Here is a 114287-nt window from a genome sequence, read left to right on the forward strand (position 1 = left end):
TTTACAGACTAAACCCCTTTAAAAGATAATCCACTGCGTGAGGCGTTGAAGTGATCAAATACTCCGGAATCGGTGATCAAATGACTAACGGAATTAGTGATCAAGTCCTCCGGAATACGCAAAGGGTATACAGCAGCATCATGTAACGATGTAAGCAGTCCGATATAAGCGGCCTTTTTTTCTTCGTATCTACGTTCTTTTTGTTTCGACCTTTGATTTGTAAAGTGGGCAACCAAACTATTCAATAAACTACCGACACCCAAGCCCCCCAATACAGCAAGAACTGTATTAACCTCCATTTTTCCTCCGACATCCTGTAGTACATATATTAAATATGTGTGGTTTTGGGACAACGGAAAATTTGCCCAATCCATGTGTATTTGATTAATTGACTTCCTAATAATTGCCATTCATGAAAAAATAACTCAAATTTAAGCGTTAGGATTAAATAAATTTGAATGTATGGGTTTTATATCTTTAATATATGGTAAAAGATTTGTACTCTCGAAGTCGAGATGATTTATTGCTGTTTGTAGGTGCAAAAACATCCACAAAAGCGAATTTTCAATATCACTTACTAACAACCATGGATAATCTGTGTAAAAATTTCTTCCATTATCATTTGTGAGGGTAACAGGCGTGTTATCATAAAATAGGACTCCTTTATTTAGGATATATATTCCATCCAATGCAGGGCCTTTAACTCTTATTCTTTCCTCAATAGATTTTGGCAATTTAGGATAAATAATGCTGAGCTCTTCACATGCTCTACTTATCCACTCAGCGGCCGTTGATATTTTTGCTTCACATTTATATGCAAACAGAAAATTCAAAATTGAGCTTGGAACATAACCAACTGATAGTCCCCTAGCTATATTTCTCTTTAAGTTTTTTGTTTTCCTCGCTACATCCATTGAGGATTTTAAGTTTTTAAATGACAAAGTTGACTTAACTTCAATGGTAGCTAAAACTGACTCAGCCATAAAGGCATAATTGCCCTGTGAATATTCAATTTTAGGATAATGGCTTTTATAAATTATTATATCATGCTGATTTCTTTGTTCCCCTGGAACTGAATCACTATCAATAATTTCACCCTGACCAATTGAAACTAAGTTACCTAAGTGTTTGGATAAAAACTCAGTAATAAATTTTTCTCTTGCACCTCCTTTAACAGTAGGGTGACCAGATGAACCAGCCGAACCAGCTTGTACGCTAAGAATTTTTTGCTGCTCCTTCATGTGTTGCCTTAACAAAATACTCTCCTTGTAATAAAATATACACCATAGTATTTTTACTGATTAATATATTTATATAGTGTAGTCTTTCCTACTCCAACCATCTTACATATAGATTGGATTGAGTGTTTTTTATTGGCATACAGTGTTCTTACCAGCTCTTTTTGCTCACCACTGAGTTTTTCTGGTCTGCCACCTTGCCGACCCCTTGCTCTTGCAGCCTCAAGTCCAGCAAGAGTACGCTCCTTAATTAAGTTACGTTCAAATTCCGAAAGCGCGCCAAAGACATGAAACATAAACTTGCCTGAAGGTGTTTCTGTATTAATAGCCTCGGTAACACTATGAAAACCGATTCCCTTTTCTTCTAGCTTACTGACATAAGAGATTAAATGTTTGAGGGATCGCCCTAACCTGTCCAATCGCCAAACGACCAAAACATCTCCCTCTCTAAGAAAGTTTTCAACTTTCTCTAAACCCGGTCGTTCAGATATAGAACCACTTATTTTATCTGTAAAGATTTGCTCACATCCTGCCCTTTTAAGCTCGTCAAGTTGCAAGTCTAAATTTTGTTCATGTGTTGATACTCTGGCATACCCTACTCTCATTATTTTTCCTTGTGGTTCAGAAAGGCTAAAAGAATAGATTAAAATGAACTTTGATTGATGTACAGAGTTTCCGAACTGATTTTCGCAGTGAATTACAAATTTTTAAACATCAATATGAGGAGTCCACAAACCCATCGTTTTATGGACTCATGTTTTCTATCAATAGCGCATAGCCCATTGATACACCAATTGACGGGAAGAAAGTATTTCTTGATAATCTCTTAAGCTGTTGACCTACGCTTGCTGCAATACAATCTGTATAATACATCCCTATACTTATCCATCAGAGAATTCGCACTTGAATCACGAGAATCAAACCCCCTATGCGCAACTCGATCCCAATACTATTTTGGATGCAATTGAAAGCACGGGGGTTCTTTGCACAGGCAGCCTACTCGCACTCAATAGCTATGAAAACCGCGTTTATCAAATAGGAATTGAAAATGCAGAGCCCCTCATTGCTAAATTTTATAGACCGAATCGCTGGTGTTCAGCAGCTATTTTAGAGGAACATCAATTCTCACTAGAATTAGTACAACATGAAATTCCCATTATTGCCCCCCTAATTATAAACGACCGAACCTTACACCATCATCATGATTTCAGATTCGCACTCTTTCCCAGGCGCAGCGGCCACGCACTAGAATTGGATAATAGCGAACAATTAGAATGGATGGGGCGCTTTATAGGGCGCTTACATAGAGTTAGTGCCTGCCAGTCATTTCAACATCGCATCCAATTAAATCCCCAAAGTTATGGCCATGATCCTTACAAACTTCTCATTGAACAAAATATTATTCCTGATTACTTAACATCTAATTTTTGCAAAATAGTTGAAACAGCATTACAGAAAGTAAATCAGATATTTAAGTCTATTGGTGATATTGATCAAATACGCTTGCACGGCGATTGTCATGCAGGAAATGTGTTATGGAGCGAATCAGGTCCTCATATTGTTGACTTAGACGATTGTCTCATGGGCCCTGCGATACAGGATATTTGGATGTTACTTTCAGGTGAACCAAAACAAATGGATTTGCAACTTGAGAAGATTTTACAGGGTTATTGTAAATTTCATGATTTTAACCCGCGTGAACGCCATTTAATCGAAGCATTGCGTACACTACGCATGCTGCATTATTCAGGATGGATCGCAAAACGCTGGACCGATCCCGCATTCCCTTTGAGTTTTCCATGGTTTAATACGCCTGTATATTGGCAAAATCTGATGATAAATCTTAATGAACAGATTGAATTATTAGATCAATTTGAATGCTAGCTAGTTGGGCGGACAGACGATTTTTCCAGACTTTATCCTGCTCTTATTGCAAAAAACTTTAATGAAAGTTTGGCGTCCTTAGGAGCAAGCTTTCAATGAAAATTTGGCTTGATTTTAAGGACAGTACCTACGCTTGCTACCATGACAAAGAATGCTCAATTATTACTCATCATGGTAGTATTTTCCACTTAAAACAGTAACGCTTCCTGAACAATGGACTAAATGAAAACAACTACAATGTTAACCTCCGACTCTATAAATCCTTTTGGTATTTTGCCGAATGAAATACTGCAATATTTGCTCTGTTTTACCAATCATCACGGCATGTTAGTATGCAAACGCTTTCTGGAAGCTGATAGAGAGTTAACCAAAAATGAAGCGCAAGAGTCATTCAACGACTACCTAATAACTACATGCGACACAATGGCTATGGACGTATAACAATGAACGACCTAATACTGCTATTGGAGGGATTCCTCCAAAGCAAAAATTGGCACTAGTTGCCTAATCCTCTACTTTTAGCGACAGTTACAAATGGACGGATTACCCGCCCTTTGCGATGATAGTGAAACACGTGTTTATGCAAACTCTCGCTGGCTCTTTGATATTTACCTATCACAGGAAAACGTTAATTAAAATAGCGGCCACAAGCAGCCAATATCTTGGGATGAACAATCTTCCCCATCACAAACTTTGAATTTTGGCGATCCCATGAATTCATAGCTATCTTAGGTAAGATTTATATTTAATTGGCAGAATAATTATCCTTTTAAAGGACATAGAAACTACTGCAATATCTCTTATCGTTCGCTTAAATTAACTTCATCAGTAAGACTTTGCATCACCTTGAGTCTAGCCATTTGATGCTATTCAAGTTGTTTTTTGCAAAAATCACATGCAACTTTAACTGCTAGGCCTTCTTTTTTGGCAGAACTACGCAGCTGATTTATTTGCTATAATTCAGTCAAGTTGATTCTTTTTTGGAATCTATATGGCACATAGTAAAGAAGAGCAAGCGTTCGAACTTGAGGAAAGCAAAGCATTTCTCAAATCAATTTTATTGCCTGATTTAGAGAAGGAGCGGTGTATTGATAACCAAATGGCCTTGAGTAGTGCTTTATATCGATATGAGAGTGATATTGAAGAAGAAGATGAAACTCAAATATCACTCAACACCTCGACTGAATCACAGGGAGGTGATACTGAGAAGGTTTTTTCCCAAGGCAATCATGATAAAAGCATGTATTTTATTAGTTTAAATATGATAGGTGAACGGATTTATATAGAAGATAATCCGCCCTTTTTTTTGACTATTATTTCAAGAAATGAAGATGCTCATAAAAACTTAGATAAAAGGCTAGATTGCATTGCCAAATATGATACTTATGGATGTTCGTTTATACATGATCTTAAAGCATATCCAGAGTATGATTTTAAAAATCGAGTAAGTAGAATTCCATTAGATGACACCCATCTCAAATTCTTAAAAGATTTGTTTGCTGATAATAATGAGGTGCTTGATTTAGTTAAGAAAGTTGAATCAAAAATTTTAGCGTTTAATGCACGCAATAAAGGTCATCAAACTTTAGCCGCTAATTTGCAAGATAGGAATGAAGTCCATTTAATCGAAATGATACAACATAAGTCAGAAAATAAACAGGTTGTCTATCTTAAAAAAGTAAGCGTTGATCAGGTTGAAAATTTAACTGCAAAGGATCTGGCAAAATTATTATCAGAGATGGCCTATGCTTATATTTCTATGTCTCAAGCAGATTATGACTTATTACATCAATATTTTTCGCAGATGGGTAAGCCAGATGCTCTTCAAGTGGCACAAAAAATGCCGCTTATTGTCGGAATACAGTTTGCTACAATAAATGAGGCAAGTATTGTTGTTCGTGAAGCTCTTTTTCCGGAGGAGGTCCTTTCTCCGGCTGTAAAAGCTATTCTTGACAAACAAATTGAAAATTTAAAATATGTATTTGAGCAATTTGATCTGGCATATGATTTTAAATTACATCAACACTATGCCAATCAATTTCAACAGGAGAATGATACGATTATTTTAAGTGCGGCTCAAAAGCCCGCGGGATTCTATGCAGGATTCCAAAGCGACGTTCAATTGTATAAATCACAGTGTCAAATCGGATATTTTCTTTCAGATCAATTAAAAAATGGAGCCAAAGAAAAAATTTTACACTTGGCACCAATTCAGCTCCCCGATGAAGTGTTCTTTGTGCACGGTGATACGCTTCTTGCTCATATGCTTGGTGGAAAATCTGATTGCAGAAAAACAATTTTGAGTGATGATGAAAATCCCTCAATTTATGCTGGATGGGATTATGGACTTAAATTCGTGGACCTAGATCCTACATTAAAGAAAATTTATTGTGACCAAGGAAGAGATCTTGTACGAGATAATCTTGCCTTATCTATTCCTTTAGCAAATTTAACTCTTTATTTCATGCTTCGCTATTTAGATCTGTTGCAGGAAAATAATCAAACGGAAGTTTTTAATGACGTCTTACGGCAGACCGCTCAATTTATTATTTATAAGAAACTTTCTTTACCTGAAAAATATCATTCTATGTTTGATAACCCGTCAGTCCTTAGTGCAGAAACGAATCAAAAGATTCACGAACTTTATGAGCAACTACGGATAGAACAAATTCAAGATCGTAACGAATATTTAAAGTTAGCAAATGAATTGGATAATGAGATCATAACCATTTTAGATAATGATACTGATGACGAAGTTAATATTGTTGATATAGAAGAAGATAATGAGGTCAAAATTAAATTAGAAGCCTCAGAAGCAACTCCAGAAACTGAGGAGCAGAAAGATACATCACTTCAGGTAAGTCGCAATTATGGCTTTTTCGATAACTCACTCTCTGAGATGAAAAAAGAAGAGCGCTTAATGAAAGACTTTGGGCCTCAAGGGTTGGGTTCAAACAAAGGGTCTAGCCAATAAAGTGAGAGTGTTCATCTAACTGTATCATCTCCCATGATTTCATGGCGACCGGCTATTTTTTGCCCCATTTCTCCTCTAGTTCAAGCAGATGACTTGCATTCAGGCGCAACTTTCGTGATAGTACGCAAATATTGAATAACCATCATTTTTTAAAAATTTTTTAATCCAATTTTATTACGTCTATGAGTATCTTCCCCATGTCTAGAGAAATAACACAAGTTATTAATGAATATAAGGCTTTTTTGCTCCAAAGAAAGCAAGATATCGAAACTTCATTTCGATTGTTAAATTCCGTTGACGAAACTGATGATGAACCATCTAGTAGCAATGTGTCAGCCTCAGAATCTGAAGACAGTAGTAGTACTGATTCGTTACGAGAAGATGAAGAAGGCGTGACCACCTCTGAGTCAGAAGAAAGTAGTACAAATTCGTTGCAAGATGATGAGGAATATCAGTTTATCACGAAACAAATCGAAATGCTTGAGAGCTGTTACGATTCCAAGAACCAGATAATGGTTATATCGGAACAGACAGGGTATCCTTATTATCATGAGGATGTGAACGGTCTCTGGCTGTATCAAATTGAAAAATTTCTTTACCATATGGGACAAGCGGCAAAAAAAGGGGTGAAGCAATTATCCATAAGCCAGGAATGCCCCAGTCATAATCATCTCTGGGACTTCATAGAAAATAATCAAGATCTATCCGTACTCACCATAGATAGCGAATTTTTCGACGGTACGTTCCTTGAAAGTGATTATTTTTTTCGTGCGCTGCAAACAGCCCCCAATCTATATTACATTCAGGTATTTGTTGGTGAAGACGAAAATCCTCCGGATATGGAAGTGGTTAAAGAAAAACTCATTGCAAGAATGCCTGAAAGACCATTTATTTTTAGCTGGGGGCATTCAGGAGAATGTACCACACTGATTAAAAAAGCGAACTCTTCTGATATTTTCTGTACGAATGAGGATGAATATGCAAGTAATGAGCAAACCTTCGATGAAGAGGCATTAAATGAAGAACAATTTATACAGAGATTAAGCGCAAAAGAGACTTTTGGATTACCTTTATTGTTTCAAGCTTTAAATGAGAAAATAATTGGTGAATTTTGTGATGAAACCTTAGACCTTTCTGATGCGACTATCATTGAAGAACAAGAATATGACAGTTGGGGGCTATTGGATTATGCAGTGCTATACGATGATGTTTTAAGCACTCGATTTTTACTGCACCGAGGATTTGATCCTTCTCGTACTAATTCAGCCAACGTTAGTCCATTAGAACTCGCAGCAGAGCAAGCAAGTCTTCCTGTTTTGAACGCTTTATTTGATCTAAGTCCCTCGGAATCGTATCTCTCATCAGAGAAGCTTCCTTTATTGCGTTCCAAAAATATCCAAGGGCAAACTCTTCTGACAATCGCCGCAGGCAAAGGACGGATGGAGGCAGTACAATTTTTTCTCCAATACGATATTTCACTCGGTCAAGACATCAAATTACAGCAGGAAGCTATTGATAGCGCCTGGAAGAATCAACATTTTGACCTAGTTCTTTATCTGCTTAAGCACAATTTTCCCTTTCCAAATAATTTTAGTTTGTCACAAGCTCAGAGCAGCAAAGCGTTAAATGCATTTGCAGCTAAACGCCAATTGCTCCATGACCAGATACAACAAGGTGACTTGAGATCTATAGAGCATTGTACTTTTGCTGGGGAACAAATTGGTTATTGTTTTAACATTGAAAATACCTCTGCACTTGATACTGCTTTATCATCCAAACAATATAAGATCTATGCATATCTTAAAACAAAGGGGTTTAAAGGTCGCGAGTCTGAAAATTTACAGCAAAGAATAAATGATTTAAATGAGCACGAAAAAACGGCACTAAACAAAGCGCTTGTCCGCTATTTTAACAAGCCAAGTGATACCTCAGTTTATTATCTTTTATCGCGCTCGCGAACAATGCAAAGAGAAAGTATTTACTTCAATACCATCCGGTTTATGTACGAGCAGCTCGTTAATAGTCCAGGCATCGCCCCGTTCTTATCGGTAATTGAACATTATAAAGGGACTATTGATATTATTTTTGATTTTAATCAAGTAAATACCGTTGATTTAGATGTGACTTCATACAGCTCAACAGAAGGAAGATGTTGTTATGAAGAAGGACGTATTTTTATTGCGGCAAAACTAGATCAGCAAGAATTGTTAGGGAATATTGCACATGAGATAGTTCACCTGGCGATACAAATTCTTTTTAAAAATGAGTGTAAACCCTACAGATGCGATACTATTGATGTTAACTATAGACAAATTACTGAGGCCTGTTCACGACTTGATTTAAAAGCAATAGATAAGATAATTTCACTCGCATTTACCGCCTATCAGCCAAGTAATTGGGATGCTGAGTTAATCGTTAGAGTACCGCACATACTGGCTAAATATGGCGATGAATCGGGACTGTTACTATTACAAACACAAGTGCCAGAACTATTAAATTATTATAACCAGGTGTTAATTCCTGCATGTAATGCATTTACAGAACGGTCCATTAATTTAAATGCCGATAGGCAAGTGATGGAATCTCGACGGAATACGAATCCACATTTCTTTTGGGAAAATTCACCAGCAGCATCCTCTTCTTCGGGAAGTAGAGAGCTAAGAGCCAGTTCTTCTTCACCATCTTCGTTCGTGACAAAATAAGTTATGCACGGTAACAAATTAGTGAAACGGCCTACGCCTACTTCGACGGAACAAGGACAAAGGGTTCGAAGTAGGCCTTCCATAGGGGAATTCACTTGGCAGTTCTTCCAAAACAGCAACAACCGGGGTTAGATCATCAAAGAACCTTTAAAAAACAAGTTTATTGGCCATTTTTGTCAACCATTTCAAAATCTATATCCAAATTACATCTTACAATTTGTGAATAGATTGCGCTTTCAAGAGGTGTAATCTTCTTATTTTTCAACAGGCGACTCCCCTTTTATTTTCACGATGCCTATCTTCTGTCTATACTTAGCTATAGAGGATTAATATTTACCCCTTATGGGTATATTATTTCCAACTCAATAAACTTCGCAACATCTATTCGAGGCGAATATGAGCACTCCCCAAGAATATTTGAATATGAGTTATGAGGCCGCATGTGCGTTGTTAAGAAGCGATCCTAATAAGTTAGATGAATTTATAAATCAAGAACAATTTAGCCATGAACAGAAACAGCAGTTGTGCCTGACAGCAGTTCAAATCAGTTGGTCGACGATTTACAAAGTGCCTGATGAGCTATTGAATGATGACATTATAATTGCATGCTTGGATAAATCATTTGATTATATCCTTGAGGTAAGTCCAGAAAAAATATCCCCTAAAATAATGTTGGTAGTTCAAGATAAAGTTGATGAATTAGCATATATTCCTCGCTATTTACGAACACCGGAAGTTTGCCTCAGCGCCGTTAAAAAAAGTTGGGAAAATATAGGCATGGTTCCTAATGATCCAAGCTACAAAGCTGTTTTCCTTGAGGGAATTCAAGTAAATTGGCGTACATTTTTTTACCTGTCAGAGGCTCAACAGCAAGATGAGGAAATTCTCGCAGCTTTAAAAAATAAATGGTTTGCACTAGGGCTAAAATCTTTTCCGAAACAGTTTGATATTCAAGAATTATGGCGATTAGGGATAGGATTAGATGAGAGTCTATTCATGAAACTTCCTATGGAAAAGTGTACACCCCAAATTTGCCTCGCCGCAGTAAAGAAAAAACCTTCTCTCATAAGGCAAGTGCCTAACCAGCTTTTCCTGGAAGTCTGTATTGAGTGGGTTCGTAACGATAGTATGGCACTTGCGTACGTTCCTGATACGCTCAAGGAAAAAGTCATTGAGGCAGTGACACCAGAGAAAATTCTATCTGCAGATTTTAGGTCGGTTGCTTTATTTCCAGAAAAGAATTCATATCAAAATATTATCGATAAAATTCTTGATGAGTGTGAGCATGTAGTGGTAACAAAGCCAGATGCATTCGAGACAGATGGTGAAATCCGAGACTCTTATCTTGTTTACGCTAATACAGATAAACGTTTAAATAAAACGATACATGTTGATTCCAATAGTATTCGATCTTGCTTGGATAGGATGAAGAAGAATCCCACAATTAATTTGGTTTTGTTGGCACATGATCCATATTTTGATGGTGAAAGGAAAATAGGAGGGCTTTATCAAAGGGAGATTTTTGAACTTTTAAAATCTTATCCCAACATAAACAGGATAACCCTTCTAACTTGCAACTCAGCAAAATCATTAGTGCTCGAGGATGAGAAATTAATCAACCAAAAATTGGTTGATAGAACCTCCAAAGCATCATTACCCTCATGTGGATTGGTATTAATGTCTTCCATGCCAGATGATGGAAAATGTAAATCCGTATTAGAAGAGATGAATTGTGATCATGCTTTTATTTGGGTCAAGAAAGGTGACGAACATTCGCTTATATATCTCAAGAAAGAAACGGGCATCACAAATCGATTCCAGCTAAAATTATCAGATGATCAAGTCAGTAAACTTCATAAAACACTATATCCAAATGGAAAAAAAATACCGTTCCCTAATCCCAAAGAGAATACTTCTGATCGATATTTAAGAAGAGATGGTAAGGGGGCGAAGTTAATGGATAAAAATGAGTTTGGAGCGTTTCAAAAGATTTTCTTTGCGAGTCAAAAATACAGTAAGAAAAATCCTGAATATAAAACAAATAAACAAATCTACAGTTTTTTTAATAACATCAAGATAGACGAATCAGAATACCCTAAACTTAAAGACAGTCTGCTAAAAAGTATAATTGATATGGTTAAGGCCGCAAAATTAGATAGGTCTGTCTTTGTGAAAGGATATAACTATGTATTACATGTTGATACTATAGAGCGTCGATTCATTGCTGGCATCAAAGTATCTGCTTATGCAAGTGAATATAAAAATAAAAATGTACCTTTGTTTTTCGATAATTCGAAGAGCAGCATTGATAACGATGAGATGGAAAAAGAGATTGAGAAGATAGTTAGTCGCGTGATTGAGCAAACTGAAGAAAAAGAAAACCCAGAGAAAGAAGAGTTGTCTCAAGTCAAATCCATAACCTATGAAGTGAAACCAGGGTAGTAATCTGGTCTTTTTGATTTAAGAAAGGATGCTGAAAACAGATAATACCGACTTTATATACAGCTTTTTTGCTGCAATTTGTTATTGATTTAAAGCACATTCTAACGTACTCTCTGAATTGTGTGATATAATTGCCCTCAAATTAATCATCTTGAACAATGTAAGCAATCTTATCTCTCCCTTACTGATACCAAATAAACAAAGGAAAACAGCATGAGTTTTAAATCGTTAGGTTTAATTGAACCATTACTTCAAGCCCTTGACGAATTAAATTACAAGGAGCCATCTCCTATTCAAACTCAAGCGATTCCGAACGTATTATCAGGCAAAGATGTTCTTGCTTCGGCACAAACAGGAACGGGTAAAACTGCAAGTTTCGTATTGCCAATCTTACAAAAACTCAGTTCACAACCTCGAGCTAAAAGCAATAGAACCCGTGTTCTCATTCTCACCCCAACTCGTGAACTAGCAAGTCAAGTACATGAAAGCATCCTTCAATATGGGCGACACCTATCACTTCGCTCAGCAGTAGTCTTTGGTGGAGTAAAAATTAATCCTCAAATGATGAAATTACGTTCTGGTGTTGAGCTTTTAGTCGCCACCCCCGGACGTTTGCTGGACTTGCATCAACAACGGGCCATACAATTCGATGAGGTGGACACTTTGGTCCTGGATGAAGCCGATAGAATGCTGGATATGGGATTCATTCATGATATGAAACGAATTATTCAACACTTACCCAGAAACCGACAAAACCTTATGTTTTCAGCAACGTTCTCTGATGAAATTCGTAATCTTGTCAAAACGTTACTAAAGCATCCCGTAGAAATTGATGTTACGCCTCGAAACACAACGGTAGTAAAAATCAAACAAACAGTGCACCCAGTTGATAAAAGCCGAAAAGCCGCTTTACTAAGCCATTTGATCCATAAAAACAAATGGGGTCAAACTTTGGTATTTTCAAAGACCAAGCATGGCGCAAATAAATTAGTGAAGCAATTGTCTGAAGCACAAATTCATGCTGCCGCCATCCATGGCAATAAATCACAATCACAGCGCACTAAAGCTTTAGCAGAATTTAAATCTGGAGAGTTACATATTTTAGTAGCTACAGATATTGCGGCTCGAGGTATTGATATTGATCAATTACCCTGTGTAGTTAATTTTGATTTGCCTCAAGTTGCTGAAGACTACGTCCATCGTATCGGTCGAACTGGTCGCGCCGGAGCTTCAGGATTAGCCATCTCGTTGGTCAGTGCTGATGAGGTCAATCAATTACATGCTATAGAAAAACTAATTCAACGCAAATTAAACCGTATTGAAATCGAAGACTTTGAACCCATGCACAATGTCCCCCAAACCAATAGTTGTTCAAAACCCCAAAGGCATGTCTCTGTTAACAAAAAGAAGACAACGTCAACATCCAGCAAACCTGGTAAAAAAAGATTCATAAAGGAAGTAGCAAGGAATAGTTCCAAAACTTAGTACATGGGTTGTATCAGTCTTTAGCATCCATATGCAGTTACAAAATATTATAGAACTACATCATAAAGCAGCTTGTTAAAGATGATTTTTTTCATTTAAGGTCGGGCGTTTAATTCCGAACTATTGAGACATTGTTGGATTGCTTCAATACGACATATCTTTATTTTTTTTGAAATTTCACGGCCCAAATACTTTGAAGCGAGTTCTTTAGTATCAATAGATTGAGCCACTTGAGAAGCATGGCGTGCTTGTTCTACATAAGACGCGTTTTGCGTGCATAGCTCAAAAACATGTAAGCAATCATTGAAACGTTCTTTATTTTGGAACGCACCCATGTTTGCTAATAAGTCAAATACCCCTTTTGCATCCAGCTCATGGAGTTGTCGAAATTGTGACAAATGTCGGTTTGTTAATAAGGCTAAATCACGATATTGACCGGGTACGTTGAATTGTTTGCAAAATTTAATTATCTCTTCTTGAGTTAAATTATGCATTAACACTGCGAAACGTATCTGAGCGGAACTTTTATGATCGGCTGCTCGTTGTAGGGCTTTAATGCTAGCGTCTGATATGTTCATATAGGGAAATAAAATACAATCCGCCCCACATTTCTTAATCACCTCAAAGAAATTTTCCGGATGGCCTCCCATAAGTGCTCGATCTAGTTCACTCCAGATTCGGTCGGTACTTAATTCACTGATTTTGCCTTCAGCAACCATCTGTTCCATAAGCATCATCGTTTCTTTTGCTACTTGAAAACCTAAGCAAGCGGCAAGGCGTGCGGTCCTGAATAATCGAAGAGGATCGTCAACAAATGCAGGTGATACATGCCGCAATATTTGTTTCTCCAAATCAGATTTACCACTGAAAGGATCAATCAATTCGCCCAGTTTGCCTTCCTCAAATGACATAGCCATGGCGTTTATGGTCAGGTCTCGTCGCTTTAAATCGTCTATCAAAGTGATATTAGGTGAAATATCAAACTCAAAACCTCCATGCCCATGTCCTTTTCGTTTTTCGCATCGAGCAAGAGCATACTCTTCATTAGTATCTGGATGTAAAAAGACAGGATAACTGTTTGCCTCGTGCCCATTAGGTATTGGCTTATAACCTAATGTCAGCATATCACCTGGAATTGCACCTACAACAACCCAATCGTTATCTTTGGGGATAAAGCCAAGTAATTTATCACGTACCGCACCACCTACTAAATAAATTTTCATAAATTGATTATGTATAATATTTGTTCACTTTGATGGGTATTTTATAGTCATTTGGTTTAAATATCAACATTGATTGACAATGACAGGACTTACGAAAAATCTCAAGGTCGAGGCAAAAAATGTTTTTAATGAGGGAGTTTAGATAGACTAAATGACCGAAGTAAAAACATTTTTTAACAAAGAGATTGGGGTTTTTCGTAAGTCCTGAATGATTTGTTATCTCATAAGATAAGATACGTTAGATAGTTATACCCATTATCAGATCTGTATTAGTATCTATAGGATGATGTTTGCTCTCTACAAAGCATAGGATTATGCTTGGAGAAATATAACGAAGAGAAATAGAGCGGAGCTTAATTAGGGAGCGAAGGATGCAAAAACGAACCAATCTTCGATGCTCATGCAGAAGATTGATATTTTTATTATTCATCAGTTATGCAACTAAATCAGCAGCTATTTTCCCTACTTTAGCCAACCAGCCTCCAACTGTAGGTAATTTTTCTTTAGCAACATCACAACAGCCAGGCCCATTTTTTTCATTTGGTCAAAATATTATTGATAAGAATCAATTGATTGTTTCATTTAATTCCAACTATTTATACAGTCAAACTCAGCAAATTTTAGATGCAACACCCTCCCTTCTTTATGGAATTACAGATTCAGTTTCTTTATTACTCACACTACCTGTTGCTTTAAGATATAAAAATGATAATCAAAATCTATCTGGTATAAGCGATCTTTCGCTGGATTTAGAATATGCTTTTTATAATCACGATAACTCAAAATACTCAGATCAAGCCACTATTATTCTCGCTCCTACATTCCCTATCAGCAATTTATATACAATTTCTAAAAGCCTGAATCCAGATAAGCGTGTTTCAGGATTTTCAAAAAAAAATTCTCCTACTAGTTTCAATGCGATGACATATTTCATTGGAACCACTTATTCTCGTACTCTAATTGATTGGTATATTTTTATTGCGCCAGGAGCTTTATTTATCAGTAAACAGGATTCAATTCAGGAAGGCACACAATATTATTATAATTTGGGAATAGGACATAATATCAAAAGCGAAGAAAAGAAATACATATTTTCAGGGTTGCTTGAATTTAATGGTGAGTATAGTGATAAAACCAAATTGGCATCGAATGTTGTTCCTAATACAGGGGGAAATATCATTTATGCGACCCCTTCACTCTGGTTTTCTACACCAAAACTAATTGTTCAGGTTGGTATTTCTTTACCTGTTTCCCAGTATTGGTATGGCAATCAAAGTTCTATTTCTTACTACGCAAGCGGGATCATTACTTGGACTATTCTTTAGAAATTTTAGTAATAATATAAGATTATGCTCTTTTATTATTCCATGTAGATTACCATTTAAGTACAAAAATTACACTTATAAACTTTTATACTTTTTAATTCCCTTATAAAAAAATGCTCTAATGAATTTAACATACGTACAATGCGTAGAGATGTTAATCTCAGAGAAGAGCTACTAATCCTTTCAAAATTTCTACTTTTTCAAAATATTGTTTAATGAGCCTAGAAATACAAAACTCATGAAAAACCAACCACCCCTTATAAACACATCCCCCCTTATCCCTAGCGTAGCAAGAAGGACGGAGAGCGTTTCAAAAACACTAGAATGAATAATTAATATTAATAGTGCCTTAATGTTGCTCAGTTAAAATATTAATTACATCCGTAAAAGTCCAGTTAAGAGGTAGAATTATGCAATCAAAATATGAAGGTGATATGGGGTTTGATTTTTCAATTGACAGCGATGATATCCAAGAAGTTAATAAAGAAGAGTCTGGTCCGATTATTAGTGAATCTCCTGCAGAAAACAATACCACAACTACCACATCAGTGAGCCCAGAAGTTAGCGGAATCCCCATAGAAGAGTATTTCGATACAGATTATAATAAATTCGATACAGATTATAATAAATTCGATACAGATTATGATCGAAAAGAGCAAGATACACAGAGTCAATATGAATCACCCAGCGTTTCTGAAAGTGACAATAGTCCATCATCAAATTCAAGCAGCCGTGCCGATAAGAGTGGTGAAGCTTGGTCAGGAGCTAAACTTCTATTAACTCCTCTCACGTTTATTGCAAATATTATTTCTACTTCCTTCACTGGAAGGAATAATACAACTACTGATACTGAGCAACAATCGTCACCAGATGAGATCACTCCTAAACCACTAATAGATGATAATTTTGATACAGTAGACTATCAGAAGCATCAAAAAGAGGTTGGTTCAACCAATAAAATTTTATTAGCAGTGGTTGATACGGTTCAAGGCGCTGCGAATACAGATCTCAAAGAATGCGAAAGCTACGAGTTTCGATATAAAGACAGAGAGAAACTTCATAAGAAAACAGGCGGTACAGAGAATACTGAAATGGTCGGGGTCAATGTCTTTCTCGATAAAAATGGGAAACCATTATTACCCGGAGCTCGAAAATCCTTGAAGGAACATGCAAACGCAAAACAACAGTCGGCAAAGGAATATAATTCGGAAATTCATCCACCTAGTGAAGCAGTTTCTCATGCGAAAAAAGAATTTGAAATTGCTCATGAGTTTGGAAAAGGCGATGATGTTTATGATCAAGCGGGCAAAATAATTCATACAGGAAAAGGTATTGCTGAACTACTTGCTCTTGATTTAGAACAAATTAATGGTGGTGTCACCTCACAACCTGGTTTTGTTACTAATTCTCCTAGTACCGCCTATTTAATGAGTAAAATCAAGGAACGCTCTGATAAGGCTCTTAAAAAGGATGTTAATACAACTACGAGTGAAAATAATGATGAAAGTTCGAGTGATCTTTCATCTGTAAAAAAAATTTAGCATCATAAGCATCTAATGAAGGCTGCTTAAGCCTTCATTAGATTTCACTATTTATAACTACAGCGAAAAATTGCTTCTTTAATATAATAAAAACCATATTAGAGTGCGCACCAGTAGCAAATTGGAACGACGTCATTTGTGGTAATAATTTTTCACTGTGTTAACATAATGACATCTATGGATGTAAATAGCATAGGAGGTATTGACTATGGAAGACGCATTTGGCGATCCAAATCTGGTAAGTGATGCTCACAACTCGCTCTCAATTGCTAGTCCCCCTTTGACATTAGAATCTGATAATCAATCAGGGATTCCTGTGGGTGATTATTTGGATACAGAGTATGATGACATAGAGGAGAAACTCCAGGGGACGTATGCAAGGTCGCCTGACTTTTACGAAACAAACAACGGCGATGATGAGCGCTCATCAAACTTAAGCAGTAATGAAATGAATAAAGCAGAGCCTCGAATAAGTTCTAATTCATTGTTTTCACCAATTAATTTCGTTGTCAATTTTGCTTCAACTCAATTCACAGCGTTAAAAAATGCCGTTTCAACTCGTTTGGATGCAAATCGTTCTCTCGAAGAGGACAGCCCCGAATCAAGCGACTCGAGTTCATCAAAAAAGATTATTGCATCTCTCGTGAGCCCCCACCCCCCCTCTTCTGAAAAAGCCTTCACAACCCAAGATGAAATCCTGGATGAAGTAGGTGCATCCCTTGATGATAATGGCATTTGCTCTCCAGTAGTCAACTTATATTTTGAGAAAAAATTAGGCCTTCGAGATGATAGTTTTATGAAGGGTAGCTCTAAACATATTTATGAAGAAGCTATAAGAGAAAAGCGACACCAAGTTGAACTTATTCAACAGGGAAAAGACGGTTTGCATGCGGTATTCGTAGATCATAATATTCCTTACAAAACAAAACAGGTTAAAGCAAGTGAAAGTGAAAGCGAGGAAAAAGTAAAAGATTTGCTCAAAGATTATGATCAAGCACTAATCACTTATCCGACAGTCCGTGAAGATGGAGAAAGGGATAGACACCAAATTTATGTGGAAAAAATTGATGATACTCGATGTTCCCGTTTTGATGTCAATAAAAAGGGAGGTGTCGAAGAAATGCCTTGCAGCATGTTTTATCAGAAATTTGCCAAGAAAATCGCCAAAGCTCATGACGATAATGATGATGAGGAAGTAATCATTGCAGGAATAAAAAAGTAATGCATCCAAAGGGGTGTTTCACCCCTTTAGCATCATGCTGCATGTAATTCTAATGAAATTTATAGATTTTTATTCATTTTTGATTTAGGTAAAACATGATAAAGCTCTCGTAAATCAGTAAGTGGGATTTCAGCTACATCCCAGATATTCCATCCTTTAGAATACAAATTTATTTGCATTTGCGAACCTCGATACCATGCATCCCAAAATTCATAAGGATCAATCTCTACCTGAGCAGACCCTGCAAGTTCATTGATCTTGATACCTAAGTAAAAAGAATAAATAACAGGAATAACATGACCATCAATCGAATTTTTTTCCAGCATTGTTGAAGTAAAAACAGAAACCAAAATCTCACCATAGGGACTTGTATCATATTCGCTTAAAACATGAATGGAGTCATGAGGCATAATAAATTCATAATTAGCCCCATCCTCCTCACCAGGGAATTTGTAATTATTCGTTTTAAATTGCATCCAAATATGATGACCAAAACTCGATTCAGGTAAGTGCCGAAGACTCTCATAGCGGCCTGCAAGTTGTGGGTTCTTTTTGTCACCACGGTAAGGGAAAAGCCAATTTTCAATATCTTTTTCATCCTGAATATTTGGAAAAATATCAAAACTTTCAAGATTTTTACGCATAATATCTTTAATAAGCCATTGAAAATCGCCTTCTAAAGTTTTCTCTAATTGGTTTAGATAATGGGGATAAATATTGGCGGCCTTTGCATAATCCAAAACGGCTAGAATTTTTTCGCGATCAATTGTCTTATCCATCAAGGCTGTGACCACTAAAAAACGTAATACATATTCTGCCTTTATCGCATCGGGAAAAACTTGGCTAAAACCAGAAAGTGGCATGTCAATTAGATGGGTTAATTGCAGTTCATCTTTATGGCCAAATACCTGTGAATATACCGCTTTAAGGGAAGATTGTTGTAGTGGTGTTAATCTCTGTTTCCCATGAGCCGTAGCAACATCTTTCATAGCAGATAACAGATAAAAAATTTCTTTAATTTGTAATCTCACCATTACTCCTCATCACGATTTAGAACTCTATGCGTAATAGTGTATCATATGGCTGAATAAAAAATATTCGCCCCTAGTGTTGGAAGAAACAATTTAAATAATAACTACATTAGCCTAGGTGAAACGCAGTGACACCCAATTTTTTTGTATCGATGCCAAGTTCCACCGCATTTTACCCAACCTACCTATACTATTTTCGAATTATCTAGAGTTTGTTGACATTTCATTTAATTCCGCCTACTTCCCGCTCTTTATGCGCGAGCTCAAAGAGACACACTAAAATGTACTTATTTTTAATGCAGCCTTTACCGGATTGCGGAACGTAGCCTAATGAAGCAATTGTCAACAACCCTAAATCCCATTAAAGAAAAAATTTTACATTAATTCTAAAATAATGCTCGAAACAAATGGGCAATATGATGTAAAATTGCGCAAGTTATTTTTTATATATAGGATGTATTTCTTTGGACACGATTGATATTGAACAATGCTTACACGCATTAGAAGCGCGTGTGTCAAAAGTTGAAAAAATTAATGGCATTACTTCGGCCTCCTCAGAACAATCTAAATCGATTAAAAGTAAAAAAAGTAAACTCAAATCAATACCGAAGCCCATGTCAGGTAATTGGTTGGGGCTTGTTGCTTCTGTTTGCTTTATTCTAGCAGCTTGCTTTATTGTTAAATTATCAATTGAATCTGGATGGCTGACCCATGAAAAGCAACTTGGAGTGGCTACATTATTTGGAATGGCCCTATTTACAGGTGGGATAATTATTTCCAGTGCAGATAGAATTTATGCCTGCTTTTTACCAGCAGCAGGAGCAACTGTACTTTATTTAACTTGTTTTGCCGCATTTCAATATTATTTACTTATTTCATTTCAAACGCTCATCGCTCTATCAACGATTATCTCAGGAGTATCTATTTGGTTTTATTTACGATTTAAACATGATATTTATGCGATCGTTGCTGCCTTAGGTGCATACATCGCCCCTCTTGTTGCTGGAGTTGAAAATAACGCTATATTTTCTTTGTATTATTTCACAATTTGTTCGTTGAATTTTGCAACACTTGCTATTTGGGTGGAGTCACGCACATTAACCATGATTTCAGCTTATCTGGCAATATCAATAACCGCGGTAGTGGGATTAAAACTCCATCAAGATGTGTTAATTGCTACAGTACTTGTCATTAATTTTCTTATCTACTCAATTGGCACCCTATTTCATACGCAGTTGACTAAAAAACATCTCACCGAGAAAGAATCTTGGAGTCTTTTCCCTGTACTATTAATTTTCTATGCAATGGAATATTATTATCTCAGCCGTATTGACCCTACTTTGGCTTCATGCGTTTCCTTGGCTTCTGCAGCTCTTTTAGTCGGACTTTATTACTCAGCTAAAAGATGGTTCCCTGAGCGTCGGTTTAATAGCCGGAATGTATTACTGACCTTTGTAACACTTGTTTGTTTCCATTCGATTTACCTTGGCCTTTTGCCCTTAAGTTTAAAACCATGGCTTTTTGCTGTAATCGTTTTTGGGTACGCCTATTTCCATGCAAAAATTAAACTGATTCAATGGAGTATTCGCTTTTTAATTCCATTTGTGGCGCTTTCTGCTATCTTAGGGATTGAGTATCTAAGTATATTAAGCCACTTAATTAGTAGTAATGAGTTATCCTGGTCTGTAGTAGCTGGGGCAGCTTTTGCCAGTATTTGGTTTTTATTAATCCAAAATTATAAGGAATTAGCTCAAAAAGAAGAATATTGTTACGTTTTACTGGCGGCCTCACATCTCCTTGCAATTATGAGTCTTTACCAGTTAACCATCGAGTACAGTACCTTGGCTGTATCTGCTTCCTGGCTTGCGTACGTACTTATTATATTACGGGTTTCAACTCTGAGAAATGATGTGCTGATTGCAAAATCGGTACTCATTGTTTTATTTTTTGCTGCAGGCAAAGCATTACTTTATGATGCATCATCAGCGCCAACAATTATTCGTACATTATCTCTAATTCTTACCGGTATTGTTTTATATGCTTCGGGACTTGTTATTAGAAAAAAAACGAATTGGAAAGGTAAGTTAATTTAAGGGCAATGGATTATCACTATTGAACTATGCGCAAAGGAATGCATTAATAAATGTGTGAAATAGCCTTATTTATTCCCATAATTCAAATAGTTGCTTTCAAGAGCAGCTATCTGTAATATTTAAATCCACGATCATCAATTTTTGTTATTTTCTGCATTTTATTTTTTGCGTGAATTAAAAATAGAGAATATATATATGCATATTGACTTTAGCTTGTTAAGGCTCTTACATGTTTATGACTATCAAAAACCTAAAGAAGAACAATGTCCTCTCGATTTGTTCCGCACTAGAATAAATCCAATTGAATTCTCAACGTGTATGCGGCATCTCTATCTGTTCACTGCTGTGCAAGTAGGAGAGCATGATGAATTTTACAATCAAACTCTGCTTAATTTGAGAAAACCTCGATTACATCAGAAATTACCTCATACAGATGCACTGGAAGGAACAGAGGCCTATAGTTTTCTTTTATTTTGGGCCATTGGAGGGTTAAATAAAAAGAAACCGTTTAATGATGAACGCATTTTAGGTGATCTAAGAAGAATTTGCAGAAGCTATGAAGTTTCAACATCACCATATAAAAAGGAAAGTTGGAAACAAAATCAAGCCGTCGCTCAAGCACTACTAACAGATGTCAAATATTTATTAAAATTAACCAAATTTGAAATGCCTTTAGAAGAAAAGATAGAACGTCTAAAAAAAGTCTGTGATCACTGCACCTGGGTCAGAGAGAATGGCTTTTTTGATATCACACAAAAGATTGACTATGCTTCTTTTCTTGATAAAAAAGAAATGTATGTTCATCTTTATGGAGTGCTCGAAATAGCACGTAAAAAACTTGATACTGAGTTGGACAAAATTTCTTTAGATAAAACGTCTCTCCTTTTTTTATTTTCAAATTCTGCCGATCGATTGCAAGAGAAAATAAGACAGATCGAGCAATTACAAACGCTTTTAACAAATGAAGAACCATCTTTGGTTCACAATGATGAATTGAAGATAAAATAAGTAAGTTTAGAGGAAAGTGTAACGGCAGGCTCTATATATGACTTCTTAAACTTTCTACATTACACACTGTTTATTATACAACGAGACTTTGTTTCGATAATTTTCTTTCATTCAATTTAAGTCGATTTAAAGTAATTAAACTCAACAAGCCAATCAAGCACAGCAAAAACATAAAAGAGTAAGAATCTGTTATACCGATAACACTCGTAATAAAACTGAACAAAGCTGAACAATTAAATTGACAGAATAGAGTTAAAGCCAAAGCCAATGCCATTTGTTTCGGAAAAGGACGCACGACCGCAGAAGTCGCACTCGCAACAATAAAACCCGTACCAAAATAATAGATCATCATCGGTATGACATAGGTAAGAAAAATCACATCTGAAAGTAGACTAAACACCCACATTAAGGCTGCTGAAAACGCAAAAAAATAAACTCCAAATGCCGTGAGCTGTCTACTGGTATAATATTTAACCAATAAACCACAACATGCTGTTCCTAATAAATGCATTATTGCCATAACTGTTTTCACAAGACCATATTGGGTAGTCGTCCATTGAGATCCTTTAATTAAAATAAACGATGCCGAAGTATTAAAAGCGGATTCTCCAGCCATCATTAACCCTGAAATGAATAAATACCCCACAAAAATAGGATGCCGAAAAACAGTAGTTATTGTTTCTTGAACATTTAAACTAATAGAATCATTAGGTTTGGTTTCCTGCATTCCGATACTCAAAGGAATGAGAAGAAGAGCATACAATGCAATGATTATTGATGCAGTCTGCCAACTCCAATGGCTATTAATTAAGCCTCCCAAAGAAGGTAAAAAGCATATAAAAAGACCTCCAAAAGTGAAAAACCAAGCAAAATATTGGGTCGCGTGCTGTTCATCATAGGTATCGTTAATCATTGCTCTTCCCATAAGCAAAGTCGCTCCAACAGCCAATCCTTGAAAAAATCGGCAAAACAATAAAGCACCAATAGAAGGACTCCCCGCCGCAAGAAAATTAGAGATCGTATACAATAATAAACCTCCAATGAATATAGGTTTTCTACCATAGCGTTCGGAAAGAATTCCCCATAAAATCATACTCAATGCCTTACCCAATAGAAAAAGACTAATCGTTAATTGAGCGATATTTGGTTTTACTAAGAAAAACTCAGCCAATTCAGGTAAAGCTGGGGTAAGAAAATGTATGTCCAGATTCCCAAAAAACCAGGTAAATAATATAACTAGAAGTACTTTATGGGTCATTATGTTTTATCAGAATAAGTATTGGAAAATCGAGGCAATGGATTGATAAAAAATCCAGGAAGCCACGGCACAAACAAAGCAAATAAACAATAAAGGCCTGCAATAATCACAAATAGTGTTGAATAAGGCAGCCAATTGATTAATAGTCCTCCTAGTAACAAACCAATTAGATTGCCCAGTTTGGCAAAAGAATTAGCTAAACCAAGCGCATACCCCGGTAAGGGATAACGATCACTTAAAAGTGCAAATAATGCAGGTAGTAAAGCAGCTAATACGACTCCCCATAAAATTCGGATACATGCGAAAAGAATGAGGTTGTTTATGCTTGCTTGACATAGCATCAGAATGAAACCTAACACACTATAACGAATTAAATATCGACGAACTAAAAGCGGATCAGTCCTGCATCGATCAAATTGACACCCACACCATTCGGAACTCAGCAACATGCCAACCGCAGGAAATGAATAAAGTAGGCCAATAAGAATTAAATTTTGAGAAAACGAATCATTAATATATAAAGATAATCCCGGATCAGGTAAAAATTTAATGATTTGGGTTAAGGTAATTAAAAAACATAGTGCGTATACAGGTTTTGAGTCAAAGATCATCTTTTCGGATTTTTGATCTAAAGTTTTACCTGAGTTTTTTGGGGTGGCTGGTAAGTAATAGTGCATAACAAGTGTAATACTTAGACAAATAACCGTTGCTATTCCATATAATCCTTGATAATTAGTAGCGGTTAAGATGATCCCCCCTGCAAAACCTGCCAGACTTGTAGCAACCGCTTTTGCTGATTGTAGGCGTGACAACTGCCGACTTTTATACTGCCATTCACAAAGACTTAATGAATAGGTTTGCATGGATACAATAAAACCAGCAAAAGCCCCCTGAACAATACGAATGATTAAAATCCAATTCAAAGCATTCACAAAAATCATTGCCAATTGGGTAAATACCAAAGCCCATGCTGCACGCATAAGCATGGACTTATAACCAAAGCGATCCGCAGCAAGTCCCCAGATTGGTGTCATGATGATATTTGCAAGCATGGGGAATACAAAACTGAGCATGCTATAAAAGGCAGCGCTCTGCAGTGGAATCTCGTTCTGCGATGCAATCAACAAAGATAAAAAAGGGTTTGTCATTTCTAATGCCAAAATCATAAAAAATTGGCTTATTAACAGAAGCGACTGGATTGATTTAGACATAAGCTCTGCTCAAAGGATTTCGAATCATAGAAAAAAGATCTTGGCTTTGATTTTCATGGAGTCGCATAGCAAGTAAACATTTTTGCTGCCAAGGTTCAACAAGCAATTGCTGTCGATACCAATGATGTATTCGTGGTTCAATTTCTGTTCGCAATTCTTCTAAAGTGTGCTCTAAAATTTGTCTCACCTTTCGCCAAAGCATTGACTTGCAAAGCTTGTAATCCATACTTAAGCAATCAATCCCATAAGCCAAATTACTCAGTAAATTACCGTGTATGAATTTATTGGTCAGTTCATTTAATCCAGAACAGGTTATTGTTGAATCAGGATGTAGTGTTGGTTTAGCCACCTTATCATAGAAGACGTGATTACAAATTTTTATACCCCCCAAATCACGTAGTACAAGGCCAGAGGGACGATTTGCCTGAAAAATAACTAAAGTATTTTGTTGGTGAGCCTCTAAGGCAACCCCATAACATAATAATAAATGCAACTGACTTGCCAAAACACAACGACAATAATCCATAAAATAACCTACTGGACTACTTTGACTAAGCTCAATGAGTTCACTTAATAATGATCTTTGTCTCAGGGGGGATTGTTTAAAAAGCGAAGCAAGAGGAACAAGTTTTTGGTTTAATCGGATCCATTGTAAAGGGTTTTCACGAACTATAAGTCCAAAATGTTTTTTTTCATCATTAGGAATAGATGAGTGTAATGCATTGATCCCCGCTAAATCACGAGCTAAAAATAATTGTCCCTTATAATATTGATTTTGTGTAAGTAACTCATTAATCCATTGCGAGAGTAAAGACGAGTTACTTACCGAGGCTGGAGAAACAGTACGCAAGGATGAGGTAGTATGTACACCAACAGCCAATTTGAGATGAGGGCCATGTTTTGCAAGAGGCATCACGGTTCGAAATGACATCGATGGTTTGGTTTGTTGATGTACTGGGTTGATTATAAATTGATGTTCTTCGAATAAAGATTTTGCTAATGCTTGTAATTTATTGGTCCATTGCCAAGGATGAACAGGAAATGGGTAATAATCTTCTGGCTTTAATTTCTTTAATCGTAATGCATCACTCCACAAACTGTATTCCTTAGGAAAATGAATGCTAAACAGCCAATGAAAAGCGGATTTTGAGGTTGAAATAAATGCAAGTGAATGATGAATTGCAGCCCAACCGATCGTTACTTCAGAATTAAATTCAGGAGAATATTGCACAACCTCTTTACGGTTAAATCCTATTTTGGCACGAAAATTGGGGTGAGATGGATGCCCTATACAACCCCATTGCTCTAAGAAATTAAGTATTTGCTGTTGGCCGAAATGTTCGATTAACCAAGACCATAAATTTGCATATCCTTTTGCCTGCCGCTTAATTGTTTTATGCCACTGATATTGATAAGCAAGAGCTAGGGCTTGATTTGCAATACTTTCATTTAATTCTTCGTGTAATGAATGCCAATATTTCATGTGAGTTTTTTGCTTTTGAGAATAAAGTTTCAGAAGCTCAAGATAAGCAGTAATGGATTGGCTAGTTACCTGTTTATCAATTAATCCTTCTGAAATCGCAGATCTTCGTAACCGATTAAAACACTGCTGATAAGATGCGACGAGAAAATGCCCCATTTGCTTGGATGAAATAGGAAAATCAGTATTCGTTAATAATGAACGTAATTGGTAATTTAGTTCATTAGCATGAAGATTCGATAAAATCATATACCCCCCTCTTTATTGTCTTTCGCTTACAGCTGTTATTCTTAGTAATAACGTTCAGAACAACAAAATGAGAATCATTATCATTCACAATATAAACGATAATGATTCTCATTTGCAATAGTTAACCTTTTTTTCCTTGTTTAATAAAGAAGGCTTTATCTACATTTTTCTAAGCATCATGATTTGCATCGCCAAATAATAGACTTGCAGCTAAAGAATGTCATAATACACGCCGTCAGTTCATGTACGACATCTTGGGGTTTTCTAACTTCATTTTGTAATAAAAATATGAATCTGATAAATCAAAAATAAACTAGATAAAACAGGATGTTATTATGAAAAAATTGTTTTGTTCGCTCGGGTTAAGCTTTAGTCTCATTTCCGGAGCATTTGCTGTCGACAATACACTTGACCTATTAAATTTGGAAATTGCAAATATTCTTGCCCCCTTCCAGAATCAAGTTACTGTTGCAAAACTTAAATTTGATGCTGTAGAAATTGATAAAGATCGGGCATCCAAAGTCGCTTTAAAAAGTCTCTATAACAAAGTCGGTTCAAAAAACAACTTTGAAGTCAAAGTTGACAATCTAAGTTATGACTATGGTAATGGTACATCTCCAACCACTGTTCTCAAAGGTTCTGTCGGCCTAGATCTCACCAGGTTTTTAACCCCCAAAGAGAGCAATGAAATAATTCCCAGTGCCATTGAGTTTTTGCAAGAACTTGTAAAAAGCTATACAGAAGAATACGGCGACGCGATTTTTATCAAGGGCGTAGTTACTTCAACAACCAAAGATGCCGATGGGAATTACACCGGTTTAACTGCATTGATCTCTACCAAAATTGACCTCGACAAACTTCCTGAAGATCTCTCTCGCGAATCAGTTATGATTACTGATGCGTTTGTTTCAGCCACTCTGAATCTAAAAACTGGATTTGCCCTGGATGCCTTCGTAGTGAGTAATCCCGAATATTGGGGATTTCAAGAAAATCAAATCGGTTTGAAAGAAATGCTAGAACATCTGCTTGCACGTGACGAAGAAGCTATAGAAATGATTAACACTATATTTATCAATTTAGATTTCATGGCTTCTAATATAGTGGAAATCGACAATGAATCATTTTGGAATCTGATTTCAAAGAACAATCCCAGACTAAATCATTATCATTCTTCATCACGACCTTAAAATAATATACATTTGAGAATAATTTTTACAGCCTCAGATTTGATTCGGTAAAGTACTCCTTATCAAAAACCTGAGGCTGCAGAATTTGCAATTTATTTTAGAATTGTGTCAATAACTGCTAATTGATTAAATTTTTCATTTTTTTATCATATTTTGAGTTCATTGATATAATCAATTAAGTCTATCGGGAGTTCTTCATATCCCTTTTTAAATAGTTCTTTGTTTTGAGCTACAAATAAAGCGGAATGATTTAAGAGAGATGGGATAGTAGTCTTATATCCGAGCTTCCTATAAACATTTGCATCAGCCTTTCTAAGTGATGAATCCAATTTTCTACGCTCATTATCAATCAGAATGGTGTGTTCAGGGTTCGGAAATCGATCTTGAATCACCTTAAGTTGCGCTTTATCCATTTTTTCGAGTTCAGAACAAGTTAAGCTAATCGATACAATGCTCCTAGGAATAGCATTAATTATTTTTTCAAGCGACCTACTTGATTTTTTATCAAAATCATTCGACCCCAAATCAAGATGAGTTACTCCAGAGTCTTCCAAGGCAGCGAACATGCGAGCAAGTTCATCTTCTGACTTTTCGTCTAGATTATTACCACGTAAATCAAGATGTGTTATTCCAGATCCTTTTAAAACCCGTAACATTGCAGCAAGCTCAGTGCCTTCTTTTAGCCCCAATTGATTCGCAGACAAATCAAGATGTGTTACTCCTGATTTGTTTAAAGCACCTAGTAGAGTAGATAACTCGGCCCCGGTTTTTTGACTTAGCTCATTCCAGGCCAAGCTAAGATGTGTTACGCCTGAATCCTTTAAACCCTCTAACATCACCGCCAGTTCAGCTCCTGTTTTTTGTTCAAGCTCATTCCAACTCAAATCAAGATGCTTCACTCCCGAGCCTTTTAAAGCATGCAACATGGAGCCCAACTCAACCCCTGATTTTTGCCCCAAGCGGTTTTCATATAAATTAAGATGTGTTATTCCTGCGTCTTTTAAAGCACCTAACATGGAAGCCAACTCCGCACCTGATTTTTGACCAAGGCGGTTATCACCTAAATCAAGATGTGTTATTCCTGAGTCTTTTAAAGCATCTAACATAGTCGCTAGTTCAAGACCTGTTTTTTGTCCAAGAATATTCGAAGTCAAATCAAGATATTTAACTCCGGATTTTTTTAATCCTCTTAAAATAGTTGCCAGCTCAGCACCCGTTTTTTGACCCAAATCATTCTTACTCAGAACCAGATGCGTTACCCCGGAATCTTTTAAGGATGCGAACATAAGAGCCAACTCTGTATCTGTTTTGTGATCTAGTTTATTGTGATTTAAATCAAGGTATATTACTCCAGAATTTTTTAGAGCCTCCAATCCGAGCTCAATACCTGTTTGTTCTCCAAGATTATTCCCACCCAAATTAAGATGTGTTACTCCAGACTCCTTTAAAGCTCCAAGAATGATGGCTAACTCAGTGCCTGATTTTTTCCAAAGATCATTCCAACATAAATCAAGGTGCCTTATGCCTGATTTTTGTAAAGCACCTAACATTGTTGCGAGCTCAGTTGCTGATTGTTGCCAAAGATCATTCCCAAACAAAAAGAGTCTTATGACCTGTGAATCTTTTAAAGCACTTAAGATTTCTGCTAGCTCAGTACCTGTTTTTTCCCAAAGAAAATTATTCCCCAAATTAAGATACTTCACTCCGAGATTTTTCAAAAGACTGAATAAAGCTAGCAGCTCTATAAATGATTTTTGCCCAAGCTTGCATCCTGACATATCAAAGCTCACTTCCCCTGATTTTTTCAAATTTCTAATTTCAGTGGTTAGTTCATTTGTCGTTCTAAAAGCCATTTATCAATACTCCCATAAAAATATATGCGCAATGTATTAAACCAACATGGATATTACTTGGTCTTTTTTGTGCAAATATCGAATTAAAATTATACTCAATCAACCGACCAATGTATCAATGCTGGTTTATTTGAATGTTTTTTAAGCATGCCATATTTGTGTCTTCGATAAGAAAAATGGTGTGGGCAACCCTCCATGCTACTTGAAACAATAAACTGATGTTCATCGCTTATTAAAATATGAGCTTAGGGGTTGCAGATTTACAGAATACAACTTCCGTAATTGTGCCAATAATTGCAAGTTTTTTTCTTTTGATATCTGTCCCACAGAACTTAAATTAGCAAGCTGTTGCCCATGCTTATCATAAAAAAGCATTGTGGGAATACCATAAATATGGAACGCTTGACGAATTTTAGCCACTTCATCTGATTTTTCGCTGATAACAACCCGCAGATTTACCGAATCCTGCATTGCATTAATAACTGCTGCTTGATAAAAAACATGATTATCCATAGCTTGACAGTCACTACACCACCCTGCAAAAAACTCAATAAAAACACGTTTATGATTTTTTTTTGCTTCAGCTAATTTTGCATTCACTTCTTCACGAGTATGAACACTGATGAATGGCGCTTGCATTGCTTGATAAGCCAAAGCCCCTGCCCCCATCATAGACAACAAAGCCAAGCCTTGCAGCAACCGCCCACTCAAACGATGCTCCTGCCGAAAAGCGCCAAAAACCCATGCACTAATTAGCAAGACAAAACCCACAGCAAATCAATCCAAAACTGAAATGTTCACTGACTTGTCATTTCCATTTCTACTTTTGCATTCTCTTCCCCATATTGTCATTTTCGCGAAGGGGGGAAATCCATTATTGAGTTTCTACAAGTAAATGAACTACCAACATCCATAGCCTCTGGTTTCCTCAGACTTAGAAGAAAGAATATCTCCCATATTTTTATTAAACTCTTTAATTGCTTGAGTATTATTGGAATCAAGTGCTGCAAGTTTTTGATAAAAGTTTTCTGCCCCTTCTGATCTACCCCTGAGTTGATGAAAATTTTTCATAAATTCTGAATCTGATTTTTTCCACTTTGCTTCTTGGATTACTTTCTTTAGTATGTTCTCGTGCGGTTCATTGCAGGGACCATTCTCATATGGTTGGGAATTCCTAATTATACGACGCATTTCTTGTAAACCATCCATATTAGGATATTGAGTACTTAAAGCCACTATTGTGTTAAAAAATTCATTAAAGAGTCTTTCTCGACACGCATCTGGATCTTCATTTTGGCATTTATTTGCATAGTCCGAGCAAATATTTAGTGGATTTTTTGCATCTAATTTATTCTCAAATGCGATTTTTAGTTCTCCTTTTATTTGCTCAAACTGAGAGGGTTTAAAAGAAGATTCAAGCATGACGGACGTAGGGTTTCGACGTAATAACTCCATGTTGGGTTGTGCATTAATTCCACGTGCCTTAAGATTAAATAAAAAATAGTCTGCAGCACTATCAGCAGGCAATGAATTACTGCGTGGTACCCTCGGTATAGTTTGCTCATGTTGACATACAACACCACCATCTTGAGAGCTGTTCCACTTAATTCCATCTTTAGCGGTTAGTCGGTTCAAATTATCAATAATTTTTCCATTTTCAGTTTCGATTAATAACCGATAATCCTCAGCCATTTTAGAATCAAGCTGTCTTAGTAATTGTTCAATCTCAGAAGGATTCCCAGCAAGTGTGTGGTTGATTTCCTCATTATTAGTACCTCCAGTGGATATCTTTGGGGTCACTGCAATTCCTATATCCCTAAACATATCTTCGATTTCACGTCGTTCTCCTATAGGACGAAATCCTTGTGGCGTAAGTAACCGAAAATAAATCCCATCCGCGTCGGCAGAACATGTAAATGAAAATTTATTACCTATTTTTTCTTGTATTTTTTCTTGCAAAAAACGTGCAATTTTTTCATGCTCTTCTTTTCTACCCACAATAGCCCTCGAACAAATATTTATTCACTTACTTTTATTATAATCAAGTTTTGATAAATATATCGGCAATGATAATAAATTTATTACATATAGTTTTTATTGTACTAAGGCATCTAAAACTACATTTGTTACTTTTCTTGAGTTCATTTATCAAGTTTTAGCGTGTAATAAATAAATCAAAAGACTCCATCCAATTAAATGGAACAAACCGCCTGTAATTCATCTGCTCCTAAATTGATAAGATTGATTTGAGTGCCCGATTCTGCACTCACAGATACGCTACTGTTATTTTTGACCCGGATTAGAGTTCCTTGACCGGTAGTCAGTTTTCTTCCATTGATCACGCCGCTATTTTTTATTACGTTAATTTTAATTTTACCGTTATTTTGATGGGTACATTGAACAACACATGTAGCATTGAGCGTCCAAAGTGTATTATTTGCCAGTAATTTTGTTTCATTGGGGCTAAGTTTAATTGTTTTTTGGGCGTTTGATTGTGAACAGAATAATCCAAAGATAATAAATAGAGATAAAGTCATAATTTTATTCACGTTGTATCCTTAGTTACGTTAACAGAAGCTTTGATTGATTTTTGAATACAAAGTCCATATTTTATACTAACAACATTAAGGTTTTATTAAGACAAGCTGTATGTACTCTAAATCCTGGAAATATTGAAAAAGCATACTAATCGTTAACTTCTTGAGTTGATGAAGAAAATACCTCCCATTTTTTTAAAAGTAATGCGTTTAATTAGGTACAAATTTGCACATCGCAGATGTGTAATATATAATCATATTGATGTATTTTTGGCTTTACGTATAACTATGTACAAGGAGATCTATATGAAGATCAGAGCAGCAGGATTAATACTCGCCACTACCATGCTTGCAGTCGGACCAATCCATGCGGCATGCCATCAACATCAACCAGGATGGCATATGGTTTCAAAAAAATGTGCCATCAAACCTGCCGATAATTGGCAAGAATATAAAAGCGGCGTTTATACTCAACCAATAACTGGAAAAAGTCTACTGTAATTAGATAGATTCAGTTTAAAATTACTCTATACAAAATCAATGGGGTCTCCCAAAATCAGATCCCATTGATTTAAATCAAAAAAAACAATTTATTATTTTACTCCGGGAAAAATAGGAAATTTATAAGCGAACGGTTGTTCAGCTGTAACGACTTATAATTATTCGCGCTCCTGATAGCGGTTATAATTTAAATTTAAAAGAGTATAATTAATAATGCTTCTTCCAATTTGTATCCCATATAAATTTAGGCCCCAATAATGAATGCGAATCCAAACATATTTGACTTTTTGCATAGATCAAATGGGATTAGTCAGGAAAAGGCTATTGATTTTTTAGTACTAATTATTCCAATGGAATTATCTGAATTTACTCAGCATCTTTTATCTTTTCTACAAAATGCAGATGAAAAAGCAATAAAGAATTTAAATATATTAGCAATGTTATTACGATATTCTAAATCACTGATAAGAACTGTTTATCGTGATGATTTAGATACTTACCGTGATGTTCTATATAAATGTGACCTTTTATCCGAATTGGGAAATATTGGATTTGAAACCATTCAAAAAGATCTGAACGATCAACATATTGGAATCGTATTTGGAAGAAATTTAGAAGATATCTTGATACATCAAACAAAAGAGATTAAGAAGAAAATAATTGAGATTAAAAATGGATTTCAAAGAGTTGAAGATGAGATAAATAAAATACCTCCTATAACTTATCATGTGGTCTTTTCCACGCAAAACACAAATGAAATATACTCTCAATCATTTTCCTCTTTAGCAAAAGCTAAAGATTTTATTTTTAAACAGCAAGATAAACATAATATAAATATGACAGATTATGCTAATAGTGAATGCGATTATTTTGTTGTAGAAATACAGGCCGAAGAAGGAAGTGATGAATTCAATAATGCTACGCAGGCAATATCACAATTAAACCATATTCCTTATCCACAAGACCCTGCTGCTGTTAATATTGTGTGGCCAGATAGTAAGATTAATAGTATTTCTTGGGTTGCCAAGAGACGTGAAAAAAAGCAAGAAATTCGCGCAGAACAACGCTCTAACACAACTTACTCTTTGCAACCAGTCAATGCAGAAAGACTGTATAATCCTACTGGGGCAGACAGTGTAGCACGTGCTATTAAACAACTGAATGGTATGATAGAACGCCTGCAAAATCCAAATTGGGTGTGGAAAATAATAGATGCATTAGTTGAAGCGGTAACTAGGAATCCAGGTCTTACAAATCAGAAAATTCAAGCATTAACAGAGGTTAAAAATGATGTGCTGGAACATATAAATGAAATCGAAAAAAACGCTATTTCACTTAAAGAAGTGTTAAGTGAAGGACTTGAGAAAAAAGTAAGCCCAACAAAAACTATAAAAGACATATTGCATACTCATCGCTTTTTTGCCATGAGAGAAAATACTGATACCGATGATGCCTTTGATGAGTTGTTAAATTCAACTCGTCCAAAGCATCCAATTCAGAGAAAAAAGAGGAAGATATATAGGTCAGCAGCTTTTTTGTAGCCAAAAAATTCTAGCAAATGTCGCCTCTATCAATCTCCACTAATACAGGCAACAAGCGACACATATTATGCTCGTTGAGCCTCTGTGTTTGCCGTTATATCAGCAGCGTCATCACTAATGAATTGAGTATCCTTACATAATTTGACGTATTCTTTATGAGTAATCAATGTATAAAAAAGAGCTGACATTAATATGATGTAATAAATATTTTGATAAAAATAAATTAACCACAGAAAAGTCAGAAAAGGTGTTGATAATACTAATAATGTTGTTACTTTCATTCGTCGTGCGACTTGTATTGATCCATAAATTACCATCAAAATTGAAATCGACAAATTCATCTTTAAAAAATCATTAGCTGGTAACGTGCTCATCATTACCCCAAGGATGCAAAAGATGATTAACCCAAAGAGTCTGGTATTTGGTTTAATCGCTCCCATACTAATTGGAGCAGCCATATATCCAATTAAATGATATCCAGTCACAATCACCATTAATGAGGCCCAACTATCGGAATTCCATAGAAATATTGCAGTTAGAGTAAAATTAATAAGTAAAGAACGACGGCACAAATTATATTCAGGATGTAATTTGCCAATGGTTTTCCTTGGCATTTGACCTTCTTTAGCCATAGCGTAGAACATACGAGAAGCACCACCTAAATAAGAGTATCCAGTACCTGATGGGCTCACGACACTGTCAGCAATCAAGATCATTGCTAAAAAATTTACTCCAAGCAACATTGCCAAATTAATTAAAGGTGAATGGAAATTGAGGCTACTCCAACCACTTGCTAGCATGTCATGTGGTACAGCACCCATAAAGGATAATTGCAATAACATATAAACAAACATCACAATTACAATTGAAAGAACAATTGAAAGAGGGATATTTCGTTTTGGATTCTCTATTTCACTGGCAAAAGCCACTGCCAATTGAAACCCATTGTAAGAATAGATTAACCCAGCTGAAATGATTGCAGTAATTGCTGATCCAATTCCATATTGGGTATTTGTAGCTAAGCTAAAATTGCTGGTATCAAAACGCATAATCAAGAAAATAACAATCGTAAAAATCGGACTAAGAATTTTTATTACGGTGACTGTATTGTTAATTTTAGCTAATAACTTAATACCAAAATAATTAATAAACAAATATACGACTAAGATGCTCAATGCAAATAATTTACCATAAAGCGTCAAGACATTATCTGCGATTAAAACATCGCTTTTGATTGCAGCGGCTAAATATTGGGTCGTTGCTTGAGCTTCGGTACCAATCGTTACCATTAATCCAAACCAGTTGGCAAAGGCAAATGGCATACCAAAAATACCATTATGTGATAATGCACTTGAGCGCGCAGTTGCCCCACGAACTGGGTAGATTGATGCGACTTGTGCAAGGCATAATCCCACCGCCATTACCAACAAAGCGGCCAGAACCCATGCAAGAAAAGCGTAATTTCCGGCAATTTTAGCATTTAATTGCGCGCTAAAGAGCCATCCTGAACCAACCATAGCGGTAGCAGACAATGCTGTTGCGCTAAATAAAGAAATTTTGGCATGCTTACAACTTGAACCCATAATAAATTACCTTAGAAAGATACATATTTTACAATAAGTGAAAACAAAATATCAATTTTGCATATTTTTCAGTCAGCGTCAATAGATCCAATATAAATTGTGGTTAAAAAGATATAGATAAGCCTTTATTTCAAAAAATAGAAAGAATTATATCCCTCTATTAAATACATAAAATGTTGTTTTTATTGTATTTTATCATAAAAAAACAGAAATGGATCTATATTGACTCTTAAGTGCAAATTCAAAACAAAAATCAGGCGCATTAAAAATGTCCACTGCGATCGCTCGCTCTTTGTTTATACATGTATTCCTTAATTTAGCCATATGTATCACCTATTAAACATCAGATAATTCGCTTAAAGAGAAGGTGCTTATTTAATTGCAAGATAATTCACAAGATAAAGTAAAACCTGTTCTACAATTTAAAATACAACATAATAGGGAGAAATAAACTGGGCTCTGTTGGCATTTCATTTAATTCCACCTACTTCCCGCAATTTATGCGCTGGACCTATACAGAGATGCACTAAAATGCACCTATTTTTAATGCGGTCTTTACTGGATTCCGCCCATAAAGCGTAGAACGTAGGCTAATGAAGCAATTATCAACGGCCCCTAGATGAAATTGATTTATTTCAATAAAAAATATGGAGTTATTATTACATAATATGGGAAAAACTGATGAAAACGACACGTTTAGAGGCATTTAGTGATGGCGTGCTTGCTATCATTATTACCATTATGGTGTTAGAAATTAAAATTCCACATGGTGATAACTTCGCTAGTCTCACACCGCTTGGACCAATTTTCTTAAGCTATATACTCAGTTTTATTTATATTGGTATTTATTGTAATTGCTGCATTAATTTGGTTCATTCCAGACAAGCGCATTGAAAATAAAATAGAATAAACAGTAAGTGAAGCTACCTGTTATACGCAGCGACACGCATTCCTTTCCCTATATTTCTCTAAGAAATCGACTCAATCGTAAATAAAAAGCGAATCTTCAAAAGCCCATTATCAATAAAATTTCTTATTTTATAAATCAATATTTTGCACAACTCATGCGACATTTGAACAATTATGGTTGTTTTTTATAAGAACAATGTGGATAATAAAGCGCTCATCGTGTTTAAGATATACCATTTTGGAAAAGTAACTATGACTTATCCGCTTAAAAAGCATGTTGTTCTACCAGAAAAAATGGATAAATTAAAAAAAAGAATAAACTTATCGAAGGAAAAACAGAGGTCATTTACTGAAATTATCCATAAAACTGGAAAGTTATCTCAATACATACTTGGGGGCATACAGAAGTTAATCGGCCTACTAAGCTCTATCATAAAGTCCGCTAAAGAGTTACATATCATTGGATTTGCACTCCAGATGTTTTCTATTATTCCCAATGCGATTACAACATTAACTGACAAAAATAGTTCCGTGATCAATAAAACTTTTTCCATAATTGTTCTTCTAACCACATCAGCTTTAGGTATTACTGCATTCATTCTCGGAGGAGTAGTAGCTGCGGGAATCGGATTAGCTTTCGCCTCTCTTACCACTCTTGTTGAGGGAATATCATTTTTAGGCGCACTTATTAATAAATACAAAACAAGTAAGGCATATAAAGAAAAAATTCAATTTATGAATTTACTCGAGACATTTGATACTTCATTAAATAATGATAAATATCGAAATAAACTCGAAATTCGCGCATTGGAACTAGAGCACCTGGGCAATTTATCTACTGAGGAAGCAAAACAGTTACAATTTATTCGCAAGATTCACAGTAAAGTAGGATTGTCTGAATTAGTTCCAGATAACAGCCCTGTAATGAAACTTTCAAAGTTATATAAGGAGCGTAAAGAACTCTTGGCAAGTCTTGCGAACATCACAGAAGAAATTGATGAAAGCAAAGAGTTTGAGGCTGATACATCACTGATAGAAGAGGTGAGCAACATTCAACACCAAATTGATAAAATTGATAAAGACATTGCAAATATAACAGAGCCATTGTTCCTATTAGAAGAAAACACTCATTTAGCTGATGAGACTATAGTAAAATCCTATACAAATTTTGTTCTAGGCGGAACAGGCGTCATTTTGTCAACAATTGGTCTAATAATTCTTATAGGCACTGCAACAGTACCGCCTCTTTGGAGTCCCATTCTGCTCGGTTTTAGTATTGGACTTGCACTATTTGGATTAATTAAATGGGGAGTCGAACTACAGGCAAAGAGTGTGGACGAACAAATCTTAGAAGAGCGTACAAAAGAAAATGAAGAAATAATCCTCGAGGAAGCATTAGAGCATTATGATCATGAATTATCAGATAAGTTCCAGGGTAGTTACTCAATAGCATTACGCCCTATCCTGGAATCACCTGCCACAGCTGCTGATACTACTAACCTGCAAAATGAAGACGTACATGATTTACCAGTAGTGCAAGAGCCTAAAAATCCTCCGACAGAAAATAAATTTCAGCCGATCCTTTAAATACCTACAAGTGTTTATATTCACTTATTGGCTAATCACTTAAATGCTTAAAGAAGTTTCAGGCCTTTGAATATCTCCGGATAAAAAATGCCGCTTCAATACCTGAGCAACACTACTTTACAGAAAAAAAATTATCCAAGAAGCGGCTTTTTCCACTTTTTTAAATTCAAACCTATAATATAAGAAATTATCTTGCATGGACGACAATTATGAAATTTATTCATGGATTATTTCTAGTTTCATTCTTAATTTATCAAAATGCTCATGCGGAAAAAGCACTATCTCCGCCTGCCGGACAATCCGCTCAATGCGAAGAGGCCTACGAACGATCTGGGCAAATTAAAACCATAAGTAATGTTTTTAGCAGCTTATCTAATAATTGTTATTCCGCTGGCGGAATGAAATTAATGCATAAAATATTAGTAGCGGAAAACTCAAATGAGCCGACTGGTGTTTTATTTACATGTACAGGAAGCGATTTAAATTTTGTTGTTTTTTCTTGCCTCTATTCAACAAATTAATATTTTATAAATTTTCGATAGAAAGGAATGTCATTTGGTGGCGTCTTAAGTGCATTATCTTTTTTATTGTTCTTATTGGGATTGCGTTATGCAGAGGCGGGACTTGCAATAACCCTACGCAACACTTCAGTTGTTTTTACACAAATATTTGCATATTGGATTGGAGAAAAAATTTCTTCGCTACAATGGTTAGGAGCGCTGCTTGTTACTTTAGGAATATGCTTGTTATATCCCCATTAAAAATTATTTAAAGAGCGTAACGGAAAATAATCTAGCATTGAATTTTTAAAGTATACAAAAGCTTTACAGACTATAAACAGACTTATCCACAGAAAATGTGAATAACTCAATGAAATAATATGCATTAAAAATTGGAAAAAGGCTGATGCAGCAAAGGGTATGTTAAATTGATTGAATTCGAATTGACATTAAATTGAATAAATATCCACAGGATTTTCTTGGTAAAAAAGAAATTGGTCGTTGCTATCTTAACAAATAAAAAGTAAAAAAACAGTCTTGACTCAAATTATTTTTCTTCTTAATTAGAGTCTGTTGACACTTCATTTGATTCCGCCCATTTTCCGCTCTTTATGCGCGTAGTTTGTACGGAATCTAATGAGGAAATTGTCAACATAGCTATATTTCTCTCATTGATGAAATTGTTCCCTAAAAAAATATGTTGGGAAGAAGGAGCATCGACCTGCAGTTACATTTGTGGTAAAATTATAAACAGTTTTTATAATTTCAGACAGCTCGATTCGTATTTAAACTATGCCTACATTAACGACAATCAGTATTTATATTTATTGTACATTCTTTTTAGCAAGCGCCATTATTGAATCGATTTCATTTTATGCACTTGCCCCGTCAGGACAAGTAATTGTATCCAGTCGAAAAAAACTTCCTTTTATGACTGATTTAAACAGTATTATTAAGGTATTTTTATTTACATTCGTCATTATCTATATCACTCCATGGGAAATGCAATACAAAACCTATTTATATAGTAATACCCAGGAACTGATTTTTATTTATCACGTACTCATGATTTTTTTTGTTGTCGCATTTGTACCCATCATAAAATACTTACAAAGCGATATAAGAAATGAACGTTTACCCAAATGGTATCTCAAAAATATATTAATTGGTGATTACATCCATCTATGGGGTATTTTATTGGCATGTTATGCATCCATTCCTAATTTTCAATGAATCTTACGAAGCATAACCCGGGATTAAATTGATATTTAGCTCCAGGATTACGGCTTTACCTTCACTCAGACTACAACTACACTCGGCTATGAGACAGAGAAAAAGAGGCAAGCTCCATTTTCTTATCTTTGGCAACAGGAGGGTCAGGAAAAAAATTAATGCTATGAACACTGTGTTCAGCATAAGGTGATGAGGCCTCTCGTAATTCCAATTGCTTTCGAGGTTTAATTTTTAGCAACCCCATCCCACCATTTCTTTGTAATGGTGTCTCATAATTAAAGCGTAACTCCAGATGCTCTTCTGCCGTAAGTTCAAATTTATAGGTAGCAAGCATACGAAATAAAGCCATTATTTCTGTCATTGCAATTCGAAGCCCAGGACAACGGCGCGCCCCTGTTTTAAATGGTAATAATTGCCCTTCTTTTTCCATTGTCTTTGGTACATAAGATGAAGGAGTTTCAGCAAAATAATGGGCATTATAAAAGTTGCCAGTACCGTTTTTAGGCCCCCACCGCTCGGGAAAAATATCGTTAGCGCTTATTGTTTTTTTGCCAAAAACGCTTTGCCCTTCACTGGAAAGCTTAATATCTGGAAAATAGTGTGCATGTGTATGTACTCCTTGCATAGGAATGAATACAAGTGCTCCTGCAGGCAAAGTAAGTGAGGCCCCCTCCACATCAAGTTCGATTATTTCGTGAACTATTTCTGGCACAATAGGCGCTGGTGGTGCTAATCGTAACGCTTCCAATAGAACAGCTTCGGCATAGGATACACCCTTTTCAATTTGGGCATCCCAAGGAGAATGTAATTCGAAAGACTCCCCTGCTGAAATTTTTTGCTGAATTTCCTGTTTTATTATGGTGTAAATACGTTTATCTTGAAGCGCAATTCTCAAGGCGGTAATTAATGCAGTGGCAGTAGCATCAAAACCTAATAATGGAATGAATAAACTTTCATTAACAACATCCCGCACCAGGGTAGACAGTAATGTAGTGTCCACGTGTTCTACTGAATACTTTATTAATAACTCACATTGTACTGCCGTTAATTCTTGCTCTGAATTTATCCCGAGTTGTTCCAATTGACTTTTTATATCCGAATTAGTTAATACTCGGACTCTAAGTAAATAATTAAGCCAACTCTGCTGTTCCATTAATTGTTTTGTAATTTCATCCGATGAGAAAATAACTTGGCAACCTAGCTTAAATGTTTTATCCCTTAAAAATTGAAGATTTTTTTTCTCATCATCCTGAATAGGATCCAGACTAAAAAGACAAGCGATTAACTCTTTTGTTAAACTTGGATGATAAAACTTTTCGAATGGCTTTATAATTGCTGCCCCAAAATAAGTTGTGAGTAAAACTCTTCTGGACAGTTTATCCATAACTTCACTGAGCGAACTTCCATGCTGACCTTGCTCCAACTCATATTCCTTAAAAAAATCAGCAACCATGTTTGCCACATGTGGTCTATTTGATTCATTACGCGAAAGAATTGATTGGCGAATTCTAGAATGAGTATCCGAACCTAGAATCGAAGACATGAGATTACCAGAACCGAGTATCACGGCCAGACGTTGAAAAAACGGTCTTTGTCCAAATTTCTTTTCATTCGTTTTCGAGTAAAGTTGTTGAATTGCTGAGTTATTTGACAATATAAACACGGGAGTCAAATCAGGCAATTTAAAATAGGCGATACCTGAACCTTGCTCATCAAGTGAGCGAGAACCCAGTTCTGCTATAAACGTCATAAACCGTGTTTGTAATTGTGTTTTTGCAGAAGGATTGGCTCTTAAGAGAGTAATATCCTTTATTAATGAAAGATAACTGATCGCTGAAGGATAGGTAATTCTTGCAGATGTACCATTTTGGTGTAGTTGATAAACTTTCAGGACCAAACCAACGCCTATAATAAATAAAACATAAAAAAGCATAGAGCCCCGCTTCTAGAGTTAAATTATATTCATTTGATGAATTTTTGAACTTTTCTATTATACAGGAACTCCTGGATGCCAGCCTTGCTTTTTATCCAGGGGGTTTTGGAAAAAATGAAATTTTAATTGACGTGCTAAATCACTAGAGGAACAATTTTATAAGGAACCAATTCACAGTATTTTTTCCAATCATGACCATACTTGGAAGAACATCGCTTATCATCACGAAATGCTCTATCAAATAACAGAACAGTTAGAAAGCAAAGATAAAAGTACGGTGCAAAATTATCAAATAAAGCGGGTACAGACCAAAAAAATGTACCTGCAAGCTCTGGGATATAATGGAAATGTCTCGCTATGCCCCACCATCCCGAAGCAAGTAATATGGTTTGTTTTTTATCACCTTCAGTAGTCTCATAACGTGCCAACACCGTAACAGGTTTTTTCCCCCAAATTTTACATTCACCTTGCGTAGCTCGCGCAATCAGCCTTTGTTTGTCAGCAAGATAATTAATAATAATACTCGCTAAGCCCAAGCCTAAAATGAGGGTTGCCCATACAAAAGATAAATGAATCGGATGGAGCACAAGATACATACTTGGAGAAGTATAAACGCACGGAACCCATACCATGCAACCCCAACAAATATAAAAACCGGCTCGATCATGCATGATATCTAAAGAGCGTAAATACCCTTTTTCCCACATATAAAATTTACTCAGATAAACGAATTGTAATATCACAGAAATTAACATTGAATTGGATAAACCGCCTAATTCCGCTTGCTTGGCGCAATAAGAAATTAGGAAGAGGCCCCAACTCATCATACCAAAACGGCATGTAATAAATTTTTTAATACTCCATCCAAGGACTTGAGGATAAAGCTCTGTTCCCCAATAGTAATCAAACAAAATATTATCGGTTATACCTGAATCTGTAGATGAAGGAAAAAATCGTCCTTTAAGATACAAAAATACACACAAGATAAGGCTAAACAAATTCAATGCGCCAAACAGAGCTCCGAGATTGTCATAAAGAATAGAGGCTGAGAATAAATTCAAGCCAAACGATGCAATGCAAAAGCTTGTCATTGTTACAATAAATGCCAAAACACCATTATCTTTATAAACAGGGATATTCCCTTTGGGAGTAATAGGGCCTTCAAATTTTTTTCCTGGCAAAATACGCATCAAAGCCAGCTCAAATACTGTAAAAATTAAAATAATTTTCCAGGCAATGGAAGACCCCCAAAAGTAAGGTTTCCATATGGTAGATACAGTTTGATAAAAACCATTTTGAATTATTAAATCCCACAGAGCAGACAAGGATCCCTGAAGTTGAGTATTGGTATACCACATCAACATCACGAAAACGGGACATGAAAGAATGAGAAATAAGGGGCCTAAGGTATTCCTGATATTGAAATTCATAATGCTTCCTTACATATTTAAAAGACTAACGAGGATCATAATACAGGAATTTTTAGTATTTAGTATCACTTTAATTTAGTGACAAAGAGAAAATTAAAACGATGAAATAGTATTTATAATTTATCCAATAAAAATAGAAACCTATCTATTTGCTTTAGTTACTACTTTAATATTTAATTTAATATATACCCTTTCATAGAGGTAACATCATGCCTCAATATCATATTGAACGAATGACACGCGAAGAGGTTGCAATTGCTATAGAATGGGCGCAAAAAGAAGGATGGAACCCAGGATTAAATGATGCAGAATGTTTTTATCAAACTGACCCACAGGGTTTTTTTGCTGGCAAATTAAATGGTCAAATTATTGCAGTTGGTTCAGCTGTAGTTTATGACGAGCATTTTGCTTTTTGTGGACTTTATATCGTAGATAAAAGATACCGAACTCAGGGCTATGGGATGGAGTTAACATCTGCCCGTCTTGCATATGTGGATGGTCGCAATGCGGGTATTGATGGGGTGCTTGATATGGTCAATAACTATGCTCATATTGGTTATCAGTTTGCGCACAGCAATGCCCGGTATTCTCTGGAGCATATCCGCTTAACCCCTCAACATGATCCTCATTTGGTTGATCTAAAAACTGTACCTTTTGAGCAGTTGATTCAATATGACAATCATTTTTTTCCTGCCCCAAGACCAAAATTTCTTTCAGCATGGATTAAACAAAATACTGCTTTAGCACTCGGTTTTGTTCAAGATAAACAATTAAAGGGTTATGGAGTAATCAGAAAATGTGTTGAGGGTTATAAAATTGGTCCGCTATTCGCAAACACACCTACTATTGCTGAAAAGCTGTTTGAACAATTAGTCGAATATGCTCAAGGAGAAACTGTCTTTTTGGATATTCCCGAGAATAATCCCTTTGCGGTTAATTTGGTTAACAAATATAAGATGGTCAAAGTGTTTGCAACAGCAAGAATGTATTTAAAAGGAATACCTAAACTGTCTAACGAAGGTATTTATGGTATTACTACGTTCGAACTAGGATAAACATGCGTGATTTATTAGGTTATGGCCCTGAAGAAACAAGTCTTTCTTGGCCTAATAAAGCAAAAATTGCCATCAACTTTGTAATTAATTACGAAGAAGGAGCGGAATTAAGCCCTGTAAATGGCGATGCGCAAGCAGAAACTAGTGGTGCAGATTTCCCTTTTATGCCCAAAGCCAAAGGACAACGAAATCTGAGTATGGAATCGTTTTATGAATATGGTAGTCGTGTAGGTATATGGCGCTTACTGCGTTTATTTGATCATTATAAAATCCCCCTTACTTTTTTTGTTACTGGACAAGCATTAATACTTAACCCTTCATTTGCCGATTATCTGGCAAGACAGAATCATGAAGTGGCAGGACATGGATGGCGCTGGATAAATTACACTAATGTCCCAAGAAGAATTGAAAAAAAACATATTCTTTTATGTATTGAAACACTAGAAAAACTAACTGGGCACCAACCCAAAGGATGGTACACTGGGCGGCGAAGTGAAAATACTCGAGAATTATTACTTGAGCACGGAGGGTTTCTCTATGACTCGGACAGCTATGCCGATGAATTACCTTATTATATTGAACAGCATTTGGTAATTCCCTACTCACTTGATTGCAATGATTTCAGATTTACCATAACACCAGGTTTTTCAGAGGCTGATCAATTTTACGCACGATTAATAAATACATTTCATTATCTTTATCAGGAAAAACGCCTGGCAATTTTGACTGTAGGCTTACATCCCCGCCTGAGTGGAAAGCCGGATCGTTGTCTTATGCTAAAACAATTTTTAGATCATGTAACCCAATATCAAGATGTTTGGATAGCTAGACGAATTGATATCGCTCAATATTGGCTGAACGCCTCCCCTGTAAATAACTAGTTCAAATTTATCTTGTATGTTTTTCAGTCAGGTTAAAGCGAAGACGCAACCCGGGAATGATTAATTATGGTTTCCGGGGTTTCTCGAAACACTCGAGCTATAATTTTAACTTAAATAAAATTGAAAATAGATAATCCCTGAATCAGCACAAAACTTTGCTGTGCAACTTCTAAATTGTACAATTCCTGTTTGAACTCCGTTGCAGCAGCTAAAGGGTCTACTTCTTGCAAGCGCTTTAAAATAATTTTACTTTGCTCAATTAAATCAGAGTTTGCTGTTTCAGCATGTTCTAGCTGATTTAAACGTGATCCGAGATTTGCTCGGGCATCCAAGATAGTACTCAAAGCGCTATCTATTTGTGCCAATATTTGATTATTCACAGTCGTAGCGGCTGCCTTTTCTGTGGCTGTTGAGTAAGGTTGATTTAAGTTATCAATCATGTCTTGTATGGTAGCAAATACTGATTCATTTTGAGATGGTGAAATTAAAAACGCATCACCGGCATTCGGCATTCCTGAAATAGCCATTTCCATTCCATTAAAACTAACAGTCATCCCTTCTTGGTATAAAGGTGCGTCATCAGGTAACCCTGTAGGAGGAATTACATTACCACTTGATGCCCCACTTACCATAACGACCAAATTTCCCTGTGAGTTCAATGCAAAACTCATTGTGTAATTATCAGGTACATAAGCTGAAGGAGTAGATACTGAACCAGTATTTATTGAAGCAGTTCCTGTATTAGGTGTTCCTGTTTGCTTTATTGAAAAACTGCCATTTCCATTGGGTATACGCATAAAAAGATCGTCCCCAGGGTCATTAATAGCAATTTGCAGGCTGCTTGCAACAAGCTGATAGCGTTGAGTACTATCACCATTGTATACATATTGCCCTGAAGCATTGATTGAAAAAGGCGCAGTAGAAGTCTGTCCGCCGCTGAACATATAATCGCCATTAATATCTTTTGTATTGGCATAATCAAGCAATTCTTTCAAAATGATATTTGCCTCAATTGCCAATGCTTTACGATCCTGCTCAGATAATGTCGCATTACCGGCTTTAACCTGAATTTCTCGCAACCGTTGTAAGCTAATGGTGCAATCATTTAAGATAGATTCTTCCATGCTCAGCGCACTATCAGCGCTTTCACGGTTTTTTTGCAAAAGTTCTGTAGTACTTATCCGTTGATTCATTAGCTCAATCTGTGCGAACGCAATAGGATCGTCAGATGAATAACGAACCTTTAAAAAATTTTCGTCCAGTTGCTGTTGAAGCTTCGCTACTCGCTCTTGTTTAAGCAATAAACTGTTCAAACTGTTCTGATAAATTTGATTCGTCGAAATACGCATTTATCACCTCATTATTTGAAAAAGTAGTTCCATCATTTGATTGGCAATTTCCATTAGCTTTCCTGCCGCTTCGTAAGCCTGTTTGAATTGCAGTAAATTTTCCGCCTCTTCATCCAGATTGACTCCACTGATACTTTCTTGATAATCCACAGATTGTTTATATAAAACCTGAAACGCATCAGCACGATTTTTAGCCTCATTGGTTTGGCTTCCTGTATCAGAAAGTAAATCAGAATAAACATCAAAAATCGTTTCATTGCCATTAGAAAAAATATTTTGTTGCTGAACTCCAGCTAAAAGTAAACCGTTCCGATTATCACCATACCCGCCTTGATTGAACTGAGCAGTAAACTGATCGCCAGCATTTGGAGCACCTGATAATTTAATAGAGTAAGACGGATTGACGCTATCAGGAATCTGAATCACATTGTCTGTATTAGGCACGAACGCGATTGGGCCAGTTGTAATCCCGTCTGTAACGTTAATCAAATTGAATTGCGTTGGGGAAATAAAATCTATGGTATATTGTTTTGTGACCTCATTAGTATTTATAACGGAGCCTAAATCAATTTTTCCTTGCCCTGTATTGTTTATAGAGGCACTGGTTTGTACCGGTGCTGCAAGCGCTAATTGACGGGGATCACTCATCAATAAAGAAAAATTCTCGGCAGCCCCACGTGTTGGCATAATTGTAAACGTATCGTTATCTACCAAATTAGCAATATTATCGACGGTAATGGTCATGCCATCGACGACGATTTGTCCTGCAGGGGGAGCTGGTGGGTTACTGCTCCAATTTAATGTTACTGCTGAACCATCAGAATCACGAATAAGTGCTATCTGATTTGTTGCTGCATCAGTGACAACCAATTGGTAATCACTTATTTTGGTTTGTGAGATATCAGTAATATTCACTGATAATACTCCGGATCCAGCATTTGTTGCGGCAGGAACCGAACGATTTAATTGCAAAGCCTGGCTGTTGTAGTCCGTAAAAATATTCTGTCCCAATTGATTATTCAAATCCATACCCAAGCGATTTTGAGCATTGAATGTCTGTGCCAATCCAATCGCCATTTGCCCTATTATTTGACTGGACTTAGATAAGATATTTCGTTCATAATTCAATAAGCCACCTAATGTCCCACTGACCAATTGATTTGTAATATCTGTTTTTCCTGCACCTGAATCCAACGAGATATGAGTCCCTTGCGCTGTGAGTTGGTCATAACTCACAGACAAAGCTCTTTGAGTCGTTCCGATCACCAACATTTGGCCACTACCAATACCCACATTCACCATCCCACTATCCTGTTCAATTACAGTTAAATCGGAAAACCCAGATAATTCTTTAAGTAATTCATCTCTTTGATCTAACAATTCGGGTGAATTGGGTGAGTTCATTATTTGTTCATTTACTGCCGCAAGGTTGGCGGTTAGTTGATTGATTTTACCTGCTATTTCCTTGATCTGTGCTGTAGAGCTTTCTTGATATTGATCAATATTTTGTTGTAAAAACAAAAACTGGCTTGCTAACAATTGGCTTTGACTCATGGCAACATTGCGTGAAGCCACACTGTCTGGTGCATTATTTAATTGACCTAACGAGTCAAAAAAAGACTGTAAAGATGAAGATAGGCTGCTGCCATCTTGAGAAAACAATTTATTAATTTGCAGGGCTTGCTGATAAAAAGTATCGTATTGGGATTTAATGCTTAATGTACTTCTTACTTGAGCATTAGCAAATTGATCGACATTGCGATAAACGTTATTAACAGCTACCCCTGTACCAATAAATGAGCCCGCAAAACTCCGTGATGGGGTTGGAGTAAATTGAATACTTTGTCTTGAATAACCCCGAGTTTTGACATTTGCAATATTATTCCCAGTAACGCTCAATGCGTTTTGAAAAGCATTCATTCCTGAATAAGCAATACTTAGTATTGACATGGTTACTCACTCCCTCACTGCTATTAAGTTAAGGAAAAAACTGTCGTTCCCGCGAAGGCGGAAACCCATTTCTAGTAGAGCGTGGCGCCAATTTAAGGATAGATTCCCGCCTTCGCGGGAATGACAAAATTCCTTAACTTCATGGCCTTGACTCACTCCCTGACCAATATTCAAATGTCTTACAAATTAATCATCATCTCTGTCAGCAACAATGTTTTTTCAAACTTGTTCCGATAATTCACAGCGCTGGATCGCCTGGTTTAATTCTTCACCATGATAAATTGATAAAATCTTCTCACCATACTTAGGATCAGTGGCATACCCTGCTTTATGTAATTCATGGACGTAAAGCTCCGGGTTTCCAGTACTGGCCAACGCATTTTGATATCGCTCATTGTCTTTGATTAAAGAAATATAGTCATTAAAACTATGTTCAGTTGATGAATATTTCCTAAATGATGCGTTTACCTTAATTGGAGTATCTGCAATATATTCTGTGGTTTTAACATTCACAGAATCAAGTTCATCATTACCCGACTTAATGTTAAATAAATTGTTACTGCTGCTGCCATCAATATCCTTAGTAACAAATTTTCCCCATCCTGTTTCCAATGCCGCTTGTGCCATTAAAACTTTAGGATCTAAACCAATAAGCGATGCGGCTTGCTTGGCTTGGGGCCAAATTGATTTGACGAACTCATCAATTGTAGTTGTTGGTCTATCCTGCTGTTTTTGATTGGCTGGAGTAACAGGTAACGAAGTAGAGTTCACCGTTTTAGCCGGTGTCAATTTTGCTGGTTGCTCCGTTTCAGGCAAATTATGCTCCATTTGTCTTGCCAGCATGTCAGCCAAACCAATACTCTTAGAATTTGCAATAGTACTCGCATATTGAGCATCCAACATATCCTGAAAGGTTTCCCGATCTTTACCTCTAAATGGACTAGATTCTTCAAGAAAATGCTGTCCCATCCGCATGCTTTTCAACATAGACTGTAAAAATATTCCTTCAAATTGCTTCGCTGCCTCAGGTAACGCTTCTTTTGCATTATTTTGCGCTTGCACTTTGAGTTCATTTAATGCATTAAAATCACTGGTTGCAATTCCATGTACAGTCATATTTATCCTTTATCTTGATGAGCAGATTCTTCGTCTTCAGGACTTAAGAACAGACCAAACTCTTGCATAAGCCCTGAAATGTCCCACTCTTATATCACGATTATAGTAGCATTTAACGCACCGGCTTGTTGTAGTGCTTCAAGTATCGCAATCACATCAGATGGTGTTGCGCCTACAGCATTTATACCTCTTACAATATCCTTTAATGTCACACCTGGTGGCAAGACAAAAGCATGATTATTTTTCTGCTCAATAGATACTTGTGATTGTTGTGTTGAAACTGTTCGTCCATTTGCAAAAGCATTGGGTTGGCTTATCACTGGAGTTTCCGTCACACTAACCACCAAATTACCATGTGACACTGCGGCAGATTTCACAATGACATTAGACGAAATAACTACCGTTCCTGTACGTGCATTAATAATAATTTTAGCGATTGCCTCAGCAGGTTTGAATTCTATATTCTCCAGCACTGAAACATAATCTACACGTTGGGACATTTTTTTAGGTGCTGTAACCACTATTGATGCAGCATCCAACGCTCTGGCAGTCCCTGGTCCCATCATTTCATTAATGGCATCGCTCATACGTTTTGCAGTTGTAAAATCAGGGGAATGTAAATTAAAGGTCAATTCTTTTGTAAAATAAAAAGGATTAGGAATATCCGCCTCAATTGTTGCACCATTAGGAATTCGTCCCCCGCTGGGAACATTTACAGTAACACTTGTACCATCACTACCTGCGGCACTAACACCAGAAACAATCACATTTCCCTGAGCTACTGCATAAACTCGTCCATCGGCCCCTTTTAATGGGGTCATTAACAAAGTTCCACCTAATAAACTTTTCGAGTCACCAATCGACGAAATATTGACATCCATAGCTTGTCCCTTTTTCATAAAAGAAGACAAGCTCGCGGTCACCATGACTGCTGCCATATTTTTTGAGTTAAGTTTGGTTCCTGCTTGTATGTTGACACCTAATTGGGTAAGCATGTTGGCAAACGTATCTTCAGTATATCGAGTCCCGGTTTTATCTCCTGTACCATTTAAGCCAACAACCAAACCATAACCGATCAACTGGTTTGTGCGAACACCGGCAAGGGTTGCAATATCTTTAATACGTTCTGCATAAACGTGATTTGATATCAGATTTATTATCAACATCCATGTAATTATCAGCAATCGCCGCATTACAATTCCTTAAATTAAGCACTCTTATAAATGCAAATCCTATCTTCTTTTTTAATCTAACCGGGTAAAACAAGGTTGATCATCTGAAGATTTTCATTCTGAACTTCAACTCATTCAGATGACCAACTAGATTAGGTTGGGAACAATGGTCCCCACATAATTCGTGCCAGCCATCCTTGGGCATTAGTATTATTTACTTGTCCTGTACCTCCGTACGCAATACGAGCATTGGCCAAACGATCTGAAGTGATGGAATTGTCAGCACGGACATCCTGAGGTCGAATAATTCCGGATACACGTACATATTCTTCACCTTGATCGATTTTAACCCATTTTTCACCTTGAACTACCATATTACCATTTGCCAACACTTCTGATACGGTAACAGAAATGCTTCCAGCCAACTTATTATTCTGTACAGCTTGCGCAGAACCATTGAATTGTCGCTGATTGTTTAGATCAAAGTCCATACTGTAGCCATTACCAAAAGAGATTGGCTTTCCTAAAAAGAGTTTATTTTTAATTACGTTTGTATCAGTTTTCATTTGTTGCAATGTCGCATTTTTTGATGCATTAGTACTTTCAACCAAGAATACTGTAATGATATCGCCAGGATGTCTCGCTCTTGGTGTTTCAAAAAGAGGTAAAGCTGTTTCAGCACTATAAATGGCACCCGATTCTTTCCTCAACTCCTTTGGATCAGGAGTTGTAGGATATGTAGGTGCATACTCAGGGTCTTTCCCTCGTTGGGGTGGATTTAAAAGTTCGCACCCACTCAAAAGAATGGCAACTGAGCTTACAACAAGCAAATTAAATAATTTCATCAATGAAATCTTCTTAAACAGTTTGATTTAAGTATTGCAGCATGTTATCCACTGTCTGAATACCCTTTGCTGTAATTTCATAGCTTCTTTGAGCTTGAATCATATTGACTAGCTCTTCAACTACATTCACATTAGATGCTTCCAGAGAACCTTGCAATAAGGTACCAACCCCTGATGTTCCAGGATTATTCAGTGTTGCTGCGCCACTTGAGGCTGTTTCGATAAAAAGGTTTTGTCCTATAGGTTGAAGTCCAGTCGGGTTGGTAAAATTAGCTAATTGGATGTTTCCAAGTACTGTTGGCGTGTTGCTTCCAACCACTGTAGCGCTCACCACGCCGTCAGCACTAATGGTAACTCCTAATGTTTGGTTAGGAATATTTATCGCAGGTTGCAGCGGATATCCATTCATATCAACAAGTTGACCCGTGCTATCCACTGTAAAAGTGCCATCACGAGTGTACGCTTGTGTACCATCTGGCATTAAAATCGTAAAAAATCCTTGCCCTTGAATCATCAAATCATAAGGGTTATGCGTATTTTGCACACTTCCTTGCTCGAATATTTTTTCTGTGGCTGCTAAATGAACCCCGGAACCTGAATTTATTCCTGTAGGAATTAAAGAGTTCTCCGAAGATTGAGCCCCAGCTTGACTTGAGTTTTGATAAAGTAAATCTTGAAATATTGCCCTATCTTTCTTAAATCCAGTAGTGTTGACGTTTGCTAAATTGTTAGCAATCGTAGCAATATTTTTTTCTTGTGCTTCCAAGCCTGATTTACTGACCCATAATGCTGGTTCCATGGAGATCCCTCCGCAATTATTCTTATTTATCGACTAAAATGGTAATCATACCTGCAATACTTGTGCCAATTTCTGGAGATTATCTTCAACTGTAGATATCACTTTCATATGAGAATCATACTCACGCCCAGAAGAAATCATTTCTACCATTTGGTCAATGGCATTAACATTTGAGCCTTCAATAGCCCCGCTTTTAACTTTTACACTCCCATTAGCAGCTGTTGGAGCACCACCATTTTTTAATTGGAATAAGCCTTCTGAGTTTTTAATAATATTATTTTTATCCAGTGTTACTAACTTAATCCTATCTAATATGACGGCACTTCTAGGATCGCCACCAAGCGGCACAACGGTAATCGTCCCATCCGTTCCAATATTGATTGATTGGGCTGGAGGAATAGAAATGGGACCGCCATTACCCAAAACAGGATGCCCAGATGCCGTAGTCAATAAACCATTAACATCCAAGCGTAAGTTTCCTGCTTTAGTATATGCCTCTTTACCTTGACCATTGCCAACTGCAAACCAGCCATTGCCTTCAATCGCTACATCTAAATTACGCCCTGTTGTCATAATCTCACCAGGGCTTAAATCAACTGCACTCGGATTTTGTATTGCAAAGGCTGGTCCATCATTAGATCCATTCATATTTGCATACAAAGTTTGTGCTTGATACATATCGGCTTTAAAACCAGGAGTATTCACATTCGCCAAATTATTGGCGATTATCTCCTGACGTTTGAAACCGATTCGTCCACCACCTGCAGCATTATATAAGATAGGATCCATGAGTTATCTCCTAACGTATATTAATAATTGTTTGGGTTATTGTATCACCCGCACGAATTGACTGTGCATTAGCCTGGAAATCACGTTGAGCACTTATTAAATCAACCAGTTCACTGGTTAAATCCACATTAGATTGCTCCAACATGCCTGATCTAATCTGCCCTAGTCCTCCAGTTGTAGCAACACCAATTAAAGGCTGACCTGAAGTTGAAGTTTCACCCCAACATACATTTCCCATATTTTGCAGACCCGTAGGATCAGCAAAATTAGCTAATTGAATTTGTCCCATCGCCATGGACTGACCGTTGGTATAAATTCCTAAAATAAGTCCTGTATCGTCAATACTTAGGCTAGCCAAACTTCCTGTTGTATAACCATTTGGGGCGCTTGATTGAACCGAAAATGGGCTGCCGAACTGTGTGCTGTCTGATAAATCAATATTTAAACTTAAAGGATTGGCACCATTATTCAAGTTCAGTGATAACGGAATCAGGTTGTTACCAATAGGCACACCCCCTGGGCTAGCGACTCCAGCAAAAGATCCATCTGAATTAAAATTCACCTCGTACAAGTTCGTTGTATTATCTGTTCCTGCATTAGTTGGAACATTTTGGTTATCAATTTGAAAAGCAACATACCATTGATTCTCTGTACCCGCAGGAGTTGAAGCATTAGGTTGCCCCGCTGCTGCTGCCGAATCTGCTTTGATAAAAAACATACTGAGCACATGAGAATTCCCCAAACTATCATATATAGTCATTGCGGTGGGGTTATTATAAGAACTGCTAAGCGGTGAAGCGCCACCAACCCAATCAATAGCAGGAGGAGTACTTTGTGAGTTTAAATTAACACCAGTCGTCACCATAGTTGTGGCCTGTGGAGTTATATTCTCTGTACTTATTTGTAAATTCCCTGATGTTCCAGTAATATTTCCTTGGCCATCAGCAAGTAGCCCGGTAAGATATTGTCCATTGGCATTGGTAATATAATTTTGGTTATCCAATTTAAACTGACCGGCACGGGTATATAGAGCTCCGCCGCCAGGATTGTTTAAAATAAAAAATCCGGAGCCATTTACTGCAAGATCTAAACTATTTGTGCTATTCGTTAAATTTCCTGATGCAAATGATTGCTGAACTTCAGTCAACATTACGCCACCACCGATGGAAGTGCTACCGGAACCAAAGCTCCCATAACCACCAAAAGCATAAATATCACCAAAATTAGCACGAGAACCTTTAAATCCTATAGTTGAAGAGTTTGCAATATTATTACCTATAACATCCAAGTTACTGGTTGCTGCCTGAAGTCCACTTAGTGCTGCGTCAAAAGTCATTTTAGCCTCCTGCTTTTAAACTGAAATTTGTCTTACTTGATCCAATGATATTGGTCCAATTCCTGCTACATTTAATTTTAATCCTTCTCCATTTTGACCAAGGCTTACACTATCAACATTTGCAGAGGTCATGGTTTTTAATGATACTTCTTGCCCTCCATAAACTGCATGTACCTCAATTTTATATTTACCTTCTTTGACTCGATTATTGTCGCTTCCTGTACCATCCCAATTGAACTGAAAAAATCCTGGTGCAGGTTGGCCTAAAGGAATCGTTTTTATAAGCTCACCCGACTCTGAATAAATAGATGCATTCAAATTACTGAGACCCGGTGGAATATCAACTGCAGCCTTTGAATCTCCTTCCGCCCCCAGTTGGAGCGCGTTACTATTTACCAAAACTTTACGACCAACTAAAGCGGAAGCTTGTAAAGCCTGATTTGATTGTAAAGAAGTTGCCATTTGTTGCAGCGATTCTTGCATTTTAGCAACTCCATCATTCGTACTAAACTGAGCTAATTGTGAGAGAAACTCACCATTTACCTGCGGTTGCATGGGATCCTGATTTTGAATTTGAGCCACCATTAAACGCAAGAAATCCTGTTGTCCCAGGCTTTGTTTTGCTGTCGCATCAATTTGATTAAATGATGCATTAGATGCGTTAGTTCCATTAACTGAATTTGTTGACATTCCCTTTCCTCCCTTACTCACCTAGCCTTAAGGTCCTTTGTAATAGTTGTTTTGTTGTATTGAGCAATTCAATATCCATTTGATATGACCTTGATGCAGAAATCACGTTCGCCATTTCTTCAACATAATTCACATTCGGTGTATAAACAAATCCATTTTGATCTGCTTGAGGGTTATCAGGTGCATAATGCTTTATAGGATCTAAATTGCTTTCATAAGTTCCTTTAAGTTGAACTCCCCCAGATATTTGTTCTCCCATCCATTGATTTGCATGTTCTTGTACTGCTTTGAATATAGGATATTTCGCTTTATACACTTCGTCAGCACTACCCGTTTCTACGTTAGCATTACTCATATTCTCAGCACTCGTTGTCAAACGAGCTGTTTCAGCTGTCAACGCCGAACCTGCAATATTAAAAATTGCACTTAATGTCATTGCTATTCTCCTTTCAGCGCAAGCATCATGGATTTGATTTTACTATCAAGAAAACTCAAACTGGCTTGATAATTAAGCGAATTCCGTGCAAATTCGGTGGTTTCCAAATCTTTATCCACGGTATTTCCATCTAGAGACATTTGAGAAGTAACCCGATATTTCAAACTCGCTGAAAAATCCGCATTTGTATCGATATGATTCGGAGAAGTAACCTCCATCTTTTGCGCACCGCCAGCCATACTGGCTGCCAAAAATTCATTGAAATCGACATCTTGAGCTTTATAATTGGGTGTATTAACGTTGGCTAAGTTATTCGCCAACTGCGAGGCTCTATGATCGCGTGCGACTAAAGCTTTAGCATGTATTCCAAAATATGAATCCAAATCTAACGCCATATGTCCTCCTTTTAAAGTCAGTACAACAAGAAATGCAAACATTGTGCCAATTTCAAATAAGTGAGAAAATAAGCGAGTTATAACTTGGTAAGGCTTAACCATGTCAAAAAACCATTCTCTTCCTGAAAACGCTATAGAACAAGTAAAACATTATCTGTTACAGTTACAAAATACAATTTGTTCACGACTTGAAAATCTTGATGGTCAAGCCCAATTTATCGAAGACTCCTGGAATCGTCCCTCAGGTGGTGGCGGAATTACTCGTGTTTTAACAAAAGGTTTGGTTTTTGCGAAAGCAGGTGTCAATTTCTCACATGTATCGGGAGCCCATCTCCCTGCTTCAGCCAGCGCACATCGCCCCGAATTAGCAGGCAGAAATTTTAATGCCCTCGGCGTATCATTAGTCATTCATCCAGATAACCCCTACGTACCTACATCGCATGCGAATGTCCGCTTTTTTCTTGCAGAGAAAGATGGGGCGGAGCCAGTTTGGTGGTTTGGTGGTGGATTTGATTTAACACCCTATTACGGATTTGAAGAAGATTGCATACATTGGCATCAAACTGCCTTGCGTGCCTGCGAGCCCTTTGGTCAAACGGTTTACCCTAAATTCAAACAATGGTGTGATGAGTATTTTTTTATTAAACATCGAAACGAAGCGCGTGGAATTGGCGGCTTATTTTTTGATGATTATAACGAAATAAGTTTTGATCATAGTTTTGCCCTGATGCAAAGCATAGGCGATCACTATATTGAGGCTTATGCTCCAATCGTATCACGTCGCAAATCCCATCCTTTTGGTGAACGAGAAAAAGCCTTTCAGAATTACCGAAGAGGACGATATGTAGAATTCAATCTAGTCTATGACCGTGGTACTTTATTCGGATTGCAGTCGAATGGCAGAACGGAATCAATTTTAATGTCATTACCGCCCGAAGTTACTTGGGAATATAATTGGCAACCTGATACAAATAGCGCAGAAGCAAAACTTTACACTGATTTTCTGCCTCCGCGTGATTGGTTAACATCAGAATTAGTTTGTAGCTAGATACTAAGTAGCTTAGGGTGCAGCGCAGCAGAACCTTGGGAGCCAAATCTGAATGAATAGTTCCAACCCCTGTTCCGCTGAGCCGCCCCACGGCTTCACTTTAACTTATTACTTTGCTGGCAGAACCACTCTCTTTAAATAAATCCGGGCTAACAACGCAACCACAGCATTTAATAAACTCAAAATTAAAAAAATTTGGGGAATTTCAGCACTAAAATGCAACAAACCAATGACCATAAGTGTCCCTGCAACCATAAACAAAGAATTATATATATTATTGGTGGCAATAACTCGAGCTCTGCCATGAGGCGGGCTCGCAACCTGTAAATAGGTATATAGGGGAACTAAAAATAAGCCGGAACTAAAAGCCAACATAAATAAATCAAAAGCAATACGCCAATGGGCAAAGCATGTAAAAAAATTACTTAATGAAAAGAGTAAGCCTTGTTCTGTTTCAGGAGTAGCCCAATACAAATCCATTGAAAAACAAGTAAAGGCGAACATGGCCCAGGGGACCATAGTCAGGTTAATTCTCCCTTGAAAAATAAAGTTCACCGTCACTGAACCACATGCAATTCCTACTGAAAATAAAGCAAGAAATAATGCGAAAACAGCATTATTTGCCCCTAAAACATAATTCGTATAATCAGGTAGCTTGGTTAGGATTACTGTTCCTAATAACCAAAACCAAGATAAAATCAAAATAGATAATAAAATACCGAAATGCTCTGTCACCTGCTTCAGCATCTTATAAGTCACTCGCCAAATCTGAGCATCAATTTTTATCTTTTCAGATGGAGATGGGGCTCTAGGTATAAACATACTTGAAGTTAATCCAGCAAGTGCAATAAGTACCGTCAAAAAAATAGCCAGGTATGGTTTTGGGCTGTTCATTCCTATGGATAAAGAACCCATAGTAGTTCCTAATAAAATGGCGATAAAAGTACTTGCATCAACTAATCCGGTCGCCCCTAATAAATCCTTTTGGGGTAAATGATCCGGTAAAATGGCATATTTTATAGGCCCAAAAAATGTTGAATGTACTCCTAGACCAGTCAAAGTGAACATCATCAGAAAAATATTGCCCCAATATAAAGCAAAGCTACCGATAATCATTAAAAATACTTCTAATATTTTGATTACCCGAGTCACTAAAGCTTTATCATATTTATCTGCCAATTGCCCGGAAGTAGCTGAAAGAAGAAAGAAAGGTGCTATGAATAAAGTACCTGCTATTGCCTGGTAGAATTCGGATTGAGCTTGGTCATGTGTTAAATGATAACTAATCAAAGTAAGCATTGCCAACTTGAAGGCATTATCGTTGAACGCACCAAAAAATTGAGTCAGAAAGAAAGGCAAAAATCTACGTTCTCTTAAAAGGTAAAAAGCACCAGTGCCCATGGGCAAAACTCCATTGATAAATATACATAACCGTTCATGTATCACAGAAAGTGAATACTACACTGAACGGTTAGATAATTCTGCATATAATATCAATAAAAAACGTGTAAATCTGATCGGTTTGGTTTTAACATTGAAGGAAGAAGATGATTATACTTTAATATCAACTCTTCAAGGTTATCATGAGTCTCTGCCTCACGAACGAGCTGAGACAAGCCTGTCCCTGAAATCTTATTATCTGATAAATCTACATATTTTAAATTATTATTTGATTTTAATGCTTGTGAAATATACTCAGCCCCGACATCACCAATTTTGTTGCTTCTTATAATAAGGTGAGTCAAAGATTGTGATTTAGTAATCATGGCGGCAATTTCTTTGGCGCATTCTTCATTCAAGTTATTGTATGATATGTCCAAAATTTTTAATGAGGGATGTTTCAACACAAAATGATGCACAGCATTCATTCCTGCCAAGCTAAAATCATTACAGCTTAATACCAACTCGTATAAATCTGTATTCGTTTCCAATGCTGCTAATAAACACTGCACTCCAGTATCACGTAACCAGTTTAATGATAAATCCAAAACGTTCAGCTTTTTCTTTTTTAGAAAGGAGAAAAAGTGAGCAGGAACTTTCTCCCCTATCCAATTATCTACAAATCTGATTGTATTCAGTTTTTTATTGGGTAATGAATCAAATAAATAAGCGAGGTGCTCCGTATCAATATGGTTCGCATAAAAGGAAACCTCACTTACTTTAGAGGATAATTTCAGGATGTCATGGAGTGCACTATAATCTTTATCATCCAAAGTGGAATGCCCAATACTAATTTTTTTTATTGATTTGCATTGTCTTGAGCCTTTGGATTGCAAATAGTTTTTAAGGCGAGGAAGCGCTAAATGGTGTTGTAGCTGAAAAAGTTCTATCGCTTCTAATGTTCCATGCTCATGTTTTAGTCGAATCGTCATATCACATCCCCTGTAAATTGATTTCTCATTAAGTGTAGATGATATTTTTCTACTGGATATAACGACGTATAAGATTTTAATTATTTAATTCGATACTCCCATAAAACGTGGTTCATTTTTATGGGAATATCTGCTCTTTTGGAATAATTAAATTTGCGCTACCAAACGGGTCAATACATTTCCAGGACCCACCTCAATAAAAACCGTTTCACCTTGATTTTTGAGATAACGGATCGTTTCAGTCCACCGAACAGGATGAGAAATTTGCCTTACCAAATTGTCTTTAATCATAGTGTCGCTATAGGGCTCTGCTGTGACATTAGCAATCACTTGAGTCTGAAGTGGAGAGAACTCAAACGGTGCAATAAATTTTGCAAATTCATTAGCAGCTGCTTGCATATAACGAGAATGGAATGCGCCACTGACTTTTAATGGGACACACATCAATGCTTCCTTGGCAAGCAATTCATTAGCCTTGGCAATGTCCTCAGCAAGTCCGGAAAGAACAATTTGTTTGGGTGAATTAAAATTGGCAAAATCTATAGAATCCAATCCATTGGCTCTCAGTAAAAATTTAATTCGCTCTTCTGGTAAATTAATTACAGCCAACATTCCCCCACCACTTGCTTGGGCCATCAATTCACCACGTTTTTGCACCAGTTTTAATCCTGTAACAAAATCAAAAGCACCTGCAGCAAATAAAGCAGCATACTCGCCTAAACTATGTCCTATAAAATATTGTGGTGCAGGCTCTTCAGCAGTTCTGGCCAAAAAAGATAGTGCTTCAATAACATATAATGCGGGTTGAGTATATTCGGTCTTACTCAGTTGTTGTTTGGGGTCATCCAAGCATAATTCCTTAATGGAATACCCCAAAATCTCATCAGCCTGTTTTATTTGCTCAGGGAAATGAGAAAATAATTCGATCCCCATCCCTTTCGCTTGAGATCCTTGCCCAGGAAACATATAGATTGTCATAGATACTCCTTTTCCAATACGAACACTCTAAATAAATCACTCATGATAAATAGAACTGCAAATAATGTCATTAAGTAAATTAAATAAAGGAAATAATGTAATCATTCCATTAAGTGATGGACATTAATCTGGATTATTTTTTATCCTAAATAGATAGTGTTTCGCCAAAGAATTGACTGGATCAATTTTAGGGTGAAGAAAATCCCCATACCTATCCCGAATCATTCCGAGTTTTTCCATAACGCGTTGTGAACGTAAATTTTCAGGCACAGTAAAAGCAACTACTTCCTTTAATTTTAGTGTATTAAATGCATAATTCAGAACAGCTTGAGCCCCCTCAGTTGCATAGCCCTTACCCCAAAATGAGAATGCCAAACGCCAACCGATTTCCACACATGGTGTAAAATGTGCTTCCCAGGCGGGACTGTTTAAGCCAATAAAACCCATAAATTCCTGCGTACTTTTTTCTTCTACAGCCCATAAGGTATAATTTTTTTCAGCGAGCTGTGCATTCATTCGCTCGATAAATGAAGCAACCATATCCATCGTCCAAAAATTAGCAATGTACTCCATTACCTTGGGATCTTGGTTCATAGAAAAAAATGGAGCAATATCATCATCGCTCCATGCTCTTAATAAAAGTCTTGGTGTCTCAATAGTGTTCATGGCAAGTAAATTGTCCCTTCCAAGTAAAGATGGCTTGTTCCATAAAGAAAGACTCGTCCTTCTTTTACTTCACACTCCAATTTGCCCTGACGGTTACCCCCTTGCAGGGCATTAATATGTGATTTGCTCAATTGTTGACACCAATACGGGGCAATAACGCAATGTGCAGAGCCAGTTACAGGATCTTCTGGAACATTACATCCTGGATAAAAACATCGTGAATAAACATCTGTATTATTTCCTGGTGCAGTTAAAATGAGGCCTCTGTAATCCAAACGAGCTACTGCATCCAAATCGGGTTCAGCCATTTTTACGTCATTTTCATTCTCATAAACAAACATTAAATCAAACTGACTTTTCAAGACTTTGTGCGGTTTTTTTAAATTTAATTGCTGTAACTCTGGTGACAGTTCAATTGGATGATATGGCAACGCTGGGAAGTCCATCATCATGCCATTTTCATTTTTACGAACAATAAGTACCCCACTTTTGCAATTAAATTTTATTTCCGATCCTTTAAAATTTAATTGCTCAAAAATAACATGAGCACTGGCAAGGGTTGCATGGCCACATAAAGCAACCTCTTCATTTGGCGTGAACCATCTTATGTAATATCCATCGCCTTCAGGAACAAAAAAAGCTGTTTCTGATAAATTATTTTCTGAAGCAATACTTTGCATTTCTTTATCAGTTAACCAACTATCTAAAGGGCAAACTGCTGCAGGATTACCTTCAAAAAGAGAGGATGCAAATGCATCTACCTGATACATGGACAAACGTTTCATACAAATCCCTTAAAGTAAAAAATAAACAAACGATAGGGATATATGAAGATGTTTTTGAAGAATTCAAGATCTATATTATTGTTTTTATAATATTTAGCCAAAAGATATCATTGACTAACTGCCACATCCCTAAATTTTCGGGCTCAAGCTCAATAAAAAGCCATTACCAGAACAAAAATTTCCGGATTGTAGCCATAATCAAAAAGTTCATTGCATGAGAAGTAAACCCAGGTTACGGCAAATCCTTAGCCTAGGTTAAACTTAACACGCAGCGATAGCTGAGAATATATTATGCGTTACTTTACTGTTCGGAAATCAGTGTAACGTCTTGTGCTTTTAACCCTTTAGGTCCTTTATCAAGCACAAAGGATACTGGATCATTTTCATGGAGGGTTTTAAATCCTACACCTTGGATATCTTTATAATGAACAAAAATATCGTCACCACTTTCATTAATGATAAATCCAAATCCTTTTTTCTCATTGAACCATTTTACATGGCCCGTTTCTCTTTGCGACATTAGCTATCCCCTTTGTCTTAAGCTTTACTATCCAACTATTTCAGATGTTTATTTTTAGCGCAAAAATATTTACTATTAAAACGCTGAGTTATAATAAACATTCACTATACGTAAGAATTGTTTCCTTACATATAGATTAGCATAGCAGTTTTTTATTGATTGTTAAGAATTTTTTTAAAAAAAACAACATCTTTATCTTACTTTTTTCTATTGGAAATACACAATGAATCAGATGAAATCAGCTTTTATAAAATTAGCACTTGATTGCCAAGTATTAAAATTTGGTGAGTTTACTTTAAAATCTGGCCGTATTAGTCCTTATTTTTTTAATGCAGGCTTATTTTATCAAGGAGACGCTTTAAGGAAATTAGGACATTTTTATGCAAAGACTTTACTTGAGCATAAAGTCCAATTTGAACATTTATTTGGGCCCGCTTATAAAGGCCTACCTCTTGCTACCGCAACAGCTATAGCTTTAGCTGAGTTAGGAAAAGAATCTACCGTTACTTTTAACCGTAAAGAAGTAAAAGATCATGGTGAAGGAGGCCAATTAATTGGTGCCCCCTTGTCCGGAAAAACAATTATTGTCGATGATGTTATTACTGCAGGTACCGCTTTTAGAGAATCACAGGCTTTGATTAAGCAACATGGTGGCCAATTAACTGGAGTCATTATCGCTCTGGATCGATGCGAACGTGGGCTAACCAAGGAATCAGCATTATCTGAAATTAAAGCACAGGGCATTGATGTGTATTCAATTATCACTTTATTTGATTTAATCGATTACTTAAAGAGTACAAATCAAAACGAACAAGTTAAAAAACTTGAGGCTTATCAATCTTTGTATGGTTGTTAAGCCAGATCCGCTCCATTCTAAACGCATAGCCGAAGCTTCATAGCCTGGATGCCTCACCTCTATCCTTCTCCCAATGCTGGGAGAGGGGATTTTTTTAACTTATAGACCCAGACTACTATTTTTTTAGATCAATATTAATCGTTTATCTACTTTTCTCCATTGACAGAATTAAAAATAGTCTTTACTATTGTATTAATGTTATAACGCGCTAATACATTAATATGAAAACACATACTACACTAAAACATTCTGCACTACCTGATTTAATGCATGCCATCAGCATGCTTGAGAACAAAGATGAAGCATTGCAATTTTTTACCGATTTATGCACTCCAGCAGAGCTCGAAGCAATGGCAGATCGTTGGCAAGTTGTTCCTTTATTGAGACAAGGTATTCCCTACCGCACGATTCATGAGCAAACGGGAGTTAGCGTGACCACAATAACTCGTGTAGCACGCTGTTTAAGTTTTGGTACTGGCGGTTATGAACTAATCGCCAAAAGATCGGAGTTATCGTGAAAAATCGTTTACGTTTGGCATTACAGAAAAAGGGTCGTTTATCAGAGGAGTCTTTGAATCTTTTACAACGATGTGGGTTAAAGTTTCGTATAAAGCCCAATAGTCTGCTTACACATGTTGATAACTTTCCCATTGATTTACTTTTTGTACGCGATGATGACATCCCGGTTTTAGTATTTGATGGTTTATGTGATGGAGGTATCGTTGGTGAAAACGTCTTATTAGAAGCCTCACTTGCCAACCCACACAAAGGATACAAAATAACAGCAACGTTGGGTACTTGCACGTGTCGCTTATCTATTGCTGTTCCTGAGTCTATGGACTATCAAGGCCCAGGAAGTCTGGATGGCAAACGTATTGCTACCAGCTATCCTAATTTACTGAATCAATATTTACGTGATAAAAAAATATGTGCTGAAAGTCTTGTATTATCGGGCTCAATTGAGGTTGCCCCGCGAATGGGTATGGCTGATGCAATTTGTGATCTGGTTTCAAGTGGCCAAACTTTGGAGGATAACAAACTCAATGAGGTCGATACAGTACTTTCAAGCCAGGCCGTATTGATCCAAAGCGCGCTACAGTCTTCCAACATGTTTCAAGACTTATTTGACATGCTTGCGCGAAGAATTCAGGCAGTACAACAAGCTCAGGAACGGAAATATATTGTTTTTCATGCCCCCAAATCTGCTCTCGAAGCAATTGCAGAAAAACTACCTGGAGCTGAATCGCCCACAATTCTACCTTTACCAGGAAATATGGATAAAGTAGCCGTTCACGTTGTTTCCAGTGAGCGAGTATTTTGGAACACCTTAGAAACCATTCAAACTCTAGGTGCCAGTTCTATATTGGTTTTACCCATAGAAAAAATGTTGGAGTAGTATGATGTTATCGATTAAAAATTGGCAAACCCTATCCCAAGCTGAAAAAAAACTCTATTTAACTCGACCCATGCAAACTTCATCAGTAAAAAGCAAGGTACACGAGATTATCAAACAAGTACGAACATTTGGAGATCAAGCCTTATTTGCATTTACAGAACAGTTCGATGGGGCTTGTTTGAAAAGCCTGGAAATCTCTAGGAACAAAATTGAAAACGCATACATTAGTAGACAATCACTTACTGCCATGAATGAGGCAATCAAAACCATTACCACTTACCATCAGGCGCTTTTACCGGAAAACAAAAATATATGTACCGCAAAAGGAGTGAATATTTATAGCACCTATAGACCAATACAACGCGTCGGTTTGTATGTACCTGGTGGCAACAAAACTCCTTTGGTTTCTTCATTGTTAATGCAAGCCATACCCGCGCAGGTTGCTGGATGTCCTACAAAAATATTATGTACTCCACCTGATGCATCAGGTTCCATTAATGAACATTTACTTGTAGCCGCACGATTATGTGGCATAGACACCATTTATGCACTCGGGGGAGCTCAAGCAATTGCGGCTATGGCTTATGGGACTGAAACGGTTACTAAAGTCGATAAGATTTTTGGACCAGGAAACAGTTATGTTACAGAAGCAAAAACTCTGGTTGCCTCAGATCCGTATGGTGCGGCTATCGATATGCCTGCAGGGCCTTCCGAAGTGATGATTCTTGCAGACAATCAAGCAAATCCAGCATTTGTTGCTGCGGATCTGCTCGCCCAAGCGGAACATGGAGTCGACTCTCAGGTAATTTTGATTTGCGACACAATTCAGTTTGCAGAAGAGGTAAATCAACACCTGCACGCTCAATTTACTCGCTTATCAAGAGCTCAAATAATCAAACAATCACTGGCAAACAGCTTGATTATTGCATGTGCAGATCAAACGGAACAATTAAATATGGTCAACATCTATGCGCCTGAACATTTAATTATAAATCGCGAGGATGCAAAAGATTTACTAGATAAAATATATAGTGTAGGCACTGTATTTCTTGGTTCCTGGGCTGCTGAAACTCTTGGTGATTATGTAACCGGATCAAATCATGTGCTACCGACAAATGGTTATGCCAAAAATCATAATGGCCTGAGTACACTCGATTTCCTAACTCGCTTTAATGTGCAATCGATTAGCGAAGAAGGAATTAAAAATTTAGGACCTGCGGCAATTGCATTAGCACAAATTGAAGGTTTGGATGCGCATGCACAGGCCGTAGCCATTAGGTTGAACTCATTGGAGAATTAAATGTCTGTACTTAATTTAATACGCCCTGAATTATTAAACAACCAATCTTATGTTCATAATGGAGCTCCTAAATATCGATTACATGCAAATGAGCTTCCTTGGTCTGCATTAAGCACGGATATTGATTTAAATTTTTATCCAGAAAAGCATCAGCAAGACCAGTTACAAGAACAATTAGCAAAACGTTATCAAGTGGATGCAAATCAAATTGTATTAACTCGAGGATCAGATGATGGAATTGATTTAATTACTCGTTTATTTTTAAGCGCAGGTCAGGATGCATGTATGCAATTCTCTCCTACCTTTTCCATGTATGCATTTTATGTATATTTACAACATGCGCAACTTATTGAATGTCCAATAGATTCTCGAAACAATTTCGAACTGTCATTAGCAGACATCAAAAATAGTTGGCAAAAAAATTGTAAACTCATTTTTTTGTGTAATCCTAATAATCCTACGGCGAACCTAATCGATCTGGATTTTATTGCAACTCTTTGCGATGAATATAAGAATCGTTCCATTATTGTTGTTGATGAGGCGTATATTGAATTTGCAGAAGCCCAAAGTGCAACTTCCCTAATTTCCCAATTCGATAATTTAATTGTTTTACGTACTCTTTCTAAGGCTTATGGCTTAGCTAATCTTCGTTTAGGAATAATTTTAGCGCAAGCAAATATAATCCAGGCCTTTAATAAAATTATGCCTCCCTTCCCTCTTTCCAGCGTAGTGATTGATTTAGCGCTACGCGCATTGGAAAAGCCTGAATGGTTTGCCCAGGCTATTAGCGCAATTAAAGAGTCTCGATCAAAGTTAGTGCAGGAGTTGCAAACTTGTCCTGCAATTGAAAAAGTTTATCCAACTGAAACAAACTTCATTCTTGTTCAAACCGAGTATGCGATTGAATTAACTTCTTGGCTCGCCAATCAAGGCATAGCAATTAAAAGCTTTTTACCTAATTCATTGCTACATAAGCATTTACGAATCACCGTTGGTGATGAGTCGCAAAATCAGCTTTTGCTGCGTACTTTATCTTCTTTTCAAAATAATGTTTCAGGATGTTAAAATGCAAAAAATCTTATTTATTGATCGTGATGGAACCTTAATTGAAGAACCTTTTGATTTTCAAGTAGATTCTTTGGATAAAATCAAACTCACACCCCATGTTATTCCTTCATTACTGCAATTACAAAAAGAAGGATACCGCTTTATTATGGTGAGCAATCAAAATGGAATTGGAACCCATTCCTTTCCTGAAGATGATTTTATAATCTGTCATGAATTTACTCTTGATCTTTTCTCTTCACAGGGAATATTTTTTGAGGAAATTTTTATTTGTCCTCACATGCCCGAAGATAATTGCTTGTGTCGAAAACCCAAAACAGGCTTGGTGGAACAATTCCTAAAAGAAAGAGCATTTAATAAAACATGTTCCTGGGTTATTGGAGACAGAGAAACTGATCGACAATTTGCAGATAGTCTGGGTATTAAATTTCTGCCAATTTCTCAAAAACATGGATGGGAGCAAGTTACCCAAACAATACTCAATCAAAAACGTAGTGCAGTGATTCAAAGAAAAACAAAAGAAACCGATATCAACCTGACGTTAATTTTGGATATGGACCAAAATAGTGAAATAAAAACACCTGTGCCATTTTTTAACCACATGCTGGAGCAAGTAGCCAAACATGGTGGATTTAATCTTGAATTATGTGCCAATGGAGATGTGGAAGTTGATGATCATCATCTGATTGAAGATACCGCAATTGCTTTAGGAGAAGGTCTGAAAAAAGCGCTTGGTGACAAATGGGGTATTAACCGTTATGGCTTCACCTTACCGATGGATGAAGCTTTAGCATCTATCGCAATTGATATCAGTGGAAGAGGTTTTTGCGAGTTCAAAGGCCAATTTACCCGGGAGTTTGTTGGCGGTATGGCAACCGAAATGGTACCCCATTTCTTTAATTCATTAGCCACCGCTCTTGGTGCAACGATTCACATCGAAGTTAAAGGTCAAAATCATCACCATATGATTGAAGCCTGTTTCAAATCATTAGGTAGAGCGTTAGGGCAAGCCTGCATGAAAACAAACAATACCCTACCATCGACCAAGGGGGTATTATGATTGCCATTATTGATGTTAGTGGCACAAATCTAACCTCCTTAGCAAATGCATTAAAAAGGTTGGGATTTGATTATCAATTAACACACGATGCAAAGGTAATTAATAAAGCAAGCCACGTGATACTACCAGGGGTAGGTACTGCCGCTTATGGAATGAATGCATTGCGCCAGTATGACTTGATTGATGTAATAACCTCACTAGAACAACCACTGTTGGGGATTTGTCTCGGTATGCAATTATTGTTTGAACACAGCGAAGAAAATAATGTTCGTTGTCTAGGAATAGTTCCCGGAACAATACAACGTCTGCCTCGCCAGGAAAATTACCCTGTGCCTCACATGGGTTGGAATCAGTTGCAATGGTGCACAGAGACATTTTTACAACAAGGGTTAATTGAACAAGATTATGTTTATTTTGTTCATAGTTATGCACTTGGTGAGAGCAAGTATGCTTTGGCTTATTGTGAATACAGTGAACCATTCACCGCAATAATTCAAAAAAATAATATTTGGGGAATGCAATTTCATCCGGAGAAATCTGCAGAAACCGGAATGCGTTTACTAAACAATTTTTGTAGCTATTCAGGTTAGCTTAGACGAATCGTCAACCAGATCTAACTAACTGACTTAAAATATATGGAGGCTGTATGATCCTTATCCCTGCAATTGATATCCAAGCAGGTCGTTGTGTGCGATTACGCCAAGGACAATTTGATCAAGTAACACAATTCGATACACTACCTATAGACCGTGCCACCTACTTCGCCCAATTGGGCGCGAAACGTTTGCATGTCGTTGATTTGGATGGTGCACAAACAGGAACGATGCAACACCTGCCTTTAATCAGTGCCATGCAAAACACAGGAATCCCGGTGCAAGCCGGTGGCGGGATTCGTTCTTTAGAGCAAGCAACATTATGTTTTTCAGCAGGAATATCAAATCTAGTCTTAGGCAGCGTTGCCATTACTAATCCTGAATTGACTGCACAAATTATTAAAGAGATAAATCCACAACACATTATCCTGGCTTTAGATATTCGAATGCAAAAAAAGATACCTATACCGGCTATTCATGGTTGGCAAACAACATCAAATAGTAATTTATGGGATGTCGTTTCTAATTATCTACAACTCAATGTGAAACAAATACTTTGTACTGATATTGCTTGTGATGGAATGATGCAAGGACCAAATTTTGAGTTATATAAAGAGGCTGTGGAACGTTTTCCACAAATTGAATGGCAAGCCTCAGGAGGTATCCGTAATGCAGATGATATTAATCGATTGGATGCATTAGGAGTTAACGCAGCGATTCTGGGATTAAGCCTCTATCAAGGCACTCTGGACCTGAGCGCAATGTTATCGTAAAAAGTTTTTGTGCCTGGGTTCAGCGTCCTCAAACCCTGGTTTTTAGTTAAATAGAAAAATTATGAACGCGAGTACAATATGTTAACCAAACGAATTATTCCATGTCTTGACGTACGCGATAATCAAGTCGTCAAAGGAGTTAAATTTCGCTACCATCGTGTTGTTGGAAATATCCTTGAACTTGCAGCTAAGTATTCTGCATCGGGCGCGGATGAGCTTGTATTCTATGACATTACTGCAAGTTCAGAGCAACGCTTGGTTTGCCCGGATTGGGTAAATCAAGTGGCAGGAACAATCAATATTCCTTTCACCGTAGCGGGTGGAATTCGTTCTCTTAATCAGGCAAAATCGGTATTAAATTCTGGTGCCGACAAAATATCCATTAATAGCCCAGCGTTAGAAAACCCTGACTTAATCAGTGAGTTAAGCCGTAATTTTGGAAGCCAATGCGTTGTAATAGGAATCGATAGCCAATGGATAGATAATGATTATTATGTCTATCAATATACTGGAGATGAGCAAAAAACGCTTAATTCGAGACGCAAAACAAAAGAATGGATCAAGGAGGTACAAGATCGAGGTGCAGGAGAAATTGTACTCAACTGCATGCAATCAGATGGGGTACGCGAAGGTTACGACTTACATCAGTTAAAATTGATGCGACCTCTATGTCAGGTACCATTAATTGCCTCAGGAGGCGCTGGAGCAATTAATCATTTTACTGAAGTGTTCCTGGAATCTCGAGTAGATGGAGCTTTAGCTGCCAGTATTTTTCATGACAAAATTTTGACGATACACGAAATAAAATTAGCACTTAAAAAACAAAAGATTGAGGTACGACTATGATTCATATGGAAATTAATTCTTTAGATTGGAAAAAAATGAATGGCTTATTACCAGCCATCATCCAAAATGCTGAAAATGGTAATGTCCTAATGTTAGGTTATATGAACCAGGAGGCTTTGATCGCTACCCTCACTACCGGCCAATTAAATCTGTATAGCCGCAGCCGAAAACGATTGTGGCGTAAGGGGGAAACCTCAGGTAACAGCATGTCGGTACAACACATCAGTGTTGATTGCGACAATGATAGCCTTTTAATTCAGGTTTTGCCTAAAGGTCCTGCATGTCATTTAGGGTACACAAGTTGCTTTCAACTCGCACATGACACCAATCTTGGATTTATCCATGAGTTAATTGAGCTGATTAATGAGCGGGCGGATGCAAAAAATGAAAACAGCTATACAGCAAAATTATTAGATTCTGGACTCTCTAGGTGTGCTCAAAAGGTAGGGGAAGAAGCCGTAGAAACAGTGATTGCGGCTGTAAATAACGACCGCGAAGAATTAGTTAATGAAAGTGCCGACTTAATTTTTCACTTATTGGTTTTATTAAAGGCATGTGAACTGAGTTTTTATGATGTGTTGCAATGCTTACGCGATAGAGACCGATCGATTCATACCTAAATTCCTTCTCCCCAACGGGGAGAAGGTGCCCGCTAGGGCGGATGAGGGGATTCACGCTACGCCGCACATCCCTACATCCCTACCCCTCCCATATTGCTGGGAGAGGCGATTTTATTTTTACATCAATTACACAACAGCCAACAAAACTGCAGTAAGATAATTTCCTTCAGGAAAAGATGCTAATGTAGGATGACAACCTGCTGGACCATAAACACCTAAAATTCGCGCTTGTTTCCCTACAGCTCCAGCTTGAGCACTTACCAAAGAGCAAAACTCCTGAGATGAAAGTGCTGAAGAACAATTACACGTCATTAATAAGGACCCCGTTTTCATGTACTTAAACACTTCACGATGTAAAAATCGATAATAGTTTTTAGCTCGCTCAACATGCTGCTTGGATGGAACCAATTTAGGAGGGTCAAGAACAACTGCATCATAGTCCCCTGCTTTTGTTAAATACTCTCGTGCATCCGCTTCAATCCATTCGATCTGGGACACTCCATTTAATACTGCATTCTTTTTAGCTTGAGCTATTGCTTGAGCAGAACTGTCCACTGCTGTAACCTTTAAAGCCCCTGCTTTAGCAGCATGTAAGGCAAAACCACCACTATAACAGTAGAGATCCAATACATTCTTTCCTTTAGATAGTTGAGCAATACGTTGATGGTTTTCTCGTTGATCAAGAAATAACCCGGTTTTTTGTGCTTGAGCGAACTCAACTTCATAAATAACTCCAGCTTCAAGAACTTGAGTATTATATTGTTTCTCTTGTACAGTAATTTGCTTCCAGCCATCTTGCCCCAAGGGTTTACTTTGAGGCAACCATATAATTTGATCTGCGGGAAACAAATTCTGTAATGCTTCAATAATAATTTCTCGATTGAGCTCAACCCAATAAGCGGAACTGGCAACAACACAAGTTTGATTAAATCGATCGATCGTTAAGCCAGAAAGACCATCTGCTTCGCTATTAAATAAACGATAGGCCGTAGTTTCTTCATTCGGTAGATTTAAACACTCCCTTACTTGCTTCGCTTGGTTTAAGCGATGGCTAATCAAAGTGCGCAAATTACTAATATCAATGGATTCGTTGGTAAGCGCCAAAACCCTGACTCTGTAGAGAGAATGCTCATTATAGACACCTACACCAATAAGTTTCTCATCTGAATTATAAATATCAATCAAATGGCCTGTAACTAATTTCCCATGAGTCCGCGCAATCGCCTTGGGGAATATCCATGGATGACCGCGTAATACAGTATTTTGTTTTGCTGCAAGCAAAATAACTTTTGCATTCATTTTTCTATTTCCCAAAGAACAAAAATCGGCTAATCTACACAAAGAACGCTACACCTGCAATAGTTCGTAAAATTTATAAAACCTAAGAAAGTCGTTCCCACTCCAATTAACTGGTGGAAAAATAAAAATTAGGGACAGTATAGCAAATATGAAAAAACTCTTTATCTCCCTTTTTGCTATTAATTTAGCAATGCATTCTGGTAATTGATATGGAAAATACAAACAAGTTCTCTTATGGTCTCACCCTTGGGGCATTAGGCGTTGTATTTGGTGATATAGGGACCAGTCCATTATATGCCTTAAAAGTAACTCTAAATAATATTGCTATTTCCCAATCACACATTTTAGGCGTGCTATCCCTTATTTTTTGGTGTTTGATACTTGTTATTTCATTCAAATACTTGATTTTGATTCTACGGGCAGATAATGATGGCGAGGGAGGAATTCTCGCCCTTTTGGCACTAATGAAGTATAAAAGTACAAAATATACACCTTTGTTTTACATCGTCGCAATTTTTGGAGCTGGTTTGCTTTTAGGTGATGGAATGCTAACACCAGCCATATCGGTAATAAGTGCTGTAGAAGGCCTTAGCACCCTTTCAGATACTTTTACTCCCTTTATTCTTCCTATCGCTATAATTATTTTGATTCTTCTTTTCACATTACAAGCAAGGGGAACGGGAAGTATTGGAAATCTGTTCGGACCAATTATTCTTGTCTGGTTCATAACTATCGCAATTCTAGGTATCATACAAATTGCTAAAGCCCCTATTGTGCTTACTGCAATTAATCCTTACTATGCCTTTGATTTGATACGTGATACAGGATTAAAAGGATATTTATTATTAGGCGGCATCTTCCTCGTTGTCACCGGAGGTGAAGCGCTTTATGCAGATATAGGACATTTTGGAAAAAATCCGATTCGAGCAGGTTGGTTTGCCGTTGTTCTTCCCTGTTTAATATTAAATTATTTTGGCCAAGGGGCTAACTTACTTTTAAATCCCCATGCCATTAGCAACCCTTTTTACATGATTGCACCGGAATGGTTTTATATCCCCTTGATTATTCTCGCTACCATTGCAACAATAATCGCTTCACAAGCTGTGATTTCAGCTACCTTTTCTTTGACAAAACAAGCGGTTTTGCTCAGTTTATGCCCTCGTATACCTATAGTACAAACGTCCAGGGAGTTTTCAGGGCAGATTTATGTGCCACAAATTAACTTTATTTTGTTTATTGGGACCTTAACTTTTTGTTTTGCTTTCCAAACATCAGATCGGCTTGCTCATGCATACGGCATTGCTGTGAATGCAGACATGCTTCTAATTGATGCGATGGTTGCTTATGCCGCATTATCAATTTGGAAATGGTCAAAATATAAGGTTATCCCTATATTTGGATTATTTCTTATTATAGATTTTGCATTTCTCGGTTCAAATTTACATAAATTTTTGACAGGTGGTTGGGTCCCTGTCACATTCGCGCTGATAATAGCAACCATTATGTATACCTGGAAATTTGGCTTAGAATACTTGCGTGAAAACTATTACATGAATAAGGATGATATTTCCAAGATTCTCAGGCAATTAGAGTATAAAAGCTTGAATCAACTTACTGATTTGACTGCAGTATTTATCACTGATGTTTATGATAGAAGCGGAGGAAGCTTTCTTCATTTTCTTAAGTTAAGCCGCGCCGTTCCCGAACGCGTACTTATTGTAAATTATGTAGTAGAAAACATCCCATATATACATTACAGTCAACGCTATGAAATTACCTGCTTGCACGAGAAAGTATTCAATCTTACTTTGCATTATGGATTTATGGAAACCATTTCGATACCCAGAGCTTTAGAACGTGCTTCGAACAAAAACCTTTTTCCCTTTAAGTTAAATGTTGACCGCGCTACTTATATGGTAGAAATTCCAAATATTACTGCATCAAAATCAAAAAAATCATTAACATTTTATTGGCAAGAAAAGTTGTTTGCTTTTCTAATACGCAATTATTCGGCTAATTTAAATATCGACTTTTATAAACTACCGTATAATAGGACGATGGCAATCGGTACCTATTTTATTATGTAATCTCAGGAGTTCTTTATGTGGTTTAACAATGCACTGATCTATCAATATGAGCTGGATGAAGCTAGCGATTTAACAGCCTCCCTAGCTGAAAATATTCTAAAACCTTGCCCGCCCCACGCCCGTTTTATTTATGGCTGGCTTCCTGCTTTTGCAGACGAAATGGTTCAGGAAGTTGCCGGAAGTTCACTGATTTGTATGGGGAAGGAGGAACGTTTACTGCCACGTGGGGTGATCAACAAAATGCTTGCTGAAAGAGTGCATGCGCTTGAAACCCAACAAGGCCGCACCGTTAAACGTGCAGAAAAGGCACAAATGGCCGAAGATATTGAGTTTGAATTATTGCCCAAATCGTTTTGCGTCCAAAAAAAAATGCTTGCCATCCTGGATAGTGCGAGCAACAGAATAATAGTTAATGCTTCCAGTGCTAATCAAGCATTACAGCTTACCTCTCTTTTACGTAAGTCAGTGGCAGGGATTACAATTGAACCACTAACTCATACAGAAAATCTGGCTTTACGATTCGCAGAATGGATTCATTCGCCAAGTACACTTCCTAATCATTTTCAATTAGCATCTGATTGCCTACTTTTTTCTCTTGATGATGAAAAAAAACGTGTGCATTGTAAAGGTTATGAGCTTCCAGCTGAGGAAATTATAACTTTATTATCACAAGGCATGGCAACTGCAGAAATTTCTTTAATCTGGAAGGAACGAATTCAATTTACCTTAACCCATGATTTTACATTCAAAAAGCTTAAAAGCCTCGATTACCTTCTTGATGATTTTAACGAAATTAAGCAACTTGATGAAGAATATCAACAACGTGATGCAGCACTTACTTTATTATCAGGTGAGTTACGTGAGTTGACTAATGATCTTTTAGCCGCACTCGCAGCGAAATCAAAAGAACCCGAGTTAGCAGAGATTCTATAAATTTAAAATAAAAGAGAGCCTAAAGCGGCTCTCTTTTTATTGCCCATTTTACTTACCATTGAACTTTGTAAAAAGACGGACTATCCATAAAAATTTCTCTCATCTTCATTTGCTATTCCATAGCCGTAATATAAAGAAACTCCCTTTCACACACCATAATAATTAAATATACAAGATGCTTTTATTTCATCATCAATAAATCAGGTGATTTTTTCCATTTTGTCTGTATGATAAGTTGCCTTATAAACAGTTAAGGCTTCTTCAGCAGCCTTATTAAAACCTAATGCCATATTTGCATCATGCATAACGACTAATGCTTGTTTTACACTTGGAGCCTGTGGGTAATTTTTAACGACATAACTTGCTCTATTAATTGCTGCAACATACATCTGACGCTTAAAGTAGAACGTTGCCACATTCGCCTCATGTTGTGCAAACATATTGCGTAAATAAATCATGCGTTGTAATGCATTAGCCTTATATTTACTATCTGGAAACTTTTGAATCAACGTACCAAAATCGGAATATGCTTGAGTTTGCGTTCCGGGATCTCTCCAGGACTCATCTAAAGGTAAGAATTTTGCAAAAACTCCTCGGCTTTGTTGGAAGTTAGCCATCCCACGCATGTAATAAGCATAATCTACATTTTTGGCTCGTGGATAAAGATGGATAAATCGCTCCGCCGTCGCAGCAGCAGAAGGATAATCTTCATTTTTATAATATGCATAGATTAATTCCTTCTGCGAACTTTCAGTGTAATCGCTAAAGGGATACATTGTTTCAATTGCTTCAAGATGCTTTATTGCTGTTGCATATTCTTTTTTTCGTAAGTCCTTCTGGGCCACTGTATAAAGCTGCTCAGCCGTCATTCCTTTGTAAGGATTATTATCTTCATCATCTTTACCCCACCATGTCTTACATGCAGATAAAGAGACAATAAGACCGATAAGGAACAACATTTGAATTTGTTTCATAAACTACACCTATCTAAATATATATCTGTTGCATCCACAACAACAGCCACAAAAATTTGAAACATTATACCTAGGACGATTGAATTTGCGAACATTCTTATGTTTTTTTTAAAAATTGAGAGAAATAAAAACAGCATCAACAAAAAATATTCAGCGATCACTTAAAATATAAAAAAATGTTTGCAAAACCAAGATCATTAGAGTAGTATCCTCGCTTGGAGAGATGGCAGAGCGGTCGAATGCGGCGGTCTTGAAAACCGTTGAAGGGCAACCTTCCCAGGGTTCGAATCCCTGTCTCTCCGCCAAATTTTAAATTCCTCTACTACTGATACCCAATTCATAAATCAAAACAAAGTGCTGGTTTTGGTATTGAATTTAATTTCAAAATATAAGTTCCCATAATAAAAATATGTTCAATATTATATAAGTCGTTGATATAGTAGAACCTTCTATCATCAGTGGAGAACCATATGTTAAGGAATAGCGCAAAGCGTTTTGGTAGTATGACAAAACTGTTGCATTGGTTAATTTTTATTTTAATTGCTGCCCAATATTATTTAGTCTGGTCCATTAGTGATAACTCACCGCTAGCCTCTCTTTATATCATGTTACATAAGTCTATAGGGATGACCATCTTAATATTGGGAATCCTGTTTTTCATTTGGCATATGATAAATGTGAAGCCTCTTCCACCAGAAACTCAACCCCGATGGCAATACATTACTTCTAAAGCGGTCCATCATACTCTTTTCATCCTTATCATCCTCATGCCTATTATTGGTTACCTGTTATCATGTGCTAATGGAAAGCCTATTAACTTTTTTGGTTGGTTTACCATACCCTGCCTTATCTCAGCGAATGATCATCTTGGTGGGATTATGTTTTCAACACATGAAATGCTTGCTTTTATTATTTTATTTTTAGTGGGAATTCATGTTCTGGCGGCTTTATACCATCATTTCATATGCAAAGATTTTGTATTGAAGCGCATGCTTCCATTTACATCTAAAGACTAGTTTTAGACAACCACGGGATTGTAAAACTGAGGATTTGATCAGGTAAAGACGAAAACTTTACCCGATCAACTATCCACTTAGAAATACTGAGGAGGAGCTGAAGGCTCTAAATCATAATATGAAGGTGGGGGTGTTTGTTGCGAATAAAAGGTTTGAGTATTGATATAGGTTAGTTGGGAGATTCTGCAATCAAAACACAAATCGCCTACTTCAACAATCTTCAACTCACCTTTACGCAAATGCCTTAACTTTGTAAGTAATTCATTGACTTCACTTCCATTTTCGTCAAAATAACGCTTGAAAAAAGAAGGTATTGGCTTCTCATTACCTAACGATTTCGCCATTTCTGCCCGCAGTGCAACCATAGCACATTTTACTGCAATAGGATCAATACCCTTTTTTTGTAAAGACTCTTCTTCTGCAGCAGTTAATTGAAATCGTAGGGGATCTTCTGGATCCATAGACTCTTTATTCGCTGATGCATTTATGGAGTCATACATCATACTCATTGCCCAACATCCGATACCAGCACCTATGATAGTAAGCAATACCGCTCCAAGAATTACTACGCCAACAGGATTAAATCCTGCCGCTACAGCAAGAGCGATGAGTGGTGCTGCTGCGAAATTAAGCGTTAAAAGAGTTGAACCAGCACCAAATGCGAGAGAAGTGGCTAACATTAATGCGCCTTTCAACCATCCTTCGCCATAACAAAATCGCTCAATACTGTTTGCAAACTCATCGAGCATGTAGGCTAAAGCAATAAATGCCAAGACAGCTGCAGCCGCTGCTATAACGATAATAACTAATGCGGCGATTAACTTACTTAAATCATCTTTTGATGATGAATCATGCTTATGATGGTTAGAAGGAAAGCAACAACTTGTATCATGATGAAAATGAGAATGACGATGAGAATCGAGTATTGAGCTCAAAATCAACCAATCAATGAGCCTTGAATCGTGGCAATTATAATTGTTATACTCATTTATCACATATTTTACCTCAGGGTTAAATTGAGGTATTTGAGGATTAAATTTGTGTTGTTTTTGGGAAACCTGTTCTCTAAAGAGAGGTAAAGCATAAAATATTTTATTAAAAGCCTTATAGGCTTTATCTTTTTCTTCTCGGTCTAGAAGAAATAGAGAGCTTGTACTCAACGGCGACTCTATAGAAAATTGCACCGCCAGAAACATCTCATTGTACATCTCATAAATATTTAGATAACGACCAACACAATTTTTATAATGACTTAGTATATGAGCATATAGTTGTTTCAATTTAAGATCGGTAAACTTCGTACTTAAATCAGACATAGAGACTCCTTTTATTGGGTTACATCGCCAAACTTTGCTACTCAGCCTACTTAAAGAGAACCTCTAAAGTAAGATACTACTTAGCACGTTTGTCTATAGATCTTAATGCTTCACAATTTGTGCGCGACTAATTAAACTCTTTTCATACAAGTCATAATCCATCATGCCATAGCTTGCTTCAATTTGTTGAATTAAGCTATCTTGCTGCTCCCTGTCTAATGTACTCAATTTCCCATCATGAATCTGCTTTAATCTCACTACTACATAATCACCATTTTGCATAACAAGACCATTGCGACTTTCTGGTCGCAATAAATTGAATGCCGTATCATTAATATCAGTATCAACCTTATCATTATCACGAGTTGACATAACTTCTGATTTCCATGATAAATTATTTGAGCTGATCAGTTCTTGCTGCTGTTTATCTTCAACTGGACTTAATAAATTCATTCCAATTTCTTTGGCTTTAGCTTCAGCACCTTTCTTAACTAATATTTTATTAATTTGATCACGAACAGATTCCAAAGGCTGTTGTGATTCATCCCAATGATGATTAACCCTTACAACTACAACCGAGTCATTATCAATTTGTATTGGTTCACTATTATTACTTAAGTCGAGAACATCATGACTGAATGCGGCATTTATTACCTGTTTATTTTTTGTAATAGTATCGGCACCACCCTCTCTTGAAAAAGGCTGAGTTGTTTCGATTTTCAAATCTAATGCCTCTGCTACTGGTTGAAGAGAATCTGGAGTTTGATAGCTTAAATCTGATAATTGCTCCAAAGCTTGGGTATATTTGTTTTGAGCTGCTTCAGCGATAAGTTGTTCTTTAATCGATTGATCTACTTCAGAAAAGGATTTTGTTGAAACAGGTTTATAAGCAATTACTTTAAAAATTTCATAACCATGTTTTGTTCTTTCAGGAGACGAAATCTGTCCCGGCTTGGTTAAATTAGATAAAATTCGATTATAATCATTCTGTCCAGCAGAGATCCAGGGAAGTACACCCTTATCTGCAATGGAAAGTTTGTCATCCGAAAGCGTTGAAACAAAATGTTCAAATTGCTCTGGATTTTTTTGCAATAGTTGATAAGTATCATTCGCTTTTTTCTGAATTTTTTCCAAATCAGCTTGGCTGGCATCATTTGGAACAGCAAATAAAATATGGGCCACTTGCCAACTAGCAGGTATTAAATAGCTATTTTGGTTTTCTTCATAATAACGTTTTGCATCATCATCTGAAATTTTAATTTTGCTCTTGATATCATGCATCGATAATGAAACATAATCCAGGCTGACTTTTTCTGGGGTCATGAATTCTTTTTTGTGTTTTTTATAATAACTAGATATTTCTTCTGGAGAAACCTGGATATCCTTTTCAAAAAGTGCCACTGGAACGGTTAGATAATCATAGTCTCTGCTTTGCATGTATAGACTTACAAACCGATCAATTTCATCAGGTAAAGCAAAAGAGCTTCCCATAAAAGCAAATCGTTGCTGGTTTAACAACATCCCCTGTTTTACTTCGTTTTGAAAACTTGATTGAGTAAATAAAGCAGCATTTAACGCTTGCTGATATTTTTGAGCTGAGAAATGACCGTCTTCCTGGAACTGCGGGATACCTAAAATTGCTGCATTTGCCTGATTCGAGCTGACATCAAATCCATTTTTGCGAGCAGCTTGCACCATAACTTCATTAGTAATCATTTGATTTAAAACTTGATTCTGCAGCTTTTTCTCATCAGCAGCAGTCATCTGTTCAATATCTTGCATGGAGCGAGCACGTCTGTAATTGGTCTCAAATGTTTGCATTGTTAAAGGCTGGCCATTGACGACAACCTTTGAATTTGTCGTTTGACGTGATTGTAGATAATAATCCACACCAAAAAGTGTAAACGTAATACCGATTAAAATAACTACTAACCAAGCTACAACACCCTGTATACGTTCATTTAACTTTTGTAACATGTCCCGAGATCCATATATTAATTAAGGCTTTATATAATTCAGCGCGGGTCGATTATACCCCAGACTGAAAAAAATCAAAACAAAAACAACAGTACACTTATTTTGCAAAATTCCTCTTTCCTGAATCAGCCATAGAATTATGGTGAAGTGGGTATGGTATTTCTTTTTATAACTTCACCCAATCTTTCTCTAAATATAAAGAATCTGAAATAAAGGAAATAATTTTGAAAAAACAAACATTCCAGATAAAAAAAACGCGCCTTTCGGCGCGTTAATCTGGCGGAGTGGACGGGGCTCGAACCCGCGACCCCCGGCGTGACAGGCCGGTATTCTGACCAACTGAACTACCACTCCATTTCTTGGTGGGTGCTGTAGGGATCGAACCTACGACCCTCGCCTTGTAAGGGCGATGCTCTCCCAGCTGAGCTAAGCACCCAGAAACCTTATGCTTCTTGAACTGCCTCTTTCAAGTTTTTACCCGCTTTAAACTTGGCTACTCGTGACGCTTTAATTTGAATAACTTTGCCAGTCTGTGGGTTTCTACCTGTACGTGCTGAACGATTGCCTGTTGAAAAAGAACCGAAACCAGGTATTACTACTTGATCACCACTTCTTAAAGCATCAGTAATAGTACTAGTAAAAGTCTCGAGAACTCTGCTTGCGTCAGCTTTTGTCAAACCCGAACCACTTGCTATAGCATCAACTAATTCGCTCTTATTCATTGCTTCCCCTATACAGTTAATCTTCCATACTTCTAAGTTAATTTATTTGAACTCACCAAATTAACCGGTCAAGTAGTTACTTCCTTGCAATGCCCGCTAGTGGCGGGCTACGAAACGAAATATACATCTAATTAATGGGTATGTAAATCATTATTTTTAATTTTTTTTGATTTTTTACCTACTAAAGCCTCAGGCTGTACATTTTTTGGCTTTTCTACCCAAGGAGTGCGTTGTAAAGCCAGCTCTAACACCTGTTCTATGGTCTTAACAGGATGAATTGATAGCTTACGTAAAACATTATCTGGAATCTCTTCCAGGTCTTTTACATTTTCCTCAGGAATAATGACATGTTTAATTCCGCCTCGATGAGCAGCCAATAACTTCTCTTTAAGACCTCCAATTGGCAATACCTGCCCTCTCAGCGTTATTTCTCCCGTCATTGCTACATCCGCTTTAACAGGAATCTGTGTTACTACAGAAACTAACACCGTACACATACCTATACCCGCACTAGGACCATCTTTGGGTGTAGCACCTTCAGGGACATGGACATGGAAGTCATTCTTATCATAAAAATCATCAGCTAAGCCAAATTTTTTAGCTCGACTCCGTACAACAGTCATCGCTGCATGGATGGATTCCTGCATGACCTCACCTAATTGACCGGTATGCGTCACTTTTCCTTTGCCAGGCATCATTGAAGCTTCTATCGTTAGCAACTCACCTCCGACACTCGTCCATGCCAAACCTGTAACCTGTCCAACTTGATCAAACTCTTCGGCTAAACCATATCTGAATTTTTTCACACCTAAATATTTTTCAATATTACTGGTGGTTACAGTCATTTTTTTAACTTTTTTATTAGATAAAATTTCTTTCACGACCTTTCTACAAACACTAGCAATATCTCGTTCTAAATTACGAACGCCTGCCTCACGTGTATAGTGACGAATAACCTCGCGAATCGCTCCTTCACTAATATGTATTTCCTGGTTACTTAAACCATTCAAGGCGACTTGTTTCGGAACAAGATATTTTTCGGCAATACTTACTTTTTCATCTTCTGTGTATCCTGCAAGTCGAATCACTTCCATTCTATCTAATAATGGAGCAGGAATTTCAAGCGAGTTTGCTGTTGCAATGAACATGACGTCGCTTAAATCATAATCTACTTCGAGATAATGATCGTTAAACGTATGGTTTTGCTCTGGATCTAATACCTCAAGCAAAGCTGCAGCTGGATCACCACGGAAATCCATCGCCATCTTATCCACCTCATCCAACATAATGAGTGGATTCTTTACTCCAGCCTTACACAATTTCTGAATAATTTTTCCTGGCATTGATCCAATATAAGTTCTTCGATGACCACGAATCTCTGCTTCATCTCTAACACCACCCAAAGCGATGCGAATAAACGTACGACCTGTAGCATTCGCAATAGATTGTCCTAATGACGTTTTACCTACTCCTGGAGGTCCAACAAGACAAAGTATAGGACCTTTTAAACGTTTCACACGTTGCTGAACAGCCAAGTATTCAATGATGCGTTCTTTAACTAGCTCTAGGCCATAATGTTCTTTATCTAATAATTTTTCTGCCTTAGGCAAATCAAATTGAATTTTAGTTCTCTTCTTCCAGGGTACTGAAAGCATCCAATCAAGATAATTGCGGATAACAGTCGCTTCAGCAGACATTGGCGACATCATTTTCAACTTATGAAGTTCTGCTAGCGATTTTTCTTTTGCTTCCTTGGGCATACCGGCTTTATTAATAGAATTTTCTAATTGTTCAATTTCATTCCCTTCTTCGCCCAATTCACCTAATTCTTTTTGAATCGCTTTCATTTGTTCATTGAGATAATATTCTCGCTGACTTTTCTCCATTTGTCGCTTAACCCGCCCTCTCACGCGCTTTTCGACGTGCAGCAAGTCAATTTCGTTTTCTATAGCCGACATTAAACGCTCAAGACGAGTACCAACATCCATTGTTTCCAATAATTCTTGTTTATCGTCAACTTTCAAGGTTAAATGAGCAGCAATGGTGTCTGCTAACCGTCCAGGTTCTTCTATACCAGCAAGAGGAGATAAAACCTCAGGTGGAATTTTTTTGTTTAGTTTAATGTATTGCTCAAATTGCGACATCAAGGAGCGCATTAAAATACCAATATCCGGTTCCTGAACTGCGGCATTTTTATCCTCCAGCAATTCAAGATCAGCTTCTAGATATCCTTTAGTCTGATTATATTCTTTCGCTTTGGCACGTTTCTCACCTTCAACCAATACTTTCACTGTTCCATCAGGTAGTTTTAACAACTGAAGAACACTGGATAATGTGCCTACATGAAAAATATCTTCAGCGCCAGGATCATCATTTGATGATTTTTTCTGTGCTACTAAAAAGATTTGCTTACTATCAACCATAGCCGCTTCCAGGGCTTTAATTGATTTTCCTCGACCAACAAATAGAGGAATAACCATATGAGGGTAGACCACTACGTCTCTTAATGGTAATACAGGTATGCTAGACAGTTTTTCTGTCTCATTCGAAGTCTCTTTAATTTCAGTGGACATAATGAACCCTTATTCAATCGGAAAACTTTAATATTTATTTGACAGCTAATTATAATTTAAAAGGAAGGGAGAGTTATTGCAAGAAATCAAAGCGTTATAATTAAGAAAGTTCTTTAAAGAACTTCTCTCCCCTATTAAGTATAGGAGAGAGATAGAGGAAAATCCTACTCTTGGCCACCTGCCGCACTCTTCATCCCATCTTGTTCATAAATAAGGATGGGTTTAGATGAGCTAGTCACCGCACTTTCATCAACCACAACCTTAATTACTCCTTCAAGAGAAGGTAATTCATACATGGTGTCTAAAAGAATATTTTCAAGTATGGCACGTAAACCTCGTGCACCCATTTTTCTTTCCAGGGCTTTTTTAGCAATAGCGTTCAATGCTTCTTCTCTAAATTCAAGTTCCACTTCTTCCATTTTGAATAAAGACTGGAATTGCTTAGTTAAAGCATTCTTAGGATTAGTTAAAATATCAATAAGAGCTGACTCATCCAACTCCTGTAACGTGGCAACTACAGGCAATCGGCCAACGAACTCTGGTATCAATCCATATTTAATCAAATCATCAGATTCCAATTGGTTCAATACCTTTGATAGTTCATCTTTGTTTTCCTTTTTGTTTTTTAGCTGAGCAGAAAATCCAATACCTGACTTATCACTACGTTCTCGTATCACCTTTTCCAATCCAGCAAACGCACCACCGCAAATAAATAAAATATTAGAAGTATCTACTTGTAAGAATTCTTGTTGTGGGTGCTTACGGCCACCTTGTGGTGGGACTGAAGCAATTGTGCCTTCAATCAATTTTAAAAGTGCTTGCTGAACTCCCTCACCAGAAACATCACGGGTAATTGAAGGATTATCCGATTTGCGTGATATCTTATCAATTTCATCAATGTACACGATACCATGTTGTGCTTTATCTACATCATAATCACACTTTTGTAGAAGCTTCTGGATAATATTCTCTACGTCTTCGCCTACATAACCTGCTTCAGTAAGTGTAGTTGCATCAGCCATTGCAAACGGAACATTCAAAATACGAGCTAATGTTTGCGCTAAAAGTGTTTTTCCACTGCCAGTTGGACCGATAAGTAAAATATTACTTTTGCCAAGTTCAACCCCGTCTTCACTTTTATGTTGTAATCGCTTGTAATGATTATATACAGCTACGGATAAGACTTTTTTTGCATGTGATTGCCCAATAACGTACTCATCTAAGAAGTTTGAAATTTCTTTAGGTGATGGCAAGCGTACTTCTGCTTCTTCATGAGATTCATGTGTTTCTTCACGAATAATATCGTTGCATAATTCAACACATTCATCACATACAAACACAGAAGGACCAGCAATCAATTTTTTTACTTCATGTTGGCTCTTTCCACAAAAAGAACAATACAAAACTTTATCGCCACTTCCGTTACCGGATTTACTCATAACCAAACCCCTTCTTACAACGATTATCGGAAAAATAGATAATATATGTAAAATATTAGTCAATCAGAAAAAGATATGCCACTGTTATTCACTGTAACTATTTTTTAAAAACAAAACGAAATACGAAGAAGTAATAATGAATCAATCTAAAAGGACCCCTAATCGCATTCCTAGCCTGGGTGCAGCGAAGCGGAACCCGCTAAATCTGAACCCTAACCCAGGTTCCGCTTCGCTACATCCGGGCCATGACACATTATAGTTCAGTATTTAAATTTAATGTAAATAATTACTCTGCTTTAGTTACTGACTCACGATCATAAAGTACTTGATCTACCAAACCATATTCAACAGCTTGTGTCGCACTCATAAAATTATCACGCTCTGTATCACGCATAATTTGGTCAGGAGTCTTTTTAGTGTGCTTTGCCATAATGGTATTTAATCGTTCTCTTACAGCTAAAGTTTCACGAGCGTGAATTTCAATGTCAGTTGCCTGGCCTCGATAACCACCTAAAGGTTGATGAATCATTACTCGTGAGTTTGGTAAACAGAATCTCTTACCATCAGCGCCAGCACAAAGTAACAAGGCAGCAGCACTTGCTGCTTGCCCTATACACAAAGTACTTACATCAGGTTTAATAAACTGGATAGTATCGTAAATTGCTAAACCAGCAGTTACTACCCCTCCAGGTGAATTAATGTAGAGAGAAATATCTTTTTCAGGATTTTCAGACTCAAGAAACAACAATTGAGCAACCACTAAATTAGCCATATGATCTTCAACTTCACCCAATAGAAAGATAATACGTTCTTTCAATAATCTTGAGTAAATATCATATGAACGCTCACCACGTGAAGTTTGTTCAATAACCATTGGGACTAATCCACTGGCATTGCGAATTATGTTATCTGAATAGCCCGACATATAATTACTCTCCTTTTTTCTCAGTCGCTTCAGTTGCTTCGGTTTCTGGTTTAGGATTCATCACTGAATCATAATCCTTATTCTTATATTTAACTTTTGCATCCTCAGCAATTTTATCTGCAACCATCTCTTCCATAACAAGTGCTTCGATCTCAGCCATATGCTCTTTACTGCTTTGATACCAAGCACGTAACTCATCAGGATTTTCATAAGCACTGGCAAAGCGTTCAATCACTGCATTAACTTTATCTTTATCGGCTACGATTTGGTGTTTCTTAACATATTCTGAAAAGAGTAAACCAAGATGAACTCGACGTTTTGCTTGCTCGACAAACAGTTCACGAGGAAAATCAGGAATCTGTTCATTATCATGATGCTCATGTCCAAAAAGACGATGATACATATCATGTTTCAAATGTTCGATTTCTTTGTCAATTAAAGCCTTTGGTAATTCAATAGTATTAACTTCCATTAATTTATCAAACAATTTTTCCCTATTCATCATACTAACACGACGCTCTAATTCACGAGCCATATTTTCTTTAATATCTTTTTTCAGTGCATCTATGCCGCCTTCTTTGATATTAAATTTCTCTGCGAATTCATCATTGAGCTCAGGAAGTTTTCCTTCCATTACATTATGAATAGTAATTTTGAATACAGCCTCTTTACCAGCTAATTCTTTATGACCATAGTCTTCGGGGAACGTTACTTTGATATCAAATGGTTTTTCTTTCTTATTACCTACAATTCCATCTTCAAAGCCAGGAATCATTGAACCAGAACCAATAACTAATTCGTGGCCTTTGGCACTGCCACCATCAAAAAGTTTATCATCGAGAAAACCTTCGAAATCAATAAGCACTTTATCGCCTTTCTTGACAGCCCGAGATACATCATGCCATTCTTTATTTTGCTCACGAAGCTTTTCCAACATGCTTTCAACATCTTTATCGGTTACTTCAGAACGCGCTAATTCAACTACGGCTTGATTTAATTCAATGATCTCAAATACAGGCATTACTTCAAATATCGCAGAATATTTGAAGTCTTTACCTTTCTCAAGCTGCTCAGGCTCAACAGATGGATAGCCAGCTGGAACCAATTCATTTTTTTGTAATGCTTCAAATAGTGTGGATTGCACCATATCACGAGCGACTTCTTCACGAACACTGTGAGAATAACGACTGACTACAAAATGCATAGGTACTTTGCCAGGACGAAAGCCATCAACTTTAACTTTACGAGCAAGATTCTTGAGACGTAAGCTCACTTCTTCCTCAACTTTCTCCGCAGGTACAGAAACTGTTACCTTACGCTCCAAACCTTCTAGGGTCTCAACAGAAACTTGCATTAACTTCACCTCATTGGAATTTATAATGATAATGGTGCGAAAGGAGAGACTCGAACTCTCACGGGTCGCCCCGCTGGAACCTAAATCCAGTGCGTCTACCAATTCCGCCACTTTCGCAAATCAGGTTGGATTATCAATCAGTAATTCGGTCTTGTAAAGACTCAGATAAAATCTTTAGCGATAAACCATTTGTTTCTTTCTCAAATGGGGTGAACGATGGGACTCGAACCCACGACAACCGGGATCACAACCCGGGGCTCTACCAACTGAGCTACGCTCACCATATAAAATTTTTTTACCAGAAATTCTTATATGATAAATAAAATCTGGGCTGGCACGCCCGGCAGGATTCGAACCTGCTACCCTCGGCTTAGAAGGCCGATGCTCTATCCAGATGAGCTACGGGCGCAAATTTGGTCGGGGTGGAGGGATTCGAACCCCCGACATCCTGCTCCCAAAGCAGGCGCGCTACCAGACTGCGCTACACCCCGTATAACCCGTCCCAAGGACAGAGCGCAGATATTACTAGGTGCTTTCACAAAGGTCAATATCTTAAATCATTTATTTTTAATTAATTTTACTTTTTGACAATACACATTTATTTTGTTTGCACATCTAGATTATTTTTCAGCCATGTAGGCCGGCATGAATACAACCACTTAAGTTTACCCTACTCGTATCTTCATCACTTTTCAGCTAGCATTGATAATTATAATTAATCTTCCAATGTACTTATGAAATTTAAACTTCTTCCTATCTTCGACAATATAAACTATCTCCATAAAAATCATGAACACGTCGTATTGCCTGATCGGCGTTTCCAAAATGATTTTAATTACGCGTTGAATTTTTTAAAAAGCTACACTGGCAGCCAAGGAACATTTAATAGTTATCGCAGGGAAACCGAACGTTTGTTGCAATGGTCCTGGTTAATTAAAAACGCGACCTTAAATGAATTGAAACGTGACGATATAGAGCAATACATTCATTTTTGCCAAAACCCAGTCAAATCGTGGATAAGCTTAAAAAAGGTTCCTCGTTTTATTGAAAAAGACGGGCATCGCATTCCAAATGAAGAGTGGAGACCCTTCGTAGTGACACTAAGTAAATCCGCAATTAAAAATGGCCATAAACCTGAAATTGAGCAATTCAATTTATCTCAAGGCGCTATTCAGGAAATATTTGCTATTTTAAGTACATTATTTAATTTCTTAATTGCCGAGGAATACCTAGTTTCTAATCCTGTTGCCCTTATTCGCCAAAAAAGCAAATTTATTCGTAAGAGACAACATAATGCTCCCATACGCCGTCTTAGTTTGGTGCAATGGAGTGCCGTTTTGGACGCAGCTGAATCTCTCGCTGAAGAATCACCTATGAAACATGAACGTACTCGTTTCATGCTCAGCATGTTATTTGGTATGTATCTTCGTATCTCTGAACTAGCAGCAAGTGAGCGCTGGATCCCCAGCATGAATGATTTCTCAAAAGACAGCAACGGCCACTGGTGGTTTACAACTGTGGGCAAAGGAAATAAAGAACGACAAATCGCAGTGAGTGATGCGATGTTAGATAGCTTAATGCGATGGCGTTGTTTTCTGGGACTACCCCCTCTTCCTTCTCCAGCGGATAATAGCCCGCTTATTCCTAAAATTCGCGGCAATGGCCCCATGAGTGATACAGCACCGATACGTCGAATTATTCAACGCTGCTTTGACTTAGCTGGTGAGCAACTTCGAATAAAAGGTCATATAGAAGATGCAGACAATTTGACTGCTGCCACTGTCCACTGGCTCAGGCATACGGGAATTTCAGAAGATGTTAAAATTCGCCCGCGCGAGCATGTACGTGATGATGCCGGTCACAGCTCCAGTGCAACAACAGATCGCTATATTGACATTGAAAAACAAGCACGTCATCAATCCGCCAGGAAAAAAACTATAGAGCCCGAACCAAGTTAAATGGATTTATGTTAGAATTGAGTTAATATCGTAGTCTGGGCACCCATGCTACGTTTTTTTAATTTTTCTGCAACCAACTCTATTTATGGCTAAAGATTTATCATGCTTACTCTTCGTCAAATTACTCTAAGTCGCGGCAATAAAGTTTTACTGGACAAAGTCAATGTCACTTTATATGAAAAACAAAAAATAGGCCTTATTGGTCATAATGGGTGTGGAAAATCCACATTATTTGACTTTTTATTAGGAAAATTGACTCCCGATACAGGTGAGTTTTTAATTAATCCCCAACTTAGTATCAGCCATTTATCTCAGCAATTACCCGACAGCGATGAAAAAGCATTAGATTTTGTCTTAGGTGGCGATGATGGTTATATGAAATTGATCCAACGTTTACGAGAGGCAGAAATAACAGGTAACGATGCGGAAGTATTAGCTTGTCATGAAGAATTAAGCCATAGTGGTGGCTACAGTAAACCCGCTCAAGCCGCAACGATTATGTCTGGGCTTGGTTTTAGTGGTACGCAGCAACAGGCAGCAGTAAATAGCTTCTCTGGAGGCTGGCGAATGCGTTTAAGCCTTGCACGTTGCTTAATGAAACCGGCTGATTTGCTTTTACTGGATGAACCTACAAACCATCTAGATATGGAAGCAATTTTTTGGCTAGAGCGTTTTTTAAAACAAAGCCCCAGTACCATTATTCTTATTTCCCATGACCGAGAATTTCTTGATGCCTTTGTTACTCATATTTTACATATTGAAAAACAAAGTCTATCGCTTTATAGCGACAATTACAGCTGTTTTGAAAAAACACATGCACAACAACTGGCATTACAACAAGCCATGTATGAGAAACAACAAACTAAAATCAATCATATGATGTCATTTGTAAATCGCTTTAGAGCAAAAGCAACTAAGGCAAAACAAGCTCAAGGCCGTCTTAAAGCTATAGAAAGAATGGAAATTATCGCAGCAGCCCAAGTAGATTCTCCTTTTTCTTTCGAATTCTTTCCATGTCCTCGCGCAGGAAATCCATTGATACAATGCAATATGGTTGACGCAGGATATCAATCGGAAAAAGCGATATTAAAGAGAATCAATCTTTCACTCAATCCAGGTGACAGAATCGCTTTACTTGGCCCAAATGGCGAAGGAAAATCTACATTAATCAAGACGTTAACCGGTTCTTTAACTCCTTTGAATGGCACAATTCATCGTTCAGCTCATTTAAAGATTGGCTATTATGCACAACACCAACTAGAACAGCTTGATTGTAATTTAAGTCCAATAGAAACAATCCAAGCTCTATCACCAGAAGCACGGGAGCAGAGCATTCGTGATTTTTTAGGCGGCTTCAATTTTATTGGTGATATGGCTGTTCAACCTATCACTCATTTTTCCGGCGGTGAAAAAGCACGCTTGGCTTTAGCCAAACTTGTTTGGCTCAAACCCAATCTACTTCTGCTTGATGAGCCGACAAACCATTTGGATCTTGGGATGCGCTCTGCAATCGAGCTTGCATTGCAAAGCTATGAAGGTGCAATAATTTTGATTTCCCATGATCGTCATATGCTCAAAACCAGTGTTGATAATTTCTATCTTGTCTATCAACAAAAAGTTCAACCTTTTGAAGGTGACTTAGACGATTATTATTCTTGGCTGCAAACTAAAGATTCAATTAAGGAAAATACAATAACTGCTTCTACAAATGATTATAAAGAAAAGAAAACCCTACAAAATCGTCTGAAAAAATTGGAGCAATTGATTGAACAATATCAGAGTGAAATTACCAAGTTGGATAACCAACTTGGTAATGCCAGTCTTTATGAAGACAATACACAACAAAATACACTCAATCAATTGTTACAAAAACGTACCACTGCTCACTCTTCATTAAATCAGGCTGAAGAAGAATGGCTAGAAATTAGTAGTAGCCTGGATGATTTAGTGTAGCGTTAGAAGCAGTTAGTAGTATCAAGGAATTAGTTTAGAGCATTCTGAATAATACGTCATCCCGAACGTCAGTGAGTGATCTCGAATGTGTGGTTTGCTCATTTACAAAATGGGAGGGCTAACGTTGTTGCTTATGAGGCTCAATAAATCTGTTTTTCATATATTTGTTCTATTTCGAGGTCACTCCCTGCTTAAAGTCTACTATTCACAGGAATCAGACTTTTTAAATGCTATTTGCTGAGTAAGCCCCCTCTCCTAATACACTTTGTCTGATTTTATTAACTCTAAAGATCATTGCTTTTTATGAAAACTCATTTTAAATAAATTCAACCTAATGATTGTTTCTGAACACTATATTCAATTAAGAGTCATTATGCGTTATTATTAGCGCATATTGATTATAGATAAACCAATCAAAGAGAGTTGTATGAACAAAATCTTAAATTTAAAACAATCTTCACAAACTTTGATAGGTGATTGTTATGGCTATAGCTTATTTTGGGCTAAAGGAAAATTAGTGCTCCCTAAAGATGCTGAGAAAAGCAAAAGGGAAATTCCACTAACTTTGGATATTGATAATGCTCAATGGTCCCAATTTATACCAAATAAAAAAAGTGCATGGACCATTGATATTTATATGGATTGGAGAAAAGAACAAATACAAAAAGATATACAGGAAATGCTTATTCAAGATAATGATACGGTTATCTTGAAATATTTTGGTCTTATTGGGGGGCATGCACTTGCAATTAAAAAAATTGCTGATGATCGCTATCAATATTTCGATTGTAATGATGGTATTTACGAATTTAGTACTGATGAATTTTCGAAAATTATCAATAAAATTACTAGTGGGCTTTACGGCAAAACATTTTACGCATTCGGAATGGAAAAAATTTCAACTTCGGTTGATTTTGATCCGAACATTATAAAAAATATTTTTGCAGCTACCGTACTTATTTGTGCAAAAATTCTTACCTCTCCAATCGGAATAGGCAGATTGGCTTTTACATTATTTGAAATCATCTCTGAGCAATGTAATCAACTAATCAAAAACTTGTCAGATTTTCTTTTAATTAATCCTATTAACGATAGTCAAAATACTCTTTGTCAATAGATTTCGAAAGCACCGTCAACTTAATTACTCTGTAAACGTTCAAAAACAATAAACAGGTAATTTTTTATAATGAATTAAATTATCACAGTAATTTACTTGTACTAAATAAATGAAGACAGCGTACACAAGCTAAGTTAAAAGTGTTTCGATATCCAAAATTCTTTGTAATAAAACACGGATCTGAGTCTACCTTTCTTTAGTAAGATAGGATAAGACGTGCAAATCACGCTAACTGATGGTAATTCTGTATAGAATTTACTTGTTAAGAACAGGATGGCTAATTTAACAGTCAATATAATTTAAGAATGAACCAAAATAAGTGAATTCTTATTAACTGATCGCATAATTAGTCATTGATTATAACAACTTTTAAAGTTGTCGTGACCTTCAATAATCAAATCAATTAGACCACATCAAAGTTTGATGAGTGTACCGATGCAATGATTTGCTTAATCTCATCTTGTGATTTTTCAATGACCTTTGGTAATTCATTTGCAGGTGACATTTAGTAACCATGCTCCACTTGGGAGCAGTAAGGTTAACTAGCAGTCGTAATAAGGGTGCGACAAGCAACGGAATTAAAAGATACTATAAGCATACAACCTATTAAAAATTAATATTTTCATTTTTCCATCTTATTATTCGCAAGTGTTTTCAAAGAGCATTTTATTGATTTAAATTTGCATTTAATGGATTAATAGAGAACTAAATTTAACGTTAGAGTATCTTTTAATTCCGTTGCTTGTCGCACCCCTAATAAAACCAATAGGTTAATTGAGAAAAATAATCATCCACTCTTGTTTACTGTAAAGCCACTGTAATTGAACTGATCAGTTAGAAAATCTTGTTAGGCGAACCTTGAGTTGGTTCTTGTTCAACATATTCTGAATTTATATGACCTTTATGAGTATCCATTAATTCTTCTTTTTTTTTGAGTTCACCTTCAGGCTTTTTTGCAGGAAAAAATTTAAATTTTTCTTCTGGTGAAGAGAGTGTCGCGATGAGATTATGGGAGGATTCTGACGGTTTTAGATCAGAGGAATGATTTTCAACCTCTTCCATATCTGTAAAATCTGTAGTGATACCTTGTACATGAAGACTCTTATGAATTCCCATTAGTCCTCCATCTTTTGGGCGTTCACTTTTAGGTTTTTCTGCGCGAAGGAGTTTAAATTTTTCTGCTTCAGGAGATGGAGTTATGGAAGTAGCCGAATTGAATCCTGAAGGCGTTGGTTCCGAGAAATGTTTTTTTTCTAGAATTAGCTTATCAAGTTTTTCAATACTGCTATGTTTAGATACATATAGTTTTCTCATCTCGCTAAAAAGTTTTTCTTTTTTAGCAGATGGCACATCTGGCGGATTCATCGGCATCATACCGGGCTCGTAATGGTTAATGCATTTTATAGCAGATATGTCAAAACCATATTTTTTAGCTTCGGTATAGCTGGTAATCCCTTTTGAGGCTCCAGTGGCGCTTATATCCATTCCTTTTTCAGTCATTTTTTCTATCGTCACTGCCACCATAGTTTTGACAGTTTGCCTGTAGTGTTTATCTGCCCCAGGCCTTATTCCGCCAATAGAGGGATAGTCTACCACTAACGGATCAATCTCTTGACTATTTCTATCTATAGGGCCTCTATACTGCTTCAAATTTAAGGTGACGTTGCTTGGAATCAAATCTTGATGTTTTAAAAAATAGGCGTGTAATTGAGTTAAAATATCTTCTCTATCGTCGAAAAAATTAAAATTAATCGGTTCATCAGGATGTTCTAAAGATACTTTATGCATTTGAGCATAAAGGACGGTCAGCTTACTTTCATCATGAACCCAGTTATAAAGAGATTTAAATTTCTTAGGACTGAGTTCTTTGTAATCTTTATTATTTTTAGCCAGATATTTTAATGTCTGATTAAAACAAGTTCCGTCAGGCAGATTGTTATAGATATCACCTAGTAGAAAATTATCAAGAACTCCTCCTAACGCCACAGCAATCTGTTCTAATGCTGGATAACAAGAACCTCTCTCATCTGCTAAAGAGTTAGCAAGATCATCTCGTGGAGCTTGACGATTAGAGCCTATGTAAATAATTTTTTGATTACTTGTGGACTTAATATTATCGAAGAGGATTTTATTGGCGACAATAATATCTTTGACTTTACTTGATAAAAAAAGATAATTGGCTGTACATCCATCAAAATCAAAAGAATACACATCATAAGACACAGCATTTACCTCAAAAAGCGGAACGATAGTTAACAGCTCAAGCAATTATTTCTGCTACAGCATCTAATCATATTATTAAATACATTAAAAGTTGATTTTTGAAATAAATTTGAAACTGTTGATTTTCGATTGCATTGCTTCTTCTGACTGATAGCATAAAAATATTGATTTTTGATTTTCCCCAGTACCAATTCGTTCTATCAATCGCTAGATAAACAGGCTGGGTTTCGGAAAAAATAGATGCTTGCCCTGAATTCAATACTCTATTCCTGCATAGGTTGGTAGGTATATTGCAACTTTTACTCTGTTTGCTTAATCATACCTTAATAAAACAAATGATATTCTCTAGCATACACCGCACCAACTCCAGTCTGGCGCACAGCTCTAATGTTTATTCGCAGGAGAATACCATGCAAAGCAATTTAGAAATTAATACCCGTTATTCTGCTTGGAAAGAAAAATATGTCAAATATCTTGAAGAAAATAATTCAGGACGACATGGCTATCAACATAATTTTTATGCAAACTTACTTATTGAAAATTTTGAGAACATTTTTCCCGATTACTTATCCATTAAAGTAAATGAACAATTTACAGATCTTGTTAATAAATATTCTTTTGAGCTGAGAGTAGCTTATGGTTATGAATGGGACAAGTCAAAAGTAGAAGCCTCAAATCATCCCAAGTTTTTGGAGTTTTTAGATGAGCTTAAAAAAAATGGATTTTTATTTCAACCAGAAATAAAAAAACTGGCTCCTCATCTTGCTCAAGTAAGCAGAACGTCTCGTGATAGTTTTTTTGGAAAACTACCTCAAGACTATCTCGATACTTTGGCAAATTTTCTTGAACCGCAACTTTCTTTTCATGACTCAGCTACGAAAATGAAGGAGGAATTGCACATAGCGCATGCTTTTTATGATACGATTCGCCTTTTTTCATATGAAGAAGATGATATAGCCTTTTCGCAAAGCACCGGTACACACGTCGTCCTAACCACTTATGATTCTTTTAAGAATTGGTTTTCCGAACTTCCCCTGAGAGAAAACATTCCGCTTAATCCTGACTATGGAATGTATAAAGTCAATGAAAACACCCTGGCTATAAATAGTGGGCCAAAAACTCCTGGAATCCAAATTCAAAAAATGGGAGATACTTTTATAGTCTGTAATAACTTAACTGCAGATAATGCAACCAGCAAGATGCCACCTGACGAGTTAAAGTTAGCAAGAAAAAGCCATCTTGTAACGCTATTAACCGCGCTAAAACAGACCTTACAAGCAGAGCCTAAGAAGGTTCAAACAGAAATTAAACAACAAGAACAAGAGTCAGTACCAAAAACCGAAGAAATTTGTTCAATACAATAAACTCTGCTAAAAAAGCCCTCATTTGAGACGCAAAAATTTGTTGTGCATCCTGGCATAAAATCAAATTTTTTGCGTCTATGGCTTCGAAAGTTGCCAGGCAACTGTTACTCTTTTTATAGAAGACTTTGCACAAATATGATTCACTTTAAAAGACCACTTCTTATTGTAAAAAGAAAAATCATCTTATAATCTTTATACATAATTTAGAACTCTTATCTATCTCAAATAATTTATTTGGTAAATTAAAGTTAAACCTTTAACACTCCTCAGCTGAATTAAAATGTGCAGCCCATTTTAGGGCCTCAAACTCAAATTAAGAGATTTCTTACATGATTATGCGCCATTTTGAGTATAACTCATTAAAATTATTCGCTATGCTTAAATCAGTACGAGGAAGGACAGCGGATGTCTTAACAAGGATTATTTGAACGCATCAAGGACGATGCACTACCACAAGGATGTGGTCTGCCTCCTCGGAACACAATTCACCATTGCTATTATAAGTAATCAGAATTTATTGTGCTTTTTATCACATCTCAATCTCAAGCCAACGAAACCACTAGGTAAAACCCTCCATTAATTCAATTTTTTTTGGTATTAATTTGAACCTTGATTAATAGATAAAGCGCGTAGGCTGGGCTTTTCAGCCCGGCCTACGCTTGCTAACTTTGTGGACCTCTTCAGATCAGTGAGTGGCCTTTTTATAATCAAACTCTATACCATTTTCGGGTGTCACAGTACAAAGCTTTATAAGCATGCTCTATATTTAGATAAGGTGCTTAGTTTTTATGGTGCAAATATGTCTATGGTTAAAAGGGAAGGTTATAACGACAAGCCACAAGCTTATATTAATGCTTTAAGAAAAGGAGAGTACTCAGTAGCAGCAGGTTTAGGTCCGTTATTAAATCAAAGATATTTACCATTAAACAAGGACGAGGATAATAAGGATCAGTCTTTAGGTGCTGACGATGTAACTCCTTTAATGGCAAGTCTACTTGCAGAAACGGACATTAATTTTACCGACATAGTAAAAATTCAGCATGGAATTTTATCTACTGACTGGGAAGAACGATATTGTTTGACTCAAGTGATGTCTGGTGCCGCAGTGCTATTAAGCCATGAGGCGTCGCTACAGTTGAAAGAAGAAAATAAAGGCAAACAAGCAAAAGATATTCGCGCAATAGTAACGAACGCAATTCAGCAAGCAATTAAAGGGCCGGAATATACAGAAGGAAATGCAGCCCAACAAGTTGCAAAAACAACGATGATGGAACTGAGTAAAGAAATGCTGGCTTCGATTGATGAAGAAAAAACTCACCAGCGGTTACTTGATTATACAATTAGTAATTTAAAAGAAGATAAGGCCTCACAATTGCGTGAAGCTGGAACACGACTTCTTGCTTTCATCGATAAGATAGACATTCATATAGGAAAAATGAATAAAGAATTCATAAGATTATCTGATGAGATAGATGCTCTAGATAAGATAGAAGGTGGGTACGACCCTGCTCAAAGGAAGCATATGGTTGCGTTAAAGTTAACACGCCTCAGTGAGAAGGCAGAGGCTTTTATCCTTAGACAGGCGGTGGAGGCGCAACTTGTGAGTTTGATTGCTCAACCAGAGCAATTTGAAGAAAACAACATCCTATATTTTTTAAAAGCAAAAGCTACGTATGCGCAAATTTCTGTAAAACAAGCTTTATCAGGGTATCCAGTTGAGGAGCCTTTACAAGAGATAAAGCAACAAATAGAATCCTATTTAGAATTTTTAGAGCAAAACCCTGCTGCAAATCAATTTTATAGAGCTCGCAAACATGCTGCAGAAAATATGCTTATATTGGTTAAAACTGCTGATTTAAGGTCCCCCCAAGACACTCTAAAAAATTTAGAATGTTTTGCCAAAACTATTGAAAATAACCGTCCTGGCTTTGATGGGAAAAACCAGGAATCTCTTCGCAGTCGCCATTGGGCGCTATACCAACTCCGCACTACAACAACGAATCCAATTTCATAGGGCTAAAGACATTTGGCAATCAGCTGCATCACAGATTCTTTGCGCCTAAAACTTACCAACCATTCTTTCTTGCCTTCACAAAAGTTAACTTGACGATGCCGCAAAAATTAATCGCTGCAGCACATCCTGAAAATACCTCTTCCCAAACCATATTAATACAATAAAGAGGTTATAAAATTTGAAATTACAAATATATCCTAATTATTAGATAGATTAATGATTTTTAAAGAACTGTATCCAGGATAGATGGCGTAGCTAAAATTCAATGTCCAAATAATTGATCCATTTATTTGATATGGTTTCTATCGTTATCAGGGCGTTTTGGGGAGCACTCTCTAAACGACAAGAGCAGGAAGTAATGCAGGGCGGTGAAGTCATGAATAAAATGACTTCGTTAGGAATGCCCGCAAGCTATAGAGCTGCCTAAACTCCAGTAAACACTTCAGTTCATGGAGCTCAGCAACAAAGCCCTCGTTAGCCTATCCAATAGTCCAATTTATTTCACCAGGAAGCGAACTCCACCAACTGCCAATCTTTGCAATGTAATCGGCATGGACATTGTTTGAACTAGAGTAGTCTCCAGAAACGGATCCTGCATACATAACACATAAATCTTGTCGAGAAACAATACTAATTGTTTTATTATCACATTCATATTCCAAACGAATACTGGGACCAGCTGTGTAAGTTTGTTGAAGAGTGAAAGCAAGGGCTTTCTCTCCATTTTCAATTATCCCAGGTACTTGCCCAAATATAATCTGGCCATTCGTTAAATTAGTTGAACGTAAAGTACATGTGTGCCCACTCTTGTTAAATACGGAGACATTTAAATTACCACAATTATTTGCATGAGCAGAATATATACTAGTAACCAACGGTATAGCGAGTAAAATTTTATTTTTCATTTATTATATTGGTTAAAATACGAAGGCATGGAGTATACACTCCGGAAATTTTGAGATCAACCTGCTGCTTTAAGAGTCATATAAAGATAGTTTCATCCAAAGAGAAAGGTTCAATAAGATCGGTGTATTCTTCAAATAAGTCTCTAATGGATTGGCTTTCGTTTCGACAAGCTTCCATGCGCACAGGTCGCAAGATGAATTAACGGCATAATTTCAGTGCCTATGCTGTTGACATGGCTGAGCGTACACCAAATGCACGCGCCGCATAATTGCATGTTGCAATACCCCCTTCGGTCAACCGAACCTCTTACTGCAATGAGTTCATTGTCAAGTTCAGGAAAATCACGACATAAAAAAAATCCATATCAATCCGAGTGGCTTTTCTTATTGGATTTCTATCCTTTAGTGCATTCATGATGTGCCCTTTAATACACCCAAACCAAAGGAACCTCAGACCATCGTGTGGTATAAGCAGGTGATTTAAGCTCTGCTCGCATAGCCCAAGGTTTTGAATATCCTTCAGCTGCGAGTCGAATCGTGCTTCGTCTATACTTTTGATTGATTTGCTCAAAAGCACTCATCAATTGCTCCGTATGATCTAAGTGCTCGTCACTTGGTTGATGAAATATGTCCAATTGTCGTGGATTCTTAGGAATTAAATCAAGAAGACATACACCTGCTTTTTTATAGTAATAGCCTGGCTTAAAAATACGCTGCAGACATCGCTTGGCGATTTTGGTAACTAATCGCAAATCGTCCGTAGGATTAATGAACTTAAATTCTATGGATTGAAAGTGTTGTGCTAAATCCTCTCTAAACCGATTGGTATGGACAAAAACCACCTTGCGTTGGCAATTCAATTGTTGGTTACGCATTTTCTCGACGGCTCTTGCGCAATGGCTACTCACCGACTCTGCAATAGAGGAGTATTGGGTTTGCATCTGGCCAAAACTTTTTGATGACATGATACTTTGTTTTGGTTCAGCTTCTTCTAATCCATTACAAGAGATTCCTTGAAGCTCGAGCGCGGTACGCATCAGCACCACATTAAAACTCATTCAAAAGATGGGGATTGGTCGTTGCCAAATCATAAGCCGTATGAATACCTCGGGGCAATTAGTTTATTTTCCCATTGCCGCCCTACTCCCCATATGCCCCCTACTGAAATTTGTTGCAATAACTGGTCACGATTCGAGGTGATATTGAACACTGGAATTTTAAACACCTTCTTGCACAGATGATTCACTATTTTGGCCAGGGTTTTAGTTGGCCCTATTCCAATAGAAGTAGGTATTCCCGTGTCCTTTAGGATCTTTTTCTGTAATTGTTCATAAAAAGAGTCATGACAATCAATCGGTAAGCTACTTAAATCAAGAAATGCTTCATCAATGGAATAAATTTCAACGTGCGGCCAGCTTTCTTCAATGGTACACATCACACAACTACTGCTGTTGCCATAGAGCGTGGAATTAATGAGAATTGTAATGGACTTGTACTGCAATATTTAAAAAAAGTTCCAGTTTTAATTCAATAACAGATCAACATTTAATGACTATTATGAAAAAACTTAATGAAAAACCTCGCGATCCAGAATTTTTGCCCTAACGCAAAATCTTTAATCACTACTTAAATGGTTTAATCTCTACCAATGGGATTGTAACAACAGGTAAATTCAAACGGCTTAGGCTCGGCCTGCCTATTTAAACTTAAATAATAACCTTCATTTTTAATTAATGAATTAATATTAAGTAAATTATCGACTTCATATAAATAATCACGATGTGGGGATTCCCAGTCAGAAATTTGAATTAGTGCTTTTTGTTTCGCTTCAAATTCATTAGCAGCAACAACAAAAATATTTTTATGTAACTCTGTAAATTGCTTTTTATCGTAACCACCCAAGTTTACGAAAAATAATTTATTACCACTATCTTCTGATTGTTTCTGTGAAATTTGAATACTATGTCCATCTGCATACTTTAAAATGCCCCAGGCGTCTATATGTAAACTTTTTGGTATACCCCACCAGCTTTTTCTAAGAGCATCATAGGTATCTTCAATGGAGTTAGCGACTATAAAGCGTAGATCATGAAGTTCGATTAAAGAATTAGGGTGGCAACCACCAATATATACTACAAATAAATTCATTATTTAGTTATCCTAATGAAACAAAGCATTTTGAACCTTGTCTGTAATTATTTCGGCATTAAGAATTGTCTCACTGCTGATGAGGTAATTTAAATACTTTTTTATTAATAATAAAATAATATTTTTTAACAATTATTATCTTCTAATGACATCTCAGGTAACTTTTCTTGTAACAACTTTTTATCTGGGAGTTGAATTTGATACTCAACAATTAATGCTGGGGATAAAGTTCTATTTAAGGAAAACGCTACAACCTTTTCCTTACTTGCGCATAATAATAATCCTTTGGATGGATTTTCATAAGCTTTTTTTACCGTCCGATCCAAACCCTCCAGGTAAAATAAGATTTTTCCAAGACCGCCCAAGTTTTAATTCTACTGCAATAAGGCAATTTAGCCCTCTATGAAAAAATAATAAGCTAAAGATCGGTTATCTTATGTAAAAGATAATGCAATGATAGCATTTTATTTTAAATTGGAACTTATGATGGTCACGTTAGTTGCCAAATTGCAAGAAAATGAATGGCTTTCATCTGAGGAATCAATTGATTTGATGAAAAGAACGGAAAGCTTAATTGAAAATCCTACAGAATATAAGACATTTCTTACTGCAGCGAAAAATTATCGTATGGTTTCTGGCGGAAAATGATCAGCATATATGATGCTGATTGCTGGTTGGGCTGCCAAGATTATGACAATATATCATATGGGTGTTTCTGGCTATTAAATTATGAACCGTATTAACGAGAATGCAAATCACGACCCAACCGGTCGAGCGTCCAGGCCACCAGAGTATCATTCTTGCTCAATGCTTTTAAAAAAGTTAGCCCGTTCTGGGCAATCATCTTTTTTACCAGAAGCAAAATCTTCATAAATTTGAGTTCGATGATGAATGACAACATAACCCAAATTCTTAATACTCCAGAACAAGTAACCAACATCATCGTTTTATGGCTTCATTTCGGATAGGCAAACCTCCAAACTTCTCCAGTATAAATTCTTTCGACAATTTCTGTCGGGCCAAAGGCCCGACCTTGGGATATTCCTATTGATTTTTATAATAATTAATAAGAAAGCAAGCTTGAGCTTTCATCTATCGTATTCTGATGCTTTAACACCTCCGCACCATGATTCGCCTCCTGAGACTTCTCATATTGCTTATGTTTTATGTAGTGAATTCTGCGTGCCAAGGAGCCTGTGTGATTGAAATCTTTTTGCTCTTCTATCTGTCGAAAGTTATCCAATAAATCATTGATGTTGGTACTTTTTTTCACTATTTCATTTACCTTGTCTACATGATGCCGATTCCAGTGAAAAGTAAAAAAAAGTGAAAACCCAGGGCTGCAACTGGTATTTTTGGTGTAATCATTTAAAAGATTTTGTGCATTCTCAAATAAATCATCTGAGCAGAACAGATCATCATAACTCGCTGGGAAGTACTCTCTTTTTCTGTATTCATCCAGATCTAATGTTCTTTTTGGTATATTAATGGAAACATTCATATCGTTAGGGACCGTAAGCGTTTTTACTGAAACAGGTAATCTAATAATCAAATCGCGTAACACCTTATCATCAATAACGAGGTTATTTTGTGGGTTTCCTTCTAAAAGAGAAATTTCTGTTAAATGCTTTGGAAAATTGCTAAAAAATCGAATCAGTTCTTCATGAGTGCAATTTGCAATGACATCAAGATTAATCTTAAAATGAGTCACATGTTTTGGAATAGCCTTTATTACGTCTTCTGGATTGTTCCATTTATGTTTGACATCAAAATGAACCTGAGTAATAAATTCAGGGAGTTCTTTTAAATACTTGATGCAATCCGCTTTGGACTGGTCAGCAGAAGAGTTAAACACAGAAGATAAAAACATAATCGATGAAAATCTAGAGGGAAACTGAGCTAATTTTTTTGCCATGTCCGAGCTTGTTATAATGATATCCGGATTTTCGTTCTGAAATCTATTAACCAAGGCAAATGCTTCTGCCAAAAGCTCTTCTGTTATTAACATTTTGTCTTCTATAAGAAAATTAACCCAACCTCTACCCAATCCATCAGGTTTTATAATTAGATTTTTTTCTTTTATTTCAGTAGTAATATTAGGTACTTTAACTTTAAATAATATGACGCCCATGTTAACTCCAATTGCTCAGATGTAGTTAAAAGGAGGCAAGTGAGAAATTCGTTGAAAAGTTCTTTACACGAGTTGCTTCGCCGAATTAAAGTCTCAAGAAAAAGTAATTTACTTTTTCATATTCTTTGCCGCAGCGACAAACCCGTTTAATGATTAAAACTAAGTGATGCACTAGTTCTCTAGCTGTCCATAACGAGAAGATAGGTCGTTTAGACCATTATACTATCAAATATATTAAATAAATATTAAGTTCATTAATGATAAATTGATAATTTTGCCTAATTTGGCTTGGGCTAATCCCTAAATGAGTATCCATTTTGAAGGAGTATAATCATCTAACAGTTCTTTGACTTGCTTCCATAATTCATCACGGATTTGCCCTCACTTTGTTCGTGTCGCTCGCCTATGTCTAAATACTCGTTTGACAGAGTCAAACAGGACTTGCCGAAAGTTCAGGGGGGAGGGATCACATGAACCTTTAAGGTGAATTTTTTCCTCGATTTTAAAATAGGGACAATCAGGTTTCACTCATGCGAGCTTGACGCTCGATAGGAGATGAAACCTATGAATTAAACAACGTAATGTACTAAAGAGATTTTGGTGAACGTAATAGCTCTAACATCGACTTCGCAGCTAATTGTTCTGCTTTTCTACGGTTAGATCCTTGGCCAAAAGTTTGTTGTTTTGCTCCAATTACCATACATGTTATATAGAATATCTGATTGTGCTCATCCCCTTCCACCTTAGTCAAAGTATACTCTGGAAGAGCCATTTTTTCAGCTTGTAAATATTCTTGTAATTGAGTTTTAGCATCTTTTAGGCAATCATTTAAATTAGAATCTGCAAGTCTGGATCGATATAACTTTAAAATAACTTCTTTCGCTGTCTCGATCCCCCCATCAAGAAAAATTGCTGCAAAAACAGCTTCCATAGCATCAGCAAGAATAGAGGCACGACGAAAACCTCCGCTTTTCAACTCACCTTGTCCTAAAAACAGGAAATCCCCCAGATCAATTTCTTTAGCCAATTCAACCAACATCTCGCCCCGAACTAAAAATGAACGTAAACGACTTAATTGGCCTTCGCTTTGTAAGGGAAAACGATGAAACAATTCATTAGCAATTACAAAACTCAAAATTGAATCTCCAAGAAACTCGAAACGCTCATAGTTTTCACTACCAACACTACAATGCGTTAAAGCTTGCTTGAGATAGGCAATATTATTGAATTTATAATTTAATCGCCTGCATAGTCTTTCTAAATCAACTTTCACTGCCTGCTACAACCTCTTCTGTATGATCAAAATCAAATAATAAGCTTATATTATATACTAAGGGCTTAATAACTTGATATTTCACTTTCACTCTAAATTTATTGGAACCTATAGGTTCAATCATTAACTGATTTTCCTTTAAACTTTCCACCCCATTAATATCTAAGCGTTTATCCATGGTGCTCTTTAGAAGATTAACATCTGCCACGGGATCACCACTTAATGTGGATAAAGGCACTGAATTTAATCCTTTTACCGATTTAATAATGGAGTAATACTGCAAATAAACTGGAATAACACGCATTACAACGATTGCAGCCATAACAATCACAACGACTGTAAATATCATCCCTATAAAAGTCATTCCCTTTTGTTTATGCATTTGCTATTCCTTTTCTGCTTTAACTTAAAGTACGTTTTTTGATCAGAGAATCATAAACGATATTGCATCCTTATGGGATTAATTTTCCTATTCTAGACCAACGAACGTTATCCTTTTTGCCATTCCAACTCATCCAAACTAAAAATGCTCTGCCTCGCAAATAGGATTCGGGTACGAATCCCCAGAACCGGCTGTCCGCGCTGTCATCACGATTATCACCCATCATGAAATAATTCCCCTCAGGCACCACAATATCAAAATCTACAGCTGGAACATCAGTTCGTACAAAAATATTATGTACTGTACCATTTAAATCTTCTTGATATTTAGCTACTGCTTTTCCCGAACTTTCATCAATAGTGTACTCAACAAAAGTCTGTTTTGCTTTCCTTCCATTAATTGTTAACACCTTATTGTGATAACTAATTTTATCACCTGGTACTCCTATTACCCTTTTGATGTAATCATAGGAAGGATCTGGCGGCCAGCGAAATACTGCAACCTGTCCTGTTTTAGGGTCAGAAATCGAAACAACTTTTTTTTCCCAAACAGGAAGTCTTAATCCATAAATAAACTTATTTACAGCAACAAAATCACCAACAAGCAATGTTGGCTCCAATGAACCAGAAGGAATACGGAACGGTTCAATTAGAAACGAGCGTAAAATTAATACAATGAAAAATACTGGAAAAAAAGATCGTGAATATTCAATAATACGATTTGGTTTTTGATCCTCAGCGCGTTTTCTTGCCCAAAAAAGAACATCTAATAAATAAATAAAACCACTGATGAACGATAGTACAACCAATATTAAAGCAAAATTCATAAATTTATATCCTAATCAAACTTAGTTTCGAATAATACATCCAACGTATCATTAATGCCTTGTACTATTTCTTTTTATCAGTTTGGAAAACAGCCATGAATGCTTCTTGCGGTATTTCCACATGCCCTACTTGCTTCATGCGTTTTTTACCTGCTTTTTGTTTTTCCAATAATTTTCGTTTTCGAGTCACATCACCACCATAACATTTTGCAGTAACGTTCTTACGTAATGCTTTTACTGTTTGTCTGGCAATAATATGACTACCTAAAGCAGCTTGAATTGCAACATCAAACATTTGTCGTGGAATTAAATCACGCATTTTTTCAGCGATTAATTTTCCACGAGTTTGAGCTGAAGACCGATGAACGATAACTGAAAGCGCATCCACACGTTCACTATTAATTAAAATGTCCATTTTAACTAAGTCAGCTTCTTGGAAGCGTAAAAAATTATAATCAAGTGATGCATAACCACGGCTTACTGACTTTAATCGATCAAAAAAGTCAGAAACCACTTCACTCATAGGAATATCATAAGTTACAGAAACTTGGCGACCACTGTAAGTCATATTGACCTGGATACCCCGTCGCTCAACACACAAATTAATGATTGAACCGAGGAAGTCTTGAGGCACAAGTATATTTGCCCTCACAATAGGCTCATACATTTCTTTAATTTGAGGAAGAGGCGGCAAAAGAGATGGATTATCAATCAGCATCGTCTCGTCTTTTTGTGTTAAAATTTGATATACAACTGTAGGCGCAGTAGATATTAAATCGAGATTGTACTCTCGTTCCAGGCGCTCTTGGACGATTTCCATATGAAGCATACCTAAGAATCCGCATCGGAAACCAAAACCCAACGCTTCAGAAGACTCAGGTTCATAAAATAATGAAGCATCATTTAAGCTTAATTTAGCAAGGGCTTCACGGAATGCCTCAAAATCATCAGAACTGATAGGAAATAAACCAGCATAAACTTGAGGTTTTACACGTTGGAACCCAGGAAGTGGTTTCTCGGCTGGATTTTTTTCCAAAGTAAGCGTATCCCCTACTGGGGCACCTTGAATTTCTTTAATTCCTGCTACCAAATAACCTACCTCACCGGCATTTAGTACATCCAGTTTTGTACGTTTAGGGGTAAATATACCAACTTGGTCGACTTCATAAGAGCGTCCTGTGGACATAACTCTCATCTTATCCCCTTTACGTATTGAACCATTGACAATGCGTACTAATGAAACAACACCGAGATAGCTATCAAACCAAGAATCAATAATCAAAGCTTGTAACGGTTGGTTAATATCCCCTTCTGGTGGAGGAATACGAGTCACTAACGCTTCAAGTACATCTTCCACTCCAAAGCCACTTTTAGCACTGACCCGTATTGCATCATGAGCATCAACACCAATAATGTCTTCAATTTCTGAAATAACACGCTCGGGTTCGGCTTGTGGTAAATCAATTTTGTTAAGTACTGGCAAAACAGATAATGATTGGTCAATGGCTGTGTAACAAACAGCAACTGTTTGTGCTTCTACGCCTTGTGCTGCATCAACAACAAGAATTGCCCCTTCACATGCAGCCAGTGAGCGCGATACCTCGTAGCTGAAATCGACATGTCCTGGTGTATCGATGAAATTCAAGAGATAGGTTTTACCGTCCTTTGCAGTGTAATTTAAAGAAACACACTGTGCTTTAATCGTGATGCCTCGCTCTCGTTCTATATCCATAGAGTCTAGCACTTGAGCACTCATTTCACGTTCAGTTAAACCACCACAAATTTGGATAAATCGATCCGCCAAGGTAGATTTACCATGGTCAATATGGGCAATAATTGAAAAATTACGAATTCGCTTTAAATCACTCAACTGAAGTACCTATTTTGCAAATAGCGCATTCTAGCTTAAATACGCGCGACCTTAAAGTATTTGCTAATATAGTGCAATTTTAATAAGATTTATCATTTGATTTTTATTAGGATGCGCTATGCGACGAATACCAGGTTTGGGGCTTATTGCAATAATGTTGCTACTTTTTTCATTCTCAACTTATTCAGATACCGCATTTACGAAAAGAAAAGATGTGCAGCTTTTTATCAAAAGTATGGTCAAAGAGTACCACTTTAATGCCAAAGAACTTACAGCAATAATGAATCAAGTAGTTATTCAGCCTGGTATTATTGAATCAATGGAAAAACCCTATGAAAAGAAAAATTGGGATGTTTACAGAGATTTATTTCTCACTCCTGCACGTTTAAAAGGTGGATTGGATTATTGGGTTGCTAACAGAGAAGCCTTAGACAGGGCACAGAAAAAATATGGTGTTCCACCAGAGATTATTATTGCAATTTTAGGCGTAGAAACGTTATACGGAGAACGACAAGGAGATCATCGAGTTCTTGATGCATTGGCAACATTGGCATTTAACTATCCAAAACGCTCACCCTACTTCACTAAAGAGCTAAAAGAGTATCTACTACTTTGTCGTGAACATGGTGTTCCTGCAACTCAATACAAAGGCTCTTACGCTGGCGCTATAGGTCAACCACAATTTATGCCCAGCAGTTACCGTAATTTTGCTGTTGATTTTAATAATACCGGTAAACGCGACCTGGTCACTAATAATGCTGATTCTATAGGAAGTATCGCGAATTACTTCTACCAGCATGGCTGGAAACCCAATGATGGAGTTGCTCAAAATGCCAAATTGGTAGGTACGTTACATAAACGTATTCAAATGAATCCTAAAAGACCTAATTATTACTATACTCAGCTCATTGCGCATGGCGTTAAGCCAATAACCGCCTCACATAATCATCCTTCACGCGCCGCTTTGATTGAACTAGTGACTGGTAAAGGAAATGAATATTGGATAGCTTATCCTAATTTCTTTGTTATAACCCGATACAACTCAAGTCCTCAATATGCACTTGTAGTTTATCTATTGGCGCAACAACTGAAACAACAGTGGACTGCAATGAATGCAAAAAAACTTAGAGCATATGCTTAGGAATGGATATTCTTTTTCTCTTTACAAAACATCTTGATGAAGCAGGATGCTTTTGCCTTAAATTAAATGAAGGTGGGACATTAATTGTTCCACCTGCTCAACGCAGTTTTGCAGAAATTAAATCATTGCAAACTGAGTGTAAAACTTTAGTAATTGAAACGTGTGAGCATGTTAGTCTTCTTAATCTGGAGTTTTCATGGCTTCCTGAAAGAAAAGCGCGAATTGCAATTCCTTATGCTTTGGAAGAAAAGTTAGCTCAACCCGTAGATGAGCTTCATTTCGCTTTTGATAAAGCACGATATCAAAACAATCAATATCTAGTTACTGTAATAAGCAAACAGCGAATTCGATATCTAATGCAATTATTCAATGACCAAAACATTGAATTTTTTGCTATTACTGTAGATTGGTTTGCCCTGGAACCACAAGAGCTATGTATCTGTGAAACAACTTTGCTCATCAATACTGAGGATTTCCAAGGTGCTCTTTCAGGGGAACTAGCTGATATCTATCTAAAAAATCACCCACAATACCATCCATTACTTTTTACAGACAGCGCAATTCAAATTGATGCTTCATCTCCTAAAAATCAGGAAACATCATATACTTGGATTGCTCAAAGAATGTTAAAAGCAAAGATAATGAATCTCTGCCAAGGAGAAATGCAGCATGGAAATAAAAGTGATTTGATTAAAAAGGGATATCAACTAGTCGGTCTCCTTTTTTGTCTCTGGTTAATCTCCTTACTCGTAGTAAATGGGATGAAATTGCATTTCTTAAATAAGCAGACCGAGAAAATAGATGAACAAATCGCCGTTATCTATCATGAGTTTTTCCCTGATGCCAAACAAGTTATCAGTCCTAAGTTTCGCATTGCGCAACTTTTAAAAAGTAATAATACAGAAGAGCAAAATCGTTTTTGGTTTTTACTCAATCAATTGGCTAAAGTAATTAAGAACGATCGTAATACTGTAGAACAGTTGCGATATCAAAACAAAACGTTATCTGTAACGATAATAAGCATGGATTTCGCCAGTTTAGAAGAGCTCGAGAACGAATTAAAAAAGCTGCAACTCAAAGTAAAACAAACTCAAGCATCAACTCGCGAACAACAAGTCGCAGCCACTTTGGAGTTAATGTGAAAGCTTATTTAAGTAGTCTTAATGAGAGAGAAAAATGGATGCTGATTGGAGGAACACTGTGCCTTTTGCTCTATGTTTATTATTTATTTTTATATAGTCCATTGAGCCAAAAGGTAACTCAAAAATCAACTCAGCTCGTAGAAAAAACTACTACATTGACGTGGATGCAGAACATAAGACAACAAAGTCATATAAAGCAAACAAAGAAACAATCAGTAGATAACAGCCAACTCCTAACCACGCTCGCGACAAAACTAAAAAATGATCCGACCCTGAAATTTCCTTATCAATTACAACAAACTGGACTGGGCGATATTCAACTTACATTTGACGCCGTAGCTTTTGACTTATTTATTGCATGGCTGGAAAAATTAAATCAACATTATGCAATTACCGTGAAGCAGTTTGAAGCAGACCGCTCAAAAACACCTGGCGTAACTCGTTTAATGATCCTAATCAGTTCAGATTCTAAAGCAACATAGCCCCAATTAGCCCTAATCAAATATTTTACAAAAATAAGGAAATTTTATGTCAAATTCATCGGTTAAAATTGTGCGCTTTCATGAAACTGGAGGCCCGGAAGTATTAAAACTTGAAGAGTCGTCACTACCAGAACCAGGAAAAGGTGAAGTTCGCTTGCGTGTTCATGCAATTGGTCTAAATCGCGCTGAGATTATGTTTCGTACTGGAGCCTATCTGATAGAACCACATTTTCCATCAAAAATTGGCTATGAAGCTTCTGGGATAGTTGAAGCAGTCGGCCCGGATGTAGATAAAAAAATGATCGGCAAGACATACAGCACAGTGCCTTGCTTTGATCTCGGTAAGTATGGTGTATATGGAGAAGTTGCTATAGTTCCTGCATACGCACTCGCAGCATACCCAGAGAAACTTTCTTATGAGGAAGGAACTTCTATTTGGATGCAATACCTAACCGCCTATGGTGCCCTAATTCATTATGGAAATCTTACTAAAAATGACTTTGTTTTAATTACTGCTGCCAGTAGCAGTGTAGGACTTGCTGCTATTCAAATAGCACGTGCTCAAGGAGCTATTAGCATCGTCACAACGCGAACTGCTAAGAAAAAAGCAGAATTACTCGCCTTAGGAGCAGATCATGTGATTGTAACAAACGATGAAAACCTCCCTACCCGTGTCAATGAAATAACTCATGGCAAAGGTGTAACAATTGTATTCGATCCAATTGCAGGAAAAGGTGTCGAAATGCTTGCAGAAACACTGAGCCAAGGTGGAATACTTTTTATTTATGGAAATTTATCGTTGGAGTCAATCACTCCATTCCCTCTTTTTACCGCTTTAAGTAAAGGAATTTCCGTACGCGGTTATACGCTTTTTGAAATTGTAGCTCAAGCAGAGGTACGCGCAAAAGCTGAAAAATATGTTTTTGATCACTTGCAAGATGGTTCATTTCAACCCCAAATTGCTCGAACTTTCTCCTTAGGACATATAGTAGATGCCCATAAATACATGGAGTCCAATGAGCAAGTCGGCAAGATTATCGTGACTCCTTAATCAACATAATAACTCATCCCCGAATTAAGATATCGCTTAATTCGGGGTAAATTATTTAGGGTCTATTGTTGCACATTACTCCAGTTAATCACTGAAGCACTGCTTTTGATTTCGGGTGGTAATGAATTTAATGCCTTTTGTGCTTCTTCTGCAGTGCCATATGTTCCGTATACTCCCTTATAACGTGTTTTGCCATCACGCTCATATTTGATTTGAGCCATCCGATCTTTTTTAGGTGCTTTGTAAAGAACTTGTGCCACTTGAGATGCCTTATCACCTTCTGTCAACTCAATAGTGTAACCTTGTGGATTTTGACTATTTACCCAAGTCTGATCTCTATCCTTAAAAGAAACGGGAGAATGTAATTCACCAACATGGTACGAATCAGGAACATTAACTTCCTGTTTTTGTTGATATCTATAGTCATAATTAACCATACGGTTACTATTCATAGAATATGGTTCTGTAATATCAGTGTATGAGTAAGCGGGATATGTGAGGTATTCACTGTCCTTAGTACAAGAAGACATAATGAAAGCACAAATTACCATGAGTGCTAAGTTTATTTTCTTATCCATTGTCATTCCCCTATTTATAGTTCTTATTATTCACTTCTTGACTACTATATCTACATAATAAGAAAAAACTTTAGAAAATTGAGTTGTGAAAGGACAAATTTTGTCTTACAGTAATTATTTTTTTATTCCTACGGCAAAAACTTATGTGGACACATCGACGTTCGGGACAAACAAATCAAAGAGGAAACCTGGATCATCGGGATCCTTATGAACGAGATCGAACTCGAGTAATTCACTGCCCAGCGTTCAGACGACTACAAAGAAAAACACAAATTTTAGGAACTGATGAAGGTGATTTTCATCGAACTCGCCTGACTCATTCTCTGGAGGTCGATTCAATAGGACGCAGCATTGTACACAATCTCTTGATGAACCAAGAAAAGCACATTGCGCTAGCAGGTTTATTACCTAATGATGATCTGATCTCTGTTATTTGTTTACTTCACGATATTGGTCATCCACCTTTTGGTCATGGTGGTGAAGTAGCGCTAAATTATATGATGCGTGATTATGGAGGATTTGAAGCAAATGGCCAAACGCTACGATTACTAACCAAAGTAGAGAGCAGTTATGGCGTCTATGGTCTTGATTTAACCCGACGTGCGCTGCTTGGTATTTTAAAATATCCAGTGAAACGCTCTACTGTTGTTGCCCCTAAACAAGCACCCGTTCATGAATCCATCCATAAAACCATCAAAATTAATGATTGGTTACCGCCCAAAGCTTATTTTGATTGCGAACAACCCGAAATCGATTGGTTGTTATCTCCTTTTTCCAATAGTGATAAAGAATTATTTCAATCCCTATCACAAATTCCTCGTGGTACAAAAACAGGAAAATCTGCTTATCATAGTTTTGACTGTTCGATTATGGATATTGCAGATGATATTGCTTATGGGGTTCATGATCTTGAAGATGCGATTCATTTACGTTTAATAAATCCCTCTCATCTGGATACACCCGAATTTCGACAGTTATTAAATAATACATCGTTAACCGATCGTCAAAATTTATTAATCGACTCACTATTTTCTTCAGATCTTTACTCAAGAAAACAAACTATTGGAGAAATGGTTAATTATTTTATTACTTCAACCCAAATCATAATAACCAATGAACAATTCGAAAATAATTTACTTAAATACAATCTAGCACTCACTCCCGAAGCTAATGCACTTCTGAATTATTTAAAACAATGCATCTATACTAATGTCATTGATTCTCAAGAGGCTCGAACTTTTGAGTATGGGGGTCAAACAGTTGTTCTGAGGCTCTTCGATGCCATCAGTTCAAACCCCGGTAGTTTATTAGATAATAAAAACCGAGTCTTGTTTAAACAAGCGGAGGATGAAACGACTGCTTATCGAATCGTATGCGATTACTTAGCCAATATGACAGATGAGTATGCATACAGAATGCACGAGCGATTATTTGGGTTTAATACAAGAACAATTTTTGAGCGACTTTAAGAATTACTATTAAAAATGAATAGATATCAGGCTCTGTTGACAATTGCTTCATTAGCCTACGTTCGCACTTTATGCAAATCCAGTAAAGGCTGCACTTTAGTTTGTCTCTGTATAGATCCCGCACATAAAGCGGGGAAGTAGGCGGAATGAAATGAAATGTCAAAGACTCTAGTAATTCCTGTCATCAGATGAACAGCTTTTATCCAGGTTATGGATAATGGTTGATAAATACCTGCGTTAATCTTTAATACAAAATATAGATCCGATTTAGAGAGCACCAAATTAGACCCGAAAGAGCGCTCGAAAAGATCTAAAAAGTAATACCAAGCACTTTAAAATTTTAAAGTATAGGTATGTTCTTTAACGATACGCTTGGATACAGTTTCATCATCGGTAGTAATATGCGGTACTGTAATACTTATGCTGGAATTATCATAACATCCACCGTAATTTATATTAATGGTACCTGTATTGATTTTTGGTGTTTTAACACAGGAAGCATTTTTTTTATTAAAAAATGCCGTCAAATTTTAATTTCATTTTTATTACCTCGTGACATCATAAATCTTCGCAGAAGAACCATGCTTCATATCGATTAATAAAATATTAAAATGAAAATATTTTATACTTTTTGGGAGGCTCTAATTATAAGATTAGATAAAAGGATAAATGATTGGCTCTACCCCAAAAAAGGGGGCATTTTAATCAAGTTAGTCTAGACTAACCCATTGATTTGACGGTCAAAAGGAAGATTAAAATGCCCAAGAAAGATTGTATCCTAAATTTACCGGGAT

General features: G+C 36.9%; 98 protein-coding genes, 7 tRNA genes and 2 pseudogenes. 47 read left to right on the forward strand and 60 right to left on the reverse strand.

Annotated elements, in window-relative coordinates; genetic code table 11:
* Nucleotides 1–8: 8 nt before the first annotated feature.
* The 3 genes from ELY20_RS11010 to ELY20_RS11020 all read right to left on the reverse strand — a co-directional run bounded on the left by ELY20_RS11010 (nt 9) and on the right by ELY20_RS11020 (nt 1843).
* Nucleotides 9–299, reverse strand: coding sequence for a hypothetical protein (locus ELY20_RS11010; RefSeq protein ID WP_127059485.1), 291 nt, complete (start codon nt 297–299; stop codon nt 9–11).
* Nucleotides 300–431: 132 nt separating this feature from the next.
* On the reverse strand, nt 432–1241 hold the full coding sequence (locus ELY20_RS11015) for a DUF6602 domain-containing protein (RefSeq protein ID WP_110142738.1): 810 nt from the start codon (nt 1239–1241) through the stop codon (nt 432–434).
* A 53-nt stretch (nt 1242–1294) separates the two neighbouring features.
* Nucleotides 1295–1843: a recombinase family protein gene (locus ELY20_RS11020; protein WP_110142737.1), complete on the reverse strand. Its 549-nt coding sequence runs from the start codon at nt 1841–1843 to the stop codon at nt 1295–1297.
* A 298-nt stretch (nt 1844–2141) separates the two neighbouring features.
* Between ELY20_RS11020 and ELY20_RS11025 the strand changes: the two genes are divergently transcribed.
* From ELY20_RS11025 to ELY20_RS11050, 6 genes are all read left to right on the forward strand, one after another.
* Nucleotides 2142–3122, forward strand: a complete 981-nt coding sequence (locus ELY20_RS11025) for a serine/threonine protein kinase (RefSeq protein WP_110142736.1) — start codon at nt 2142–2144, stop codon at nt 3120–3122.
* Nucleotides 3123–3344: 222 nt separating this feature from the next.
* The gene (locus ELY20_RS11030; protein WP_126955525.1) at nt 3345–3563 is read left to right on the forward strand and encodes an F-box protein; all 219 of its coding nucleotides are present in this window, start codon (nt 3345–3347) and stop codon (nt 3561–3563) included.
* A 550-nt stretch (nt 3564–4113) separates the two neighbouring features.
* On the forward strand, nt 4114–6096 hold the full coding sequence (locus ELY20_RS11035) for a hypothetical protein (protein ID WP_110142734.1): 1983 nt from the start codon (nt 4114–4116) through the stop codon (nt 6094–6096).
* Nucleotides 6097–6293: 197 nt separating this feature from the next.
* On the forward strand, nt 6294–8798 hold the full coding sequence (locus ELY20_RS11040) for an ankyrin repeat domain-containing protein (RefSeq protein ID WP_110142733.1): 2505 nt from the start codon (nt 6294–6296) through the stop codon (nt 8796–8798).
* 396 nt (nt 8799–9194) lie between these two features.
* Entirely contained in the window at nt 9195–11240 is a 2046-nt protein-coding gene (locus ELY20_RS11045; protein ID WP_110142732.1) for a hypothetical protein, read from the forward strand.
* A gap of 213 nt (nt 11241–11453) precedes the next feature.
* Nucleotides 11454–12725 (forward strand): DEAD/DEAH box helicase, encoded by a 1272-nt coding sequence (locus tag ELY20_RS11050; RefSeq protein WP_110142731.1) that lies wholly within the window; start codon nt 11454–11456, stop codon nt 12723–12725.
* 95 nt (nt 12726–12820) lie between these two features.
* Here the strand turns inward: ELY20_RS11050 and ELY20_RS11055 are convergent, their stop codons facing one another.
* The gene (locus tag ELY20_RS11055) at nt 12821–13948 is read right to left on the reverse strand and encodes a CCA tRNA nucleotidyltransferase (protein ID WP_110142730.1); all 1128 of its coding nucleotides are present in this window, start codon (nt 13946–13948) and stop codon (nt 12821–12823) included.
* Nucleotides 13949–14358: 410 nt separating this feature from the next.
* On the opposite strand from ELY20_RS11055, the gene ELY20_RS11060 reads away from it, so the two are divergent.
* The 3 genes from ELY20_RS11060 (at nt 14359) to ELY20_RS11070 (ending at nt 18036) form a co-directional block, all read left to right on the forward strand.
* Nucleotides 14359–15273 carry a hypothetical protein gene (locus ELY20_RS11060; RefSeq protein WP_233590574.1) on the forward strand — a complete coding sequence of 305 codons (915 nt, stop codon included), beginning with the start codon at nt 14359–14361 and terminating at the stop codon, nt 15271–15273.
* Nucleotides 15274–15683: 410 nt separating this feature from the next.
* Entirely contained in the window at nt 15684–16814 is a 1131-nt protein-coding gene (locus ELY20_RS11065; protein ID WP_110142728.1) for a hypothetical protein, read from the forward strand.
* A 208-nt stretch (nt 16815–17022) separates the two neighbouring features.
* Nucleotides 17023–18036, forward strand: coding sequence for a hypothetical protein (locus ELY20_RS11070; RefSeq protein WP_110142727.1), 1014 nt, complete (start codon nt 17023–17025; stop codon nt 18034–18036).
* 59 nt (nt 18037–18095) lie between these two features.
* Here ELY20_RS11070 and ELY20_RS11075 read toward each other — a convergent pair whose 3' ends face one another.
* Nucleotides 18096–19070, reverse strand: a complete 975-nt coding sequence (locus ELY20_RS11075) for a hypothetical protein (RefSeq protein WP_233590575.1) — start codon at nt 19068–19070, stop codon at nt 18096–18098.
* Between the two features lie 461 nt (nt 19071–19531).
* Between ELY20_RS11075 and ELY20_RS11080 the strand changes: the two genes are divergently transcribed.
* Together ELY20_RS11080 and ELY20_RS11085 are read left to right on the forward strand one after the other, a co-directional pair.
* On the forward strand, nt 19532–21160 hold the full coding sequence (locus ELY20_RS11080) for a DUF2339 domain-containing protein (protein WP_110142725.1): 1629 nt from the start codon (nt 19532–19534) through the stop codon (nt 21158–21160).
* A 195-nt stretch (nt 21161–21355) separates the two neighbouring features.
* Nucleotides 21356–22168, forward strand: coding sequence for a hypothetical protein (locus ELY20_RS11085; protein ID WP_110142724.1), 813 nt, complete (start codon nt 21356–21358; stop codon nt 22166–22168).
* Nucleotides 22169–22241: 73 nt separating this feature from the next.
* Here the strand turns inward: ELY20_RS11085 and ELY20_RS11090 are convergent, their stop codons facing one another.
* The 3 genes from ELY20_RS11090 to ELY20_RS11100 are packed head-to-tail and all read right to left on the reverse strand — an operon-like array spanning nt 22242 to nt 26366.
* On the reverse strand, nt 22242–23426 hold the full coding sequence (locus tag ELY20_RS11090; protein ID WP_110142723.1) for an MFS transporter: 1185 nt from the start codon (nt 23424–23426) through the stop codon (nt 22242–22244).
* Nucleotides 23426–24637 carry an MFS transporter gene (locus tag ELY20_RS11095; protein WP_110142722.1) on the reverse strand — a complete coding sequence of 404 codons (1212 nt, stop codon included), beginning with the start codon at nt 24635–24637 and terminating at the stop codon, nt 23426–23428. Before ELY20_RS11095 ends, ELY20_RS11090 begins: the two co-directional genes overlap by 1 nt.
* A complete protein-coding gene (locus ELY20_RS11100; RefSeq protein ID WP_110142721.1) occupies nt 24630–26366 on the reverse strand; it encodes an IucA/IucC family protein in 1737 nt (578 codons plus the stop codon). Before ELY20_RS11100 ends, ELY20_RS11095 begins: the two co-directional genes overlap by 8 nt.
* Before the next feature lie 335 nt (nt 26367–26701).
* Between ELY20_RS11100 and ELY20_RS11105 the strand changes: the two genes are divergently transcribed.
* Nucleotides 26702–27553, forward strand: coding sequence for a hypothetical protein (locus tag ELY20_RS11105; RefSeq protein ID WP_110142720.1), 852 nt, complete (start codon nt 26702–26704; stop codon nt 27551–27553).
* 146 nt (nt 27554–27699) lie between these two features.
* Here ELY20_RS11105 and ELY20_RS11110 read toward each other — a convergent pair whose 3' ends face one another.
* From ELY20_RS11110 to ELY20_RS11125, 4 genes are all read right to left on the reverse strand, one after another.
* Nucleotides 27700–29406: a leucine-rich repeat domain-containing protein gene (locus tag ELY20_RS11110; protein WP_110142719.1), complete on the reverse strand. Its 1707-nt coding sequence runs from the start codon at nt 29404–29406 to the stop codon at nt 27700–27702.
* Between the two features lie 222 nt (nt 29407–29628).
* On the reverse strand, nt 29629–30117 hold the full coding sequence (locus ELY20_RS11115) for a thioredoxin family protein (protein WP_233590576.1): 489 nt from the start codon (nt 30115–30117) through the stop codon (nt 29629–29631).
* 189 nt (nt 30118–30306) lie between these two features.
* Nucleotides 30307–31404, reverse strand: coding sequence for a hypothetical protein (locus ELY20_RS11120; protein WP_110142718.1), 1098 nt, complete (start codon nt 31402–31404; stop codon nt 30307–30309).
* A gap of 194 nt (nt 31405–31598) precedes the next feature.
* Nucleotides 31599–31955 carry a hypothetical protein gene (locus ELY20_RS11125; protein WP_110142717.1) on the reverse strand — a complete coding sequence of 119 codons (357 nt, stop codon included), beginning with the start codon at nt 31953–31955 and terminating at the stop codon, nt 31599–31601.
* Between the two features lie 294 nt (nt 31956–32249).
* Here ELY20_RS11125 and ELY20_RS11130 point away from each other — a divergent pair, with 294 nt between their 5' ends.
* Both ELY20_RS11130 and ELY20_RS11135 read left to right on the forward strand, forming a co-directional pair.
* Nucleotides 32250–32444, forward strand: coding sequence for a hypothetical protein (locus ELY20_RS11130; protein WP_110142716.1), 195 nt, complete (start codon nt 32250–32252; stop codon nt 32442–32444).
* A gap of 257 nt (nt 32445–32701) precedes the next feature.
* Nucleotides 32702–33985, forward strand: coding sequence for a hypothetical protein (locus ELY20_RS11135; RefSeq protein ID WP_110142715.1), 1284 nt, complete (start codon nt 32702–32704; stop codon nt 33983–33985).
* Between the two features lie 65 nt (nt 33986–34050).
* Here the strand turns inward: ELY20_RS11135 and ELY20_RS11140 are convergent, their stop codons facing one another.
* Nucleotides 34051–35568 carry an APC family permease gene (locus ELY20_RS11140; RefSeq protein WP_110142714.1) on the reverse strand — a complete coding sequence of 506 codons (1518 nt, stop codon included), beginning with the start codon at nt 35566–35568 and terminating at the stop codon, nt 34051–34053.
* A 681-nt stretch (nt 35569–36249) separates the two neighbouring features.
* On the opposite strand from ELY20_RS11140, the gene ELY20_RS11145 reads away from it, so the two are divergent.
* The 5 genes from ELY20_RS11145 (at nt 36250) to ELY20_RS11165 (ending at nt 39797) form a co-directional block, all read left to right on the forward strand.
* Nucleotides 36250–36462, forward strand: coding sequence for a TMEM175 family protein (locus tag ELY20_RS11145; protein ID WP_233590577.1), 213 nt, complete (start codon nt 36250–36252; stop codon nt 36460–36462).
* Nucleotides 36463–36651: 189 nt separating this feature from the next.
* A complete protein-coding gene (locus tag ELY20_RS11150; protein WP_127059486.1) occupies nt 36652–38064 on the forward strand; it encodes a T4SS effector SidA family protein in 1413 nt (470 codons plus the stop codon).
* A 209-nt stretch (nt 38065–38273) separates the two neighbouring features.
* A complete protein-coding gene (locus tag ELY20_RS11155) occupies nt 38274–38585 on the forward strand; it encodes a hypothetical protein (protein WP_110142712.1) in 312 nt (103 codons plus the stop codon).
* Between the two features lie 27 nt (nt 38586–38612).
* Nucleotides 38613–38825, forward strand: a complete 213-nt coding sequence (locus ELY20_RS11160) for an EamA family transporter (protein WP_233590579.1) — start codon at nt 38613–38615, stop codon at nt 38823–38825.
* Between the two features lie 531 nt (nt 38826–39356).
* Nucleotides 39357–39797 (forward strand): hypothetical protein, encoded by a 441-nt coding sequence (locus ELY20_RS11165; protein ID WP_110142711.1) that lies wholly within the window; start codon nt 39357–39359, stop codon nt 39795–39797.
* 76 nt (nt 39798–39873) lie between these two features.
* Here the strand turns inward: ELY20_RS11165 and ELY20_RS11170 are convergent, their stop codons facing one another.
* Nucleotides 39874–41730 carry a cytochrome P450 gene (locus tag ELY20_RS11170; protein ID WP_110142710.1) on the reverse strand — a complete coding sequence of 619 codons (1857 nt, stop codon included), beginning with the start codon at nt 41728–41730 and terminating at the stop codon, nt 39874–39876.
* A gap of 134 nt (nt 41731–41864) precedes the next feature.
* Entirely contained in the window at nt 41865–43160 is a 1296-nt protein-coding gene (locus ELY20_RS11175; protein WP_110142709.1) for a phosphatidylethanolamine N-methyltransferase family domain-containing protein, read from the reverse strand.
* A gap of 209 nt (nt 43161–43369) precedes the next feature.
* On the opposite strand from ELY20_RS11175, the gene ELY20_RS11180 reads away from it, so the two are divergent.
* A complete protein-coding gene (locus tag ELY20_RS11180) occupies nt 43370–44215 on the forward strand; it encodes a GNAT family N-acetyltransferase (RefSeq protein WP_110142708.1) in 846 nt (281 codons plus the stop codon).
* Between the two features lie 2 nt (nt 44216–44217).
* Entirely contained in the window at nt 44218–45096 is an 879-nt protein-coding gene (locus tag ELY20_RS11185; protein ID WP_110142707.1) for a polysaccharide deacetylase family protein, read from the forward strand.
* Nucleotides 45097–45206: 110 nt separating this feature from the next.
* On the opposite strand, the gene flgL is transcribed toward ELY20_RS11185, so the two are convergent.
* The 11 genes from flgL to flgB all read right to left on the reverse strand — a co-directional run bounded on the left by flgL (nt 45207) and on the right by flgB (nt 55973).
* On the reverse strand, nt 45207–46445 hold the full coding sequence (gene flgL / locus ELY20_RS11190) for a flagellar hook-associated protein FlgL (protein WP_110142706.1): 1239 nt from the start codon (nt 46443–46445) through the stop codon (nt 45207–45209).
* 3 nt (nt 46446–46448) lie between these two features.
* Nucleotides 46449–48395 (reverse strand): flagellar hook-associated protein FlgK, encoded by a 1947-nt coding sequence (flgK, locus tag ELY20_RS11195; protein ID WP_110142705.1) that lies wholly within the window; start codon nt 48393–48395, stop codon nt 46449–46451.
* Between the two features lie 219 nt (nt 48396–48614).
* Entirely contained in the window at nt 48615–49511 is an 897-nt protein-coding gene (flgJ, locus tag ELY20_RS11200; RefSeq protein ID WP_110142704.1) for a flagellar assembly peptidoglycan hydrolase FlgJ, read from the reverse strand.
* 89 nt (nt 49512–49600) lie between these two features.
* A complete protein-coding gene (locus tag ELY20_RS11205) occupies nt 49601–50704 on the reverse strand; it encodes a flagellar basal body P-ring protein FlgI (protein WP_110142703.1) in 1104 nt (367 codons plus the stop codon).
* Nucleotides 50705–50835: 131 nt separating this feature from the next.
* Entirely contained in the window at nt 50836–51528 is a 693-nt protein-coding gene (locus ELY20_RS11210; protein WP_110142702.1) for a flagellar basal body L-ring protein FlgH, read from the reverse strand.
* 13 nt (nt 51529–51541) lie between these two features.
* Complete coding sequence (flgG, locus tag ELY20_RS11215) at nt 51542–52327, reverse strand: flagellar basal-body rod protein FlgG (RefSeq protein ID WP_110142701.1); 786 nt, start codon at nt 52325–52327, stop codon at nt 51542–51544.
* 45 nt (nt 52328–52372) lie between these two features.
* Nucleotides 52373–53116, reverse strand: coding sequence for a flagellar basal-body rod protein FlgF (gene flgF / locus ELY20_RS11220; RefSeq protein WP_110142700.1), 744 nt, complete (start codon nt 53114–53116; stop codon nt 52373–52375).
* A 10-nt stretch (nt 53117–53126) separates the two neighbouring features.
* Nucleotides 53127–54452 (reverse strand): flagellar hook protein FlgE, encoded by a 1326-nt coding sequence (gene flgE / locus ELY20_RS11225; protein WP_110142699.1) that lies wholly within the window; start codon nt 54450–54452, stop codon nt 53127–53129.
* Nucleotides 54453–54467: 15 nt separating this feature from the next.
* Nucleotides 54468–55142: a flagellar hook assembly protein FlgD gene (locus tag ELY20_RS11230; RefSeq protein ID WP_110142698.1), complete on the reverse strand. Its 675-nt coding sequence runs from the start codon at nt 55140–55142 to the stop codon at nt 54468–54470.
* Nucleotides 55143–55155: 13 nt separating this feature from the next.
* Nucleotides 55156–55578, reverse strand: a complete 423-nt coding sequence (flgC, locus tag ELY20_RS11235; RefSeq protein ID WP_110142697.1) for a flagellar basal body rod protein FlgC — start codon at nt 55576–55578, stop codon at nt 55156–55158.
* A 2-nt stretch (nt 55579–55580) separates the two neighbouring features.
* Nucleotides 55581–55973 carry a flagellar basal body rod protein FlgB gene (flgB, locus tag ELY20_RS11240; RefSeq protein ID WP_110142740.1) on the reverse strand — a complete coding sequence of 131 codons (393 nt, stop codon included), beginning with the start codon at nt 55971–55973 and terminating at the stop codon, nt 55581–55583.
* Between the two features lie 100 nt (nt 55974–56073).
* Here flgB and hemF point away from each other — a divergent pair, with 100 nt between their 5' ends.
* A complete protein-coding gene (gene hemF, locus ELY20_RS11245) occupies nt 56074–57021 on the forward strand; it encodes an oxygen-dependent coproporphyrinogen oxidase (RefSeq protein WP_110142696.1) in 948 nt (315 codons plus the stop codon).
* Nucleotides 57022–57129: 108 nt separating this feature from the next.
* Here hemF and ELY20_RS11250 read toward each other — a convergent pair whose 3' ends face one another.
* From ELY20_RS11250 to ELY20_RS11275, 6 genes are all read right to left on the reverse strand, one after another.
* A complete protein-coding gene (locus tag ELY20_RS11250) occupies nt 57130–58422 on the reverse strand; it encodes an MFS transporter (protein ID WP_110142695.1) in 1293 nt (430 codons plus the stop codon).
* Nucleotides 58423–58514: 92 nt separating this feature from the next.
* Nucleotides 58515–59393 (reverse strand): leucine-rich repeat domain-containing protein, encoded by an 879-nt coding sequence (locus ELY20_RS11255; protein ID WP_110142694.1) that lies wholly within the window; start codon nt 59391–59393, stop codon nt 58515–58517.
* Between the two features lie 147 nt (nt 59394–59540).
* The gene (gene fabD / locus ELY20_RS11260) at nt 59541–60371 is read right to left on the reverse strand and encodes an ACP S-malonyltransferase (protein ID WP_110142693.1); all 831 of its coding nucleotides are present in this window, start codon (nt 60369–60371) and stop codon (nt 59541–59543) included.
* Nucleotides 60372–60494: 123 nt separating this feature from the next.
* Complete coding sequence (locus tag ELY20_RS11265; RefSeq protein ID WP_110142692.1) at nt 60495–61037, reverse strand: GNAT family N-acetyltransferase; 543 nt, start codon at nt 61035–61037, stop codon at nt 60495–60497.
* Entirely contained in the window at nt 61034–61822 is a 789-nt protein-coding gene (locus tag ELY20_RS11270; protein WP_110142691.1) for a PhzF family phenazine biosynthesis protein, read from the reverse strand. Before ELY20_RS11270 ends, ELY20_RS11265 begins: the two co-directional genes overlap by 4 nt.
* Before the next feature lie 301 nt (nt 61823–62123).
* Nucleotides 62124–62342, reverse strand: a complete 219-nt coding sequence (locus ELY20_RS11275) for a cold-shock protein (RefSeq protein ID WP_110142690.1) — start codon at nt 62340–62342, stop codon at nt 62124–62126.
* Nucleotides 62343–62565: 223 nt separating this feature from the next.
* Between ELY20_RS11275 and pyrE the strand changes: the two genes are divergently transcribed.
* From pyrE to hisIE, 10 genes are all read left to right on the forward strand, one after another.
* Nucleotides 62566–63198, forward strand: a complete 633-nt coding sequence (pyrE, locus tag ELY20_RS11280; protein WP_110142689.1) for an orotate phosphoribosyltransferase — start codon at nt 62566–62568, stop codon at nt 63196–63198.
* 221 nt (nt 63199–63419) lie between these two features.
* On the forward strand, nt 63420–63716 hold the full coding sequence (locus ELY20_RS11285; protein WP_110142688.1) for a YerC/YecD family TrpR-related protein: 297 nt from the start codon (nt 63420–63422) through the stop codon (nt 63714–63716).
* Entirely contained in the window at nt 63713–64594 is an 882-nt protein-coding gene (gene hisG / locus ELY20_RS11290) for an ATP phosphoribosyltransferase (RefSeq protein WP_110142687.1), read from the forward strand. Before ELY20_RS11285 ends, hisG begins: the two co-directional genes overlap by 4 nt.
* Nucleotides 64595–64598: 4 nt before the next feature.
* Entirely contained in the window at nt 64599–65894 is a 1296-nt protein-coding gene (gene hisD / locus ELY20_RS11295; protein WP_110142739.1) for a histidinol dehydrogenase, read from the forward strand.
* Nucleotides 65895–66959: a histidinol-phosphate transaminase gene (gene hisC / locus ELY20_RS11300; RefSeq protein ID WP_110142686.1), complete on the forward strand. Its 1065-nt coding sequence runs from the start codon at nt 65895–65897 to the stop codon at nt 66957–66959.
* A 1-nt stretch (nt 66960) separates the two neighbouring features.
* Nucleotides 66961–68019 (forward strand): bifunctional histidinol-phosphatase/imidazoleglycerol-phosphate dehydratase HisB, encoded by a 1059-nt coding sequence (hisB, locus tag ELY20_RS11305; RefSeq protein WP_110142685.1) that lies wholly within the window; start codon nt 66961–66963, stop codon nt 68017–68019.
* The gene (gene hisH, locus ELY20_RS11310) at nt 68016–68609 is read left to right on the forward strand and encodes an imidazole glycerol phosphate synthase subunit HisH (protein WP_110142684.1); all 594 of its coding nucleotides are present in this window, start codon (nt 68016–68018) and stop codon (nt 68607–68609) included. Before hisB ends, hisH begins: the two co-directional genes overlap by 4 nt.
* Before the next feature lie 56 nt (nt 68610–68665).
* Entirely contained in the window at nt 68666–69385 is a 720-nt protein-coding gene (hisA, locus tag ELY20_RS11315) for a 1-(5-phosphoribosyl)-5-[(5-phosphoribosylamino)methylideneamino]imidazole-4-carboxamide isomerase (RefSeq protein ID WP_110142683.1), read from the forward strand.
* Nucleotides 69386–69463: 78 nt separating this feature from the next.
* Nucleotides 69464–70231, forward strand: coding sequence for an imidazole glycerol phosphate synthase subunit HisF (gene hisF / locus ELY20_RS11320; RefSeq protein ID WP_110142682.1), 768 nt, complete (start codon nt 69464–69466; stop codon nt 70229–70231).
* Nucleotides 70228–70851 carry a bifunctional phosphoribosyl-AMP cyclohydrolase/phosphoribosyl-ATP diphosphatase HisIE gene (hisIE, locus tag ELY20_RS11325; RefSeq protein ID WP_110142681.1) on the forward strand — a complete coding sequence of 208 codons (624 nt, stop codon included), beginning with the start codon at nt 70228–70230 and terminating at the stop codon, nt 70849–70851. Before hisF ends, hisIE begins: the two co-directional genes overlap by 4 nt.
* A 126-nt stretch (nt 70852–70977) precedes the next feature.
* Here the strand turns inward: hisIE and ELY20_RS11330 are convergent, their stop codons facing one another.
* A complete protein-coding gene (locus tag ELY20_RS11330) occupies nt 70978–72150 on the reverse strand; it encodes a class I SAM-dependent rRNA methyltransferase (protein ID WP_110142680.1) in 1173 nt (390 codons plus the stop codon).
* 209 nt (nt 72151–72359) lie between these two features.
* On the opposite strand from ELY20_RS11330, the gene ELY20_RS11335 reads away from it, so the two are divergent.
* Together ELY20_RS11335 and ELY20_RS11340 are read left to right on the forward strand one after the other, a co-directional pair.
* Entirely contained in the window at nt 72360–74237 is a 1878-nt protein-coding gene (locus ELY20_RS11335) for a potassium transporter Kup (RefSeq protein ID WP_110142679.1), read from the forward strand.
* A 15-nt stretch (nt 74238–74252) separates the two neighbouring features.
* Complete coding sequence (locus tag ELY20_RS11340; RefSeq protein ID WP_110142678.1) at nt 74253–75170, forward strand: recombination-associated protein RdgC; 918 nt, start codon at nt 74253–74255, stop codon at nt 75168–75170.
* A gap of 200 nt (nt 75171–75370) precedes the next feature.
* Here the strand turns inward: ELY20_RS11340 and ELY20_RS11345 are convergent, their stop codons facing one another.
* Entirely contained in the window at nt 75371–76144 is a 774-nt protein-coding gene (locus ELY20_RS11345; protein WP_110142677.1) for an outer membrane protein assembly factor BamD, read from the reverse strand.
* 217 nt (nt 76145–76361) lie between these two features.
* On the opposite strand from ELY20_RS11345, the gene ELY20_RS11350 reads away from it, so the two are divergent.
* A tRNA-Ser gene (locus ELY20_RS11350) sits at nt 76362–76449 on the forward strand.
* A gap of 165 nt (nt 76450–76614) precedes the next feature.
* On the forward strand, nt 76615–77160 hold the full coding sequence (locus ELY20_RS11355; RefSeq protein WP_110142676.1) for a cytochrome b: 546 nt from the start codon (nt 76615–76617) through the stop codon (nt 77158–77160).
* Between the two features lie 77 nt (nt 77161–77237).
* On the opposite strand, the gene ELY20_RS11360 is transcribed toward ELY20_RS11355, so the two are convergent.
* From ELY20_RS11360 to ELY20_RS11420, 13 genes are all read right to left on the reverse strand, one after another.
* On the reverse strand, nt 77238–78476 hold the full coding sequence (locus ELY20_RS11360) for a hypothetical protein (protein WP_110142675.1): 1239 nt from the start codon (nt 78474–78476) through the stop codon (nt 77238–77240).
* 102 nt (nt 78477–78578) lie between these two features.
* A complete protein-coding gene (locus tag ELY20_RS11365; RefSeq protein ID WP_110142674.1) occupies nt 78579–80453 on the reverse strand; it encodes a SurA N-terminal domain-containing protein in 1875 nt (624 codons plus the stop codon).
* Nucleotides 80454–80730: 277 nt separating this feature from the next.
* Nucleotides 80731–80807: transfer RNA gene (locus ELY20_RS11370), tRNA-Asp, on the reverse strand.
* Between the two features lie 6 nt (nt 80808–80813).
* Nucleotides 80814–80889, reverse strand: a tRNA-Val gene (locus ELY20_RS11375).
* 7 nt (nt 80890–80896) lie between these two features.
* Entirely contained in the window at nt 80897–81175 is a 279-nt protein-coding gene (locus ELY20_RS11380) for an HU family DNA-binding protein (protein WP_003631985.1), read from the reverse strand.
* 131 nt (nt 81176–81306) lie between these two features.
* Complete coding sequence (gene lon, locus ELY20_RS11385; protein ID WP_110142673.1) at nt 81307–83748, reverse strand: endopeptidase La; 2442 nt, start codon at nt 83746–83748, stop codon at nt 81307–81309.
* Nucleotides 83749–83912: 164 nt separating this feature from the next.
* Nucleotides 83913–85187: an ATP-dependent Clp protease ATP-binding subunit ClpX gene (gene clpX, locus ELY20_RS11390; RefSeq protein WP_110142672.1), complete on the reverse strand. Its 1275-nt coding sequence runs from the start codon at nt 85185–85187 to the stop codon at nt 83913–83915.
* A gap of 286 nt (nt 85188–85473) precedes the next feature.
* Complete coding sequence (gene clpP / locus ELY20_RS11395; RefSeq protein ID WP_110142671.1) at nt 85474–86112, reverse strand: ATP-dependent Clp endopeptidase proteolytic subunit ClpP; 639 nt, start codon at nt 86110–86112, stop codon at nt 85474–85476.
* Between the two features lie 4 nt (nt 86113–86116).
* Nucleotides 86117–87466 carry a trigger factor gene (tig, locus tag ELY20_RS11400; protein WP_110142670.1) on the reverse strand — a complete coding sequence of 450 codons (1350 nt, stop codon included), beginning with the start codon at nt 87464–87466 and terminating at the stop codon, nt 86117–86119.
* Between the two features lie 32 nt (nt 87467–87498).
* Nucleotides 87499–87583, reverse strand: a tRNA-Leu gene (locus tag ELY20_RS11405).
* Between the two features lie 88 nt (nt 87584–87671).
* Nucleotides 87672–87747 (reverse strand) — tRNA-His (locus ELY20_RS11410).
* A 51-nt stretch (nt 87748–87798) separates the two neighbouring features.
* Nucleotides 87799–87875 (reverse strand) — tRNA-Arg (locus ELY20_RS11415).
* 5 nt (nt 87876–87880) lie between these two features.
* Nucleotides 87881–87957 (reverse strand) — tRNA-Pro (locus tag ELY20_RS11420).
* Nucleotides 87958–88200: 243 nt separating this feature from the next.
* Between ELY20_RS11420 and ELY20_RS11425 the strand changes: the two genes are divergently transcribed.
* The 3 genes from ELY20_RS11425 (at nt 88201) to ELY20_RS11435 (ending at nt 92494) form a co-directional block, all read left to right on the forward strand.
* Nucleotides 88201–89424, forward strand: a complete 1224-nt coding sequence (locus ELY20_RS11425) for a tyrosine-type recombinase/integrase (protein WP_110142669.1) — start codon at nt 88201–88203, stop codon at nt 89422–89424.
* Nucleotides 89425–89526: 102 nt separating this feature from the next.
* Nucleotides 89527–91377, forward strand: a complete 1851-nt coding sequence (locus ELY20_RS11430; protein ID WP_110142668.1) for an ABC-F family ATP-binding cassette domain-containing protein — start codon at nt 89527–89529, stop codon at nt 91375–91377.
* Nucleotides 91378–91804: 427 nt separating this feature from the next.
* Nucleotides 91805–92494: a hypothetical protein gene (locus ELY20_RS11435; RefSeq protein ID WP_110142667.1), complete on the forward strand. Its 690-nt coding sequence runs from the start codon at nt 91805–91807 to the stop codon at nt 92492–92494.
* A gap of 834 nt (nt 92495–93328) precedes the next feature.
* Here the strand turns inward: ELY20_RS11435 and ELY20_RS11440 are convergent.
* Nucleotides 93329–94762, reverse strand: a complete 1434-nt coding sequence (locus ELY20_RS11440; RefSeq protein WP_110142666.1) for a hypothetical protein — start codon at nt 94760–94762, stop codon at nt 93329–93331.
* Nucleotides 94763–95127: 365 nt separating this feature from the next.
* Between ELY20_RS11440 and ELY20_RS11450 the strand changes: the two genes are divergently transcribed.
* Together ELY20_RS11450 and ELY20_RS11455 are read left to right on the forward strand one after the other, a co-directional pair.
* Nucleotides 95128–96081, forward strand: coding sequence for a hypothetical protein (locus tag ELY20_RS11450; RefSeq protein ID WP_110142664.1), 954 nt, complete (start codon nt 95128–95130; stop codon nt 96079–96081).
* Between the two features lie 799 nt (nt 96082–96880).
* On the forward strand, nt 96881–98095 hold the full coding sequence (locus ELY20_RS11455) for a hypothetical protein (protein ID WP_110142663.1): 1215 nt from the start codon (nt 96881–96883) through the stop codon (nt 98093–98095).
* Between the two features lie 479 nt (nt 98096–98574).
* On the opposite strand, the gene ELY20_RS11460 is transcribed toward ELY20_RS11455, so the two are convergent.
* The 5 genes and pseudogenes from ELY20_RS11460 to ELY20_RS17190 form a co-directional block, all read right to left on the reverse strand.
* Nucleotides 98575–99000, reverse strand: coding sequence for a hypothetical protein (locus ELY20_RS11460; protein ID WP_110142662.1), 426 nt, complete (start codon nt 98998–99000; stop codon nt 98575–98577).
* Nucleotides 99001–99091: 91 nt separating this feature from the next.
* Nucleotides 99092–99415, reverse strand: a pseudogene (locus tag ELY20_RS16915) (Y-family DNA polymerase); the annotation flags it as partial.
* Nucleotides 99416–99425: 10 nt separating this feature from the next.
* Nucleotides 99426–100471 (reverse strand): annotated as a pseudogene (locus ELY20_RS11470) (Y-family DNA polymerase); the annotation flags it as partial.
* A 164-nt stretch (nt 100472–100635) separates the two neighbouring features.
* Complete coding sequence (locus ELY20_RS11475; protein WP_110142661.1) at nt 100636–101148, reverse strand: DUF1543 domain-containing protein; 513 nt, start codon at nt 101146–101148, stop codon at nt 100636–100638.
* A gap of 125 nt (nt 101149–101273) precedes the next feature.
* Entirely contained in the window at nt 101274–101513 is a 240-nt protein-coding gene (locus ELY20_RS17190; protein ID WP_407656331.1) for a PDDEXK nuclease domain-containing protein, read from the reverse strand.
* Between the two features lie 88 nt (nt 101514–101601).
* On the opposite strand from ELY20_RS17190, the gene ELY20_RS16735 reads away from it, so the two are divergent.
* Nucleotides 101602–101796, forward strand: a complete 195-nt coding sequence (locus tag ELY20_RS16735; protein ID WP_110142660.1) for a hypothetical protein — start codon at nt 101602–101604, stop codon at nt 101794–101796.
* A 415-nt stretch (nt 101797–102211) separates the two neighbouring features.
* On the opposite strand, the gene ELY20_RS11490 is transcribed toward ELY20_RS16735, so the two are convergent.
* The 5 genes from ELY20_RS11490 to lepA form a co-directional block, all read right to left on the reverse strand.
* Entirely contained in the window at nt 102212–103279 is a 1068-nt protein-coding gene (locus ELY20_RS11490) for a DUF5617 domain-containing protein (protein ID WP_110142659.1), read from the reverse strand.
* A gap of 586 nt (nt 103280–103865) precedes the next feature.
* On the reverse strand, nt 103866–104552 hold the full coding sequence (gene rnc / locus ELY20_RS11500) for a ribonuclease III (RefSeq protein ID WP_110144241.1): 687 nt from the start codon (nt 104550–104552) through the stop codon (nt 103866–103868).
* On the reverse strand, nt 104542–104934 hold the full coding sequence (locus ELY20_RS11505; protein WP_110144242.1) for a DUF4845 domain-containing protein: 393 nt from the start codon (nt 104932–104934) through the stop codon (nt 104542–104544). Before ELY20_RS11505 ends, rnc begins: the two co-directional genes overlap by 11 nt.
* A gap of 70 nt (nt 104935–105004) precedes the next feature.
* A complete protein-coding gene (gene lepB / locus ELY20_RS11510) occupies nt 105005–105760 on the reverse strand; it encodes a signal peptidase I (protein WP_110144243.1) in 756 nt (251 codons plus the stop codon).
* Between the two features lie 64 nt (nt 105761–105824).
* Nucleotides 105825–107630: a translation elongation factor 4 gene (gene lepA, locus ELY20_RS11515; RefSeq protein ID WP_110144244.1), complete on the reverse strand. Its 1806-nt coding sequence runs from the start codon at nt 107628–107630 to the stop codon at nt 105825–105827.
* A 118-nt stretch (nt 107631–107748) separates the two neighbouring features.
* On the opposite strand from lepA, the gene mltB reads away from it, so the two are divergent.
* The 4 genes from mltB to ELY20_RS11535 are packed head-to-tail and all read left to right on the forward strand — an operon-like array spanning nt 107749 to nt 111446.
* A complete protein-coding gene (gene mltB / locus ELY20_RS11520) occupies nt 107749–108771 on the forward strand; it encodes a lytic murein transglycosylase B (RefSeq protein WP_110144245.1) in 1023 nt (340 codons plus the stop codon).
* 2 nt (nt 108772–108773) lie between these two features.
* Nucleotides 108774–109913, forward strand: coding sequence for a type II secretion system protein GspL (gene gspL, locus ELY20_RS11525; protein ID WP_110144246.1), 1140 nt, complete (start codon nt 108774–108776; stop codon nt 109911–109913).
* Nucleotides 109910–110395, forward strand: coding sequence for a GspM family type II secretion system protein LspM (gene lspM / locus ELY20_RS11530; RefSeq protein ID WP_110144247.1), 486 nt, complete (start codon nt 109910–109912; stop codon nt 110393–110395). Before gspL ends, lspM begins: the two co-directional genes overlap by 4 nt.
* Before the next feature lie 46 nt (nt 110396–110441).
* Nucleotides 110442–111446 carry a zinc-dependent alcohol dehydrogenase family protein gene (locus tag ELY20_RS11535; RefSeq protein ID WP_110144248.1) on the forward strand — a complete coding sequence of 335 codons (1005 nt, stop codon included), beginning with the start codon at nt 110442–110444 and terminating at the stop codon, nt 111444–111446.
* 62 nt (nt 111447–111508) lie between these two features.
* On the opposite strand, the gene ELY20_RS11540 is transcribed toward ELY20_RS11535, so the two are convergent.
* Complete coding sequence (locus ELY20_RS11540) at nt 111509–112024, reverse strand: SPOR domain-containing protein (RefSeq protein ID WP_110144249.1); 516 nt, start codon at nt 112022–112024, stop codon at nt 111509–111511.
* A gap of 143 nt (nt 112025–112167) precedes the next feature.
* Between ELY20_RS11540 and ELY20_RS11545 the strand changes: the two genes are divergently transcribed.
* On the forward strand, nt 112168–113493 hold the full coding sequence (locus ELY20_RS11545) for an anti-phage deoxyguanosine triphosphatase (protein ID WP_110144250.1): 1326 nt from the start codon (nt 112168–112170) through the stop codon (nt 113491–113493).
* 332 nt (nt 113494–113825) lie between these two features.
* On the opposite strand, the gene ELY20_RS11550 is transcribed toward ELY20_RS11545, so the two are convergent.
* Nucleotides 113826–114020, reverse strand: a complete 195-nt coding sequence (locus ELY20_RS11550; RefSeq protein WP_110144251.1) for a hypothetical protein — start codon at nt 114018–114020, stop codon at nt 113826–113828.
* Nucleotides 114021–114287: the final 267 nt, after the last annotated feature.

The sequence above is a fragment of the Legionella qingyii genome, from assembly GCF_003990155.1.
Taxonomy (GTDB): Bacteria; Pseudomonadota; Gammaproteobacteria; order Legionellales; family Legionellaceae; genus Legionella; species Legionella qingyii.

Excerpts from the sequence above, each read along its gene's own strand:
- ELY20_RS11010 (WP_127059485.1), bottom strand. The coding sequence starts at position 299 with ATGGAGGTTAATACAGTTCTTGCTGTATTGGGGGGCTTGGGTGTCGGT.
- ELY20_RS11015 (WP_110142738.1), bottom strand. The coding sequence starts at position 1,241 with ATGAAGGAGCAGCAAAAAATTCTTAGCGTACAAGCTGGTTCGGCTGGT.
- ELY20_RS11020 (WP_110142737.1), bottom strand. The coding sequence starts at position 1,843 with ATGAGAGTAGGGTATGCCAGAGTATCAACACATGAACAAAATTTAGAC.
- ELY20_RS11030 (WP_126955525.1), top strand. The coding sequence starts at position 3,345 with ATGAAAACAACTACAATGTTAACCTCCGACTCTATAAATCCTTTTGGT.
- ELY20_RS11035 (WP_110142734.1), top strand. The coding sequence starts at position 4,114 with ATGGCACATAGTAAAGAAGAGCAAGCGTTCGAACTTGAGGAAAGCAAA.
- ELY20_RS11040 (WP_110142733.1), top strand. The coding sequence starts at position 6,294 with ATGTCTAGAGAAATAACACAAGTTATTAATGAATATAAGGCTTTTTTG.
- ELY20_RS11045 (WP_110142732.1), top strand. The coding sequence starts at position 9,195 with ATGAGCACTCCCCAAGAATATTTGAATATGAGTTATGAGGCCGCATGT.
- ELY20_RS11050 (WP_110142731.1), top strand. The coding sequence starts at position 11,454 with ATGAGTTTTAAATCGTTAGGTTTAATTGAACCATTACTTCAAGCCCTT.
- ELY20_RS11055 (WP_110142730.1), bottom strand. The coding sequence starts at position 13,948 with ATGAAAATTTATTTAGTAGGTGGTGCGGTACGTGATAAATTACTTGGC.
- ELY20_RS11065 (WP_110142728.1), top strand. The coding sequence starts at position 15,684 with ATGCAATCAAAATATGAAGGTGATATGGGGTTTGATTTTTCAATTGAC.
- ELY20_RS11070 (WP_110142727.1), top strand. The coding sequence starts at position 17,023 with ATGGAAGACGCATTTGGCGATCCAAATCTGGTAAGTGATGCTCACAAC.
- ELY20_RS11075 (WP_233590575.1), bottom strand. The coding sequence starts at position 19,070 with ATGGTGAGATTACAAATTAAAGAAATTTTTTATCTGTTATCTGCTATG.
- ELY20_RS11085 (WP_110142724.1), top strand. The coding sequence starts at position 21,356 with ATGCATATTGACTTTAGCTTGTTAAGGCTCTTACATGTTTATGACTAT.
- ELY20_RS11090 (WP_110142723.1), bottom strand. The coding sequence starts at position 23,426 with ATGACCCATAAAGTACTTCTAGTTATATTATTTACCTGGTTTTTTGGG.
- ELY20_RS11095 (WP_110142722.1), bottom strand. The coding sequence starts at position 24,637 with ATGTCTAAATCAATCCAGTCGCTTCTGTTAATAAGCCAATTTTTTATG.
- ELY20_RS11100 (WP_110142721.1), bottom strand. The coding sequence starts at position 26,366 with ATGATTTTATCGAATCTTCATGCTAATGAACTAAATTACCAATTACGT.
- ELY20_RS11105 (WP_110142720.1), top strand. The coding sequence starts at position 26,702 with ATGAAAAAATTGTTTTGTTCGCTCGGGTTAAGCTTTAGTCTCATTTCC.
- ELY20_RS11110 (WP_110142719.1), bottom strand. The coding sequence starts at position 29,406 with ATGGCTTTTAGAACGACAAATGAACTAACCACTGAAATTAGAAATTTG.
- ELY20_RS11130 (WP_110142716.1), top strand. The coding sequence starts at position 32,250 with ATGAAGATCAGAGCAGCAGGATTAATACTCGCCACTACCATGCTTGCA.
- ELY20_RS11135 (WP_110142715.1), top strand. The coding sequence starts at position 32,702 with ATGAATGCGAATCCAAACATATTTGACTTTTTGCATAGATCAAATGGG.
- ELY20_RS11140 (WP_110142714.1), bottom strand. The coding sequence starts at position 35,568 with ATGGGTTCAAGTTGTAAGCATGCCAAAATTTCTTTATTTAGCGCAACA.
- ELY20_RS11145 (WP_233590577.1), top strand. The coding sequence starts at position 36,250 with ATGAAAACGACACGTTTAGAGGCATTTAGTGATGGCGTGCTTGCTATC.
- ELY20_RS11150 (WP_127059486.1), top strand. The coding sequence starts at position 36,652 with ATGGTTGTTTTTTATAAGAACAATGTGGATAATAAAGCGCTCATCGTG.
- ELY20_RS11155 (WP_110142712.1), top strand. The coding sequence starts at position 38,274 with ATGAAATTTATTCATGGATTATTTCTAGTTTCATTCTTAATTTATCAA.
- ELY20_RS11160 (WP_233590579.1), top strand. The coding sequence starts at position 38,613 with ATGTCATTTGGTGGCGTCTTAAGTGCATTATCTTTTTTATTGTTCTTA.
- ELY20_RS11165 (WP_110142711.1), top strand. The coding sequence starts at position 39,357 with ATGCCTACATTAACGACAATCAGTATTTATATTTATTGTACATTCTTT.
- ELY20_RS11170 (WP_110142710.1), bottom strand. The coding sequence starts at position 41,730 with ATGCTTTTTTATGTTTTATTTATTATAGGCGTTGGTTTGGTCCTGAAA.
- ELY20_RS11175 (WP_110142709.1), bottom strand. The coding sequence starts at position 43,160 with ATGAATTTCAATATCAGGAATACCTTAGGCCCCTTATTTCTCATTCTT.
- ELY20_RS11180 (WP_110142708.1), top strand. The coding sequence starts at position 43,370 with ATGCCTCAATATCATATTGAACGAATGACACGCGAAGAGGTTGCAATT.
- ELY20_RS11185 (WP_110142707.1), top strand. The coding sequence starts at position 44,218 with ATGCGTGATTTATTAGGTTATGGCCCTGAAGAAACAAGTCTTTCTTGG.
- flgL (WP_110142706.1), bottom strand. The coding sequence starts at position 46,445 with ATGCGTATTTCGACGAATCAAATTTATCAGAACAGTTTGAACAGTTTA.
- flgK (WP_110142705.1), bottom strand. The coding sequence starts at position 48,395 with ATGTCAATACTAAGTATTGCTTATTCAGGAATGAATGCTTTTCAAAAC.
- flgJ (WP_110142704.1), bottom strand. The coding sequence starts at position 49,511 with ATGACTGTACATGGAATTGCAACCAGTGATTTTAATGCATTAAATGAA.
- ELY20_RS11205 (WP_110142703.1), bottom strand. The coding sequence starts at position 50,704 with ATGCGGCGATTGCTGATAATTACATGGATGTTGATAATAAATCTGATA.
- ELY20_RS11210 (WP_110142702.1), bottom strand. The coding sequence starts at position 51,528 with ATGAAATTATTTAATTTGCTTGTTGTAAGCTCAGTTGCCATTCTTTTG.
- flgG (WP_110142701.1), bottom strand. The coding sequence starts at position 52,327 with ATGGAACCAGCATTATGGGTCAGTAAATCAGGCTTGGAAGCACAAGAA.
- flgF (WP_110142700.1), bottom strand. The coding sequence starts at position 53,116 with ATGGATCCTATCTTATATAATGCTGCAGGTGGTGGACGAATCGGTTTC.
- flgE (WP_110142699.1), bottom strand. The coding sequence starts at position 54,452 with ATGACTTTTGACGCAGCACTAAGTGGACTTCAGGCAGCAACCAGTAAC.
- ELY20_RS11230 (WP_110142698.1), bottom strand. The coding sequence starts at position 55,142 with ATGTCAACAAATTCAGTTAATGGAACTAACGCATCTAATGCATCATTT.
- flgC (WP_110142697.1), bottom strand. The coding sequence starts at position 55,578 with ATGACATTAAGTGCAATTTTTAATATTGCAGGTTCGGCGTTGACAGCT.
- flgB (WP_110142740.1), bottom strand. The coding sequence starts at position 55,973 with ATGGCGTTAGATTTGGATTCATATTTTGGAATACATGCTAAAGCTTTA.
- hemF (WP_110142696.1), top strand. The coding sequence starts at position 56,074 with ATGTCAAAAAACCATTCTCTTCCTGAAAACGCTATAGAACAAGTAAAA.
- ELY20_RS11250 (WP_110142695.1), bottom strand. The coding sequence starts at position 58,422 with ATGGGCACTGGTGCTTTTTACCTTTTAAGAGAACGTAGATTTTTGCCT.
- ELY20_RS11255 (WP_110142694.1), bottom strand. The coding sequence starts at position 59,393 with ATGACGATTCGACTAAAACATGAGCATGGAACATTAGAAGCGATAGAA.
- fabD (WP_110142693.1), bottom strand. The coding sequence starts at position 60,371 with ATGACAATCTATATGTTTCCTGGGCAAGGATCTCAAGCGAAAGGGATG.
- ELY20_RS11265 (WP_110142692.1), bottom strand. The coding sequence starts at position 61,037 with ATGAACACTATTGAGACACCAAGACTTTTATTAAGAGCATGGAGCGAT.
- ELY20_RS11270 (WP_110142691.1), bottom strand. The coding sequence starts at position 61,822 with ATGAAACGTTTGTCCATGTATCAGGTAGATGCATTTGCATCCTCTCTT.
- ELY20_RS11275 (WP_110142690.1), bottom strand. The coding sequence starts at position 62,342 with ATGTCGCAAAGAGAAACGGGCCATGTAAAATGGTTCAATGAGAAAAAA.
- pyrE (WP_110142689.1), top strand. The coding sequence starts at position 62,566 with ATGAATCAGATGAAATCAGCTTTTATAAAATTAGCACTTGATTGCCAA.
- ELY20_RS11285 (WP_110142688.1), top strand. The coding sequence starts at position 63,420 with ATGAAAACACATACTACACTAAAACATTCTGCACTACCTGATTTAATG.
- hisD (WP_110142739.1), top strand. The coding sequence starts at position 64,599 with ATGTTATCGATTAAAAATTGGCAAACCCTATCCCAAGCTGAAAAAAAA.
- hisC (WP_110142686.1), top strand. The coding sequence starts at position 65,895 with ATGTCTGTACTTAATTTAATACGCCCTGAATTATTAAACAACCAATCT.
- hisB (WP_110142685.1), top strand. The coding sequence starts at position 66,961 with ATGCAAAAAATCTTATTTATTGATCGTGATGGAACCTTAATTGAAGAA.
- hisH (WP_110142684.1), top strand. The coding sequence starts at position 68,016 with ATGATTGCCATTATTGATGTTAGTGGCACAAATCTAACCTCCTTAGCA.
- hisA (WP_110142683.1), top strand. The coding sequence starts at position 68,666 with ATGATCCTTATCCCTGCAATTGATATCCAAGCAGGTCGTTGTGTGCGA.
- hisF (WP_110142682.1), top strand. The coding sequence starts at position 69,464 with ATGTTAACCAAACGAATTATTCCATGTCTTGACGTACGCGATAATCAA.
- hisIE (WP_110142681.1), top strand. The coding sequence starts at position 70,228 with ATGATTCATATGGAAATTAATTCTTTAGATTGGAAAAAAATGAATGGC.
- ELY20_RS11330 (WP_110142680.1), bottom strand. The coding sequence starts at position 72,150 with ATGAATGCAAAAGTTATTTTGCTTGCAGCAAAACAAAATACTGTATTA.
- ELY20_RS11335 (WP_110142679.1), top strand. The coding sequence starts at position 72,360 with ATGGAAAATACAAACAAGTTCTCTTATGGTCTCACCCTTGGGGCATTA.
- ELY20_RS11340 (WP_110142678.1), top strand. The coding sequence starts at position 74,253 with ATGTGGTTTAACAATGCACTGATCTATCAATATGAGCTGGATGAAGCT.
- ELY20_RS11345 (WP_110142677.1), bottom strand. The coding sequence starts at position 76,144 with ATGAAACAAATTCAAATGTTGTTCCTTATCGGTCTTATTGTCTCTTTA.
- ELY20_RS11355 (WP_110142676.1), top strand. The coding sequence starts at position 76,615 with ATGTTAAGGAATAGCGCAAAGCGTTTTGGTAGTATGACAAAACTGTTG.
- ELY20_RS11360 (WP_110142675.1), bottom strand. The coding sequence starts at position 78,476 with ATGTCTGATTTAAGTACGAAGTTTACCGATCTTAAATTGAAACAACTA.
- ELY20_RS11365 (WP_110142674.1), bottom strand. The coding sequence starts at position 80,453 with ATGTTACAAAAGTTAAATGAACGTATACAGGGTGTTGTAGCTTGGTTA.
- ELY20_RS11380 (WP_003631985.1), bottom strand. The coding sequence starts at position 81,175 with ATGAATAAGAGCGAATTAGTTGATGCTATAGCAAGTGGTTCGGGTTTG.
- lon (WP_110142673.1), bottom strand. The coding sequence starts at position 83,748 with ATGTCCACTGAAATTAAAGAGACTTCGAATGAGACAGAAAAACTGTCT.
- clpX (WP_110142672.1), bottom strand. The coding sequence starts at position 85,187 with ATGAGTAAATCCGGTAACGGAAGTGGCGATAAAGTTTTGTATTGTTCT.
- clpP (WP_110142671.1), bottom strand. The coding sequence starts at position 86,112 with ATGTCGGGCTATTCAGATAACATAATTCGCAATGCCAGTGGATTAGTC.
- tig (WP_110142670.1), bottom strand. The coding sequence starts at position 87,466 with ATGCAAGTTTCTGTTGAGACCCTAGAAGGTTTGGAGCGTAAGGTAACA.
- ELY20_RS11425 (WP_110142669.1), top strand. The coding sequence starts at position 88,201 with ATGAAATTTAAACTTCTTCCTATCTTCGACAATATAAACTATCTCCAT.
- ELY20_RS11430 (WP_110142668.1), top strand. The coding sequence starts at position 89,527 with ATGCTTACTCTTCGTCAAATTACTCTAAGTCGCGGCAATAAAGTTTTA.
- ELY20_RS11435 (WP_110142667.1), top strand. The coding sequence starts at position 91,805 with ATGAACAAAATCTTAAATTTAAAACAATCTTCACAAACTTTGATAGGT.
- ELY20_RS11450 (WP_110142664.1), top strand. The coding sequence starts at position 95,128 with ATGCAAAGCAATTTAGAAATTAATACCCGTTATTCTGCTTGGAAAGAA.
- ELY20_RS11455 (WP_110142663.1), top strand. The coding sequence starts at position 96,881 with ATGTCTATGGTTAAAAGGGAAGGTTATAACGACAAGCCACAAGCTTAT.
- ELY20_RS11460 (WP_110142662.1), bottom strand. The coding sequence starts at position 99,000 with ATGAAAAATAAAATTTTACTCGCTATACCGTTGGTTACTAGTATATAT.
- ELY20_RS11475 (WP_110142661.1), bottom strand. The coding sequence starts at position 101,148 with ATGAATTTATTTGTAGTATATATTGGTGGTTGCCACCCTAATTCTTTA.
- ELY20_RS16735 (WP_110142660.1), top strand. The coding sequence starts at position 101,602 with ATGATAGCATTTTATTTTAAATTGGAACTTATGATGGTCACGTTAGTT.
- ELY20_RS11490 (WP_110142659.1), bottom strand. The coding sequence starts at position 103,279 with ATGGGCGTCATATTATTTAAAGTTAAAGTACCTAATATTACTACTGAA.
- ELY20_RS11505 (WP_110144242.1), bottom strand. The coding sequence starts at position 104,934 with ATGCATAAACAAAAGGGAATGACTTTTATAGGGATGATATTTACAGTC.
- lepB (WP_110144243.1), bottom strand. The coding sequence starts at position 105,760 with ATGAATTTTGCTTTAATATTGGTTGTACTATCGTTCATCAGTGGTTTT.
- mltB (WP_110144245.1), top strand. The coding sequence starts at position 107,749 with ATGCGACGAATACCAGGTTTGGGGCTTATTGCAATAATGTTGCTACTT.
- gspL (WP_110144246.1), top strand. The coding sequence starts at position 108,774 with ATGGATATTCTTTTTCTCTTTACAAAACATCTTGATGAAGCAGGATGC.
- ELY20_RS11535 (WP_110144248.1), top strand. The coding sequence starts at position 110,442 with ATGTCAAATTCATCGGTTAAAATTGTGCGCTTTCATGAAACTGGAGGC.
- ELY20_RS11540 (WP_110144249.1), bottom strand. The coding sequence starts at position 112,024 with ATGGATAAGAAAATAAACTTAGCACTCATGGTAATTTGTGCTTTCATT.
- ELY20_RS11545 (WP_110144250.1), top strand. The coding sequence starts at position 112,168 with ATGTGGACACATCGACGTTCGGGACAAACAAATCAAAGAGGAAACCTG.